At 64.5% G+C, this 115,343-nt stretch carries 106 protein-coding genes (2 of these 106 cut by a window edge); 51 read left to right on the forward strand and 55 right to left on the reverse strand.

What is annotated here, in order from left to right; all coding sequences use genetic code 11:
* From BT115_RS12275 to BT115_RS12310, 8 genes are all read left to right on the forward strand, one after another.
* On the forward strand, positions 1-138 hold the end of the coding sequence (locus tag BT115_RS12275; RefSeq protein ID WP_072322867.1) for a beta-N-acetylhexosaminidase. The gene continues 2,151 nt to the left of window position 1, outside the view; only the last 138 of its 2,289 coding nucleotides appear in the window; its start codon lies beyond the left edge, outside the window; the stop codon is at positions 136-138.
* Between the two features lie 70 nt (positions 139-208).
* Complete coding sequence (locus tag BT115_RS12280) at positions 209-3,388, forward strand: TonB-dependent receptor (RefSeq protein ID WP_072322868.1); 3,180 nt, start codon at positions 209-211, stop codon at positions 3,386-3,388.
* A gap of 8 nt (positions 3,389-3,396) precedes the next feature.
* A complete protein-coding gene (locus BT115_RS12285) occupies positions 3,397-4,758 on the forward strand; it encodes an APC family permease (protein ID WP_072322869.1) in 1,362 nt (453 codons plus the stop codon).
* Positions 4,759-4,762: 4 nt separating this feature from the next.
* A complete protein-coding gene (locus tag BT115_RS12290) occupies positions 4,763-7,471 on the forward strand; it encodes a glycoside hydrolase family 2 protein (protein WP_072322870.1) in 2,709 nt (902 codons plus the stop codon).
* A 10-nt stretch (positions 7,472-7,481) separates the two neighbouring features.
* Positions 7,482-8,492 carry a LacI family DNA-binding transcriptional regulator gene (locus BT115_RS12295; RefSeq protein WP_072322871.1) on the forward strand — a complete coding sequence of 337 codons (1,011 nt, stop codon included), beginning with the start codon at positions 7,482-7,484 and terminating at the stop codon, positions 8,490-8,492.
* Positions 8,493-8,504: 12 nt separating this feature from the next.
* Entirely contained in the window at positions 8,505-9,326 is an 822-nt protein-coding gene (locus BT115_RS12300) for a sulfotransferase family protein (RefSeq protein ID WP_072322872.1), read from the forward strand.
* 2 nt (positions 9,327-9,328) lie between these two features.
* Complete coding sequence (locus BT115_RS12305; RefSeq protein ID WP_218184754.1) at positions 9,329-11,029, forward strand: bifunctional sulfate adenylyltransferase/adenylylsulfate kinase; 1,701 nt, start codon at positions 9,329-9,331, stop codon at positions 11,027-11,029.
* 196 nt (positions 11,030-11,225) lie between these two features.
* Positions 11,226-11,822: a hypothetical protein gene (locus BT115_RS12310; RefSeq protein WP_072322874.1), complete on the forward strand. Its 597-nt coding sequence runs from the start codon at positions 11,226-11,228 to the stop codon at positions 11,820-11,822.
* Positions 11,823-11,857: 35 nt separating this feature from the next.
* On the opposite strand, the gene dnaE is transcribed toward BT115_RS12310, so the two are convergent.
* From dnaE to BT115_RS12350, 8 genes are all read right to left on the reverse strand, one after another.
* Positions 11,858-15,403 (reverse strand): DNA polymerase III subunit alpha, encoded by a 3,546-nt coding sequence (gene dnaE, locus BT115_RS12315; protein ID WP_072322875.1) that lies wholly within the window; start codon positions 15,401-15,403, stop codon positions 11,858-11,860.
* A 105-nt stretch (positions 15,404-15,508) separates the two neighbouring features.
* Entirely contained in the window at positions 15,509-16,093 is a 585-nt protein-coding gene (locus BT115_RS12320) for an NUDIX hydrolase (RefSeq protein WP_072322876.1), read from the reverse strand.
* 258 nt (positions 16,094-16,351) lie between these two features.
* Positions 16,352-17,251, reverse strand: coding sequence for a 5'-3' exonuclease (locus BT115_RS12325; RefSeq protein WP_072322877.1), 900 nt, complete (start codon positions 17,249-17,251; stop codon positions 16,352-16,354).
* Complete coding sequence (locus BT115_RS12330) at positions 17,239-17,805, reverse strand: nitroreductase family protein (protein WP_072322878.1); 567 nt, start codon at positions 17,803-17,805, stop codon at positions 17,239-17,241. Before BT115_RS12330 ends, BT115_RS12325 begins: the two co-directional genes overlap by 13 nt.
* 44 nt (positions 17,806-17,849) lie before the next feature.
* Complete coding sequence (locus BT115_RS12335; protein WP_072323194.1) at positions 17,850-18,401, reverse strand: DUF3106 domain-containing protein; 552 nt, start codon at positions 18,399-18,401, stop codon at positions 17,850-17,852.
* Between the two features lie 5 nt (positions 18,402-18,406).
* The gene (locus tag BT115_RS12340; protein ID WP_072322879.1) at positions 18,407-18,778 is read right to left on the reverse strand and encodes a hypothetical protein; all 372 of its coding nucleotides are present in this window, start codon (positions 18,776-18,778) and stop codon (positions 18,407-18,409) included.
* On the reverse strand, positions 18,775-19,398 hold the full coding sequence (locus tag BT115_RS12345; RefSeq protein ID WP_177257407.1) for an RNA polymerase sigma factor: 624 nt from the start codon (positions 19,396-19,398) through the stop codon (positions 18,775-18,777). The genes BT115_RS12340 and BT115_RS12345 overlap by 4 nt, the downstream gene beginning before the upstream one ends.
* An 82-nt stretch (positions 19,399-19,480) precedes the next feature.
* A complete protein-coding gene (locus tag BT115_RS12350; RefSeq protein WP_083527435.1) occupies positions 19,481-19,936 on the reverse strand; it encodes a hypothetical protein in 456 nt (151 codons plus the stop codon).
* A gap of 191 nt (positions 19,937-20,127) precedes the next feature.
* On the opposite strand from BT115_RS12350, the gene sufT reads away from it, so the two are divergent.
* Positions 20,128-20,685, forward strand: a complete 558-nt coding sequence (gene sufT, locus BT115_RS12355; RefSeq protein ID WP_072322880.1) for a putative Fe-S cluster assembly protein SufT — start codon at positions 20,128-20,130, stop codon at positions 20,683-20,685.
* Positions 20,686-20,816: 131 nt separating this feature from the next.
* On the opposite strand, the gene BT115_RS12360 is transcribed toward sufT, so the two are convergent.
* Positions 20,817-21,281 carry a DUF4279 domain-containing protein gene (locus BT115_RS12360; protein WP_072322881.1) on the reverse strand — a complete coding sequence of 155 codons (465 nt, stop codon included), beginning with the start codon at positions 21,279-21,281 and terminating at the stop codon, positions 20,817-20,819.
* Positions 21,282-21,657: 376 nt separating this feature from the next.
* On the opposite strand from BT115_RS12360, the gene BT115_RS12365 reads away from it, so the two are divergent.
* Positions 21,658-23,499, forward strand: coding sequence for a M4 family metallopeptidase (locus tag BT115_RS12365; RefSeq protein WP_072322882.1), 1,842 nt, complete (start codon positions 21,658-21,660; stop codon positions 23,497-23,499).
* Between the two features lie 178 nt (positions 23,500-23,677).
* Complete coding sequence (locus BT115_RS12370) at positions 23,678-24,994, forward strand: S8 family serine peptidase (protein ID WP_072322883.1); 1,317 nt, start codon at positions 23,678-23,680, stop codon at positions 24,992-24,994.
* A 9-nt stretch (positions 24,995-25,003) separates the two neighbouring features.
* Here BT115_RS12370 and BT115_RS12375 read toward each other — a convergent pair whose 3' ends face one another.
* The 4 genes from BT115_RS12375 to wrbA form a co-directional block, all read right to left on the reverse strand.
* Positions 25,004-25,489: an asparaginase domain-containing protein gene (locus BT115_RS12375; RefSeq protein WP_072322884.1), complete on the reverse strand. Its 486-nt coding sequence runs from the start codon at positions 25,487-25,489 to the stop codon at positions 25,004-25,006.
* 37 nt (positions 25,490-25,526) lie between these two features.
* Positions 25,527-27,197, reverse strand: coding sequence for an acyl-CoA dehydrogenase family protein (locus BT115_RS12380; RefSeq protein ID WP_072323197.1), 1,671 nt, complete (start codon positions 27,195-27,197; stop codon positions 25,527-25,529).
* 105 nt (positions 27,198-27,302) lie between these two features.
* Complete coding sequence (locus BT115_RS12385; protein ID WP_072322885.1) at positions 27,303-27,641, reverse strand: DUF2069 domain-containing protein; 339 nt, start codon at positions 27,639-27,641, stop codon at positions 27,303-27,305.
* Complete coding sequence (gene wrbA, locus BT115_RS12390) at positions 27,638-28,240, reverse strand: NAD(P)H:quinone oxidoreductase (RefSeq protein WP_072322886.1); 603 nt, start codon at positions 28,238-28,240, stop codon at positions 27,638-27,640. The genes BT115_RS12385 and wrbA overlap by 4 nt, the downstream gene beginning before the upstream one ends.
* Positions 28,241-28,320: 80 nt before the next feature.
* On the opposite strand from wrbA, the gene BT115_RS12395 reads away from it, so the two are divergent.
* From BT115_RS12395 to BT115_RS12405, 3 genes are read left to right on the forward strand one after another with little or no spacing between them, the layout of a single operon-like run.
* The gene (locus tag BT115_RS12395; protein ID WP_072322887.1) at positions 28,321-29,592 is read left to right on the forward strand and encodes a YihY family inner membrane protein; all 1,272 of its coding nucleotides are present in this window, start codon (positions 28,321-28,323) and stop codon (positions 29,590-29,592) included.
* Complete coding sequence (locus BT115_RS12400) at positions 29,589-30,056, forward strand: TlpA family protein disulfide reductase (RefSeq protein WP_072322888.1); 468 nt, start codon at positions 29,589-29,591, stop codon at positions 30,054-30,056. The genes BT115_RS12395 and BT115_RS12400 overlap by 4 nt, the downstream gene beginning before the upstream one ends.
* Before the next feature lies 1 nt (position 30,057).
* On the forward strand, positions 30,058-30,327 hold the full coding sequence (locus tag BT115_RS12405; protein ID WP_072322889.1) for an acylphosphatase: 270 nt from the start codon (positions 30,058-30,060) through the stop codon (positions 30,325-30,327).
* Between the two features lie 49 nt (positions 30,328-30,376).
* On the opposite strand, the gene BT115_RS12410 is transcribed toward BT115_RS12405, so the two are convergent.
* Together BT115_RS12410 and BT115_RS12415 are read right to left on the reverse strand one after the other, a co-directional pair.
* Positions 30,377-30,814, reverse strand: a complete 438-nt coding sequence (locus BT115_RS12410; protein WP_072322890.1) for a copper chaperone PCu(A)C — start codon at positions 30,812-30,814, stop codon at positions 30,377-30,379.
* Positions 30,814-31,431: an SCO family protein gene (locus BT115_RS12415; RefSeq protein WP_072322891.1), complete on the reverse strand. Its 618-nt coding sequence runs from the start codon at positions 31,429-31,431 to the stop codon at positions 30,814-30,816. Before BT115_RS12415 ends, BT115_RS12410 begins: the two co-directional genes overlap by 1 nt.
* Positions 31,432-31,510: 79 nt before the next feature.
* On the opposite strand from BT115_RS12415, the gene BT115_RS12420 reads away from it, so the two are divergent.
* Positions 31,511-31,888, forward strand: a complete 378-nt coding sequence (locus BT115_RS12420; RefSeq protein ID WP_072322892.1) for a DUF423 domain-containing protein — start codon at positions 31,511-31,513, stop codon at positions 31,886-31,888.
* 82 nt (positions 31,889-31,970) lie between these two features.
* Here BT115_RS12420 and BT115_RS12425 read toward each other — a convergent pair whose 3' ends face one another.
* The 3 genes from BT115_RS12425 to BT115_RS12435 form a co-directional block, all read right to left on the reverse strand.
* The gene (locus BT115_RS12425) at positions 31,971-32,156 is read right to left on the reverse strand and encodes an Arc family DNA binding domain-containing protein (RefSeq protein ID WP_072322893.1); all 186 of its coding nucleotides are present in this window, start codon (positions 32,154-32,156) and stop codon (positions 31,971-31,973) included.
* Positions 32,157-32,160: 4 nt separating this feature from the next.
* Positions 32,161-33,027: an SPFH domain-containing protein gene (locus BT115_RS12430; protein WP_072322894.1), complete on the reverse strand. Its 867-nt coding sequence runs from the start codon at positions 33,025-33,027 to the stop codon at positions 32,161-32,163.
* Between the two features lie 64 nt (positions 33,028-33,091).
* A complete protein-coding gene (locus tag BT115_RS12435) occupies positions 33,092-34,585 on the reverse strand; it encodes a transglutaminase-like domain-containing protein (RefSeq protein WP_072322895.1) in 1,494 nt (497 codons plus the stop codon).
* Between the two features lie 124 nt (positions 34,586-34,709).
* On the opposite strand from BT115_RS12435, the gene purT reads away from it, so the two are divergent.
* The 5 genes from purT to BT115_RS12460 all read left to right on the forward strand — a co-directional run bounded on the left by purT (position 34,710) and on the right by BT115_RS12460 (position 41,468).
* Positions 34,710-35,891: a formate-dependent phosphoribosylglycinamide formyltransferase gene (purT, locus tag BT115_RS12440; protein WP_072322896.1), complete on the forward strand. Its 1,182-nt coding sequence runs from the start codon at positions 34,710-34,712 to the stop codon at positions 35,889-35,891.
* A 75-nt stretch (positions 35,892-35,966) separates the two neighbouring features.
* Positions 35,967-37,676 (forward strand): hypothetical protein, encoded by a 1,710-nt coding sequence (locus tag BT115_RS12445; RefSeq protein WP_072322897.1) that lies wholly within the window; start codon positions 35,967-35,969, stop codon positions 37,674-37,676.
* Positions 37,673-38,521: an SDR family oxidoreductase gene (locus BT115_RS12450; RefSeq protein ID WP_255369416.1), complete on the forward strand. Its 849-nt coding sequence runs from the start codon at positions 37,673-37,675 to the stop codon at positions 38,519-38,521. The genes BT115_RS12445 and BT115_RS12450 overlap by 4 nt, the downstream gene beginning before the upstream one ends.
* A 97-nt stretch (positions 38,522-38,618) precedes the next feature.
* Positions 38,619-40,946 (forward strand): penicillin-binding protein 1B, encoded by a 2,328-nt coding sequence (gene mrcB / locus BT115_RS12455; protein WP_072322898.1) that lies wholly within the window; start codon positions 38,619-38,621, stop codon positions 40,944-40,946.
* 3 nt (positions 40,947-40,949) lie between these two features.
* Positions 40,950-41,468 carry a hypothetical protein gene (locus BT115_RS12460; RefSeq protein ID WP_072322899.1) on the forward strand — a complete coding sequence of 173 codons (519 nt, stop codon included), beginning with the start codon at positions 40,950-40,952 and terminating at the stop codon, positions 41,466-41,468.
* Between the two features lie 83 nt (positions 41,469-41,551).
* On the opposite strand, the gene hemE is transcribed toward BT115_RS12460, so the two are convergent.
* From hemE to BT115_RS12480, 4 genes are all read right to left on the reverse strand, one after another.
* On the reverse strand, positions 41,552-42,619 hold the full coding sequence (gene hemE / locus BT115_RS12465) for a uroporphyrinogen decarboxylase (protein WP_072322900.1): 1,068 nt from the start codon (positions 42,617-42,619) through the stop codon (positions 41,552-41,554).
* Entirely contained in the window at positions 42,609-42,872 is a 264-nt protein-coding gene (locus BT115_RS12470) for a WGR domain-containing protein (protein WP_072322901.1), read from the reverse strand. The genes hemE and BT115_RS12470 overlap by 11 nt, the downstream gene beginning before the upstream one ends.
* Positions 42,873-42,944: 72 nt before the next feature.
* A complete protein-coding gene (gene aroB, locus BT115_RS12475; RefSeq protein ID WP_072322902.1) occupies positions 42,945-44,033 on the reverse strand; it encodes a 3-dehydroquinate synthase in 1,089 nt (362 codons plus the stop codon).
* Entirely contained in the window at positions 44,018-44,563 is a 546-nt protein-coding gene (locus tag BT115_RS12480; RefSeq protein WP_072323199.1) for a shikimate kinase, read from the reverse strand. The genes aroB and BT115_RS12480 overlap by 16 nt, the downstream gene beginning before the upstream one ends.
* A gap of 22 nt (positions 44,564-44,585) precedes the next feature.
* On the opposite strand from BT115_RS12480, the gene BT115_RS12485 reads away from it, so the two are divergent.
* Together BT115_RS12485 and BT115_RS12495 are read left to right on the forward strand one after the other, a co-directional pair.
* Positions 44,586-45,425: an NAD-dependent epimerase/dehydratase family protein gene (locus BT115_RS12485; protein ID WP_072322903.1), complete on the forward strand. Its 840-nt coding sequence runs from the start codon at positions 44,586-44,588 to the stop codon at positions 45,423-45,425.
* A gap of 1,189 nt (positions 45,426-46,614) precedes the next feature.
* On the forward strand, positions 46,615-46,935 hold the full coding sequence (locus BT115_RS12495; protein ID WP_072322905.1) for a hypothetical protein: 321 nt from the start codon (positions 46,615-46,617) through the stop codon (positions 46,933-46,935).
* A 435-nt stretch (positions 46,936-47,370) separates the two neighbouring features.
* Here BT115_RS12495 and BT115_RS12500 read toward each other — a convergent pair whose 3' ends face one another.
* Positions 47,371-48,210, reverse strand: coding sequence for a kinase (locus BT115_RS12500; protein ID WP_072323200.1), 840 nt, complete (start codon positions 48,208-48,210; stop codon positions 47,371-47,373).
* A gap of 23 nt (positions 48,211-48,233) precedes the next feature.
* Here BT115_RS12500 and pdxH point away from each other — a divergent pair, with 23 nt between their 5' ends.
* From pdxH to BT115_RS12515, 3 genes are read left to right on the forward strand one after another with little or no spacing between them, the layout of a single operon-like run.
* Complete coding sequence (pdxH, locus tag BT115_RS12505; protein WP_072322906.1) at positions 48,234-48,821, forward strand: pyridoxamine 5'-phosphate oxidase; 588 nt, start codon at positions 48,234-48,236, stop codon at positions 48,819-48,821.
* A gap of 11 nt (positions 48,822-48,832) precedes the next feature.
* Complete coding sequence (locus BT115_RS12510; protein WP_072322907.1) at positions 48,833-49,273, forward strand: secondary thiamine-phosphate synthase enzyme YjbQ; 441 nt, start codon at positions 48,833-48,835, stop codon at positions 49,271-49,273.
* Complete coding sequence (locus BT115_RS12515) at positions 49,273-50,073, forward strand: ABC transporter substrate-binding protein (RefSeq protein ID WP_072322908.1); 801 nt, start codon at positions 49,273-49,275, stop codon at positions 50,071-50,073. The genes BT115_RS12510 and BT115_RS12515 overlap by 1 nt, the downstream gene beginning before the upstream one ends.
* Positions 50,074-50,095: 22 nt before the next feature.
* Here BT115_RS12515 and BT115_RS12520 read toward each other — a convergent pair whose 3' ends face one another.
* Genes BT115_RS12520 through BT115_RS12540 form a run of 5 tightly spaced genes read right to left on the reverse strand, consistent with a single transcriptional unit; the run spans position 50,096 to position 54,663 of the window.
* A complete protein-coding gene (locus BT115_RS12520; RefSeq protein WP_072322909.1) occupies positions 50,096-50,797 on the reverse strand; it encodes an arginyltransferase in 702 nt (233 codons plus the stop codon).
* Positions 50,798-50,843: 46 nt separating this feature from the next.
* Positions 50,844-52,358 carry a GAF domain-containing protein gene (locus tag BT115_RS12525; RefSeq protein WP_072322910.1) on the reverse strand — a complete coding sequence of 505 codons (1,515 nt, stop codon included), beginning with the start codon at positions 52,356-52,358 and terminating at the stop codon, positions 50,844-50,846.
* A complete protein-coding gene (locus tag BT115_RS12530; protein ID WP_072322911.1) occupies positions 52,351-52,971 on the reverse strand; it encodes a biliverdin-producing heme oxygenase in 621 nt (206 codons plus the stop codon). The genes BT115_RS12525 and BT115_RS12530 overlap by 8 nt, the downstream gene beginning before the upstream one ends.
* The gene (locus BT115_RS12535; protein ID WP_072322912.1) at positions 52,972-53,364 is read right to left on the reverse strand and encodes a hypothetical protein; all 393 of its coding nucleotides are present in this window, start codon (positions 53,362-53,364) and stop codon (positions 52,972-52,974) included.
* A 51-nt stretch (positions 53,365-53,415) separates the two neighbouring features.
* Positions 53,416-54,663 (reverse strand): alkaline phosphatase family protein, encoded by a 1,248-nt coding sequence (locus BT115_RS12540; protein WP_072322913.1) that lies wholly within the window; start codon positions 54,661-54,663, stop codon positions 53,416-53,418.
* A 53-nt stretch (positions 54,664-54,716) separates the two neighbouring features.
* On the opposite strand from BT115_RS12540, the gene BT115_RS12545 reads away from it, so the two are divergent.
* A complete protein-coding gene (locus BT115_RS12545; protein ID WP_072322914.1) occupies positions 54,717-55,136 on the forward strand; it encodes a hypothetical protein in 420 nt (139 codons plus the stop codon).
* 79 nt (positions 55,137-55,215) lie between these two features.
* On the forward strand, positions 55,216-56,886 hold the full coding sequence (hutU, locus tag BT115_RS12550) for a urocanate hydratase (protein ID WP_072322915.1): 1,671 nt from the start codon (positions 55,216-55,218) through the stop codon (positions 56,884-56,886).
* A 210-nt stretch (positions 56,887-57,096) separates the two neighbouring features.
* Here hutU and msrA read toward each other — a convergent pair whose 3' ends face one another.
* On the reverse strand, positions 57,097-57,771 hold the full coding sequence (gene msrA / locus BT115_RS12555) for a peptide-methionine (S)-S-oxide reductase MsrA (protein WP_072322916.1): 675 nt from the start codon (positions 57,769-57,771) through the stop codon (positions 57,097-57,099).
* Positions 57,772-57,949: 178 nt separating this feature from the next.
* Between msrA and BT115_RS12560 the strand changes: the two genes are divergently transcribed.
* Positions 57,950-59,272 (forward strand): HD-GYP domain-containing protein, encoded by a 1,323-nt coding sequence (locus BT115_RS12560; RefSeq protein ID WP_255369432.1) that lies wholly within the window; start codon positions 57,950-57,952, stop codon positions 59,270-59,272.
* Complete coding sequence (locus BT115_RS12565; RefSeq protein WP_072322917.1) at positions 59,269-60,519, forward strand: putative bifunctional diguanylate cyclase/phosphodiesterase; 1,251 nt, start codon at positions 59,269-59,271, stop codon at positions 60,517-60,519. Before BT115_RS12560 ends, BT115_RS12565 begins: the two co-directional genes overlap by 4 nt.
* Before the next feature lie 12 nt (positions 60,520-60,531).
* On the opposite strand, the gene coaE is transcribed toward BT115_RS12565, so the two are convergent.
* The 4 genes from coaE to pilB form a co-directional block, all read right to left on the reverse strand.
* The gene (coaE, locus tag BT115_RS12570) at positions 60,532-61,137 is read right to left on the reverse strand and encodes a dephospho-CoA kinase (protein ID WP_072322918.1); all 606 of its coding nucleotides are present in this window, start codon (positions 61,135-61,137) and stop codon (positions 60,532-60,534) included.
* Positions 61,134-62,003 (reverse strand): prepilin peptidase, encoded by an 870-nt coding sequence (locus tag BT115_RS12575; protein ID WP_072322919.1) that lies wholly within the window; start codon positions 62,001-62,003, stop codon positions 61,134-61,136. The genes coaE and BT115_RS12575 overlap by 4 nt, the downstream gene beginning before the upstream one ends.
* Positions 62,004-62,081: 78 nt before the next feature.
* Complete coding sequence (locus tag BT115_RS12580) at positions 62,082-63,347, reverse strand: type II secretion system F family protein (protein ID WP_072322920.1); 1,266 nt, start codon at positions 63,345-63,347, stop codon at positions 62,082-62,084.
* Between the two features lie 134 nt (positions 63,348-63,481).
* A complete protein-coding gene (gene pilB / locus BT115_RS12585; RefSeq protein WP_072322921.1) occupies positions 63,482-65,209 on the reverse strand; it encodes a type IV-A pilus assembly ATPase PilB in 1,728 nt (575 codons plus the stop codon).
* 293 nt (positions 65,210-65,502) lie between these two features.
* Between pilB and BT115_RS12590 the strand changes: the two genes are divergently transcribed.
* The 4 genes from BT115_RS12590 to BT115_RS12605 are packed head-to-tail and all read left to right on the forward strand — an operon-like array spanning position 65,503 to position 69,979.
* Positions 65,503-66,789, forward strand: a complete 1,287-nt coding sequence (locus BT115_RS12590) for an MBOAT family O-acyltransferase (RefSeq protein ID WP_255369417.1) — start codon at positions 65,503-65,505, stop codon at positions 66,787-66,789.
* Complete coding sequence (locus BT115_RS12595; RefSeq protein WP_143144552.1) at positions 66,758-67,933, forward strand: hypothetical protein; 1,176 nt, start codon at positions 66,758-66,760, stop codon at positions 67,931-67,933. Before BT115_RS12590 ends, BT115_RS12595 begins: the two co-directional genes overlap by 32 nt.
* Positions 67,930-68,784 (forward strand): glycosyltransferase family 2 protein, encoded by an 855-nt coding sequence (locus BT115_RS12600; RefSeq protein ID WP_072322924.1) that lies wholly within the window; start codon positions 67,930-67,932, stop codon positions 68,782-68,784. Before BT115_RS12595 ends, BT115_RS12600 begins: the two co-directional genes overlap by 4 nt.
* On the forward strand, positions 68,774-69,979 hold the full coding sequence (locus BT115_RS12605; protein WP_072322925.1) for a glycosyltransferase: 1,206 nt from the start codon (positions 68,774-68,776) through the stop codon (positions 69,977-69,979). Before BT115_RS12600 ends, BT115_RS12605 begins: the two co-directional genes overlap by 11 nt.
* Here the strand turns inward: BT115_RS12605 and BT115_RS12610 are convergent.
* Positions 69,976-70,893, reverse strand: a complete 918-nt coding sequence (locus BT115_RS12610) for a glycosyltransferase family 2 protein (RefSeq protein WP_072322926.1) — start codon at positions 70,891-70,893, stop codon at positions 69,976-69,978. The two genes, BT115_RS12605 and BT115_RS12610, sit on opposite strands and share 4 nt — an antisense overlap.
* Before the next feature lie 2 nt (positions 70,894-70,895).
* A complete protein-coding gene (locus BT115_RS12615) occupies positions 70,896-71,666 on the reverse strand; it encodes a glycosyltransferase family 2 protein (RefSeq protein WP_072322927.1) in 771 nt (256 codons plus the stop codon).
* A gap of 136 nt (positions 71,667-71,802) precedes the next feature.
* Between BT115_RS12615 and BT115_RS12620 the strand changes: the two genes are divergently transcribed.
* Entirely contained in the window at positions 71,803-72,843 is a 1,041-nt protein-coding gene (locus BT115_RS12620) for a glycosyltransferase family 4 protein (protein ID WP_177257408.1), read from the forward strand.
* A gap of 173 nt (positions 72,844-73,016) precedes the next feature.
* Positions 73,017-73,808 (forward strand): FkbM family methyltransferase, encoded by a 792-nt coding sequence (locus BT115_RS12625; protein WP_177257409.1) that lies wholly within the window; start codon positions 73,017-73,019, stop codon positions 73,806-73,808.
* Here BT115_RS12625 and BT115_RS12630 read toward each other — a convergent pair.
* The 8 genes from BT115_RS12630 to BT115_RS12665 all read right to left on the reverse strand — a co-directional run bounded on the left by BT115_RS12630 (position 73,753) and on the right by BT115_RS12665 (position 83,833).
* Positions 73,753-75,114, reverse strand: coding sequence for a lipopolysaccharide biosynthesis protein (locus BT115_RS12630; RefSeq protein ID WP_072322929.1), 1,362 nt, complete (start codon positions 75,112-75,114; stop codon positions 73,753-73,755). The two genes, BT115_RS12625 and BT115_RS12630, sit on opposite strands and share 56 nt — an antisense overlap.
* A complete protein-coding gene (locus BT115_RS12635; RefSeq protein ID WP_255369418.1) occupies positions 75,111-76,040 on the reverse strand; it encodes a GDP-L-fucose synthase family protein in 930 nt (309 codons plus the stop codon). Before BT115_RS12635 ends, BT115_RS12630 begins: the two co-directional genes overlap by 4 nt.
* 5 nt (positions 76,041-76,045) lie before the next feature.
* Positions 76,046-77,155 (reverse strand): GDP-mannose 4,6-dehydratase, encoded by a 1,110-nt coding sequence (gene gmd / locus BT115_RS12640; RefSeq protein WP_072322931.1) that lies wholly within the window; start codon positions 77,153-77,155, stop codon positions 76,046-76,048.
* A 74-nt stretch (positions 77,156-77,229) separates the two neighbouring features.
* A complete protein-coding gene (locus BT115_RS12645) occupies positions 77,230-79,206 on the reverse strand; it encodes a tetratricopeptide repeat protein (protein WP_343124053.1) in 1,977 nt (658 codons plus the stop codon).
* Positions 79,203-81,149, reverse strand: a complete 1,947-nt coding sequence (locus BT115_RS12650; protein ID WP_143144554.1) for a hypothetical protein — start codon at positions 81,147-81,149, stop codon at positions 79,203-79,205. The genes BT115_RS12645 and BT115_RS12650 overlap by 4 nt, the downstream gene beginning before the upstream one ends.
* Before the next feature lie 37 nt (positions 81,150-81,186).
* The gene (locus tag BT115_RS12655) at positions 81,187-81,627 is read right to left on the reverse strand and encodes a pilin (RefSeq protein ID WP_072323204.1); all 441 of its coding nucleotides are present in this window, start codon (positions 81,625-81,627) and stop codon (positions 81,187-81,189) included.
* Between the two features lie 113 nt (positions 81,628-81,740).
* Complete coding sequence (locus BT115_RS12660; protein WP_072322933.1) at positions 81,741-82,187, reverse strand: pilin; 447 nt, start codon at positions 82,185-82,187, stop codon at positions 81,741-81,743.
* Positions 82,188-82,507: 320 nt separating this feature from the next.
* Positions 82,508-83,833: a glycosyltransferase family 39 protein gene (locus BT115_RS12665; protein ID WP_072322934.1), complete on the reverse strand. Its 1,326-nt coding sequence runs from the start codon at positions 83,831-83,833 to the stop codon at positions 82,508-82,510.
* Positions 83,834-83,978: 145 nt separating this feature from the next.
* On the opposite strand from BT115_RS12665, the gene BT115_RS12670 reads away from it, so the two are divergent.
* Positions 83,979-86,069: an alpha/beta hydrolase family protein gene (locus tag BT115_RS12670; protein WP_072322935.1), complete on the forward strand. Its 2,091-nt coding sequence runs from the start codon at positions 83,979-83,981 to the stop codon at positions 86,067-86,069.
* Positions 86,070-86,175: 106 nt separating this feature from the next.
* Here the strand turns inward: BT115_RS12670 and BT115_RS12675 are convergent, their stop codons facing one another.
* On the reverse strand, positions 86,176-87,198 hold the full coding sequence (locus tag BT115_RS12675; protein WP_072322936.1) for a magnesium and cobalt transport protein CorA: 1,023 nt from the start codon (positions 87,196-87,198) through the stop codon (positions 86,176-86,178).
* A gap of 264 nt (positions 87,199-87,462) precedes the next feature.
* Here BT115_RS12675 and BT115_RS12680 point away from each other — a divergent pair, with 264 nt between their 5' ends.
* Positions 87,463-88,848, forward strand: coding sequence for a hypothetical protein (locus BT115_RS12680; RefSeq protein WP_072322937.1), 1,386 nt, complete (start codon positions 87,463-87,465; stop codon positions 88,846-88,848).
* A gap of 15 nt (positions 88,849-88,863) precedes the next feature.
* On the opposite strand, the gene BT115_RS12685 is transcribed toward BT115_RS12680, so the two are convergent.
* The 5 genes from BT115_RS12685 to miaB all read right to left on the reverse strand — a co-directional run bounded on the left by BT115_RS12685 (position 88,864) and on the right by miaB (position 94,044).
* Positions 88,864-90,060: a lipoprotein N-acyltransferase Lnb domain-containing protein gene (locus BT115_RS12685; RefSeq protein ID WP_072322938.1), complete on the reverse strand. Its 1,197-nt coding sequence runs from the start codon at positions 90,058-90,060 to the stop codon at positions 88,864-88,866.
* A 152-nt stretch (positions 90,061-90,212) separates the two neighbouring features.
* Complete coding sequence (locus tag BT115_RS12690; RefSeq protein WP_072322939.1) at positions 90,213-91,064, reverse strand: HlyC/CorC family transporter; 852 nt, start codon at positions 91,062-91,064, stop codon at positions 90,213-90,215.
* Between the two features lie 177 nt (positions 91,065-91,241).
* Positions 91,242-91,712 carry an rRNA maturation RNase YbeY gene (gene ybeY, locus BT115_RS12695; protein ID WP_072322940.1) on the reverse strand — a complete coding sequence of 157 codons (471 nt, stop codon included), beginning with the start codon at positions 91,710-91,712 and terminating at the stop codon, positions 91,242-91,244.
* Positions 91,709-92,689 carry a PhoH family protein gene (locus BT115_RS12700; RefSeq protein ID WP_072322941.1) on the reverse strand — a complete coding sequence of 327 codons (981 nt, stop codon included), beginning with the start codon at positions 92,687-92,689 and terminating at the stop codon, positions 91,709-91,711. The genes ybeY and BT115_RS12700 overlap by 4 nt, the downstream gene beginning before the upstream one ends.
* A 5-nt stretch (positions 92,690-92,694) precedes the next feature.
* Positions 92,695-94,044, reverse strand: a complete 1,350-nt coding sequence (gene miaB / locus BT115_RS12705; RefSeq protein WP_072322942.1) for a tRNA (N6-isopentenyl adenosine(37)-C2)-methylthiotransferase MiaB — start codon at positions 94,042-94,044, stop codon at positions 92,695-92,697.
* 227 nt (positions 94,045-94,271) lie between these two features.
* On the opposite strand from miaB, the gene BT115_RS12710 reads away from it, so the two are divergent.
* Positions 94,272-95,339 carry a lytic transglycosylase domain-containing protein gene (locus BT115_RS12710; RefSeq protein ID WP_072322943.1) on the forward strand — a complete coding sequence of 356 codons (1,068 nt, stop codon included), beginning with the start codon at positions 94,272-94,274 and terminating at the stop codon, positions 95,337-95,339.
* 144 nt (positions 95,340-95,483) lie between these two features.
* Here the strand turns inward: BT115_RS12710 and BT115_RS12715 are convergent, their stop codons facing one another.
* On the reverse strand, positions 95,484-96,668 hold the full coding sequence (locus BT115_RS12715; RefSeq protein WP_072322944.1) for a S1C family serine protease: 1,185 nt from the start codon (positions 96,666-96,668) through the stop codon (positions 95,484-95,486).
* Between the two features lie 233 nt (positions 96,669-96,901).
* On the opposite strand from BT115_RS12715, the gene petA reads away from it, so the two are divergent.
* The 5 genes from petA (at position 96,902) to BT115_RS12740 (ending at position 100,830) form a co-directional block, all read left to right on the forward strand.
* Positions 96,902-97,501 (forward strand): ubiquinol-cytochrome c reductase iron-sulfur subunit, encoded by a 600-nt coding sequence (gene petA / locus BT115_RS12720; protein WP_072322945.1) that lies wholly within the window; start codon positions 96,902-96,904, stop codon positions 97,499-97,501.
* The gene (locus BT115_RS12725) at positions 97,501-98,802 is read left to right on the forward strand and encodes a cytochrome b (protein ID WP_072322946.1); all 1,302 of its coding nucleotides are present in this window, start codon (positions 97,501-97,503) and stop codon (positions 98,800-98,802) included. The genes petA and BT115_RS12725 overlap by 1 nt, the downstream gene beginning before the upstream one ends.
* Positions 98,795-99,547, forward strand: coding sequence for a cytochrome c1 (locus BT115_RS12730; protein WP_072322947.1), 753 nt, complete (start codon positions 98,795-98,797; stop codon positions 99,545-99,547). The genes BT115_RS12725 and BT115_RS12730 overlap by 8 nt, the downstream gene beginning before the upstream one ends.
* A 73-nt stretch (positions 99,548-99,620) precedes the next feature.
* Entirely contained in the window at positions 99,621-100,265 is a 645-nt protein-coding gene (locus tag BT115_RS12735; RefSeq protein ID WP_072322948.1) for a glutathione S-transferase N-terminal domain-containing protein, read from the forward strand.
* Between the two features lie 124 nt (positions 100,266-100,389).
* Positions 100,390-100,830 carry a ClpXP protease specificity-enhancing factor gene (locus tag BT115_RS12740; RefSeq protein ID WP_083527481.1) on the forward strand — a complete coding sequence of 147 codons (441 nt, stop codon included), beginning with the start codon at positions 100,390-100,392 and terminating at the stop codon, positions 100,828-100,830.
* A 30-nt stretch (positions 100,831-100,860) separates the two neighbouring features.
* On the opposite strand, the gene BT115_RS12745 is transcribed toward BT115_RS12740, so the two are convergent.
* The 4 genes from BT115_RS12745 to BT115_RS12760 form a co-directional block, all read right to left on the reverse strand.
* Positions 100,861-101,256, reverse strand: coding sequence for a DUF3301 domain-containing protein (locus BT115_RS12745; RefSeq protein ID WP_072322950.1), 396 nt, complete (start codon positions 101,254-101,256; stop codon positions 100,861-100,863).
* Between the two features lie 55 nt (positions 101,257-101,311).
* Positions 101,312-102,184, reverse strand: a complete 873-nt coding sequence (nadC, locus tag BT115_RS12750) for a carboxylating nicotinate-nucleotide diphosphorylase (RefSeq protein ID WP_072322951.1) — start codon at positions 102,182-102,184, stop codon at positions 101,312-101,314.
* Complete coding sequence (locus BT115_RS12755) at positions 102,181-104,463, reverse strand: DUF1631 domain-containing protein (RefSeq protein ID WP_072322952.1); 2,283 nt, start codon at positions 104,461-104,463, stop codon at positions 102,181-102,183. Before BT115_RS12755 ends, nadC begins: the two co-directional genes overlap by 4 nt.
* Before the next feature lie 78 nt (positions 104,464-104,541).
* Positions 104,542-104,832, reverse strand: a complete 291-nt coding sequence (locus BT115_RS12760) for a Trm112 family protein (protein WP_072322953.1) — start codon at positions 104,830-104,832, stop codon at positions 104,542-104,544.
* A gap of 74 nt (positions 104,833-104,906) precedes the next feature.
* Between BT115_RS12760 and purE the strand changes: the two genes are divergently transcribed.
* A complete protein-coding gene (gene purE, locus BT115_RS12765; protein ID WP_072322954.1) occupies positions 104,907-105,422 on the forward strand; it encodes a 5-(carboxyamino)imidazole ribonucleotide mutase in 516 nt (171 codons plus the stop codon).
* Positions 105,419-106,573 (forward strand): 5-(carboxyamino)imidazole ribonucleotide synthase, encoded by a 1,155-nt coding sequence (locus BT115_RS12770; protein WP_072322955.1) that lies wholly within the window; start codon positions 105,419-105,421, stop codon positions 106,571-106,573. The genes purE and BT115_RS12770 overlap by 4 nt, the downstream gene beginning before the upstream one ends.
* Before the next feature lie 56 nt (positions 106,574-106,629).
* On the opposite strand, the gene BT115_RS12775 is transcribed toward BT115_RS12770, so the two are convergent.
* The gene (locus BT115_RS12775; protein ID WP_072322956.1) at positions 106,630-107,208 is read right to left on the reverse strand and encodes a superoxide dismutase; all 579 of its coding nucleotides are present in this window, start codon (positions 107,206-107,208) and stop codon (positions 106,630-106,632) included.
* Positions 107,209-107,318: 110 nt separating this feature from the next.
* On the opposite strand from BT115_RS12775, the gene grxD reads away from it, so the two are divergent.
* From grxD to BT115_RS12805, 6 genes are all read left to right on the forward strand, one after another.
* Positions 107,319-107,642, forward strand: a complete 324-nt coding sequence (gene grxD, locus BT115_RS12780; protein WP_072322957.1) for a Grx4 family monothiol glutaredoxin — start codon at positions 107,319-107,321, stop codon at positions 107,640-107,642.
* A complete protein-coding gene (locus BT115_RS12785) occupies positions 107,639-108,412 on the forward strand; it encodes an SDR family NAD(P)-dependent oxidoreductase (RefSeq protein ID WP_072322958.1) in 774 nt (257 codons plus the stop codon). Before grxD ends, BT115_RS12785 begins: the two co-directional genes overlap by 4 nt.
* A gap of 53 nt (positions 108,413-108,465) precedes the next feature.
* On the forward strand, positions 108,466-109,074 hold the full coding sequence (locus BT115_RS12790; RefSeq protein WP_304441869.1) for a YhgN family NAAT transporter: 609 nt from the start codon (positions 108,466-108,468) through the stop codon (positions 109,072-109,074).
* Positions 109,075-109,290: 216 nt separating this feature from the next.
* Positions 109,291-110,997 (forward strand): lysophospholipid acyltransferase family protein, encoded by a 1,707-nt coding sequence (locus BT115_RS12795; protein ID WP_072322959.1) that lies wholly within the window; start codon positions 109,291-109,293, stop codon positions 110,995-110,997.
* Between the two features lie 396 nt (positions 110,998-111,393).
* Positions 111,394-113,844: a TonB-dependent receptor gene (locus BT115_RS12800; protein WP_072322960.1), complete on the forward strand. Its 2,451-nt coding sequence runs from the start codon at positions 111,394-111,396 to the stop codon at positions 113,842-113,844.
* 723 nt (positions 113,845-114,567) lie between these two features.
* Positions 114,568-115,343, forward strand: partial view of a TonB-dependent receptor gene (locus BT115_RS12805; protein ID WP_072322961.1) — the start only. The gene runs 2,578 nt beyond the window's last position; the window shows 776 of its 3,354 coding nt (coding positions 1-776); the start codon lies at positions 114,568-114,570; its stop codon lies beyond the right edge, outside the window.

Below are 115,343 nucleotides of genomic sequence, written 5' to 3' on the forward strand. Positions count from 1 at the left end.
CCGGCGGGCGGTTCGGTGCGACGGGAGGCGAACCTCCCGGCACGTATCGCTGCGGATGTGCACGCCTTGTGTGTCTTCGCAACGGGCGACCCACGCAAAGGGCAGTGGGCGATCGGAAAGCTTTCGTTCTTGAAGTAAGACGGCACGCCTCCGGGCACGGCCGGGCAGTACGCGTTCCCGACAGGCAACAGTCACGAGGTCACGGCTCATGTCCACAGCACTTCGCAAGCATCCCTTGTCGTTCGCCATCGCGGTGACCCTGCTGGCCGTCGCTTCGACGGCAGCGGTCGCCCAGGACGGGCAGTCCGCGCCGCCGGCTACCCCGCAAGCCAAGCCACCCTCGGTCGCCGCCAAAAAGGCGGACGACAAGGACCAGCAAGGCGATGCGGCGAAGGCGGCCGTCGACTTATCCGGCGTCACGGTCACGGGTGTTCGCGCATCGCAGATGAAGGCGATCGACGTGAAGCGCGACGCTGACAAGATCCAGGACAGCATCACCGCAGAGAACATCGGCGCACTGCCCGATACGACGATCACCGACTCGCTTCAGCGCATCACCGGTGTGCAAATCAATCGCGATGCAGGTGTGGGCACGTCGGTAGACGTGCGCGGCTTGCCGCAGGTCGGCACCATGCTCAACGGTGAGGTATTCATCACCGCGGACCAGATCGATTCCCAGCAGCCCGACTTCAGCATGTTGCCATCGACGCTGTTCCACGGCGCGGACGTGGTCAAATCGTCCACCGCCAACGAAACCGATGCGGGCATCAGCGGTGCGATCGACCTGCACACTTATCGGCCCTGGGATCTGCCTTCGGGATTCACGTACAGCTATTCGGCCAATGGCGAGCGCGGCTCGACCACGAAGCATACGGGGCCGGAGGCGAATGGCCTCTTCTCCTACAACGACCACGGCCGTTGGGGATTCCTCATCTCGGGCGATTACTCCGATACGCGGCGCATGAACTCCACCGAAGGCCTCGATCAGTATGGCGCGGTGCTCAACGGCGAGAACGCCACCAGCGCCGGTGGCTACAATGGCTTCCTCACGCCGTGGAACGGTGCGCCCATCCCCTCGCAGATCGTGCAGAACGCCGATGGCAGCGTGGACGTGAACGGGGACGGCAAGTCGAACGGCGTCTTCATGGGTAGCCAGAATTTCGGCATCAACCAGATCACCACCCAGCGCCAGCGGAAGTCGGGCAATGCGTCCTTCCAATTCGACATCGGCAACGGCTTCAGCCTGACGAGCGACTACTTCTATTCGCAGCAGCACCAGTTCGATCGAAACGTAGGCGTCCAGTTCAACTCCACCAACTGGCAGGGCGCGACGTACGTGCCGCTGCAGTCGCGCGATACTGGCCGGCCGGCACTCGGTTCATACGGCACGCCGGAACCGGGTTGGGAGGGATCGAACATCTACACGACGCAGGTCTACAAGAAGTGGCCGGGCGACGTGGAGTCGTATTCACAGATGATCCGCAAGTTTTCCGTAGCGAAGAATCTGAACCTGCAGCTCGACTACGATGACGGCGGCCCCTTTACCGGGTCACTCCGCGGCATCCACGACACGGCGTCGCAATCCGTGCAGGAAACCGACGTCAATATCTCCGATTCGGACGGTGCCCTCTGGCCCAACGTGCTGAAGGACGGCGTGTCGGACGATGCGGTGCCGCCCGGGACGATGGTCTATCCCGCCGAACTGGGCGGCAATCGTGTCTTCAATCCCACGGGCATACCGCAGAACACCCTCCCCATCGTCGCGGACTTCCGTGGCCGCTACTTGAAGATCAGTACGCCGGCCGAGTTGGCGGCAGCGTTCGCCAATCCCGCCGCCTGGACCATGAAGACGCTCGAATCGTCCGGCAACTACGATCGCAAGGTGGCCCTCAACGCCTTGCGGTTCGACGGCAAGTTCGAGTTCAACGACGGCTTCAAGCTCGAGTTCGGCGTGCGCAACAGCATCCGCAACGCCGGCAACAAGGGCTGGACGTTCGAGACGCCGGTCTACGCCGGCATGGGTGCGAGCGATCCTGGCGGGTGTCTGGTGCGTTACGTCGGCGCCGACGTGGTGTTGAACAGCGGGTCGTGCACGGCGGGCAACGACCAGGGCTATTTCCGCGCCGGTCCACTGTCGGCCATTTCCATGCCGAACACCGCTGCACCGCTGGCGAACAACTTCAAGGCATATCACAACCTGCTCGGCTCCGGCATCGACTTCTGGGCGATCGACCCGGATGCCATGAAGAATCCCGAGGCTTACTGGAAGTCGCTATACCCGGACACGGTGCGGGTGGGCGAACCCGGTACCACCTGGGGCGTGCGGCTCAAGGAGCTGTCGAGCTACCTGCAGGGCGACTTCAACGGCATGATCGGCGACATGCCTTACAGCGGCAACGTCGGTGTGCGCCTCATCCGCAGCAACCTCGACGTGACGCAGCATCTCAGCGGCGATCCGGGCGCGTACGGCGACGAGCCGGAGGATGTGGGCAGGGACATCACCAAACGCTCGTACCAGGACGTATTGCCGTCGGCCAACTTCTCCCTCGACGTGACGGACAGCCTCAAGTTTCGCCTGGCGTACTCGAAGAACATGATGCCGCTGGACCTGAGCACCTGGGGCGGCGGTCTGCAGTTGAACTACTCGTTGTCCGAGACGCCGGACGGGCCCGTGTTCCGCGTGGCCAACGGCACGTCGTCGGGCAACCCTAAACTCGACCCTTGGCGTTCGACCAACTTCGGCGCCTCGGCAGAGTGGTACATCAACCCCACCAGCATGGTCAGCCTCGCGCTGTTCCGCATCAACGTCGACAGCTTCATCAAGAACGGCAGCGTTACCAACTGCACGCTGCCCGATGAGGACGGCGTGGTGCGCAACCACTGCATCGTGATCACCGAACCCGTGCAGGGCACCGGCAACAGCATCAAGGGTGCGGAGTTCGACTACCGCCAAGGCTTCACCTTCCTGCCGGGCATCTTTTCGAAGACAGGCGTGGAGTTCAATGCCACCTACGCGCCCAGCAATTCCGGCGAGAAGGATCTTGCCGGCAAGAAAATCCCGTTCCAGGACAATTCGACGAAATCGGGCAACGTCATCCTCTGGTACCAGGACGACCGCTTCCAGGCACGCGTGGCATACAACTATCGCTCGCGCCGCGCGGTGTCCGACAGCGTGGGCGGCATCACCGGGCTGGAGCTGTACGAAGCGCCGCAGGAATACATCGACGCATCCATCTCGTACAAGTTCGCCAAGCAGCTCGAAGTGTTCCTCAACGGCACGAACCTGACCAACGAATACCAGCGCTATTACCTGACGTGGAAGGATCAGCCCGGGCACTCGACATTCTCCGAGCGCATGTTCATGTTCGGCATCCGTGGCCAGTGGTAGGGGAACCCATGAGCGAGCGTCAGTTCCATCGGTCTATCGGTGTCTTCTCGGGCACCGCCATCAACATGACGCAGATGTGCGGGATCGGTCCGTTCATCACCATCCCGCTGATGGTGGCGGCCATGGGCGGGCCACAGGCCATCGTCGGGTGGATCGTGGGCGCACTGCTCGCCATCGCCGATGGACTGGTGTGGGCGGAATTGGGCGCGGCCATGCCGGGTTCCGGCGGTACCTATGTGTACCTCCGGCGGGCTTTCCAGGCACGTAGCGGCAAGCTCATGCCGTTCCTCTTCATCTGGACGATGCTGCTCGCCATACCCCTGCTGATGTCCACGGGCATCATCGGAATGGTCGAATACCTGCAGTTCTTCTTCCCGAACATGGGCTGGTGGACCGCACGCATCGTCGGCGTGGCAGCGACGGCACTCGTAACATGGCTGCTTTACCGCCGCATCGAATCGGTGCGAGTCATCACCATCGCTTTGTGGGTGATCATGCTCGTCTCGATCGTCGGTGTGGCGGCAGCCGGGTTTTCCCATTTCGATCCTCGACTGGCATTCGATTTCCCGGCGGGTGCATTCGGCCCGCGTTTCTTCGTCGGGCTCGGGGCGGGCCTCATCATCGGTGTGTACGACTACCTCGGCTACAACACCACGGCCTATATTGGCGACGAACTGCGCGACCCGGGCCGCACCATGCCGCGCACCATCATTATCTCGATCGTCGCCATGATGGTGATTTATCTCCTTCTCAACATCAGTGTGCTGGGTGTGGCGCCGTGGCAGGAGATCGCCGCGTCCAAATCCGTGGCATCGCTGGTGGTGGAGCGGAGCTGGGGCCATACGGCGGCCGCAGTGATGACGGCTCTCATCATCATCACCGCATTGGCCTCGGTGTTCACAGGTTTGCTCGGCGGCTCGCGCGTGCCATTCGAGGCGGCGCGTGACAAGGTTTTCATTTCGACCTTCGGCAGGCTTCATGCGAAGCACGGCTTTCCGCACATCGCCTTGCTGACGATGGGCACGGTCACGGCTATTGGCACCTTCTTCGATCTGACCGATGTCATCAACATGCTGCTGACGGCGACGATTCTGGTGCAGTCGATTGCACAGATCGTGGCCCTCATCGTCCTGCGGCGCCGCGAACCCGAGCTTCACCGACCCTATAGGCAATGGCTGTACCCGGTGCCTTGCATCATTGCCCTCGTGGGCTGGGTGTACGTGTACGTGTCCGCGTCACCGCTTTCGCTGATGCTGTCGGGAGCATGGATCGTCGCTGGTCTCGTGGTGTTCACGTTGTGGGCCCGGGTGAATGCAGCGTGGCCCTTCGCGCCCGCCGAGACGCCATCCACCACCGCCCCGGAGCTCTGACGTCATGCCAGTTTTCACGCGCATCGTCCTTGCAACAGTCATCGCAACGAGCCTGGCATCCGCTTCCGCGGCGATGGCAGCTACCACTTACGCCGACACGCGCGTTGCCGCGGAGGCGGGCACCGTCAGCCCGATCGGTCACTGGCAGATTCAGGACACCGCAAAAGCACAGAACGACAGCGCGACGATTTCCAAGCGTGGCTTCGCCGCGAAGGACTGGTATCCGGTCACCGGACGCGCCACGGTCATGGCAGGGTTGTTGGAGAACGACGTCTTCAAGTTCGACGTCTTCCATAGCGACAACCTTCGCGCCGTGCAGGTGCCCGACGCCAGCGGCAATCTGTTCGTGACGCCGTGGTGGTACCGCGCGGGCTTCGAACTGTCGAAGGCGGAGGGGACGCGACACACCTTGCTGCGCACCCACGGCATCATCGCCGCCGCGGACGCGTGGGTGAACGGGCAGAAGGTGGCCGACCATGCGGATCTCGCGGGGGCTTATCCCGAGCACGACATCGATGTGACGCGATGGGTGCATGCTGGTTCCAACGTCGTGGCGTTGAAGGTGTACCCGGGCGATCCGCGGATGAGTCTGTCCATCGGCTGGGTGGATTGGAATCCCACGCCGCCGGACAACAACATGGGCCCATGGCGTGGCGTGGACATCGTTCAAACGGGCCCCGTGGCGCTGAGCGCGCCACACGTGGCTCCGACCTTGTCGACAGACCTGGCTCAGGCGACCCTGGCCGTGACGGTCACGGCGACGAACCTCGATGCGGTGGCGCACGACGTCACCGTCTCGGGCACCGTCGCGGACAAGCCGGTGCAACAGACGGTCCGTCTCCCTCCGGGGGAGGCGAAGGTCGTGTCGCTCGCTTCCGGTTCCGCGCCGGTCGTGACGTTGGATCGTCCCAAGGTGTGGTGGCCGATCGGCATGGGCGACCATCCGTTGTATCGAATGGCGGTGACCGCGACGGTCGATGGCGCGCCGTCGGATCGCGCAGCGACGAACTTCGGCGTGCGCAGCGTCGAGTCCACGCTCACCCGCCAGGGCTATCGCCAGTTCATCGTCAATGGTCAGCCGTTGTTGATACGCGGCGGCGGTTGGGCACCCGATATGTTCTTGCGCGACGATCCAGCGCGCATGGAGGCCGAGTTCAGCTACGTGGTGAATCTCGGCCTCAACACCATCCGCAGCGAAGGCAAGTTGGAGAACGAACGCTTCTACGATCTTGCCGACCGCAACGGCATTCTCGTGCTGCCCGGCTGGGAGTGCTGCGACAAGTGGGAAGCTGCCGCGCAGACGGGTGGCGAGCCCTGGACCGACGCCGACATGCGCGTCGCGCAGGCATCGATGGCGAGCGAGGCGCGCCTGTTGCGCAATCATCCGTCCGTGATCGGCTTCTACATCGGCAGCGACCACGCGCCACCGCCAGCGCTTGCGAAGCTGTACATGGATACGCTTCGTGCCGAAGGATGGTCATTGCCCGTCATTTCTGCGGCCGTGGATGTGACGACGGCCGAAGCCGGCCCCTCGGGCATGAAGATGGCGGGACCCTACGACTGGATTCCGCCGTCGTACTGGTACGCGGACAAGCTCGGCGCGGCATTCGGGTTCGATTCGGAGGTCAGCGCGGGAGCCGTCATCCCGCGTCTGGAGGATGTGCAGCGCATGCTCTCGACGCAGGAGCAGGAAGCGTTGTGGAAGTACCCGGAGACCCGGCAGTACCATGCCTCGGCCGACTGGTCGACGTTCGCCGTGCTCACGCCGTTCGACACCGCGCTCGCGAAACGCTACGGCGCACCGAGCGACCTCGCCGACTATGTGGCGAAGGCCCAACTGGACAACTACGACAATGTGCGCGCGCAGTTCGAAGCGTTCAATGCGCGCATGGGTGCGCCGAATCCTGCCACGGGCGTCATCTACTGGATGCTCAACAACGCGTGGCCGTCGCTTCACTGGCACCTGTACGACTACTACCTGAATCCGGCCGGCGCGTACTACGGTGCGAAGAAAGCGAACGAGCCGCTGCACATTCAATACTCGTACGATTCGCGCTCCATCGTGGTCGTGAACCATACGTTGGAGCAACGACGTGGCTTGCAGGCCTCGGTCAAGGTGCGCAACCTCGACGGAAGCGTGCGCTATGACAAGCAGGTGCAGCGCATCGACCTGCCGGGCAATCATGCACAGACGGTGCTCGATCTGCCGTCGGTCGCCGGTCTGTCCACGGTGTATTTCGTCGAACTCGCACTGACCGAAGCCGACGGAAAGCCCGTGAGCCGCAACGTCTACTGGCTGTCCACGCGCGAGGACACGCTCGACTGGCCGAAGTCGAACTGGTACCTGACACCGGTCGTTCAGTACGGCGATTTCAGCGCCCTGGCTTCGTTGCCGAAGGCCACTCGCGAGGTCCGCGCTTCGACCGTGCGCGACGGCGACTACGCGGTGACCACGGTAACGCTTTCCATTCCTTCGTCGTCGCCTTCGGCAGCCGTGCAGGAACATCTGGCGATCCGCCGTGGGGCAAAGGGCGAGCTTGCGCTGCCCGTGACCTGGTCTGACAATGACGTGACGCTCTGGCCCGGCGAATCCGTCGTGCTCACGGCGCGCTATCCGGCGCAGGGCACGGCCGGTACGGTGGTCGAGGTGTCCGGTTGGAATACTCCCGCGGCGCAGGTGGTTGCGGGAGCCACCCAGGGAACGAAGCATTGAAGAGGCCTTCATGTCGCGCGTGACCATCAACGATGTGGCTCGTGCGTCCGATACATCCAAGAAGACCGTCTCCCGCGTGCTCAACCAGGAACCGGGCGTGCGCAAGGAAGTGCGCGAACGGGTGATGGCGGCCGTTGCGGCATTGAACTACCGCCCGCTCACGTCGGCGCGAAGCCTGGCGACCAATCGTTCCTTCATGATCGGGCTGTTGTACGACAACCTCTCGCCCAGCTACATCATGGAGGTGCAGGCCGGCGTGCAGGAGGCCTGCGAGGCGCAGCAGTACAGCATGATGGTGCAACCGTTGGACTCCACAGCGCCGGACTTCATGGAGCGCGTCGAAGGCATCCTGTGGCGGCACCGCCCCGATGGCTTGATCCTCACGCCGCCCATTACGGACCACCCGGCGCTGCTCGCGCACCTGCGCAGCGCGGGGCTCCCTTTCGCTTCCATCGCGCCGCGCAAGGCGAAGGGCGTCGCGGGGGTCATCCTGCATGAGCGCGAGGCCGCGGCTGCGATGGTCGACCATCTGGTCGCACTGGGACACCGCCGTATCGCGCACATCATCGGCGATCCGAAACATGGCGCGGGCGTGTGGCGCCTCGCGGGCTACCGCGACGGCATGAAGCGCGCAGGCCTGGAGGAACGTGCCGACTACATGGTGCAGGGCCAGTTCTCGTTCGAATCCGGGGTGAAGGCTGCCCGCCAGTTGCTGCGGCTGAAGCAGCGACCCACGGCGATCTTCGCGGCCGATGACGACATGGCCGTCGGTGCCATATGGGCCGCGGCCGAAGCGGGCGTAATGGTGCCCGCCGAGGTTTCCATCTGCGGTTTCGACGACACGACGATCGCGACGCAGGTCTGGCCGCTGCTCACCACCGTTCACCAGCCAGTGCGCGACATGGGTAAGCGAGCCACGGAGGAACTGCTGCTTGGTCTCCTCGGCAAAGGCGAACCCCGCATGGTCGAGGTCGAATACCAAATGCGTCTGCGTGCATCCACAGCCCCCGCGCCGCCCTAGAGGAAACACCGTATGTCCGAGCGCCGATACCATTTCATCTCGGGCCTGCCGCGCGCGGGCACCACGTTACTCGCGGCCATCCTGAACCAGAATCCGCGCTTCCGCGCGGGCATGACCAGTCCGGTGGCCGACATCATGGGCGTGGTGGTGGCCGAGGCCAGCAGCAAGAACGACTTCGCCTTCGACGTCACGGACGCGCAACGGACGGCCATGCTGCGGGGCCTGGTGGAGAACTTCTATTCCGTCGATACCCGCGCGGAAGCGGTGTTCGACATGAGCCGCCTCTGGTGCAGCCGCATGGGTCTGCTCGCCACCCTGTTTCCGGGGGTAAAGGTCGTCGCCTGCGTGCGTCAGCTTGCCTGGGTGCTCGACAGCATGGAGCGTCTGGTTCAGAAGCAGCCGGTGAGTGTCAGCAAGGTGTTTCGCTTCGATACCAACACGACGGTCTATTCGCGCGTCGAGGCGCTGACCGATCCACGTGGCATGGTCGGTTTCGCGTACCAGGCAACGAAGGAAGCCTTCTACGGCACATGGGCGCGCGATCACCTGTTGCTGCTGACCTACGAGAGCCTGGTGCGCGATCCCGAGGCCGCCCTACGCGCGGTGTACCGGTTCCTGGGCGAGCCTTGGTTCGCGCATGACTTCGACGACATCGCGTACAGCGCCGACGAATTCGACGCGCGGGTAGGCATGCCGGGGTTGCACGTCGTCCGTGCCAAGGTGGAGGCCGTCGAACGCTCGCCGGTGCTGCCGCGTGAGGTTTTCGCGCGCTTCGCGAACGAGGCGTTCTGGGCCGATCCGAAGAACAACGTCCATCAGGTGCCCATCGTCTGACCATGATCGAGCCGCATGGTGGTGTGCTCAAGCATCTGTACCTGTCGGAAGCGGAGACGCAGGTCGCGCGGCGTGCTTCCGGCGCACTGCCGAGCGTGCGGCTGGAACATCGGCAGCTCTGCGATCTGGAGCTGCTCCTCGACGGCGCGTTCTCGCCGCTCGAAGGGTTCATGGGCGAGGCGGATTACGACGCGGTCGTCACGAGCCTCCGCCTGACGGACGGCACCCTCTGGCCGATGCCGATCGTGCTCGATGTCTCTGCAGACACCGCGGCATCGTTGTCGATAGGGCAAGACGTCGTGTTACGCGACATCCAGGGCACGGCGCTGGCGCTGCTCACGCTGTCCGACATCTTCCGCCCGGACAAGATGCGGGAAGCGTTCCAGGTTTACGGAACGCGAGATTCCGGGCATCCCGGTGTCGCCGATCTGCTGCGCCGGGGCGAGGTCTGCCTTGGCGGCCGTATTCGCGGCCTTCAGCGTCCGGCCCACCACGATTTCACCGACCTGCGAGCTTCCCCGCGCGACCTGCGGGCGTGGTTTGCGGATCGGGGGTGGGATCGTATCGTGGCCTTCCAGACACGCAACCCGTTGCACCGCGCCCACGTGGAACTCACGCGCCGAGCGATGGATGCGGTCGGTGGCAGACTGCTGTTGCACCCCGTCGTCGGGCGCACGCGGGACGGCGACATCGATAGATATACCCGCGTCCGCTGCTATCGCGCCCTGCTGGAGCGTTATCCGGAAGATGCGGTGAAGCTGTCGGTATTGCCGTTGGCCATGCGCATGGCCGGGCCGCGCGAGGCGCTCTGGCACGCCATCATCCGAAAGAACTACGGTGCGAACTTCTTCATCGTCGGGCGCGATCATGCCGGGCCGGGCAAGGATGCCTCGGGACAGGCGTATTACGAGCCGTTGGCGGCGCAGGTCCTGGTCCAGGCCCATGCCGACGAGTTGGGTATCGCAGTGCTTCCGTTCGCGCCGATGGTTTACGCGCCAGGGCGGCAGGCGTATGTCTCTTCCGATGAACTCCACCCGGGCGAAGCCGTGAGCAACGTCTCGGGTACCGAGCTGCGCAAACACCTTCTCGAAGGCAGCGCCATCCCGGCATGGTTTACGTATCCGGAAGTGGAAGTCATCCTCAGGCAGCGCTTCCCACGCCCCGAGAACCGTGGGTGCGCCATCTTTTTCACCGGACTTTCCGGCGCAGGGAAGTCGACCATTGCCCAGGCACTCAAGGCGGCCATCCTCGAAAACACCGGACGGCAGGTCAGCGTGCTCGATGGCGATGAGGTACGAAAGACCTTATCGGCGGGCCTGGGGTTTTCGCGTGAGGATCGCTCGGCGAACATTCTCAGGATCGCCTACGTCGCATCGGAGATCGTCCGCCACGGTGGCATCGCCATCTGTGCGCCGATCGCTCCCTACGCCGAGGACCGGGCGGCCGCGCGCGCGCTGGTTGAAGCGCATGGGGATTTCATCGAAGTGCATGTCAGTACCGCGCTCGACGTATGCGAAGCGCGCGATACCAAAGGTCTATACGCGCAGGCGCGGTCAGGTGCGCTCAAGCAATTCACGGGCATCAGCGATCCCTATGAAGTGCCCGTCGCGCCCGATCTTCGCCTGGATGGTGCGGAGCAGACGCCGGCGCATCTTGCAGCGCAGATCGTCGCCGTACTTCGCGAGCGTCGATTGATCGCCTAGCTTCGTAGGAAAGTTCCTCGCTCGACATAAGCGCCTCCCCTCGCGTTGGCCTTGCCTGCGTGGGCCGACCGGCTGATACCTCGAAGATGTGTAGGAGGAGGGCTCGTCCCATGTCGGGCGTGCCCTGAAGGCTGTCCGACTACGTTGTAATCCGTCCGTCGGCGCCGCCCCCAACCCCAAATCCTCAAGGAGCATCATGAATACCGTCTATCCATCCCGCCTCGCGATGAGTGCGGCAGTGGTCTGCGCTTGCCTCTTCACCGACCAGGCCACGGCCGGCACGATGCCTGCCCCCAGTCTGCCCGCGTGCCATTCGACCATCGAACCAGACGTTACCTGCCGCCTGCCTGTGAAGAACGGCAGTTTCACTGCTCTTACCGGCTGGGAGGCCCTCGGTGACGTCACGCTCGGTAGCGAAGGCGGGGCCTCCTATCTTTCCATGGGTCACGGAAGCTCGATCGAGCAGCCCGTGTACGCCATGTTCTACAAGTGGAGTAGAGCAGCGTATGCGCTTCGCTTCCGTGTCCGCGCCGAATCCGCCGACGCGGAAGTCGACGCGGCGCTGTACATGAGCGACGACACTGGACGGCATACCCAGCACATCGGAAGCGTGATGGTCACTGCCTCGGTGGGTGAATGGCGCGTTGTCGAACTGGTCGCGAACGGGAAGCCATTCCCGGCGCCTGCGCACGTGCTCATCAAGATCTCGAATGGCGGGAGCGGATCGTCGATCCAAGTAACCGACGTTGTGCTCTTCGACATGTTGCAAGAAGGAGCCGTCGACTTGCGTTGACGGAGCGTCGCTGCCCGCGGTGCGGGCGGCGACACTCAATCGGATGGCCGCACGATCCGCAATTCGGTACCGAGTACGCCGGGCAGCGTGCGCAGGGTGCGCACGAGATCAGGCAGGGCGCGAACCCGCCACGCGTCGCCCAGTTCGAAGCTGGCCTGGCCGACGCCATTGCGGTATCCCGCCAGCAGCAGTGGTGTGCGTCCACCGCGATAGCCCATCAGCGCCTGACGCAAGTGTTGCGGAAAATCGGCACCCACGCCGTTGAGCTTCACCGTCAGTAGCCGACCGAAGTGTTCCATCGCGTCGGACAACGAGTACGCCTTGCGCGCACGCAGTTGATAACCACCGGCGAAATCGTCGATCCGCAGGCCGCCCTCTACGACGATGAGGTTGCCGCGCGTGAGCAACGGCGCCGCTTCTGTGAACACCTCACGGAAGAAGCTGGTTTCCAGCAGGCCTGTCGCGTCCTCGATCTGCACGAAGGCATCGCTGTCTCCGCGCTTGCGCATGCCCACGACCATGCCGGCCACGGTCCACGGCGTCTCGGGGGCACGCCGGAAACGGCTTGCGTTGTCGTCATCGTCGCTGCGCCGCGGCTTGGGCGGCTGATAGCGTTGCGGAATTTCGCCGATCGGACAGCTCGACAACTGCGCAAGCTCCGCCTTCCAGGGATCGGTCGGATGGCCCGACAGATAGTGGCCGAGTGTGTCGTGCTCGCCCTGCAGCAGTTGTTCCAGCGGCCATTCGGGTACGGAACCCGACAGTTCGATAATGCTGGGGGCCTCGGCCGCACCGAACGCATTGCCGAAGATGTCGACCTGGCCCGACGCGCGGTTCTTCGCTTCCTGGTCGGCCGCGCGCATGGCTTCGGGGATGTGCATGAGCAGCGTGGCGCGGTTGACGCCAAGCGCGTCCAGCGCGCCCGAGTGCACCAGCGCTTCCATGGTCCGCTTGTTGAGCTTGTTCGAGCCGACACGCTGGCAGAAATCGACCAAGCCGCGGAACGGTCCGCGCGCCTTGCGCTCGGCGACGATCTCTTCGCAGATGCCCTGGCCCACGCCCTTGATGGCGCCGAGGCCGTAGCGCACGACCTTTGGCTCCACCGCCTCGAACATCCACTCGGATGCGTTGACGTCCGGCGGTAGCACCTTGATGCCGATGGCACGCGTTTCGTCGAGGAAGGTGACCACCTTCTCGGTGTTGTCCATGTCCGACGAGATCGTCGCGGCCATGAACTCGGCCGGGTAGTGCGCCTTGAGCCAAGCGGTCTGATACGAGACGAGCGCGTACGCGGCGGCGTGCGACTTGTTGAAGCCGTAGCCCGCGAACTTCTCCATGAGGTCGAAGATCGCGTCGGCCTTCTCGCCGTCGATGCCATCCTTCGCGGCACCTTCGCGGAAGGTGGCGCGATGCTTGATCATCTCCTCGGGCTTCTTCTTGCCCATTGCACGGCGCAGCAGGTCGGCGCCGCCGAGCGTATAGCCGCCGACGATCTGTGCCATCTGCATCACCTGTTCCTGATAGACCATGATGCCGTAGGTCTCTTTCAGGATGGGCTCGACGCGGGGATCGGGATATTCCACCGCCTCCTTGCCGTGCTTGCGCGCGCAGAAACTGGGGATCAGGTCCATCGGGCCGGGGCGGTACAGCGCCACGAGCGCGATGATGTCTTCGAAGCGGTCGGCTTGCGCTTCCTTGAGCATGCCTTGCATGCCGCGCGATTCGAGCTGGAACACGGCGACGGTCTGCGCCTTTTTCAAAAGGTCGTAGACCTTCGGGTCGTCCAGCGGCAGCGCTTCGATCACCAGCGGTTCGACGCCTTCCTGCGCGCGTCGCTTGTTGATCGCCTTCACCGCCCAATCGATGATCGTGAGCGTGCGCAGGCCGAGAAAGTCGAACTTGACGAGGCCCACGGCCTCGACGTCGTCCTTGTCGTACTGTGTGACGACGCCTTCGCCGCCCGCTTCGCAATACAGCGGCGCGAAGTCGGTCAGTGGCGTGGGCGCAATGACCACGCCGCCCGCATGCTTGCCGGCGTTGCGCGTGAGGCCTTCGAGGCTGAGCGCAAGATCGATGAGCGTGCGCGGTTCTTCTTCGGTCTCGTAGACGTCGCAGAATTCCTTGACGACGCGGTCCGGCTCTTTCTTCGCTTTTTCCGAGCGACCCAGCGCATCGGACAACGTGAGGTCGAGCGGCCGGTTCGGAATCAGCTTGGCGAGCCGGTCTACCTGACCGTAGCCCATGCCGAGCACGCGGCCCGAGTCGCGCAATACGGCCTTCGCCGCCATCGAACCGTAGGTGATGATCTGGCTGACGTGATCGCGGCCGTACTTGCGCGCCACGTAGTCGATGACCTCGTCGCGCCGGTCCATGCAGAAGTCGATGTCGAAGTCGGGCATCGACACGCGTTCGGGATTCAGGAATCGCTCGAACAGCAGCTCGAACTGGAGCGGATCGAGGTCGGTGATCTTCAGCACCCAGGCCACCAGCGAGCCGGCGCCCGAACCGCGACCGGGGCCTACCGGAATGCCGTTCTGCTTACCCCAGTTGATGAAGTCCGCCACGATCAGGAAGTAGCCGGGAAAGCCCATCCGAATGATGACGTCCACCTCGCGGTCGAGACGCGCCTGATAGTCGGCCAGCGTCTTGCCCGGGGCGAGCGGATGCTCGCGCAGGCGCTCCTCGAGACCCTTCTGCGCCTGTTCCCGAATGAACGTGTCGAGCGTGTGGCCTTCGGGCACCGGGAAGTTCGGCAGGTAATAGGTGCCGAAGGTCAGCTCCAGGTTGCAGCGCTTGGCCAGTTCGACCGTGTTTTCCAGCGCCTCGGGGATGTCGGCGAACAGCGCCTCCATGTCCTCGGGCGACTTGAAGTACTGCTCCTCGCTGTACTCGCGCGGCCGCTTCGGGTCGGCCAGCACACGGCCCTGGTTGATGCATGTGCGCGCTTCATGTGCCTCGAAGCCCTCGCGTTCGAGGAAGCGGACGTCGTTGCTGGCAATGACCGGCAACGCGTGTTCGCCAGCGAGCGCCATGGCGGCGCGCACCCAGTGTTCTTCGTTCTCCCGGCCCGTGCGGGTCAGTTCCAGGTACAGGCGATCGGGGAAAAGACGGCGCAGCGGTTCGAGGCGCAGACGCGCCGCGGGCAGGCCGGCGCCGAGCGCCGCTCGCGCCACCTCGCTTTCGCGGCCGGCGATGGCGATGAGGCCGCGCACGCTTTCGGCGTTCATCCAGGCGGCATCCACCAGTGCCCGGCCGGTGCCCTGACCCTCGCGCCATGCGCGGGACACCAGACGCGACAGGTTGAGGTAGCCGTCGCGGTCCTGGCAGAGCAGGGTGAGCCGCCAGGGGCGCGGATCGTCGGGGCTGGACACCCAGATGTCGCAGCCGGCGATGGGCTTGATGCCTGCCGCCGTGCACTGCTTGTAGAACTTCACCAGCCCGAACAGGTTGCTCTCGTCGGTCAAGGCGACCGCGGGTATGCCCGCCCGCACGCAGGCGCCGACCAGCTGCTTGATGCGGATGGTCGAGTCGACCAGCGAATACTCGCTGTGCAGGTGGAGGTGGGCGAAACGGACGGACATGGGCGACGCCGGGTAAGGCAGGGGGAAGGCTACCCGCCGACGGCGCGCAGAACAAGAATTGACATGTCGATCGGCGCCGCACCGGGCGTGCGGCGCGGCGGGCGCTCAGCGCATGTGTGCGGTCGGGTGTTCGATGAACCAGAGCCCGGCAAATAGTTTGGCGTCGATAGAGAAGCCTTCCTTGGCCCGCTCGAACAGCCACTGTCCGGCCTCGGCGCGGGGGACCTCGTGCACGATGATGTTCTCCGTGTCGTCGCCGCCGCCTTCGCCGATCTTTGTGAGATCCCAGGCGCGGGCGAAGGCGATCATCTCGGTGCTCATGCCGGCCGATGACGGGCCCTCATGCACGAATTCCATGCGCCCGCAGGTATAACCGGTTTCTTCTTCGAGTTCGCGTTTCGCCGCCAGCAGCACGTCTTCGTCCTCGGCGCCGCTGATGTCGCCGACGAGGCCGGCCGGCATCTCGATGGTGTTGGCGAGAATCGACACGCGGTACTGCTCGACGAAGACGATCTTGTCCTCCGGCGTGACCGCCAGAATGATGACCGCGCCGCGCGGGTTGGTGCGCACGGCGTACTCCCAGCGCCCCCGCTTCTTGAGGGCCAGCCATTTGCCGGTGAACATCGTTTCTTCCGGCGCCGAGGCGTCATCGGGAATGGGCGAGGCGTGCGGCAGCGGGCTGTTCAGCATGGGCGGCTCCTGGACGGGACGGCAAAGTATCCGGCCAAGGGTATCGCGCCTGTGTGACGTTGCGCCGCCGGAGGGCGGACAAACCTGGGTGGGAACCCTGTGGGAGCCTTGTTGGATCCCTGTTGGAACCTTGCTGGAACCTTGTGGGAGCCGCCATGGCGGCGAGGGGAACCTGCCTCTCCGCTTCATCCCTTCGTGGGCTTCTCGCCGCTATAGCGGCTCCCACAAGGGCTCCCACAAGGCTCCCACAGTTTGCGGTCAGAGCAGCGCGCGTAGTCGCGTGCGGGTGAGTGGCCCGAAGCGGATGCGTTCGCAGAGGTCGTCCACCGCGCTGGCGTCGCCGGCACGCCGGGAGAGCGCATCGGCCGTCTCGGCCACGGCGATGTCGAGCGCGATGCGGGTCAGTCGGCGGCACAGCAGAGCTTGCTCGGCATGCTCGCGCAGGCGCACGGCACAGGCCGCCGCGCCGCGGAAGCGCAGGTACGGCACCTCGTCCACGCGATCGAGGATGGCGTCGAGGCTGCCGAAGTGGGCGAGCAACGCGGCGGCGGTTTTCGCACCGATGCCGGGTACGCCCGGAATGTTGTCCACGGCGTCGCCGCACAGCGCAAGATAGTCGGCGACCTGGTGCGGATGCACGCCCATCCGCTCGAACACGCCTGCCGCACCCCAGCGCACGTTCTTGGCGAAATCCCATTGTTCGTCGCGCTCGCCGAGCAACTGACCGAAGTCCTTGTCCGCCGAAACGATAACGCCACGGAACCCATGCGAACGCAGACCCCACAACGCGCTGCCGATGAGATCGTCGGCTTCGTACTGGTGGTCGTTGAGCACGGTCAGGCCAAGAGCGGCGGCGATCTCCCGGCACAGCGCGAACTGGCGCACGAGTTGCGGTGGCGGCAGCTCGCGGTTGGCCTTGTAAGCGGGATAGATCGCATTGCGAAACGATGTAGTGAGCGACGCGTCGAACGCCACGGCCATGTGCTCCGCGCGGCTGCGTTCCAGCAGTTCGCAGAGAAATCGTGTGAAGCCGTGGACGGCGTTGACCGATCCGCCTTCGTGGTCGTGGAATTCGTCCGGCATCGAGTGCCAGGCGCGAAAGACGTAGAGGCTGCCGTCGACCAGGTGAACGAGCGAGTCGTCGCTCACGGCGTCCACACGCTCACGATCTCGTCGTAGGACGGGCGGTCGCGTTCGGGGGCCTCCATCGACGGCGTGCCGATGTGGATGAAACCGATGACGTGCTCGCTCTTCTTCATGCCGAGCAGCTTGGCGACCTCGCGGTCGTACGCGGCCCAGCCGGTCAGCCACTGCGCGCCGAAACCGAGCGCCTGCGCGCCGAGCAGCAGGTTGTAGGCCACGCAGCCGGCAGTGAGATCCTGCTCCAGCGGCGGCACCTTGCTGTCGCCGTCGATCTTCGCCGAGACCACGAGAACGAGCGGCGCGTGTTCGTAGCGCTGGCGTTCCTTCTGGCGCTTGGCGTCGGATAGCCCGGGGTCGTTTTCTTCGGCACGCTGCGCGAGCGCACGCCCAAAGGCGCGCTTGGCCTCACCACGCAGCACGCGGATGCGGAACGGTGTGAGCTTGCCGTGGTCTGGAACGCGCAGCGCCGCTTCGAGCAGACGACGCAAGGTGGCGTCATCGGGCGCCGGCTCGCCGAGTTGGCGTGAGGGCACGGAACGGCGAGCGTTGAGAAAGGCGAGATCGGTCATCGCGCCAGTTTACCGGAGCGGCCTCCCGGCTCCCACCCGAAGACCTAGGGGCGGTCCGGCGGCGGACGATCATCCGGGGGCGGCGGCAGCGCGTCCTTGGGACCGAGATGGTCCACGGCAGCACGGCGCTGTTCGGGCGACTGGTTTTCCCAGCGTTCCTTCAGCGCCTGGCGCTGCGCGGGCGGCAGGTTGCGGAAGCGTTCGAACGCGTCGTGCAGCTTCGCCCGCTCCTCGGGTGAGAGATCCTGGAATTTCTGCCGATTCCGGCGCGCCTCTGCGCGTTCTTCGGGCGTCATGTGCTGCCAGCGTTCGATGCGTTCGCGGATTTCGGCGCGGCGTTCAGGCGGCAGGCCGCGCCAGCGCTGTGCCTTGTCGAGCATCTTCGACTGACGCTGCGGCGGGAAGGTATCCCAGTCCTGCGCGAGAGGGGCGAGGATGTCCTTCTCGTCCGGCGACAAGGCGCTCCATGGCCGCGGCGGCGGCAGCGGGCCCTGCTCGCCCGGCGGCGGAGGCGGTGGCGGGCGGTCCTGCGCCGTGGCGGCCAGAGGCGCCGCGGCGAGGATCAGCAGGGCGAAAACGAGCGGTACGCGACGCATGGCGATCACTTGCGGGACGAGGTGGGAGTGTCGGCGTAGGCCAGCCAGCTATAGAACTGGAGGTCCTTGTAGAGCGCCGGATCGGCGCTGTCGGCGTCGGGCGGCAGGTCGTTCGGGTCGGTGTCGGCCATCTGGGTGACTGCCGGCGGTGCGCTGGGCGCCACGCCGGGCCGCCACGCCATCAACGCGGCCAGGGCCAGCACTGCGAAGGCGCCGGTCGGCAGCAGCAGCCGATGCGCGGCCGAGGTCTGCGGCTTCGCCAGGGCAGTACGCCGCGCCGCGCGCAGGCGCCCGGCGATGGCCGGATCGACGTCCCGGCTGGCGCGCAGGTAGAGATCCCTGGCGCGGCGTTCGAATTCCTGATCGTGCTGGCTCATCGCCATGCCTCCAGTTGACCGCGCAGCGCATGCATCGCGCGCGAAAGATGGGTTTTCACACTGCCGTCCGAACAGCCCATGGCTGCGGCCGTTTCCGCCACGTCCAGGCCTTCCATGATGCGCAGGATGAAGGCCTCGCGCTGGCGCGTGGGCAGGTTACGCAGGGCCGCGACGATGTCTGCGTAGGCCTGCGAATCCTGCAACCGCGCCGAGGGATCGGGTGCGTCGTCGGCGGGCTCCCAACTCGGCAGTTCGTCGCCGTCGTCGTCCTTGCCGCCGCCCAGCCAGCCCACCACGATCGAGCGCACCTTGCGGCGACGCTGCAGATCGACGATGCGCCGCCGCAGGATGCCCCAGAACAGCGGCGTCCATTCGCCATTGGGCTTGTCGCCGTAGTGGCGAACGAGTCGCAACATCGCGTCCTGCACCGCGTCCAGGGCGTCCTCCCGGTTACCCAGGTGAATTTCCGCCATGCGCCAGGCGCGCCGCTCGATGCCGGCGAGAAAGGCGTCCATGTTCGCCGGTACCTCGCGAACGTCCTCCAGCGACGTGCCGGCGAGCGCGAGCGCAGCGTTCACGGTGCTCTCCGCGGCGTCGGTGTTGGCATCCTCGTGCTCCATACGTCGTTGGTACGCTCCGGTAAACGCGGTCGGCGACCGCCGGTTGACTGCCTGTTGGGCGCCATCTTCCGGGGGCAGGGATTTACGGCTTCTGAAGTCCGTCGGGACGCCGTACGGCGAGGGGCCAGGCCACCGCGGCGGCCAGTGCCGCGCCCACGGCCGCCAGGACGAAGTCTCCCGGGCCTTGGGACAGCCGCGCCAGCTCGAGCAGCATGGCCGGGCCCGCGTTGCCCAGCGCTCGCGCCAGGCCCATGCCCATCATGCCGGCGATCGTTGCCCCAGACGCCAGACAGGCGGCGTAGATGGCGGCGATCAGCGTCGATCCGGCGGCCAGCAGGGCGCCAATCCAGCCTTCGAAGCGAAGCCAGCGACGTACCACGGTGCCGAGTATCCACCCAGCGGGCAGCACCATGGCGGGCAGGGGGCGCGAGAACATCATCGTGGGCACCATCCAGACGGCGCCCACGGCGAAGCCGAACATCACGGCACAGAACACGCCGAAGAGGAAACCGGGAAGACGGAAAGGCTCAGCCGGCACGGGTTGGGTCCAGGTCGCGCATGGGAGGGGCCAAAGGGCAAAGCGGCCATGATAGCGGGCGTACCGGCCGCCCGCTCTTGAGCGGGACGGGCGCTGCCCCGACGTAGGACTCCGTGGATGCTTACCGCGCGCGACGGGCGGGGGCATAATCGGTGACTTTGCGGCCGCGTTGCGGCCTTCACAGGACAGTAATGAGCGGTTTCAGCCTCAGCAGCGAACCCTTTACCCTCGAGCGCGACTGCCAGGCGGTCATGGTGCCGCAGGGCGAGACGGTGACGCTCCCGGCCGGCCAGATCGGCTACATCACCCAGGCGCTCGGCGGCAGCTTCACCGTCTATGTCGAGGGCAACCTGTTTCGTATCGCCGGCAACGACGCCGACGCGCTGGGCAAGGAGCCTCCAAAGCCGATCGAACTCTCCGACGACGCCTCCGACGAGGACGTCGAGAAGCTCGTATGGCAGCAACTGCGCACCTGTTTCGACCCCGAGATTCCCATCAACGTGGTGGAACTGGGCCTCGTCTACGACGTGAGCCTGGAAACCGGCGACGAGGGCGGCCGCAAGGTCTACGTCAAGATGACCCTGACCGCCCCAGGTTGCGGCATGGGCGACATCCTCGTGGACGACGTGCGTACGAAGCTCGAAATCATTCCCACCGTGATGGAAGCCGACGTCGACCTCGTCTTCGATCCGCCGTGGAACCATTCGATGATGTCGGATGCGGCGAAGCTCGAGACGGGGATGCTCTGAACCGCCGCGCGTCCCGATGGCAGATCCGAACTAGCGTACGGCGAGCGTGAGCTTGCCGGCGTCAGCATGCATGGCTATCTCCTACGTATCGGCGCGCGCGTCGCAGGTCACCGACGTAAAGAGCCCGCAGCTCACGCGTCCTCTTCGCTCTGATCCAGCGCCATCGGCACCACACCCGCATCGAGCGACGCACCATAGCTGGCGATCGTCTTGACGTTGGCGGGTGAGAGATAGCTGGCGGGGACGTGGTTTTCGTACATGCGTGTTTCGAGGGCGAAGTGCGCATCGAGGTCGAGGGCCTTCGTTACGGCGAGGATCTCGTCGCGGTGCGGAGCGAGGGCTCGCAGCAGCAGGGTCAGCGCATCGTCCAGCATGTACGTGCGCTGCCACGGCAGCTCGAAGCACCATCCGTTGGTTCGGCGCTGCAAGTCGGAGCGAGCGATGTGCTCGCCCTTCTGCCACGTGGTCGCGCCAGCCAGCCCGATGTCGGCCACGAGATGGTCCAGCGTCTGCCGTTCCGACGTCAGGCGGAAGGCCGCGCGTACCGAGGGGGTGAGGTGACGGAGGTCCGACTCGATATCGGCAGCTTCGCGCATCGGGAATCCCTTTCGCAGGTTCATGAGGTCTTGGCGTGCGTAGCATCGCGTTTTTTCAAGGCTCAGGGATAGCCTGATCGGGGCCCTAGGGAAATCCCTAGGTAGTCGATCGCGAAAACTTGCGCTAGGTTGACCATGACCTTCGGCAGGGAGACCGGTGGTCGGTTCCGTGGACGCCGCCCACGCATACGACGGCGCCTTTCAAACGAAGTCCATGCCGCTTTCCGAGGGACCAGGAGGAGGGGGTGACAGGCGGACGGGCACGGGGCTGCTGGACAACACGGGCATCGCGCTACGGCGCGAATTCATATCGTTCGGAATGTGGTCCCCACGGCCGCAATGGCTTCGTGCGGCCCATTCCCGGAGGAGGAACGTAATGGCAAGTCATGTTCGCTTGAAACTACTGGCCGCTTCGCTGGCCATCGCTGCGTCATCCGTCGCCATGGCCGGCACGGAACAGGCTCTGCGTGCGCAGAACCTTGGCGCGGTACCCGCCAGCCAATTGGCAACGAAGCTCGGCCTTTCCGCCGACAACGCCTTCGTCGCCAGAAACGCGTTGCCGACTGTGAAAGGCACGCAGACCGTGCGCATGCAACAGACGTTCAAGGGCGTGCCGGTTTACGGCCGCAGCATCGCGGTCGAACAGGATGCGCAGGGCAACGCACTGGTAGCCAATGGCGTCGTCACCTCCGACCTGCAGGTCGATCTCGCTTCGGTCACACCGCGCATCGATCAGGCTGCTGCCGTCGCCGCGCTGTCGCGCCAGTCGCGTACGTTGAGCGCCACCGGCGCCAAGCCGGAGAACGTCAAGGCCGACCTGTACGTCTATCCCGTGGATGGCGCGCCGGCCCGCCTAGTGTATCTCACCTCGTTCTTCGTCGGCGGCGATCATCCGACCCGTCCCACCGCGATCGTCGATGCCAACACCGGGCAGATCATCGAGCAGTGGGAAGGCCTCACCAACGCCGAGGTGGACGCGACCGGTCCGGGCGGCAACCAGAAAACCGGCCAGTACACCTGGGGCGCGGGCGGCAAGCCGGCGCTGCGCGTGACGCAGTCGGGCAACACCTGTACCGCGCAGAACCAGAACGTGAAGTCGTACAACATGAACAAGGCGACCTCCGGCAGCGGCACGCTGTGGAGCTTCACCTGCTTCAACTCCAGCGGTGATGCCATCAACGGCGCCTACGGGCCGATCAACGACGCTCACCATTTCGGCGGCGTGGTGCATGACATGTACACCACGTACACCGGCGCGGCGCCGTTGAACCAGGTGCTGATCATGAAGGTGCACTACGGCAACAGCTACGAGAACGCTTTCTGGGACGGTACGTCGATGACCTTCGGCGACGGTGCCAGCACGTTCTATCCGCTGGTGGCGCTCGACGTGACGTCGCACGAAATCAGCCACGGCTACACGGAACAGCACTCCAACCTCGCCTACAGCGGGCAGTCCGGCGGCATGAACGAAGCCTATTCGGATATCGCCGGCGAAGCGGCGGAATACTTCGACCGTGGCAGCAACGACTTCCTGGTCGGTGCCGACATCGTCAAGACCAGTGCCGGTATCGGCAACGCCCTGCGTTATATGTGCACCCCGTCCCAGGACGGCGCATCGATCGACAACGCGTCCCAGTACTACAACGGTCTGGACGTGCATTACTCCTCGGGCGTGTACAACAAGGCGTTCTGCCTGCTCGCCAAGACCTCCGGTTGGGATACGGTCAAGGCGTTCAAGGTGTTCGCCCGCGCCAATGCGCTGTATTGGACCGCTAACTCCACCTTCAATAGCGGCGCATGCGGCGTGGCAAGCGCGGCCACCGATCTCGGATATGCCTCCGCGGATGTGGTCACCGCGTTCAACGGCGTGGGCGTGAGCTGCTCGGGTGGTGGCGGTGGCGGCACCACGCAGTTGCAGAATGGCGTGGCCAAGACCGGTCTCGCCGGCAGCTCGGGCACCGAGTTGAACTACACGGTGGTAATTGCGGCCGGTGCGTCGAACCTGACCATCGCGACCAGCGGCGGCACCGGCGATGCCGACCTCTACGTGAAGTTCGGTTCGGCTCCGACGACGTCCAGCTACAACTGCCGTCCGTACAAGACCGGCAACAACGAGTCGTGCACGTTCGCGGCTCCGCAGGCCGGCACGTACTACGTGAAGGTGCGCGGCTACAGCAGCTTCTCGGGCGTGTCGCTGAAGGCGACCTGGACCCCGTAAGGCGCTACCTGCATAACGTGTGAGCAAGCGAGGCCCGGGCGGTAACGCCCGGGCCTTTTCGCGGGTGCGGCACGGACGATGCGCACCCGTCGAGGCGGGCGCTGCCGCGTAGGCGCGCTCGATGCGGCGTCCTACCGTCAACGTTCCGCGGCTTGCCGCATCGTCGAAGGAACGCCCCATGCGCCTTATTCCCGCTGCGTTGCTTGCATCGCTTGCCGCGCCCGTCGCGGTTGCCGAGTCCTCCCGGTACATCGTTCATTTCGCCGACAATGTGATGGCGACTGCCGTACAGCAGTCGCTGCGCGCTGCGGTCCAGCCGCAGGCTGATGCGCATGCGCCACGTCATGTGCGGACACTCGCCACGGGCGGCGAACTCTTCCAGCTCACGCCCGAGGATGCGTCGGCGCTCGCGGCCACGCCGGGCGTGGTCGCCGTCGAGGAAGACCTGGTTCTGCAGCCGACGGCGGGCCCCGATCCGCTGTGGCGGCGCCAGTGGTACATGCACGACCCCAAGGTGGGCGTCGATGCGGAAGTGGCATGGCGTTATACGCGTGGCGCCGGGGCGGTGGTCGCGGTGCTCGATACCGGCATCACGCCTCATCCGGAGTTCGATGGGCAGCTTCTGCCGGGCTACGATTTCGTGAGCGATCCGGCGGACGCGCGCGACGGCGATGGCCGCGATCCCGATCCCAACGACGAAGGCGACTGGGCCGATCCGGGCGAATGTCTGCGTCCGCGACTCAAATCGACCTGGCATGGTTCCCATGTGGCCGGCATCGTCGCCGCACGCGCCGGCAATCGGCCAGGCATCGTCGGTCTCGCACCGGAGGCGAAGGTGATTCCCGTGCGCGTTCTCGCGCGCTGCGGCGGGCAGCTGTCCGATGTGGCCGACGCCATCGTCTGGGCCAGTGGCGGTGACGTGCCGGGCGTGCCGACGCTGGCCCGGCGGGCGGATGTCATCAACCTCAGCCTGGGTACCATCGGCGCATGCGGCTGGAGCATGCAGGTGGCCATCGAGAAGGCCATGGCGCGCGGCACCGTAGTGGTGGTGGCGGCGGGCAACGACGAATCCAGCGCCTCCTTGAACGTGCCGGGAAATTGCCCGGGCGTGATCACGGTGGCCGCGCTGGCGCGGGACGGCTCCATGGCCTGGTACTCGAACTACGGCTCGGGGGTCACGTTGTCGGCGCCGGGAGGCTCACTGCGCGAGCGCGGTTCCGACGACATCCTTTCGACGCTGTATCTGGGCAAGCGAAACCGGGAAACCCCGGCCTTCGGCTACTACGCCGGTACGTCCATGGCGGCACCACAGGTGTCGGCGCTCGTGGCGCTGATGCGTTCCGTCGATCCGGCGATCAGCGTGGACGCCGTGAGGCAGCAACTGGTGGACAACGCCCGGCCGCTGCCTGGCCCTTGCCCGAAGGGATGCGGGGCGGGCCTCATGGACGCGGGTGCGACCGTCGACGCGGTGGTCGAGGATCGCGTCAGTCGCTGAGGCCGGGGTTCAGACGGCCTCGAACCGATTCGCGTCACGGTTCTTGCGAACCGCGTCGGGATGCCAGACGAGGCCGTTCATCGCGATGTACACGCCGTCGGGCAGCGTCTGCACCGCGCCGACGGCGCAACCAATGTTGAACACGGCATCCGAGCCCTGGAAGCGCGCCGGATTCAGCGCGCCAGTCAACACGATGACCTTGCCGGGAATGCCCGCGAGCACGCGGGCTGTTTCCACCATGGTGTCCGTGCCGTGGGTGACCAGCACGTGGCGATGGGGCTGGGCTTCGATGGTGCTGCGGATCAGTGCCCGATCCTCATCGGTCACGTGCAGGCTGTCCTTGCGCAGGATGGGAATCACGTCGAAGCGAAACGCGACGCCCAGTTGCTGAAGGATGTCGCCGATCTGCGGGGAGCCGATCTGGTAGTCCGACTTGTCGTCGAAATACACCTTGTCGATGGTGCCGCCGGTGGTGACGATGGTGAGTTGCTGCATGGACTGGCCTGGGAAGCGGGCGAAACGGGTTGACATTCTACATCGCTCGCGCGGCGCCGCCCGGACGGGGCGCCACGTCGGAGCCCAGCAAGGCATCGTCCTCGTGTTCGGGCAGCGCCAGGCGGTCGAGCCCTCGCGCCATGAACCGGCGACACGCGGCGGCAGGGCGCGGATCGCCGTCCTCGGCTCCCCATCGTGCGGAGCGCGCCAGCAGCGCCGCGGCCATGCAGCGAGCCAGAGTGAAGGCCAGCCCGCGCGCCGAGGCTTCCAGCGCCGCCCGGTCGGCGGCGACGTCGGCGAGCAGGGATTCTGCCGCATCGAGCGCGGTGACAATGGCCGCCCGTTCCGGTGGGTCTCCTGGCAACAGCGCGTCCACCGCCTGACGCAAGGGTGCGAGCCCACCCGAAAGCGCGCGCAGCATGTCCAGCGAAAGGACGTTCGTGGTGCCCTCCCAGATCGCGTACACCTGCGCGTCGCGCAGCAACTGCGGCAGTCCGGTGTCTTCGATGTACCCGGCGCCGCCGAAGCATTCGAGCGCTTCGGAGACGACGCGGATCGATACCTTCGCCGTCCACAGCTTTGCCAGGGGCGTCAGCAGGCGGAGCAGGGCCACTTCGTGCGCCTCGGCATGGCCGCGTTCCGTCCGGCCCAAAAGCTCCGCGACGTAGAAGGTCAATGAGAATGCCGCCTCGTAGTCGGCTTGCATGTCGGCCAACGTGCGCGCATGCAAGGGATGCTCGATGAGACGCCGACCGAAGGCATCGCGACGCAGCGCGTAATCACGCGCCAACGCGACGGCGCGAGCCATGCTCGCCACGGCGCAGACGGCGTTCCAGGTGCGCGTCACGTTGAGCATCGGCGCGATCTGGCGAACGCCATGATCGAGCGGGCCGACCGGCGTAGCCGGCAGGCCATCGAGATGAATCTCCGCAGTGGGCAGTTCGTGCGTGCCGAGCTTCTTTTTCAGGCGATCGATGGCGATGCCTCGCCAGGCGCCGTTCTCGTCCTTGGTCTCCACGTAGAACAAGGCCAGCGCTGCGGTACCGGTGCCCGCGCCCTCCGGTCGTGCCAGCGCCAACGCCGCTTCGCCCACCACCGCTGAGCTGAACCACTTGCGCCCATACAGACGCCACTGGCCGTGTTCGTCGCAACGCGCCACCGTTTCCGTGCGGCCCACATCGGAGCCGCCCGGCGTTTCGGTCATCCACTGACCCGAGAGCCAGAACGTCGCCGGATCGCGGCTCAAGAAGTGCGGCAGCGCACGCTCGATGAGCGCGGCATCGCCGGACGCGCGCAGCGCGGTGGCGGCGCCGTCCGTCATCGCCAATGGGCAGCAATAGAACTCGCTGGCGACGTGATACAGGTAAACGCGCGCAAATGCTTCCACGCGCGCCCAGGGTGAGTCGGCGTGTCCGGCTGCGAGCACAGCGTGCCGGGTGGTGATGCCGGGTCCTTCTTCCCAGGCGGGCGTCAAGGCGATCCGATCGACGCGCGCTCCCCAGGCGTCCCATTGCGTGAGGATCGGTTCGCTGCGTGGCGTGCGACCACGGCGCTCCCATGCCATGAGGGCGTAGTCGCCCAGTGCTTCAAGATCCGGGCGTGTCGCCGCCAGGCGCTCGGGCGGCAAGGTGTGGCGCAGCCACGCGTTGAGGGTGCGGTCGGCATGAAAGGGATGCGTCAATTGCGGCGCGTCCTGCACAAAACCCATGGTGGCGTCCTCGGCATCGATCACAGGCATCTAGCGTGCCTGCCTGTCCGGCATCCGTCGATACGCTGCGCAACATGCCCACGGTGACGGAAACCTGGGCGGGCCCTAGCTCCGACGGCGGACGCCAACGCCAAGCGTGCCGATTAGCAGGAGCGTGAGCGCGATCTCGATCCATGCCAGCCAGCGATCGCTCGTGGAACTCCATGCCTCGGAGACGCCATGGCAGAAGTAGAACAGGGCGAGGATGCCGACCCAGAGCAGCGCGCGCGTGACGTTCGGTAGCGACAGCAATGGCAGCAGCAGCGGCGGCACGCTGAGGGCGAGGGCGACCCAGGTCGGAATCGACACTGGCGGATACAGCGCGTACCAGAGTGCCTGCAATACGAGCAGCGCCGCCCAGGCGGCCAGTCCAATGCGCTGCGTGCGCGTCGCGGCGAGGCTCACGCGCCGGGCCCCAGGCGTCGTGCGACGTCGGCGAGGCGTCGACCGAGCGCGCGCGCCAGGTCGCGCTCGTGTTCGCTGACGGGATGGTCGCCGCGCGCGCCCGCCAGATGGCTGGCGCCGTAAGGCGTGCCGCCGGTGGTCGTGCTGCTGAGGCCCGGCTCGGTATACGGAATGCCGACGATCAGCATGCCGTGGTGAAGCAGGGGCAGCGCCATCGACAGCAATGTGGCTTCCTGACCGCCATGCATCGAACTGGTGGACGTGAACACGGCAGCGGGCTTGCCGGCCAGCGCACCGGATGCCCACTCCGCTCCGGTCGTGTCGAGGAAGTGTTTCAGTGGCGCCGCCATGTTGCCGAAGCGCGTGGGGCTGCCCATGGCGAGGGCGACGCATTCGACGAGGTCGTTGCGCGATGCATAGGGCGCGCCTTCTTCCGGTTCCGGCGGGATGACCGTTTCCGTCACCGGCGCCACGGGCGGCACCTGGCGCAGCCGTGCCCGCATGCCGGGCACTTCTTCCACGCCGCGAGCGATGAACCGGGCGAGTTGGGCGGTGTGACCGCTACGGCTGTAGTAGAGTACGAGGACGTCGTGGGACATGGATGGCCGCCTTTGCGAAGGCGCTAGTCTCGCAGAACCGCCACGCGTTCCCAATCGTTCGGGATCTTACGAGGATGGACATGCCGCTGCGCATCGATCGCGACCGCGCGCTCAGCTTCACGCGCTTCACCTGGCTTCGCTTTCTCGACGACAAGTGCTTCGAGACGGCCGGTGCACTCTCCTACACCACGCTGGTATCGCTGGTGCCGCTTACTGTGGCGATCTTCGCGATCCTCTCCGCCTTTCCCGTTTTCGCAGAGTGGCGTGGCGCGCTGGCGAACTACGCCTTCCAGAATTTCGTGCCGGCCACGGGCATGAAGGTGCAGGAATACATGCTGGCCTTTGCCGACAAGGCCAGCCAGCTCACCGGCATATCGATCCTGGTGATGCTGTTCAGCGCCGTGTCGATGATGATCAGCATCGAGGACCGGCTCAACCGCATCTGGCGCGTGCGCAAGCCGCGCGGGTGGACCTCCCGCCTGCTGCTCTACTGGGCGGCACTCACCCTGGGCCCGATCCTGGTGGTGGGCGGGCTGGCCCTGTCGTCGTACATCGCCGCGTTTCCGCTGCTGCACGAGGCCGCCGATCAGCTGGTCACGCAGAGTCGCCTGCTGAACCTGCTGCCGTTCGTGATCACCTTCGTCACGCTGATCCTCATGTACACGATGGTGCCGAATCGCCGCGTGTCCTGGCGGCACGCGGCCATCGGCGCATTCCTTGGGGCGATCCTCTTCGAGTTCGCCCGCTGGGGCTTCGCCGAGTTCATCCGCAACTCGCCCAATTACGAGGAGATCTACGGCGCACTGGCGGCCATTCCGATCTTCCTGCTGTGGATATACCTGTCGTGGATCATCGTGATCCTGGGGGCTTCCATTTCGGCGTCGATCTCGGCGTTCGAGTACACCGTGCCGCACGAGGCGCTACCCGAGGGTGCCGAATTCATCGGTCTGCTCGTCGTGCTCCAGCACTTCGTCACCGCGCAGCGCACGGGTGAAAGCGTCGATCCCGCCACAGTGCGCTTGCGCGAGCCGTACCTGCCGTCCAGCGCGATCGCATGTTATTTCGACGACCTGCAGCGTGCGGACATGATCCAGCGTGGCGAAGCCGGTGGCTGGCTGCTCAGTCGCAGCCTCGATGCCACCGAACTGCTGCGTGTCTACCGCTGCACCCAGTACCGGCTTCCGCTGCATCCGCGTGAACAGGTGGAGCGGCTCGGCATCGCACTTCCCCAGGAGCTGCTCGGCTTGTTGGATAATCTCGCCGCTGCGCTCGGCGCTACGCTCGGCGCGCGCCTCGACCGGTTGTTTCCACCCCCGTCGGTCCCCGTCCCCACCGAGGATACCCCCGCATGATCCGCCGCTTGCTCGCCGCCGCCGCTCTCGCCGTTTCGTTGCCGGCGATCGCCGCGACGGCCGCGACTCCCGAACTCAAGGTCACCACGCTGGACAACAAGCCCTTCGACCTTGCCGCGCAGCGCGGCAAGTGGGTTGTGGTGAACTACTGGGCGACCTGGTGCGTGCCGTGCATCAAGGAAATGCCGGACATCTCCAACTATGTGAAGGGTCACAAGGATGTCGTTGCGATCGGCCTCGCTTTCGAGGACACCGACGCGAAGGACATCGTCGCGTTTCTCGACAAGCATCCTGTCGCGTATCCGATTGCGCAGGTGGACGTCACGGCGCCGCCGAAGGATTTCGATCCGCCCAAGGGTCTGCCTACCACGTATCTGATCGCGCCCGATGGGCATGTGGCGCAGCGCTTCGTCGGTCCCATCACCGCGGCGAAGCTCGACGAGGCCATCGCCAAGGGGAAATGACATGCATGCCGTGCGATTCGTGGTGAGAGGCAAGGTGCAGGGCGTGTTCTTCCGCGCTTCCACTCGCGAACGCGCGCTCGCGCTGGGGCTCACGGGCCATGCGAGAAACTTGCTCGACGGCAGTGTCGAAGTGGTGGCGTACGGGAACGCCACGTCGATCGACCAACTCGAGGTATGGTTGCACGATGGTCCACCCTCGGCGGAGGTGAACGAGCTTTACCGCGAGGAACTCGGCGTTCACGACGCGCCGACCGATTTTCGTGTGAGCTAGATCGTCGGGCGCCGGATACGACCCCGGCGCGCGATGGCAACGCGCCGCATCAGGGGCCGGTCGCGTTCGCGGGGCGTGCCGTCAGCGTCACCGGCACCTTGCTGCCATCGGACAGCGCGAACGTCACCGACACCGCATCGCCCGGTTTCACCGGGTGTTTTGCCTGCATCAGCATCACGTGGTAGCCGCCGGGCGCAAAGGTGACCTTGCCGCTCGGCGGAAGAGGGACGCTGTCCACCATCTCCATGCGACCCATGCCGCCTTCCGTGCTGCTGCGATGGATCATCGCGTCGGCATAGTCGGGGCTGCTCGCGCTCACGATCGACACAGCGCGGTCGGTTTCATTCCGGAGCGTGACGTAGCCACCCGCCGGCAGGTTGCCCGGGAGCACGCGGACCCAGCCGTCGCTGGCGACGACGGTCGCCGGCTCCGCGGCGTATACGGTGCCGCTGGCGAGCAGCGCACATGTGAGAAGCGATCGAAACATCAGGGCTGAGCCTCCATGGACGTGAGCAGGTGCAGGTCGTGCACGATATCGTCTTGCGCTGCGGATGGCGTCGCAAGCAGCCGCGCCTTGCCTTGGCCGTCGAAGATATAAATCGCGGAGCTGTGGCTCACTTCGTAGTTGCCGTCGCCCCGATCCGGCTCGCGGGTGAAGGCGGAGCGGTATCGTTTCGCGAGTGCCTCCACGTCGGCATTGGAACCCACCAAGCCGACCGCGCGCTTGTCGAAGGCATTGACGTAGTCGTGCATGATCGCGGGTGTGTCACGCGCCGGATCGACGCTGACAAAGAGGATGCGCACGCGATCCGCTGGCGCACCCAATCGATCGAGTATCACGTGCAACTGGGTCAGGGTCAGCGGGCAGACGTCGGGGCAATGCGTGTAACCGAAGTACATCAGAACCACCTTGCCCTTGAAATCTGCGCCGGTGACCGGCTTGCCGTTGTCGTCGGTCAGGCGGAAGTCGAGGTCCGGAAGATGGCCGGACACGTCCGTGAGCCGCCATTCGGGCTGCGGCTCGCGCTGGCAGGCGCCCAGCACGGCGATGGCGACGAGGGCGAACAGGCCCAGCAGGGCCCGGCGGCAGGTGGATGACTTCATGCGACACTCCGCGGGATATCCTGCGAAGGATACGCCACCCATGCCGGCGATCCGGCACACCTGTCGAGGAAATCCGCGCATGCGACACCGTGTCAGTAACGCCACCGCTGCGCTCGTTGGTGCCGCTGGCGCCACCGCCGTGGCCTTCGGCGCCTTCGGTGCGCACGCCCTGCGCAACACGCTGGACGCGTCTGCGCTGGCGACGTGGCACACGGGCGTGGAATACCATTTCTGGCACGCGCTGGCCCTGCTGGCGACATGTCTTCTGCCCGCGAGCCGTGCCCGTCAGGTCGCCCAAGGCGGCTTTGCGTTGGGCATCCTGTTCTTTTCCGGAAGCCTGTATGCGCTGGCGCTCGGGGCGCCGCGCTGGTTTGGACCCGTCACGCCGTTGGGCGGCGTGGCATTCATTGTGGGCTGGCTTGCGCTCGGCTTCGCGCTAAGGGCAAACCGCGACTGAAGGCGCTCCCGTGGCTGGCGACTCTTGTAGGAGCCGCCATGGCGGCGAGGAAAGCTTGCCTCGATCGCTGGCGATACGCACGTCATTCGTCGGGATCGTCCACCGGATCGACCTTCTTCGACTTCAGGCGTCCGCTGCGGCGAAGCGCGTCGCGCAGTACGTATTCGATCTGCGCGTTGAGCGAGCGCAGCTCGTCCTCGGACCATGCCTGCATGGCATCGAGAACGGCTGCGCTGATGCGCAAGGGGTAGGCTTTTTTCTCGGCCACGCGTTCAGCTGTACAGTGTGCCGGCGTTGACGACCGGTTGCGTGGCGCGATCGCCGCAGAGTACGACCAGCAGATTCGACACCATCGCGGCCTTGCGCTCTTCGTCGAGTTCCACCACGCCTTGCGCACGCAGTTGATCCAGCGCCATGGCCACCATGCCGACGGCGCCTTCCACGATGCGTTCCCGCGCCGCCACGATGGCATTCGCCTGCTGGCGTTGCAGCATCGCCTGGGCGATTTCCTGTGCGTAAGCAAGATGGCTGATACGCGATTCGATCACTTGCACACCGGCCTTCTGCAGACGCGCCTCGATTTCCTGACGCAGATGATTGTTCACTTCGTCGCCGTGGCTGCGGAGCGACACCTTGCTGTCGTCGTGAGCGTCATAGGCATAGCTCTGCGCCATCTGCCGCAGCGCCGACTCGCTTTGGATCTGCACGAAGTTCTCGTAGTCATCGACGCAGAAGACGGCTTCCGCGGTGTCCACCACCTGCCAGACCACAATGGCCGCGATCTCGATCGGATTGCCGTCGTTGTCGTTGACCTTCAGCCGGCTGCTTTCGAAGTTGCGCACGCGCAGGCTGACCGGTCGCCGTGTGTAGAACGGGTTGGTCCAGCGCAGGCCTTCCCTGCGTTCGGTACCGGCGTATTTACCGAACAACTGCATCACCTGGCCCTGGTTCGGCTGGACCTGGAAAAACCCCTTGATGAGAAACGCAACGACCGGAATGAGCACGACGCCGCTGGCGGCGAAGGGACTGCGTTCAAACGTGCCCAGGTACAGCGATGCGCCCGCGGCCAGCAGGATCAGGACAAGCAGCACGACGGCGGTGGGAATACCCGGCAGCGAGGCGGCGGGACGTTCGTTCATGGCGATGTGACCCCTGGGTTGGTGGAGTCATTTGATATCAAATCGATATCACTATCAAGTACCGTCAGGGCGCGCCCCGTCCGCCGCCTACCGGGGCACCGGCGTCGCTCGGTCCTGGCAGATCGATGAGATTCGAACCTGGGATGGCGCGCTCGATCCGGATATTCCCCAACGAGTTCATGGCGGCGAAGAAGCGCCATGGTTCACCCGCGCCCGTACCCAGCGCGATGTGGGTCGAATCGAAGCGGCGTTGAGCAGAATCGAAACTGATCCAGCGATGGTCGATCCATGCCTGGGTCCAGGCATGCGGTACGAAAACCCGCGACGCGCCGCCCATCCGCTCGGCATACACGATGCCGGTGACGACGCGCGCAGGAATGCCGACGGCTCGCGCCAGGGCGGTCAGCAGCACCGCATGTTCGGTGCAGTCACCCCGTCGCGTCTGCAAGGTCTCCAGCGCGGAGGCGTAGCCCACGTCGAGGCCTTTGGCATCGATGTAGTCGGAGAGGAAGGAGCGTAGGCGCCGCATCTTCTGCAGGTCGGTTTGCGCATCGCCGACCACGCGTTTGGCGAAGGCGACAAGGTCCGGATCGGCGGATTGCACCCAGGCGTTGGGCGCGGTGTCTTCCGGCAACGGACCGGGCTCGTCGCCGTGGCGCATGCCGAAACCGACGTCCACGACGTAGATACCGTCGCCGAGAGGGCGGACCAACTGCTCATCGGTATTGATGAACGGGTTCGGCTGCGAGCCGCGTACGGAGATCGTGTAGCGGACCGGTACCGAGCGCAGCGCGAGGACCATGGGACGCGGCGACGTCACCATCGCCGCGCGGAGCATATCGATGTCCTGGTCGGGCGCCTGCGCGCAGACGGCGTCGCAGGCTGCCATCTCCAGACGGAAGCCGAGCAGCGGTGCGAGGCTGCGCTGGATGAAGCCCTCGTCGTCGACCCATACGTCCACGGCGCGATCGTCCGGTGCGTTCGCGATTGCCTGCCGGATATGGTGCAGCCGCACGCGGGCTCCGTCGGGCATGTCGACCATGTCGTCGCCCACCACTGTGACGTCCACGTCCGCCACCTGTTGCCTGACCGAATCGAAGTTGCGCAGGCGGTAGGTCGTGCCCGGTTTGAAGCCGTGATCCTTCATGACGAGGCGCTGGCCTTCCGCCAGCGTGGCGCCCGTGGGCCAGATCAACAGGTTGATCTTCGACTGACCGCCAACGGTATTGGCGACCTGGAACGTGCCGTCGGGGCGGACCTCGCCCGTGGCCAGATTCTCCTGCGTCGACATGCGCGTGCTTGCGTAGAAACCGAGCGGCCTGCCGGCGGTCGACTCGGTCGAACGCAACTCCGTGCGCAGGGCGAGGGGCGTCTTGGCGCGGGTCATGCGGAAGTCGAGCACCTGCCGGGTGACGACCTGGTCCCCCTCCGCTTGCCGGTCGATACGCAGGCTGCCGACCTTGCGGCCGTCCAGAAGGACGGTCATCCAGCGCTCCTGGGCCAGGACGGCCGACGGAATCGCGCACAGTACGGCGAGGACGACAAGAAAGCGTCTCATGAGCGTACTTCCGGATTTTGGGGACGCTGCCATCACACCACTTTGGCGCCGCCAGTCAAGTACTTCTTTGGTCAGGTGGGGCGTGCCTCTAGAATGACGTTCCCCCTTATTCCGGACCCCGCGCATGAAGACCTTCGGCACGCCGCATTCCCCTACCGCGCTCAAGGTGCTCCTGCTGGGCTCCGGCGAGCTGGGCAAGGAGGTGGCCATCGAGCTGCAGCGCTTTGCCGTGGAGGTCATCGCCGTCGATCGTTACGCGAACGCACCCGCCATGCAGGTGGCGCATCGTAGCCACGTCATCGACATGCTCGACGGCGCTGCGCTGCGTGCGTTGATCGAACAGGAAAAGCCGGACCTCGTCGTGCCGGAGATCGAGGCGATCCACACCGCCACGCTGGTCGAGATGGAGAAGGACGGCCTGAAGGTCGTGCCGACCGCCAAGGCGGCGTGGCTGACCATGAATCGCGAAGGCATCCGTCGGCTCGCTGCCGAAGAACTCGGGCTGCCCACGTCGCCGTACCGCTTCTGCGACACGCACGAGGCGTTTCTCGATGCCGTGGCGGAGCTGGGTACGCCGTGCGTGGTGAAGCCGGTGATGAGCTCGTCCGGCAAGGGGCAGAGTGTCGTGCGTTCCGCCGCCGATGCGGATGCCGCCTGGGAGTATGCGCAATCAGGCGGCCGCGCCGGCAAGGGCAGGGTGATCGTCGAGGGCTTCATCGACTTCGACTACGAGATCACTCTCCTCACCGTGCGCCATCGCAACGGTGTGTCCTTCTGCGCGCCGATCGGCCATCGCCAGGAAGACGGGGACTATCGCGAATCGTGGCAGCCGCAACCGATGAGCGACGCGGCGCGTGCCGCGGCCGAGAAGCAGGCCGATGCCATCACGACGGCGCTCGGGGGCTGGGGCGTGTTCGGCGTCGAGTTCTTCGTGCGCGGCGACGAAGTGATCTTTTCCGAGGTCAGTCCGCGTCCGCACGATACCGGTCTGGTCACGCTCATCTCGCAGGATCTTTCGGAGTTCGCGTTGCATGCGCGAGCCATTCTGGGGCTGCCCGTGCCGGAGATCCATGCGTTTGCACCTGCCGCCTCCTGCGCCGTGCTGGTGGAGGGCGAAGGACTCGCACCGACCTACCACGGCGTGGCCGATGCGCTCGCCGAAACCGGCACGATGCTTCGCATCTTCGGTAAGCCGGAGGTGCGCGGTCGCCGACGCATGGCGGTGACGCTGGCGCGCGCGGCGACGGTCGAAGAGGCGCTGGAGAAGGCCAAGCGGGCGGCGAGCCGCATCCGGGTGGAACTCTAGCGGCCAGGGGTGCTCTACAACGAGCGTTCACGCCCGAATGTTAAGCTCCCTCGCTCCTATGGACGATCGAATCTCATGAGCGGACGCAGAGACAGCCACGACCGCGACGCGCGCGGTCGCACCGAACCCACGCTCGGACGGCTCGACGACCTCGACAAGCCGGCAACGCCGCCCGACGACGGTCTGCCGCACATCGTGGTCGACGCGCCGCGCCGTCCCACAGGTGCCCGACCGCCTGCGTCCCCGCGGGGGCCGCGCAAACGCGGTTGGCTGATTCCTCTGCTGGTGCTGGCGTTGATCGGCGTGCTCACCGGTCTCTGGTTGCAGCAGGATCGGTTGCGCAATCTGGTTCCTGCCACCGAGCTCAACGACACACTCGCGCAGGCCAATCGCGCGCTCGCCGACGGTCGTCTCGACGGCACCGCGGGCGACAGCGCGCGCGAACTGTTCGAAAAGGCGCGCGACCAGCAGCCGGACAGCGACCAGGCGCGCGACGGTCTGCGTCGCGTGGGCCAGGCCGAAGTAGCGCGGGCCGATGCAGCGTTGGAAGCCGGACGCCTCGACGAAGCCGAGGCGGCGCTCAACGTCGCCCGCGAATTGCTCGGCGGCGGCAGCGATGTGGAACGGTTGAGCCAACGACTCTCTCAGGCGCGCAATCCGCAAGGTCGCACCGAATCCCTGATCGATCAGGCGCAGCAGGCCTTTGCGGCGGGCCATCTGGACGGCGACGACGGCGCGGGTGCGCTGTACCGGCGCGTACTCGACGCGGACAAATCCAATGCGGTCGCGGCACGCGGTCTCGACAAGGTCGGCGATGCGCTCGCCGCGCAGGCTCGCCAGGCCATTGCCTCCAACGACAAGGCCAAGGCCAATGCGCTGGTGGATCGCATCGCCATCCTGGTGCCCGGCTACGGCGATCTGCCTTCGCTCCGCGCGGCCCTGGCGGAAACGAGGAAGCAGGACGACCAGGCCGTCAACACGCTGATCCAGCAAGGCAACGATGCGATGCGCGAGGGGCGCTTCACGGGCGACGGCGACGACAACGCACTGGCGCGTTTCCGTGCGGCGCTCGCCGCCGATCCCGACAACGCCGAAGCGAAGGCGGGACTCGGGCGCGTAGCGCAGGCATTGATCGTCCAGGCCAATGCCGCGATCGACAGCGAAGACGACGATCAAGCGAATCGCCTGCTCGATCAGGCCGCGAAGCTCGCACCGAAGTCCGCCGAATTGGCCGCCGCGCGAGCACGCATCGCTGGCGGTGAAACCAAGGCCCCTGCATCGAACGATGGTGTGCATGTGGCTGGCGACGACGCGGCGCCCGAAGCATCGCTGGCCGTCAGCCCCGAACAGAAGGCGCGGGTTGCCGACCTCGTGCGTCGTGCGCAGGCGGCCGCATCGCGTGGCGACATCATGGATCCGCCGGGCGACAGCGCGTACGACCTTTACCGCAATGCCTTGTCCATCGACGGCAACGACCCGGCCGCGCGTGCCGGTCTGCAGGGGCTTCCGACGCAGGTGGAGAAGCAGATGCAGCAGGCGGTCGCGAACGGCAACGTGCAGCGCGCCGAGAACCTCTTCGCGACGCTCGCCGATCTCGCGCCCGGCGACACCTCGCAAGCCGACATGCGCCATCGCCTCGGCAGTGCCTGGATCGACAACGCCCTGCAACGCGCGTCGCAAGGCGATCGGACGGGCGCGTTCCAGGCGCTCGATCATGCACGTCGCTACGTGCCCAACGACCCGCGCCTGCAAAGCGCCTACGAACGTATTGCGACGGGTCGTTGAGCGAGCGGGCGCCGATACTGGTCATCGGGGCATCCGGCCAGATCGGCCGGTTCCTGCTGCCGCGACTGGATGATCTCGGGCTCGACTACCTTGCCGTGAGCCGCGACCCACCACCCGGCGATCCGCGCTGGATCTCAGGCGCGCTGCCGGACGCGATGCCGCCACTGCCGCCGTTGCGCGCCGTGATCTGCCTCGGTCCGCTGGATCACTTGGCGCCCTGGCTGTCGGCAACGCGGCTCGCGGGTACGCCGCACGTCATCGCAACCTCGTCGATGAGCGCCGAGACCAAGCGCGATTCCGAGGTGCCCGCCGAGCGCGATCTGTCGCGGCGATTACGGGATGCCGAAACCAAGACCATCGCCACCTGCGCGTCGCGCGGCATGCCGTGGACGGTGTTCCGCCCCACGCTGATCTACGGCGCGGGTGTGGACAAGAGCCTGACGCCGGTCGTGCACGCTGCACGCCGACGTCGGCTGTTCCCGCTCCCTGCAGGCCGTGGGCAACGCCAGCCGGTGCACGCGGAAGACATTGCGGCAGCGGTCGTGGCGGCGCTTTCGTCGCCTCTGGCTGCACAGGGACGCACCTTTCCCATCGGCGGCGGCGAACGGATGAGCGCGGCGGAGATGTTCAGGCGTGTTCGGCGCAGCGCGGGCGTCTTCACGCTGCCGGTGCCCGTGCCTCGCGTGGCGCTGGACCTGGCCGGCTGGCTATCCCCGACGCTGCGCGGGCCCATTCATCGCCTCGATAGCGACCTGATCGCCGACAATCGCGAACTGGAGCGGTGCCTGGACGTCCATGCGCGCGTCTTCCAGCCCACGCCAGAGACGTGGCTTACGCCACGATGAGCCAAGCCGCCATCGCCTTGCCAGCATCCGTTCAGATCGGCGCCGGGCGACTGCCCCTATCATCCCCGCACGTATTCTTCCCCAGGACCTCCCCGCGTTGGCCTTCCTGAATCGCCTCGGCTCCCTTCTGCGCGCCAGCTGGCCCTGGCTGCGTATTCCCTTCTGGCTGCTGATGGGGCTGGTGTTCGGCTTCCTCCTGCCGTACACCCTGATCCTCAACGCACGCCTGCAGGATCGCTTCAACGATCTCGTCTTCGCGGTGCCCACGCGCGTCTACGCGCGCCCGCTGCCGCTGGCGCAAGGCCTGCCGATGACCCCGGCCGCGTTGGAGCTGGAACTGACCTTTGCCGGGTACACGACCGAAGGCGGCGGCAAGATTCAGGGCAGCTATTCGAAGAACGGGTCGCGCTTCCTCATCGCGTCCCACGGCTACGCCGGTCCCGATGGCGGCGAGTTGCCGCATCGCATTCGAGTCGCGCTGTCCGACGGGCAGGTCGCCTCGGTCGTCGACGACACCAACGGCAATCCGATCAAGTCGATCCACCTCGATCCCGCGCGCATCGCCACCTTGTACGGCGCGCAGCAGGAAGAACGCCGCATTGTTCGCCTCGACAACGTACCGCCTCTGCTCGTGCAGGGTCTGCAAGCCGTCGAGGATCGCGATTTCAAGAACCACATCGGTCTCGATTTCTCGGCCATCGCGCGCGCCTCGTTCGCCAACCTCCGCGCGGGACACACGGTGCAGGGCGGCTCGACGCTCACCCAGCAGCTCGTGCGCAACCTGTTCCTCGATCGCAGCCAGAACATGCTGCGCAAGGTCAACGAGGCGATCCTCTCGCTGCTGATGGAAGCGCACTATTCGAAGGGGCGCATCCTCGAGGCGTATGTCAACGAGGTCTTCCTCGGTCAGCAAGGCAACCAGGCGGTCCATGGTTTCGCCGCAGGTGGTGAGTTCTTCTTCGGTCGTCGCCTGGAAGACCTTCGCCCGCAGGAGATCGCTCTGCTGATCGGGTTGGTGAAGGGGCCGAGCTACTACGACCCGCGCCGCTATCCCGAGCGCGCGCTTGCCCGGCGCAATCTCGTGCTGCAGCAGTTCCACGACACCGGCCTGCTGGACGATGCGCAGACCAAGGCAGCGCAGGCGACGCCTCTCGGCATCGCGGCCAACGCGCAGTTGCCGCACAATCGCTTCCCGGCGTTCATGCAGTTGGTGCGCTCGCAGATCACCGCCGATTTCGACGAGGCGGCGCTGCGCGACGGTAGCCTGTCGATCTTCACGACCCTCGATCCGGCCGCGCAGCTCTATACCGAGCAGGCGATCCTCAGCACCATGAAGTCGCTCGGTAAGCGCGGGGCTGCCGCGCAGGCGGCCGCCGTCGTCACCGACACCGGCAATGGCAGCGTGCTTGCCGTGGTGGGCTCACGCGATCCGGGCGACCAAGGCTTCAATCGCGCGCTCGACGCGCGCCGGCCCATCGGTTCGCTGGTGAAGCCCCTGGTTTACCTGGTGGCGCTCGCGCAGCCGTCGCGCTGGTCGCTGGCCTCGATCGTGGACGACACGCCGATCAACCTGCGCCAGCCAGACGGCACGATGTGGACACCGCAGAACGACGATCGCCAGATCCACGGACAGGTGCCGATGCTCGACGCGCTGGTCCATTCGTGGAACCTCGCCACGGTGAACCTGGGCCTTCAGGTGGGCCTGCCGCGCATCAAGGGCTTCCTGGAGTCGTTCGGGCTGGAAGACGTGAACCCGAGCCCGTCGCTACTGCTCGGCGCCATCGATCTCTCGCCGCTCCAGGTCGCCCAGCTGTACGAGTACATCGCTGCCGATGGCCATGCCTTGCCGCTGGTGGCAGTGCGCGGCGTGATGGATGCGAAGGGCCAGGCGATCAAGCGCTACGAGGTGAAGGGGGGCGACGGCGAGTACCAGACCGCCACGCGCCTCACGACCTGGGCCATGCAGCAGGTGGTCAACGGCGGTACCGCCGCGGCCATCGGCAATTCCGGGCTCTCTTGGCTGCATGCGGCCGGCAAGACGGGCACCAGCGATAGCCAGCGCGATAGCTGGTTCGCCGGATTCACCGGCGATCGCCTCGCCATCGTCTGGATGGGCCGCGACGACAACAAGCCCACGGGCCTCTACGGCGCCACCGGCAGCATGCGCGTCTGGCAGGAACTGTTCCGCAAGCTGCCGACGCGGCCGCTGTCCGCCGCGCCGGGCGAAGGGCTGGAAATGGCCTATGTGAACCCGCAGACCGGCAAGCGTACCGACCCGTCATGTGAGGGCGCCCGAGCATTCCCGTTCGTCTCGGGCTACGTGCCGGACGCGGAAGAGGGCTGTTTCTGGCAGCGAATCAAAGGTATGTTCGGCGGCGACGCCGAGCCCGCCGCGCCGGCCGTACCCAGTAATCCTACGGATTGACCCATGCATTACCTTCGTTTTTGCGCCCTCGCTGCCGTTACCGCCACGCTTGTCGCCGCCTGCAGCCAGCCATCGCCGCCGCAGGCCACCCGCCCCAGCAAGCCTACCTACGACATCGTCGCCCAGGTCCGTGCGGCGGGTGAAAGGGAGAAATCCGCCATCGAGGTCGCGCCGTTGCGCGACCCGGGTGTGCAGGGACTGGAGCATGCCGCGCAGTCCGACGAACGCGCCGGCAAGTACGACGACGCCGACGCCAAGCTGGTCCAGGCGTTGAAGCTGGCGCCGGATGCGCCGGAGCTGATCCAGGATCGCGCCGAGATCGCCATCCGCCGCCAGGATTACCCGCTGGCGGAGAAGCTGGCGAAGCAGTCGTTCGAGATGGGACCGAAGTCCGGCAGCCTGTGTGCCCGCAACTGGCAGACGATCGTCGAGATGCGCCTGCAGGCGAGCGATACCAACGGCGCCAACGCTGCCCGTGGCGAGCTGGCGAAGTGCCATATTGCCGGACCGAATCGGTTCTGATGTGCGCGAGGCCGCCAACGGCGGCCTCGCAGTCGTTCCATCCATGAGGGAAACACGACAGCGGCCAGGCCGCCGTCGTTATCTCAGCCGCGGATGGCGCGTCCGTGCTCGTGGACCGTGTCCACGAGCACCTTGACGGTATCCGGATCGACCTCGGGCGTGATGCCGTGGCCGAGGTTGAAGACGTGCCCCGGGTGGTTGCCAAAGGCATCCAGCACGGCACGCGCCTCGCGGGCGACCACGTCCGGCGACGCACGCAGCACGGACGGATCGAGGTTGCCCTGCAGCGCTACGCGATCGCCGACGCGGCGACGCGCTTCGCCGATGTCGAGCGTCCAGTCCACGCCGAGCCCGGCGCATCCCGTGTCGGCGAGCGCTTCGAGCTGTCCACCGGCGCCCTTCGAAAAGAGGATCACCGGCAGGTCGCGGCTGGCGGCATCGGCTTTCAGCGCGTCCACCACCTGCGCCATGTAGCGCAAAGAAAGCTCGCGGAACGGACCCGGGCCGAGCAGACCGCCCCAGGTGTCGAACACCATCAGGGCCTGCGCGCCGGCCTGTGCCTGCGCGATGAGATAGGCCGCCACGGCGCGAGCCACGGTATCCAGCAGACGGTGCGCGAGGGCGGGCTCGTTCCATGCGAGTGCCTTCACCCGCGCGAAGTCGCGCGAGCCTTCGCCTTCGACCATGTAGCAGGCGAGCGTCCACGGGCTGCCGGAGAACCCGATCAGCGGTACGCGACCGTCGAGTTCGCGGCGGATGAGGCGCACGGCGTCCATGACGTAGCGCAGTTCGCGATCCATGTCCGGTACGGCCAGTGCTTCGATGGCGGCGGCATCGCGCAGCGGACGCGCAAACCGCGGACCTTCGCCCTGCTCGAACGACAGGCCCAGACCCATGGCGTCGGGAATGGTCAGGATGTCCGAGAAGAGGATCGCGGCGTCCAGGTCGAAACGCGCGAGCGGTTGCAGCGTGACTTCGCAGGCGAATTCCGGGTGCGTCGCCAGGCCCATGAAGCTGCCCGCTTTCGCACGCGTGGCGCGGTATTCCGGCAGGTAGCGGCCCGCCTGGCGCATGACCCAGATCGGCGTCGTGTCCGTGGGCTCGCGGCGCAGCGCGCGGAGGAAGCGGTCGTTGCGGAGTTCAGCGGCCATGCGCCGACTCCTGTCCCTGGCTGAACATGACTTTGAAGCCTTTCTTGAGCTGTGCGTCGCGCGCCTTGGTGAAGGCGGCGATCGCGAGTTCGCGATCCACGAACACCTCGCGCTTGAGCATGGCCTTGCCGCCTTGCACGCCGGTTTCGCGGTACAGGGTCCACGCACCGAGCAGATCCTGTTCGAGCGTGATCTGGACGTAGCGGGGCGCTTCGGCGCCAGCGTCGGGCATGGTTTGCAGGTAGATCCGCATCTAAGGCGCCGTGGCGGGTGCAGGGCCGATCATTGTAGGGGCTTTGCCGGTGGCTTGCCTCGCACGCTTCGCCTAGGGTCTCACCAAGACGCCGAGCACGTCCTCGTCGCGCACGTGCGAGACGATCTCGGCCTTGCCGATACCGCGCCAGAGGATGAGGCGCAGGGTGCCGGCCGTGTTTTTCTTGTCCAGCCGCATCAGATCCAGCACGCGGCTTGCCGAATGCGTTCGCGACGGCTCGGTGGGCAGGCCAAGGCGTTGGAGCAGGGCGATCAGCCGCTGCGTGTCGGCAGCCGACGCCATGCCGAGACGTTCGGAAAGACGCGCGGCGAGGACCATGCCGATCGCCACGCCCTCGCCATGCAGGATCTCGCTGTAGTTGCCTGCGGTTTCGAGGGCGTGTCCAAAGGTGTGCCCGAGGTTGAGCAGGGCGCGCTCGCCCTGTTCGGTTTCATCGCGCGACACGACGCCCGCTTTGTAGCGGCATTTGCGCGCAATGGCGGCTACCAGGGGCGTGGCGTCGCGGCGGACGATGGCGTCGGCGTGGTCTTCCAGCCAAGCGAAGAAATCGGCATCGCCAATAGCGGCGCCCTTGACGATCTCGGCCAGCCCCGCCCTGAACTCGCGCTGCGGCAGCGTGTGCAACACATCGATGTCGGCGATCACACCGCGCGGCTGGTGGAACGCACCGGCGAGGTTCTTGCCGGCGGGCAGGTTCACGCCCGTCTTGCCGCCGACGGAGGAATCCACCATGGCAAGAAGCGTCGTGGGCACCTGGATGAAGTCGATGCCACGCATCCAGCAGGCGGCAGCGAATCCGGCGAGGTCGCCGACCACCCCGCCACCGAGGGCGATGACGCAGGCGTCGCGCGTAGCGCCGAGCTCACCCAGCGCTTCGAGTACCCGCCCGACGTTGGCAAACGTCTTGTGTGTCTCGCCATCGTCGATCAGGAAGGACGACCAATGAAGCCCGTCGAGCCCCTTCGCCAGCGCATCGAGATAGAGCGGCGCCACGGTGGTGTTGCTCACCACGAGCACGTGCTTCCCGCGGACGAGGGAGCGCCAGTGCGAGGCGTCGGCAAGGAGGCCCGGCCCGATACGTACCCTGTAGCTGCGCCCGGCGAGCGCGACGTCAACGATTTCGATCAACTGCGTTTCCATCCGTCTCGTTTCCAGTGGCGTTCGAGCAGAGCGATGGCGCGGGGCACCGCGTCATCCACGCTTTCATGGCGGCCGTGGAAGATCAGATCCGCCACGTCCTCGTAGAGTTGGGTACGGTGTTCGGCGAGGGCCCGCAGACGGGCGAGACGATCGGGGCCCGCGAGCAGCGGTCGCGCGGTGTCGTCGCGCAGGCGCTCCAGTTGCTCGTCGACATCGACGGCGAGCATGAGCACGGTGCCGCGCGACGCCAGCACCTCGCGGTTGCCCGCGTCCAGCACCGCGCCGGCACCGGTCGCAAGCACAAGCCCTTCGCGGCGGCTAAACTCGTCCAGGTGCGCGCATTCGTGGGCGCGAAACACCGCTTCGCCCTCACGTGCGAACAGGTCTGCGATCGGCATGCCGCAGCGGGCTTCGATCTCGACGTCGAGGTCCACGAACGGCAGGCCGTAATGCGCTGCGAGGCGCTGTCCGATCGATGTCTTGCCGGCCCCGGTGGGACCGACCAGGAAGAGGTTGGGCGAAGGATTCATCACCGTCATGCTAGCAAGCCCCATGCACAGATACGAATCGATCCTGATCGCCGGTGCCGGCGATGTCGGCACACGTCTCGCGCGCCGGCTGGCCGCGGAGGGGCGGCGCGTTCACGCCCTGCGGCGTAGCGAACCAAGCGGTGGCGACGGCATTGCGTGGTGGCGTGGGGATCTCCTTCGCCCGGACACGCTGGCTGGTCTCCCTGCGGTGGATGTGCTGGTCTTCGCAGCGACGCCCGACGCGCGCGACGAGGCGGCGTATCGCGCCGTGTTCGTGGACGGGCTGCGGCATGTCATCGATGCGCTGCCGACACCGCCGCGGCGCACCGTGTTCGTGTCCTCGTCCGCCGTCTATGGCGAGCACGATGGCGCGTGGGTGGACGAGGACACGCCGCCCGCGCCGCTGGGTTTCAACGGTCGCGTGCTGCTGGACGCGGAGCGCTGGCTCGCCACGCGCGACGTGGGCGGGGTCTGTCTGCGCCTGGCTGGGCTGTATGGGCCCGGCCGAACGCAGCTCTTCGATCGTCTGCGCGAAGGCAAGGCAGGGGTGCCGCGCGAACGCCCGGTCTATGCCAACCGCATCCACGTCGATGACGCGGCGGCGGCATTGGCGATGCTCCTGGACGCCGAGACGCCAGCATCGGTCTACCTCGGCGTCGACGACACGCCGCTGCCGATCGATGTTCTCTACGATCATCTGGCCGACTTGCTCGGCGCGCCGCGGCCACCGGAGGGACCGGCGCCCGCAGGCGTGGGCAACAAACGACTGTCCAACGCGCGCTTGCGTGAGGCGGGCTTTCGTTGTGCATGGCCGGATGCCCGCGAGGGGTATGCTGCTCTCGTGCGGGCGTCCTCGGCGTAACGCGCCTAGGGATGCTCTGAACGAGTTATCGCAAGCGTCGACGATAAGAGCGCGCCATCTGCATGAAATATGTCTTAAGGCCGCACGTCTGAGTTGGGCGAACCGCTGACGGTCTGCGGCCAAACGCAATGAGGCTCTACGCGAGTGCGCGATGCTCTCGACTTGACGACGGCCAATCGAAATCGGACAGTCGGCATAAAGCCAGGGAATATAGTCGTCACTTTAAAGGAAGGGGGTGGGGAAGAATGAGGAATAAGATCGGGATTTTAATACCTTTGCTTTTTGCGTCTCAGCCACTTACATCGGCGATAGCAGGAAAAGAGGTAACGTATTATTTGACTGATAACCAAGGAACGCCCCTGGCGACCACGGACGCGCAAGGAAATGTCACCGGCTTGTTCGAAATTACTCCTTACGGCGTCGCAAGACTCGATCCACCGGGAACCATAGGGTTTGGGGGCCACGTTGTGGACGATGCGGTGACTGCAATCTATATGCAATCGAGATACTACGACCCTTCAACAGGTCGGTTCCTGAGTACCGATCCAGCAGGGATAGCAGTAGGAAATATCTCTTCCATCGACGGTACGATTATGGTCTCGGAAATCCGTTTAGATTCACCGATCCAACAGGTGCGGATGCTGTCGAGGACCAGAGAAACGCACCGATGTTGCCGCCGACTATCGTAAATGCTGTCAGATGGCCAGATCCTGTAATCATTGGTGGGTCAACGATTGGCACTTTCATCGACGATCAACGATCATCGAATTCAAAACCGATCGCCGTTCAAGAAAAGTCTTTCGACGAAATCTCAGACTGTGTCAAATCCGATCGTTGGGACTGGGGGCAAATGGGTCCTGCCGGAGATGGCATGAGCGATGTTGGATCAACGGCGAGTGCTGGCATTATTGCCAATGCCGCAGGGAATTTCTTAGCCGGCCCCACTGGCTCGGGAATAGCCAATGCCTCCCATGCCACCTCGTGGCAACACGCCGTGTCCGCAAGGATCGGCCAATCGGCACAGAGACTATCTACGGGCAGATCCTTCGGTCCGTTACAGGCGAGGATCAGTTCCGTTGGGAAATTGACGGGACGCCTAGCCATCCTGCCTACGGTATGGGAAGGTTTCTACGACCTCACTGCTGCAGGTCGTTGCTCGCGAATGAAGATGACCTAAGTCGGACACTTAATGGCTATCCCCGACCACCGAGAGACATTGCCTCTTCAGTCGATTTACGACGAGGCCGGTTATCTTGATCAAATGCCGTTCGACGTTTTCCGAGAACTGATGACGCACGTTTCGGAAGAGCTCGGCGTTCCCTCCGGAAAGCTACGACCGTCGGACCGCTTCGATGCCGAGCTCGCTCCTGCGAGGGGAAACGAATTCGACTCGGGCGTCGCCATGTTGGCCTACGACCTGAAGCTGGCAGCAAAGCGCCATAAGCGAAAGCTGGACATGAGCGTCGAGACGTTGGACGGCTATCTAAGGCTCATGAGCGAACTCTATTGACCTAGGGATGCTCCGAACGCGTTATCGCAGATCGGCCCTCACGCATGAAAAAATGTCCTTCGCTGAATTCCGGGGCGCTGCCTGGATACATCAGTTCATTCGCCGCTTGACTGCATGTGTCCGTAGGCTGGAGCTACCGCTAGCTCGGACGGTGAGTCCAGAGCCTTCGGTGTCCCCCTCGCTGCTCGGACAGGTCCTCCGCGTTCGGAAAGGATGGCCGCTGGCGCGGCCTGTGTACCTGGCCTTCGGCCGCTCTCTTGTGCGGAAACTCGCCTCGAGGGGGATACCGAAGACTCCCGCGATGACTGAGGTCCCGTCTTGGGGGAGCCGCAAACGCAGCCGAAGCGCGGCAAGCCGCTCGCCGTCGTGACTGCGAAGGCAGAAGCGTCCGGCGACTCCACGCGAACGACGTGCGAGAACTTGTTTAGGGCATCCCTACTTGGCCCCGGACCGCGGCGTGGTTGACGGAAGGGTCGCATGGCGATGTTCGTCCAGCGCGATCACCCAGTCCGCCTCGCTGTCCCATGTTGTCAGTAACCGACGGCTGATCCGCTCGTAATGCTGGAGAAACCGTGCGAGCGACGGCGCATTCATGGCGCGCGGTTCACCACGCTCGCGCAGCGGCTGTTCGGCCTGCTCGCGCCAGCGCGCCACGACGTCCCACGATGGCGCGCGCAACACCACCAGCGCGTCGAGCCGTTTCCATAGCGGTAGATAATCGGCGAGACGGGTGTTCACCCAGCGCCGCCAAGTGCCGTCCGGATCTTCATCGCGCTCCAGCGCGTTGATCGGTTCGATCAGTGTTTCCGCTGCGGCGGGCTTCGCACCGAGGCACCAGCCTTCGAGCACCACCAGCCGGGGAGGCACGCGGACCGAAGGCCACGTCTCGACGGGCGCGCGGTCGTCCTGGCCCTTGTCGAAGCGGGGCAGGGCGACAGGGTGCGTTGCCGACGCATGGGCAAGCGCATCGAGCGTGGCGTCGAGCAAGTTCAGGTCATGCGTGCCCGGCACGCCGCGCGTGCGCAGCAGCGGATGCACATCCTTCGCCAGCGTCTCCCGCTGCATGCGGGTCAGATACACGTCATCCAGTGACAAGGCCACGGCGGGCCAGCCCTGCGCGCGGGCCTGATCGACGATGGCAGCGGCGAGCGTACTCTTGCCGCTGCCCTGCACGCCGGAGAGCCCCAGCACGAAAGGGCGCGCCGCGTGCGTCGGACCCGCGGCGAAATGCCCGAGGACGGCGGCGGCCAGCGTGCTAGCATCGATGACTTCCATGGCCGGCAGCATAGTCCACCGTCATGCTCAACTCAGAGATTCTCGATACCTTTCGCGGCCTGCTCGACGAGGCCAAGGCCAGCGGCGACCGCGAGCCTACCGCGATGAACCTCGCCACCGTCGACAGCCGCGGTCGCGTGCATTCCCGCATCGTCCTGCTGAAAGCCATCGACGAGAAAGGCCTGCGTTTCTTCACCAATTACGAAAGCGCCAAGGCTGGCGAGATCGCCGAGCACGATCAGGTCGCGCTGTGCTTCCACTGGAAGCAGATTCGCGAAGGCATCCAGGTGCGCTTCGAGGGTCGCGTGAGCAAGGCGAGCGTTGAAGAGTCGGACGCCTATTTCGCCCGCCGTCCGCGTGGAAGCCAGATCGGTGCATGGGCCTCGAAGCAGAGCCAGGAACTGCCCGACCGGAAGACCTTCGACGAGCGCGTGGCGCACTACGAAAAGGAATTCGAAGGCCGCGACGTGCCGCGGCCTCCGCACTGGGGAGGCTATCTCGTGGAGCCCGATCGCGTGGAGTTCTGGTACGGCGCCACCTTCCGGTTGCACGAACGCATCGTGCACACCTCGGAAGGTACAAGCTGGACCTCGCGTCTGCTCTATCCCTGACCGGAGGCCCCATGACTCGTGCCCAGCCCGTGCAGCACATCGCGCAGACCACGTTCACCGTGCACACCCGCGGCCGCTCGCTGGGCGAGGTGACCGAGCGGATTGCCGAAGCGATCGCGGCCAGCGGCGTCGGCACCGGCATCGCACACGTTTTCGTGCAGCACACCAGCGCGTCGTTGCTGATCGGCGAGAACGCCGATCCCACCGTCGTCGCCGACCTGGAGCGTTTCTTCGCACGGCTGGTTCCGGATGGCGACCCGCTGTTTCGTCATCGCGACGAAGGTCCGGACGACATGCCGGCGCACGTTCGTTCCGTGCTCACCGGTGCCTCGTTATCGATTCCCGTGCACGGCGGCAAACCCTTGCTGGGCACCTGGCAGGGCGTGTTCCTCTACGAACACCGCCATGAGGCGCATCAGCGCAAGATCACCGTCACCGTCCTGGGTCATTGATGTCCGACGCGTATCCGGGGCGCATTGTCTGCCTTACCGAAGAACCGACCGAAGTGCTCTACGCCATTGGCGAGGAGCATCGCATCGTCGGCATTTCCGGCTTCACCGTTCGCCCGCCGCGGGCGCGGAAGGAAAAGCCGAAGGTATCCGCATTCACGAGCGCCAAGATCGATCAGATCCTGGCGTTGAAGCCGGATCTCGCGATCGGCTTTTCCGATCTGCAGGCGGACATTGCCAGCGAACTCATTCGCGCAGGCGTCGAAGTGTGGATCAGCAATCACCGCAGTGTGGAAGGCATCGTGGCGTACATCCGTCGCCTCGGTGCCATGGTCGGTGCTGCTACCAAGGCCGATGAACTGGCATCGCGTGCCGAGGCACATCTCGCAACGATCGCCGCACAAGCGGCAGCGCTGCCGCGGCGACCGCGGGTGTACTTCGAGGAATGGGACGATCCGCAGATCACCGGCATTCGCTGGGTCGGCGAACTGGTGCGCATCGCCGGTGGCGACGACGTCTTTCCGGAATTGCTGGAAGAGCCCCTCGCGAAGCAACGCATCCTGGCCGATCCGCTTGAGGTGGTAAGGCGCGAGCCCGACATCATTTTCGGATCGTGGTGCGGCAAGCGCTTTCGGCCGGAACACGTGGCCGCTCGTCCGGGTTGGGCCGAGGTGCCCGCGGTGCGCGACGGTGAGCTTCACGAGATCAAGTCGCCCATCATTCTGCAGCCTGGTCCGGCGGCGTTGTTCGACGGCATCGAGGCGATGCACGCGGTCATTGCACGCTGGGCGATGCGGCCCTAGGGCGACGCTTCGCGATGCCGCATCAGGGCATCGGAATCCAGCGATCGTGCTTGCGGATCTCCAACGGCCGGAAGCGACGCTTGTAATCCATCTTGGGGTGCCCCGCGATCCAGAAACCGAGATACAGGTACGGGATGCCGCGCCTTTTCGCCAGTTCGACTTGCTGGAGGATGCCGAAGGTGCCCAGGCTTCGTGCGGTTTCGTCAGGATCGAAGAACGTATAGACGGCCGACGCCCCAACCAGCGTGACGTCGGTGACGGCCACGCCGACCAATCGGCTGCCCTGGCGAAATTCGAGGAAGACGGTGGGACTCCATGGCGCGGTGAGGAAGCGTTGGAAATCTTCCGCGTCTGCGGCATCCATGCCGCCGCCACTGTGCCGTTCCTGAAGATAGCGCTGGTATAGCGCGTGACGCTCATGCGTGAAGCCCGGCAAGGCCTCTTCAATCGTGAGATCGGCGTTGCGCTTGAGGCACCGGCGTTGGGTGCGGTCGGCGACGAAGTGTTCCACGTCGATGCGGCAGGGCACGCATGCCTGGCACGCGCCGCACTGCGGCAGGTAGAGATGCCCGCCGGCGCGGCGGAAGCCCTTGGCGAGCGCCGGACCGTACAGCCGATCGAGGTGCGGTGCGCCTGGATCGACCACGAGATTCTGCGCGGTCCGCTCCGCGTAATAGCCGCAGGTATGCGGCAGGGTCTGGAACAGGCGGACGCGATCGGTCATGCGTCGATGTTATAGCGCCGCGGCGAGCCCTGCGTCACCGCGGCTTTCACCGTCCCGTGGGTGGCTTGCGCGTCCGCTCGATCGTTTCGATCAGCACGCCCAGGCTGTGCGCCGATTCCAGGTGTTGGCGCGACCACGGGGTCGATCGCCCTCGCACGGTTTCCTGCCATGTCTCGAAACTCTGCCGGGGCGAGAGCCGGGCACCGGGGATGGTCTCGAGCTTCGCCAGCGCCGGATTTCCGCCCCAGCGTACGTGCCGTACCTGCTCCGTGCGTGTCCAGAGGATGGCGTCGTGCCCGTCCGGCCCCAATGGCATGAAGATCACGCCTGCGGCGAGATCCGTGATCGCAGATTCGGCCAGTTCGGGGTGGCGCGCACCCAGGTCGTCGGTGTGTCGCACGCTTGCCGGTTCGTCCTGTGCGAATGCCTGGCGAATACGCAGCAAGGCGGCCGCGTCAGGCAGGTGTCCGTAACGCATGACCGCGTCACCCGCGAAGATGGCCACGCCGTCCGCATCCACGACTTCCAACAATGCCGGCGCCAGCGAGGTCAGCAAGGCAGGATCGATCCGCTCGTGCTCGTCGAAGGCCGTCATGAGTTTTTCGCGCACGGTCGACAGCGAGCTTTCCATCTCGATGTCGGCCAGTTCCTCGATTTCCGCCACGCGCGCCGCGAAAGCGCTCGCGATGCCGTCGGCCGCATTGCGCATGCGGTGGTCGGCGAACAGCGGGCTGTAGTGGTGACAGGAAATGAGGCCCCAGAGCCTGCCGTCCACGATGATCGATGCCACGAGGCTCGCGGTGACACCCATGTTGCCTAGGTATTCCAGATGCACGGGCGACACGCTGCGCAGCGACACATCGCTGAGATCGGTGGGCGCCCCCGTGAGCGGATCGTCGACGGGCAGAATCCGTGCAGGAACGTAGCGACAATTGCTGATCTGGCGCACGCGGTTGCGCAGGTAGAGGGCGCGGGCCTGCACGGGAATATCGGTGGCCGGATAGTGCAGCCCCAGATAGGCCTCGAGATCGTCGCGGCGGGCTTCCGCAACCACCTCGCCGTGCCAGTCGCGGTCGAAGCGATAGACCATCACTCGGTCGTAACCCAGCACATTGCGTACGCGGCGAGCCGTGCGCGCCGCTGCGCGTTCTACCGTGGCATCGCCTTGCAGCTGCTTTGCGTGATCGGAGGTCACCCACGCGGGGTCTTCGTCGAAGAATGGGAGTCGCGGTTCGACCTCGATCAGCCAGCGGTCCGGGTAGGCATGCACAGCGGCATACCAGTCGGTGACGTCGGGCGCCTGCGGAAAGGTCACCGGCCACCAGGTGCTGTGTTCAGGGCGATCGGTCTGAGCGAGGGCCGGCAGATCGAGCACCTCATGCAACGCGGCACCACGTGCCGCTTCCGGACTCAGGCCAAGCACGGCGCCGATGTTTTCGCTGACCTGGAGGATCGCCGCCGTTGCTGCATCGACCACGAGCAGCACGCCGTGCGGTTGAATCGAGCCAGGAATGTGGATCGGCTCGCGATCGCAGGCGGTGAGGTCGGGGAGTTCAGACATGCGCGGGAGAGTCCTGTAACGTCTGTTGAAACCGCGCGAACATGTGCCGCGCGGCATCGATGGCGGCCGCGAGCGATGCCGGACTGGTCAGCACGTCGTCCAGTAGGGATTGGAATCGACGCCACGGGGCGGCCGTGCCTTCCCCGATCGCATAAAAATGGTGCGGCAGGTGCGGGAGCCGCTCCCGCAGCCCCTTCACGATGACGCGCCCGCCAAGGGCGGAACCCTCGATCACGTACAACTCGCCCAGAGCGGCAGGCAGCGCGTCGTCAGCGGGCATCCGAAGGGAAGGCACGGCGGTTTGCCGCAACTCGGGCAAGTGGTCGCGCTGGATCCCCGTGGCCATGAGGTCGCGGCGCAAAGCAGCGGCACGCGAAGCGTAGGGCCAGCCATGCAGGACGCGCAGTGTGTCCAGCCAGGCCGATCGTTCCGCCTCCCAACGACTCAGGAGCGTCCACTGCGCGGCGAGCAGCCGTTCATAGCCGAGATCGTCCAGCTCGCCGGCAACGAGGCTGCGCATCATCGGCGAGGCTTCCGCCGCCTCGTGCGCGTGACGCGTCGCGGTCCGCAGGGCCAGGTGGGGCGGCGAAACGGCGGAGCGGGTGCCCGCCACTCAGAGGACCTGGGTGGCCTTGAGCACCACGACCAGCATGACCCCCGCCACGATCGCCAGCACCATCAAACGGACCCGTGCCGCCGTGCGCTGCGCGCGGGGGCGGCTTTCCGGCTGGCGGTGCAACTGGAGTTCTTCCTGGAAGCGCACGACGGGCTCGATGCCGATCTCCTTCAGCACAGCGCGTGCCGCGGGAAAGTCGTCGGCGCCTTTCACCCAGACCTGCGGCCACGCATCCCGGTTGTCCTGGCGCTGCGAATAGCTGAAACGCTGGTAGGTGGGGCGATTCCAACTCGAGCGGTTGGTGACCGTCGTCTCGATGCCGTGCTCAGTGAGCAAGGCGACGACCCGGTCGATGTTGTCTTGGCGTGGCGAGGTATAGATCTGGCGCATCGGCCGATTCTACGGGAATTGCCGAGGCGCCGCCGGGCGCCCCGGCGCCCGTCACGGCGAGATCAGTGCGCCCTTCACATCGTCGAGGTGGCCGTCGTTCGGCAGCGGCTGCAGGCCAAGGAGATGGGCGAGCAGCGGGTAGACGTCGACGTTGGGGAACGGAGCGATGCGGCTGCCCGGCCGAAACGCGGGGCCGCGGGCGACGAACAGCGCCCGCATGCTCGGATCGAGATTGTCGTAGCCGTGCTCGCCGCGCGACATCGGCGTGGTGCGCTCGGCAAGCACCTTGTGGCTGGTGATCGACCAGCCCGTGTCGGCGAGGCAGACGAAGTCCGGCACACGAGGGTTCTTGCCGTAGTCGAGGCGGGCGGGCAGGTCGCCCTTGCGGTAGCAGTGCATGTGCGCGTGCGGGCCCAGCAGCCGCGCCACGGCATGGGTGCTGTCTACGCCCGGATTTGCGTCGAAGGTGGCGACGACGCCGTAGGAGACCTCCACGAGCGCGTCGAGATCGGTTTCCTCGTCGGCGAAGACGATGTTGCCGCGGGGAACGTCCGCCATGCCGTGATCCGACAGGACGATGAGGTTGGTGCTCTCGTAGAGCCCGCGACGGCGCAACTGCGTGACCAGATAACCCAGCGCGTCGTCCACCTCACGCAGGGCGGCGTCGAGTTCAGCCGAATCGGGGCCGTACTCGTGCCCGGCATGGTCTACCGCGTCGAAATACAGCGTGTCGAAGACGGGCTTGGGGCCCGGCTCGTCGATCCATGACAGCAGCTTGTCGACGCGCTGGCGCGAGGTCAGTGCATCGTCGAATGCAAACCAGTGGTCCGCCCACGCGCCGTGAATCTCAGCCTCGGAGCCAGGCCAGAACAGGGTCGCAGTGCGCAGCCCATGCCGTTGCGCCGTGATCCAGATCGGTTCGGCCTGTGCCCACCAGCGCCCGTCGCGGACCGCGTCACGGTTGGCCGTGGTGAACTTGCCCAGCGCCGTATCGCGCATGGTGTTGTTCACGATGCCGTTGCGATCGGGCACACGGCCCGTCACCAGCGTGTAGTGGTTGGGGAAGGTCAGGGAAGGGAACGAGGGCAGCATGTACGGCGCGCTGGCGCCTTCGCGCTTGAGTGCGGCAAGGTTCGGGGTCAATCCGCGATCGATGTAGTCGGCGCGAAAGGCGTCGATGGACACGAGCACGACGGGATTCGGACGGTGCGCGGGGGCCACCGGCCGGGTGGCGCAGCCGGTAAATACCGGCAACAGCAGCGTGAGGAGGATCACGCAGCGGGACAACGTGGCGTTCATGGGGGAGGACGTACGCTCTGGCACAGACAATCTCCCCATGATGGACGAGTCCCATGACCAATTCATCACGCAAGTTCCTGCTTGCCTTTCTTGCCCTTGCCACACCGGCGCTCGCGCTGGCGCAGAATCAGGCTCAGCCGGTGAAGCCCGCCGCCCCGCCGCCGAAGCCTCGGCCCGTCGTGGTCGCCACGCCCAGCCCGAGCCAGCAGTGGCAGCGCCAGGTCGATCGCCAGCAGCTCCAGAGTAGGCAGGATCAGAACGCCCTGCGCGAGCGCCTCCGTCAGGACAACCTCGACATGCAGCGCACGAACACCAGCAATCCGGCGCTGCGCAATCAGTTGGACGCCGCGGACCGCAGCCAGCAGGACCTCTACCGTGCGCGCCAGAACGCCGCGGTACGGCGTTATCAGACCGAACAGCAGACCGACGACACGCGGACGCTGCCGGCACGGAGCACATCGGCGGGGCACTGAGGCATTGCTGCGACGCGTCTGGCGAGGCGTCGCTGCCGGAGACCATAATCGGCGATCCCCAGGATCGGAGTCTCCCCCGATGACCGCTGTCACGCGCATCGACACCACCCGCACCGTCCGCGCACCGCGCGGCGGCGAACTGACCTGCCGCAGTTGGCTGACCGAAGCGCCGTACCGCATGCTGCAGAACAACCTCGATCCCGAGGTGGCCGAGAATCCGGCCGAACTGGTCGTCTACGGCGGCATCGGTCGCGCGGCGCGCAATTGGGAATGCTTCGACGCGATCCTGCGCAGCCTGCGTGAACTGCGCGACGACCAGACCCTGCTCGTGCAATCGGGCAAGCCGGTGGGCGTTTTTCCGTCGCATCCGGATGCGCCCCGCGTGCTCATTGCCAATTCCAATCTGGTGCCGGCGTGGGCCAACTGGGAACACTTCAACGAGCTCGATCGCAAGGGCCTGATGATGTACGGCCAGATGACCGCGGGCTCGTGGATCTACATCGGCTCGCAAGGCATCGTGCAGGGCACGTACGAGACCTTCGTGGAAATGGGGCGGCAGCATTACGGCGGGCAGCTCGCCGGTCGCTGGATTCTCACCGCAGGCCTTGGCGGTATGGGCGGCGCACAGCCGTTGGCCGCGAGCCTGGCCGGCGCGTCGTCGCTGACGATCGAATGCCAGCAGAGCCGCATCGACTTTCGCCTGAAGATCCGCTACGTGGACGAACAGGCAACCGATCTGGACGACGCGCTGGCACGCATGGAACGGTATGCGAAGGAGGGGCGCGCAGTCTCCGTGGCGCTGCTCGGCAATGCCGCCGACGTGCTGCCGGAACTGGTCCGGCGGGGTGTGCGGCCTGACGCCGTGACCGATCAGACCAGCGCCCACGATCCGGTCAACGGCTACCTGCCGTCGGGCTGGACGGTCGATGAGTGGTTCGAGCGCCGCAAGAGCGATCCGGTGGCGACGTCGCGTGCCGCCAAGGCGTCCATGCGCCGGCACGTGGAAGCCATGCTCGCGTTCCACGCGATGGGTGTGCCGACCTTCGACTACGGCAACAACATTCGACAGATGGCGAAGGATGAAGGCCTGGCAGAGGCGTTTGCGTTCCCAGGCTTCGTGCCGGCGTTCGTCCGGCCTCTTTTCTGCCGCGGCGTCGGCCCGTTCCGCTGGGTGGCCTTGTCGGGCGATCCGGAGGACATCTACAAGACCGACGCCAAGGTCAAGGAGCTGATTCCGGACGACCCGCACCTGCATCGCTGGCTGGACATGGCGCGCGAGCGGATCAGTTTCCAGGGTCTGCCGGCGCGCATCTGCTGGGTGGGCCTCGGGCAGCGCCATCGCCTCGGACTCGCGTTCAACGAGATGGTGCGTAACGGCGAGCTCAAGGCACCAGTGGTGATCGGCCGCGATCATCTCGATTCCGGTTCCGTCGCCAGCCCGAACCGCGAAACGGAAGCCATGCGCGACGGCAGCGATGCCGTCAGTGACTGGCCGCTGCTCAACGCCATGCTCAACGTGGCCGGCGGCGCGACCTGGGTCAGCCTGCACCACGGCGGCGGCGTCGGTATGGGTTACAGCCAGCACAGCGGCGTGGTGATCGTCTGCGATGGCAGCGAGGCGGCCGACCGGCGCCTCGCCCGCGTGCTCTGGAACGACCCCGGCACCGGCGTCATGCGCCACGCGGACGCCGGCTATCCGGAAGCGATTGCCTGTGCGAAGGAGCAGGGCCTCGATCTGCCCATGCTCTGACAGGCTAAGACCCTGCGGCCATCCTGGTAGCGATGAGAACTCGCCGGAGGGAACTGGCTGGTGGGAGGCAGTTGGTGGGAGCCAGCCTGCTGGCGATGGAGCTTGCCTCACCGCTTCATCGCTTCGTTGGCTTTTCGCCACCAGGGTGGCTCCCACCAGCAAGCTCCTACCGGAGCGGCGATTCGCCTGGGGGAGCCGCTATAGCGGTTCTCAGCGGCCGTTGGCCCACTCGGGTGTGTAGCGCTCGGGGTAGAGCCGCTGCAGGGCCAGCACCTTCGGCCGGTCGTTGACCACGATGTACATCGTGTCCGGATTGAGGCGCATGTAGTCCTGGTGATAGTCCTCGGCCGGATAGAACGCCTTGAGCGGCGTAACCTCCGTGACGATCTTCGCCGGGAATGCGTGCGCTGCGGTCAGCTGCGCGACATACGCCTCCGCGACCTTCTTCTGTTCGGGGTTGGCGTAGAAGACCGCCGACCGGTACTGGGTGCCGACGTCCGGGCCCTGCCGGTTGAGCAGGGTGGGGTCCTGGGCTACGGAGAAGAACACCTGAAGCAGCTGCCCGTAGGTGACCTGCGTCGGGTCGTAGACGACGCGGACGGATTCCGCGTGGCCGGTGTCGCCGTCACTCACGTCGTCGTAATTGGCATGGGCGGCGTCGCCGCCGGCATAACCGGCGCGCACGCTTTTCACCCCGCGAACGTGCTGGAACACGCCTTCCACGCCCCAGAAGCAGCCACCGGCAAAGACGGCGGTCGCATCGCTGCGGGAGCCGGGGGCGACATCCACGATGGGAGCGGGCAGGCGGACTCCCGCGTCGCCCGCGGACGCGGCAGAGCACGCCGTGAGGGCGAGCAGGAGGGCAGGCAGGAAACGACGACGCATGGCAATCTCCGACGGGGTTCGTATCCAATAAGACCGGACCACGAACCTTTATCTCACGCGCGGGTCTTCACAGTCCGACGAGTCCATTCGTTCTTACCCTACAGAATTGGCGGGCGCCGCCGATACGCCGGGGGACGACCGTGGACGGGCGGCCCCGCGCGGATGGGACAACGTGGTTATGCGGTGGCACGTGCGCCGCTTCGATCTGCCGTTCATGCTCGCCTCCGCAGGCCGGCGGCAGCAATGGCAGGGGAGGGAGGGAAGCGTGGCGTACGACCTGGTAGAGAGACGCGTGTTCGTGACTGACCTCGAGGTCGGCATGTACGTGAGCCGTCTCGATTGCGATTGGTCCGCCACGCCCTTTCCGCTTCAGGGCGTGCCGATCACGTCTCGGGACGACATCGACAAGCTGTCCAAGTTTTGCAAGTACGTCTTCGTGGACCTGCACCGCCGGGTGGCTCCGGCGCAGACCCTGCCCAGGGTTGCCATGGCGGCCAGGACGGCAGCGCGACCGGCGCCCAATCCGCGCCTCGTGGCGCGGCACAGCTATACCGACACGGCCTCCTTTGAAGAGGAAGTGCCGCGCGCGCGCGAGGCGTTCAACACGATGGCGGCGTTTGCCGAGCGCCTGGTGGACGACATCCAGGCAGGCAAGCCGATCGAACCGGGCGCGGTCGAAGAGGCTGTGCGACCGATGGTCGCCAGCGTGCTGCGCAGTGGCGATGCCTTCTTCTGGATCGAAAGCCTGCGTCGACGCGACAGCTATACCTACCAGCACGCAGTCGGCTGCAGCACTCTGGCGGCGGCATTCGGGCGCCACATGGGCTTTGCGAGCGAAACGATCGAGAGCCTGGCGGCAGGCGGGCTGTTGCTGGACGTGGGCAAGGCGCAGATGCCGGAGGAAATGCTGAAGCGCCCCGGCCCGCTCAACGACGACGAGTGGGCGGTGGCGCGGCAGCACGTGAGCGAAGGCATCGCCATCCTCGATCATTCCGGCGTCGACGATCCGGAAATCCGCGACATGGTCACGACGCACCATGAGCGCTTCGACGGTAGCGGCTATCCCGCCGGGCTGGCGGGCACGGCCATTCCGCTGTCCGGCCGCATGGCGGCGATCATCGACAGCTACCACGCCATGTCGTCGATGCGACCCTATCGACCGGCGATGTCGCAGCACTTGGCCCTGCGCCAGCTCTACGCCGGGCGCGATCGCGAATTCCAGGGCGAACTGGTCGAACAGTTCCAGGCCTGCCTTGGCGTCTACCCCACCGGAACGATGGTGGAGCTGAACACGGGTGAAGTCGCCGTCGTGATGGTGCAGAATCAGGCGCGCCGCCTGCAGCCGCGGGTGGCGATTCTCACCCGGGCGGACAAGGGGCCGCGCGAGGACTTCCTCATCGTCGACCTGATGAACCAGGCGGACGTGGTCCGCCGCGAAATCCTGCGAACCTTGCCTGCAGGTAGCCACGGTATCGACCCAAGGGAGTTTTTTCTTCAATGAGTGAGCGTGCCGATATCCTGCCCGCCGTCCAGATGATCCTCGACCGGGTAGTGCCGGATTCGGGCTGGCGCGCGGTGCTCGTGGTGAGATTGCAGGGCATGCGCGAGGCTCAGTTGCGCTTCGGCTACGACTTCGGCAACGAGATCATGCTGGCCGCCCGCGGGCGACTGGTTCAGGCCGTGCGCCACGTCGATACCGTGTTCGTGGCGGGCGACGATACGTTCGTGGTGGTGCTGCCTTCCGTGCGCAACCGCACCCACGCGCTACTGGCGGCGACCCGCATCGTCAGTGCCTTCGATGCGCCGCTGCTCCGCGGCGAACGCCCGTGGCATGGCCGCCCGGTAGTGGGCGTGGCCGTGCATCCGGAACACGGTACCGTGGCCGAGTTGCTGTACCGCCGCGCGGAACTCGCTCACGACGAAGCCGTGCGCGTCGGCGAACCCTTTGCGCTCTACGAACCCGATGCCACGCCGGTCGAGATTCTCTACGGTGAGCTGCGCGAGGACATCGAAGCCAACCGCCTGCACGTGGCTTTCCAGCCGTTGCATGACCTGCGCTCGGGCGAGATGGTGCGGGTGGAGTCGCTGTCGCGCTGGATCACCGCGGCCCAGGTCAACGTCGCACCGACCGATTTCGTCCAGTTCGCCGAGCGTAGCGATCTCATCGTGCCCCTGACGCGCTGGAGCCTCAACGCGTCGCTGCGCCATGCCGCTGCCTTGCATCGCGGCGGATGCCCGCTGGATGTGGCGATCAACCTGTCGCCGCGCGTTTTCGTTGAAGCCGGCTTTGCGGAACAGATGATCGGTGCGATGGAAATCTGGGGCGTGCCTCCGGAAGCCGTGATCGTGGAGATCACCGAGACGGCGCTGCTGACCGACCTCGACATGAGCGTGCGGGTGCTGCGTAGCCTGCGCGATCGTGGCGTGCGCGTGGCAATCGACGATTTCGGTACCGGTTACGCGTCGTTTGCCTATCTGCGCCATTTTCCGGCGACCGAACTCAAGATCGACCGCACCTTCGTCGATGCCATGACGACCGACGCCCGTACCGAACTGCTGGTGCAGGCCATGATCGACGTGGCGCATCGGTTGGGCATGGAAGCCGTGGCGGAGGGCGTGGAGAACGAAGCGACGCTGATTCGTCTCGTGGAGATGGACTGCGATCTGGTCCAGGGCTATCACGTTGGCGAGCCCGTGCCGGCCGAGCAATTCGTGGCGGAGCGTCTGGCGGCCGCGTCGCTCATCTGATCCGAACGCGGCTCAGCGGGCTGCCAGTTCCCGGTACGTGCGGTCCAGGGCAGCCACCGCTTCATCGAGGCTGGATTCGTCACCGTCATTGACGATCACGTCGTCGGCGATGGCCAGGCGCTCGGGATGGGACGCCTGCGCCGCGATCATTTTCGCGGCCAGGGCCGGTTCGATGCTGTCGCGCCGCGTGAGCCGGTCCAGTCGTACGTGTTCGGGTGCGTCGACGACGAGGATGCGATCGACCCAGGCGTAGTGCTCGCGATTCTCGACAAGCAGCGGAATCGAAAGAATGCAGTACGGGCCTTCATCGGCCGCCACGGCATCGCGCAGCCACGTGCGGATGCGCGGATGCAGGATGCCTTCGAGCGTGGTGCGTGCCGTGGGATCGGCAAAGATGCGCTGGCGCATGGCAGTGCGGTCCAGCCGTCCGTCGGCGGCAAGAACCTCAGGTCCGAACGCCTGCGCAATTTCGCTCAGCGCCTCCGAGCCCGGCTCGACGACGGCTCGCGCCGCGAGGTCGGCATCGTAGGCATGAATGCCGAGCGCCTCGAAGCGACGCTCCACGGCGCTCTTGCCCGAGGCGATGCCGCCCGTCAGCGCGACGACGTAGCCCGTCATTGGAGGCCGCTGATCCGCAGATAGGCCGCCAGCAACCGATCGCCCGCGAGAAACCAGACCCAGCCGGCGGCGGCGATGTACGGTCCAAAGGGAATGGGCGTATCGCGCTCATGCTTGCGGAAGATCATCAGACCGCCGCCCACGAGCGCGCCGATCAGGGACGAGAGCAGCACGATCGGTAGCAGCGATACGGGACCCATCCAGGCGCCCAGCGCCGCGAGTAGCTTGAAGTCGCCATGACCCATGCCCTCTTTGCCCGTGAGCAGCTTGAACAGCCAGTACACGCTCCAGAGGCTGAGATAGCCGATCAGCGCGGCGAGAATCGCCGAGGTCGGAAGTACGGGCAGGGGTTGCCAGGCGGGAAGCAGCGTAAGCCCGAGGCCGATCCAGAGCAGGGGATAGTTGAGCTCGTCGGGCAGCAACTGGGTACGCGTATCGATGCCCGAAAGCGCGATCAGGAAATACGTAAAGACCAGGCCGGACAGCGCGGCCGGGGTGGGGCCGAAATGCCAGACGATCAGCGCGCTGGCCACACCCGTGAACAGTTCCACCAGCGGGTATTGCGCGGAGATGGTCGTGCCGCAGTAGCGGCAGCGCCCGCGCAGGAACAGCCACCCGAACACGGGGATATTGTCCCGCGCAGCGAGCCGATGCTTGCACTTCGGGCAATGCGACGGCTCCAGCGCCACGCCAGGGGGCTTCGGCTCATCGACCGGCTCCAGTTCGAGCACCTCGCGAGCCTGCCGCCGCCATTCCCACTGCATCCGCTCGGGCGTACGCAGGATGACCACGTTCAGAAAACTGCCTACGAGCAGGCCGAAGACGGCGGCGAGGGCGATCCAGAGGGCTAGGGGGATGTCGGGCATGGGCTCGTTTCGGCTGTCAAAGAAAAGCCCTCCTTCCGTGTTCGGAAGAAGGGCTCTTATTGTGCATCGGTTGTTCGCTCAGGTCGTGCCGGCGATCTTGAAGATGGGCAGGTACAGCGAGATGACCATGCCGCCCACCAATCCGCCGAGGATGACCATGATGAAGGGTTCGAGCAGGCTGCTCAGCGTATCGACCGCATTGTTGACCTCTTCCTCGTAGAACTCGGCGACCTTGAACAACATGGAGTCCAGCGAGCCGGATTCTTCGCCGATGGCGGTCATCTGCACCACCATGTTCGGAAACAGGTTGGTCTGGCGCATCGCCAACTGCAACTGGTGACCGACCGATACGTCATCGCGCATCTTCATGACCGCTTCGCCGTAGACGATGCTGCCCGTGGCGCCCGATACCGCCTCCAGCGCTTCGACCAGCGGCACACCCGCCTGGAAGGTGACGCCGAGCGTACGGGCAAAGCGAGCCAGCGCCGACTGTCGAAGAATATTGCCGATCACCGGAATCCTCAGCGACGCCCGATCGAGGAAATGGGCAAACTTCGGCGAGCGCTTCTTTGCCATGACCAGAGCGACGCCCGACCCTACGATGATCAGGATGACGAGCCACCAGTAGCTCTGCATGAATTCCGATGCCTTGACCACGACCATCGTGGGGACCGGCAACTCGGCGCCCGCGTCACGGAACGTCTGCTGGAAGACCGGCACGACGAACAGGAGCAGGATCATGGTGACCAGAAGGGCCACGACGAGGACCATGGCGGGATAGAACAGCGCTTTCTTGATCTTCGACTTGATGCCCTCGACGCGCTCCTTGTAGGTCGCGACGGTGTCCAGGATGGTGTCCAGCACACCGGCAGACTCACCGGCATGCACGAGGTTTCGATACAGCTCGTCGAATTGGACGGGGTACTGCCCAAGCGCCTCGTGAAGGGATGCGCCGCCTTCGATGTTGGACTTGACGTCCAGAAGCATGTTCTTGAAGCGGACGTTCTTCTGTCCGTTCGCGATGATGTCGAAGGCCTGCACCATGGGCACGCCGGACGCCATCATGGTGGCGATCTGGCGGCTGAAAATGGCGACATCGCGCGGTTTGACTGTGCTGCCGGAGCCACCGAACAACGGCTTGGCACGCTCACGGACCGTCTGCGGATTCATGCCCTGGCGGCGCAGTTCCGCCTTGACCAGAGATGCGTTCTTGGCCTGCATCTCGCCCGTCATACGCTTGCCGCGCTTATCGAGCGCGGTCCAGTCGTACATCGTCAGCTTGTTGACCTCGGACCTGGCGGCGCCGAGCGCGCGCGAGGTCTTGTTGGCGGTGGCTACTGCCATGGCGTGATGTTCCCCCCGGATTCAACTAGTCGAGGGAGCGCCATTGGCGCCCCCTTCCTGGCGGACAGTCTGAACGACTTTCCGCTTATTTTTCTGCCATATGGCGCACATCCTGACGGTGCAGCCGCCGAACATCAATCCTTGGTGACGCGGTTGATCTCGGCCAGGCTGGTCACGCCGTTCCTCACCTTCAGCAGCGCCGAGGCGCGGAGGTCGTTGATCCCGGCCTTGCGGGCCACCTCGGCGATCTGGAGAGCGTTGCCTCCTTCGAGAACGATTTTCTGGATGTCCTCGACCATGGGCATGACCTGGTAGATGCCCACGCGGCCCTTGTAGCCCTCGTTGCAGCTGTCGCAGCCCACGGCCTCGTAGATGGTGATGCCCTCGTCGATCTCCTCCTGGGTGAACCCCTCAGCCAGCAGCGCGGCCGGCGGGAGCTGGATCGGCCGCTTGCACTCGTGCAGGCGCCGGGCCAGGCGCTGGGCGATGATCAGGGTGACCGAGGAAGTGATGTTGTAGGGCGCGATGCCCATGTTCATCAGGCGGGAGATCGTCTGCGGCGCGTCGTTCGTGTGCAGGGTGGAAAGCACCATATGGCCGGTCTGGGCGGCTTTCACGGCGATCTCGGCGGTTTCCAGGTCGCGGATTTCGCCGACCATGATCACGTCCGGATCCTGGCGCAGGAAGGATCGCAGGGCGGCCGCGAAGGTCATGCCGCGCTTGGTATTCTGCTGAACCTGGTTGATGCCCTCGACGCGGATTTCGACCGGGTCTTCCACCGTGGAGATATTGCGCCCTTCGGTGTTGAGGATGTTGAGCGCCGTATACAGCGATACGGTCTTACCCGAGCCGGTCGGTCCGGTGACCAGGACCATGCCGTAGGGTTTCTCGATGGCTTCCAGGTAAAGCTGCTTCTGGACCTCTTCGTAACCGAGCTTGTCGATGCCGAGCTTGGCCGACGAGCCGTCGAGGATACGCAGCACGATCTTCTCGCCGAACAGCGTGGGAAGGGTGCTGACACGGAAGTCGATCGCGCGGGTCTTGGTCAGGTTGAGCTTGATGCGGCCATCTTGCGGCACGCGGCGCTCGGCAATATCCAGGCCGCTCATGACCTTGATGCGCGAGGCGATGCGGTTGCCCAGCTTGATCGGCGCGGTGGCCACGATGCGCAGGATGCCGTCCATGCGCAGACGCACCCGATAAACCGTTTCGAACGGCTCGAAGTGGATGTCCGAGGCGCCGCGCTTGATGGCGTCCACCAGGATCTTGTTCACGAACTTGACGACCGGGGCGTCGTCGTTGGCGTTCGCGTCGATGCCGGTGGTGCCTTCGCCGTCGTCGTCGCCCGTTTCCATTACCAGTTCGTCGAGCCCGCCGTCCTCGAAACCGGGCACGTTGGCGTTCATCGCCGAAAGGGCGCTATCGATCACCCGGCGCAACTGCCCACGCTCGACCAGTACCGGCTCGACCATGTGGTTCGAGTGGAACTTGATCTCGTCGAGCGCGTGCGACTGCATCGGGTCGGCGATGCCGACGAACAGCCGCTTGCCGCGCTTGAACAGGGGAAGTGCTTGGTGCTTCGTGATCAGAGCCTCGGTCACCAGGTCCAGTGGCATCGCGCCCGGCGCCATGGAACCGATGTCCATCAACGGCATGCCGAATTCCGACGAGGCCACCTGAGACAGCTTGCCGCTGTCGACCAGATTGTGGTCAACCAGCCAGGCTGAGAGAGAAACACGTTTCTCGGCGGCATCCTGCACGGCCTTGCGCACGTCCGCCTCTGGCAGCACACCTTCACTGACGAGGCGCCGTGCCATGCCGGTCAAGCCGGCGAGCATGGGCTGATGCATTTGTGATGCCATCTTGAATCCCGAATCCCCGAGGTATGGTCCTGAATCTACTCTAGATTGTGTTCCCGGTCACGCGCAGCGCGGTGAAGGCGCGCGTCCTTCGCTTTCCTTCCGCTATCATGCCGCAGCCCTTGGGGCGCATACCGGAACGCCCGGTGTCCCGTTGTATTCCTGCCCGCTCCAGGGGGAGCTAGGTGCTTTTCAACTCGCTGAGTTTCCTGGTCTTTTTTTCGCTGGTTTTCCCGATCTATCTGGCGCTGCGCGGTTGGGGTGCGAAGAGGACGTTTCTGCTCCTGGCGAGTTACGTGTTCTACGCCGCCTGGAACCCTGCCTATGTCTTCATCCTGGCTTTCTCCACGGGACTGGACTGGTGGCTTGCGCGTCGACTGGGTCGAGAAACGTCGGAAGGGCGCAGGAAAGCGCTCCTCGTGGTGAGTCTGCTCGCCAATCTGGGCTTGCTGGGGTTCTTCAAGTACGGCGGCTTTGCGTTGCAAACGGTCCAGGACGTCATGAACGCGTTCGGGGTGTCTTACATGCCGCCGGCCTGGAACATCGTCTTGCCGGTAGGTATTTCTTTCTACACCTTCGCCTCGCTCTCCTACACGATCGATGTCTATCGCCGTGAAATTCCTGGCGATGCGTCGCTGCGCGATTACGCCTTGTTCGTCGCATTCTTTCCGCACCTGGTGGCGGGCCCGATTGTTCGTGCCCGCGCACTGTTACCCCAGATCGCAACGCCGCGTAACGTAACGCCGGAACACGTGGCCTATGGCATGGTGCTGGTACTCATAGGACTCTTCTGCAAGGACGTCCTGGCCGACCGACTCTTTGCGCCCGTGGTGGATGCGGTCTACGGCACGCCGTCGGCGTTCGGTATCGTCGGTGGTCTGGCTGCGTTCTTCGGTTTTGCGGGCCAGATCTATTTCGATTTCGGCGGTTATTCGCTGTGCGCTATCGGTCTTGCGATGTGCTTTGGTTTCGCGTTCCCCGATAACTTTCGTTTCCCGTACGGGGCAAGAGGGTTTTCGGACTTCTGGCGTCGTTGGCACATATCGTTGTCCACATGGTTGCGCGACTACCTCTACGTTCCGTTGGGCGGAAATCGTGGCGGCCGGTGGCGGACACCCCGCAATCTGCTGATCACGATGCTGCTGGGCGGGTTATGGCATGGCGCGTCGTGGATGTTCGTGATCTGGGGCGCCCTGCATGGGCTGTACCTTGTTGCAGAGAGAGGGCTCAGGTCGCGTTGGACAGGTAGGACGAACGTAGCCGTGGACGCCATGGTGACAATCCTGACGTTCGTTCTGGTGTGCGTGGCCTGGGTGGCCTTTCGCGCACCCAATCTTTCTTCGGCATGGGCCTACCTGGGTACATTCGCACGCTGGAGGGATGGGTATGCGGATGAATGGTTGGCTCTCGCTGCGGCACTGTGCATGTTTGCCTGGCACTGGCGCATGCGCGACCGCTCTCTGGACGAATGGCTGGCAACGCTCGGGACCGGATCGCGCGCCGTCGTTGCCGCAGCATGCATGATCGGCATTTTCCTGGCGTCGGGGGGCGATGAGCGTGCGTTCATCTACTTCCAATTCTGATATCCATCTGGTCCGGCGATACATACCCGGCGGCCGCTGGGTGATCCCCCTGGTGCTGGCAGGGTGCCTGAGCCTGCTCGCGATCGCCGCCGAAGAATGGGCGCTCGCGAGGCGCGGATTCGAGCCAACGATCGTCGACTCGGCGCCCATCTGGGCGCGTGAGCGCGAGCGGGCCAGCAGCCTTGGAGATCGCGCGCTTATCCTGATCGGCGCATCGCGGATGCAACTGGATGTCGATCTCGACACTATGCGCCGGATGACGGGACACGAGCCCGTTCAACTGGCGATCGACGGCAGCTCGTTCGTACCCGTGTTGCAAGATCTCGCGAACGACGAACGGGTGACGGGAACGATCCTCGTCGATTACCAGGATCATGTGGTCGACGATTTGAACAGGGAAGACGGTGCTGTCGCCTATCTTGCCGAATGGCGGCGCGTGAACCATCGTCGCGCGATACCCGATTTTGCTACGGTCGAGGCCTGGCTGGACGACTTGCTGCATCGACATCTACGGAGTTTCGCCGACGGGTCCGGGCCATTTAAGTCACTGGCTTTGCGGGTCTTCAACTCAGCGGCCACGCCCCAGTATCTTGTGACGCTTCCTGATCGCGAGCGCCGCGCGGACTATGGCAAGGTAACCATGCCGCAGTTTTACTACGCCAGGGTGCTCCGCAATGCGGGGATCACGGAGGTGCCATCTGCGCAGAGCTGGGCAGCTTTCGATACGGAAGTTGCAGGGCGCATCCGGGCATTGCGACCTGTGGATCTTCCACATTTCGAGCAAAACGCACGGGCGATCGAGCAAATGGTCCGGAAGATCGAGCAGCGGGGAGGTCAGGTGGTCTTTATCATGTTTCCCCGCAGTGGCCTGGTCCGAGAAGCGGACGAGCGGATGTTCCCTCGCCAAAGGTATTGGAACCGGTTCATGCAGATCGTCAAGGCACCTGGACTCCATTACGAAGATGTCCCTGCATTGGCGGCTTTCGTCTGTCCTGACGGTGCCCATCTGGACATGCGCGACCAGAAGGCCTTCACTCGCGATCTGATGCAGTACTTGTTCAAGGTGAACGATCCTTCTGTATCTGCCACGACATTTCCTTCGACCGACACACCCGACAAAGAACACCAGGAGCGACTCCGTTGACACGTCTGACTGTGGTTATTCCTGCGAAGAACGAGGCGGCGGCACTCGTCGAGCTTCTGCCACGCGTGCGCTCGGTACTGCCGGAGGCGGAGATCATCGTCGTCGATGATGGATCCTCCGACGACACGAAGGGCGTTTGCGCGAACGCGGGTGTCATTTGCCTGTCCTCGCCCTATTCGATGGGTAATGGTGCTGCCATCAAGCGTGGGGCGCGCGCCGCATCCGGCGAGATCCTTGCGTTCATGGATGGCGACGGTCAGCACGATCCCGCTGATGTAGTGCGCCTGCTCAAACGGCTTGACGAAGGTTTCGACATGGTCGTAGGAGCGCGGGACTGGGGCAGCCAGGCGGGTGTCGGTCGCGGACTGGCCAACACGCTCTACAACTGGCTCGCTTCTCGGATGACCGGCCATGTGGTGGAAGACCTGACGTCCGGGTTCCGCGTCGTGCGCGCTGCGCGCTTTCGGGAATTCCTGCACCTGCTGCCGAACGGGTTTTCCTACCCCACGACGAGTACGATGGCATTCTTTCGCAGCGCCTACGGCGTGGCGTATGAACCGATCAAGGCGGCACAGCGCATCGGCAAGAGCCACATTCGTCCGTTGAAGGATGGCGTGCGCTTCCTGCTCATCATCTTCAAGATTGCGACGCTGTACTCGCCGCTAAAGCTATTTGCTCCGGTGAGCTTTGCGTTCTTTGCTCTGGGCTGCCTCAATTATCTTTACACCTATCTTTCCTACGGACGCCTCACCAACGGAAGCACCTTGATGTGGAGCGCCGCGGTCATCGTGTTCCTCATCGGTCTGGTGTCTGAGCAGATCACCGCGCTGACCTATCGCCGTGACGGATGAACAGGTTCGAAAGCCCCGCCTCATCGTGCTGGCATCGACGTATCCAAGGTGGGAGGACGATCACGAACCCTCGTTCGTGCACCAACTCGCGCGTCGCCTGACGAGCTGGTTTGATGTCGTTGTTGTCTGCCCCCACGCAGCGGGCGCGGCGCGTAGAGAGGTGATGGACGGCGTGCAGGTCGAGCGGTATCGCTACGCTCCAGGCTCCTTGGAAACGCTGGTTAATGACGGGGGCATAACGACGAATCTTCGTCGTGCTCCGTGGAAGTGGTTGCTCGTACCCACGTTTATTCTTGGCCAATGGATGACCGCACGACGGCTTGTGACGGCCAATGCGATCGTGCATGCCCATTGGATACTGACGCCCGGCCTCGTTGCTCGCTGCCTGAAGGCGCCCTTCGTGGTCACCTCGCATGGCGCTGATCTTTTTGCCTTGAGAGGACGCGTGCCGACCGCGATTAAGCGCTGGGTGCTTAGACACAGCTCCGATTTGACGGTGGTCAGTCGGGCGATGTTGCCATTGGCGCAGGCGTTGTGCGGTGGCAGACCAGCCGCGGTAGCGCCGATGGGTGTGGATCTCCAGCATGTCTTCACGCCCGATGAGCGGGTAACCAGGGAGTCGTCCCGGTTGCTTTTTGTCGGTCGGTTGGTTGAAAAGAAGGGACTGGACGTTTTACTTCATGCCCTACCCATCGTTTTGAACGTCCGGCCTGAAGTAAGCCTGACGGTGGTCGGTTTCGGGCCTCTTGAAGAGGTGCTGAGAGCCCAATGCACACGCCTTGGGCTGGATGGCGTCGTTACGTTCGCAGGTGCCATGCCGTCGTCCTCGTTGGTGAAGTACTACCGTTCGGCCACCGCGTTCGTGGCGCCGTTCCGTAAGGCATCTTCCGGCGATCAGGAGGGTCTCGGGTTGGTTCTTGTGGAAGCACTGGGATGCGGCTGCCCGGTGGTGGCATCGGACCTTCCGGCGGTACGCGACGTGTTGGCCGATATGCCGGGGGTGCTATGCGTACCGGAAGCCGACGCTGCTGCTTTGGCCTCGGGAATTCTTCAGGTCCTCAACAGCAATGCAGCTGCCGAGGTCGGGCAGGGTCGGGAACGTCTTGTGGCGCGCTTCGACTGGGACGCGGTTGCCAACCGTTATGCCGATATCCTGAGTAGCGTACGACGCAATACAGCCGATGGCTCGCGTTAGCGATGTCGCCGGAGTGTCCCGCAAAGGTAACTCGCCGCCACCATGACTCGCACGATGCTCGTCCTTAGCGTGAACGGGATGAGCCGCCATTGAAGCCAAGCATCGTGCTGCGTCCATGGTCGTAGGACCGGCCACAAGGCTTTCGCCATGACGCCGCGCAACGGATGTTGCTCCCCGTCTATTGCCTCATAACCAAGCGCCCGATACTCAAACGGATGACGCGCGGCAAAGACCTGCGATGTCGTTGCGCCCGCCTCCTCCATTTTTCGGCAAACCTGTGCGAGGTCCAGTGCATCGCGATGGATGACGCAGGCCCCGGCTGCCGTGGTGAACCGCGCATGGGATCCTGCCAGGCGTATGGCGAGATCCCTGTCCTCGAAACCATAGCCCCTGAATGCTTCGTCGAATCCACCGACCGAGGTAAATAGCCGAGCGTCGATCATGACGTTCTGTGTAGTGAAATGCGCGACGAAGGTGCGGTGCGCCAGTCGATCTCGGCGAGTTTGTGCGGCTTGCTGATACGCGTGCCAGAACCCGTCATCCTGGCCTTCGACGACGCCCATGGAGATGTCGGCGGTCTGGATGGCTCCGAGATGAGCGGCGAGAAATTGATTGTCGTTCGGTTCGCAGTCGGCGTCGATGAAAAGCAGTAGGTCGGCATTAGCGTCCATTGCGCCGGCGTTGCGCGCCGCCGATCGTCCGACATTAACGGGTAATCTGATCAGATCGATCCGGTCACCGAACTGTTCCGAGAGGCGCTCGGCCGTGCCATCGTCCGATCCGTCGTCCACGACACGCACGCGGATCGAAAACGACGATGGCACAACACACCGCAGGACCGCCTCTACGGTCCGACTGGCCCGGTGCGCGTCACGAAACACCGGGACAATAACGGCGACGTGTTGGGAGGCCATGCTCAGAAAGGAATATCCAGTGCTCGGGCGATCGGATAGCGCCACATCTTGTCAGCCCAGACAGCCCATGCGCGAACGGTCCCGAAGCGCGGGCATGCGGCCAGCGCGCGTCGTTGCTCTCGCAGCCGACGTAACACCTGGGCGCGGCTAATGCCTGCGTTCTCGACATTCACTGTGATGCGTTCCACATGCAGGGCGCGCGTGGATGAAGGGAGGCGCAGCAGAAAGTCGAGGTCTCCCGTAATCCGGTAGCTCGCCTCGAAATGGCCGTAATGATCGAACAAGTCCCGGGCGTGCCAAAGCCCGGGATGACACATCGGCATGCGTCTGCCGATCTTGGCGAAGTCCCAGGCACCGCCGCCTTCGCCAATGACGGCGCCCTCAGCGTCCACCCAGCGACATCGCGACGACACGAGATCAAAAGAACGGCCTGCCGTTGCCTCCATTAATGCAGAGACCGCATCGTCGTCAGAGAATGCGTCGTCGGCACCGAGAAAACAGACGTACTTTCCCTTCGCTTGGGCAAGGGCCTTGTTCCACGCATCGTAGATGCCACTGTCTGGCTCCGATATCCCATAGGCGATGTAATCTGCAAAACGCTCGACGACAGCCATGGTGTCGTCGGAAGACATTCCATCGACGACGATCAGCTCCCAGTCGCTGGACGACTGGCGCACGATCGAGGCAAGGCAGCGCTCGATCGTGCGTGCCGCGTTATACGTGGCTACGATGATGCTTAGGGTCGGGCGCGACGCTGGCGATTGATCGGACATGGCGGCATTATGGCCGCGTCCTGCTGGCCGAGGAAGGCGGGGAGTCAGGGCCCTATGTTCCCGAAGCATTTAGGGGGTGCGTCCCTCGAAGGGTAGTCCATTGATACCACGGGTTATTTTCGATCATGGGATTTTTGTGACCCAGCGTTTCGGAGGCGTGTCGCGTTATTTCGCGGAACTTGCGCGAGGTGTGGCACGTACGGGCATGAGGGTAGAGATCGATAGTCCGATCTATGTCACAGACGCGGTCCAAGATCTTGAGCGAGATGGCGTCGCGGTGAAGGGCACTCACGTTCCCGTGTTTCCCGGTGTCACGTGGCTCGGACATGGCATGGCGAAGCTGTCGTCCGCCCGTGGCAAGGATGCCATCGTCCATGAGACTTGGTATTTGGAGCAGCGCCGTCGCTGGCCGTCGACTATTCGTCGTGCTGTTACCGTGCACGACATGATTTGCGAGCGGTTTCCCGGCGAAGTTCAGGGCGCGAACGCCCAGGCGCGCCGCAAGCGCCAGGCTGTAGAGCACGCCGATCTGATTTTCTGTGTTTCTGAAACGACACGCGCCGACGCAGTTGATATTTGGGGTATCTCGTCTGATCGCATGGTCGTGACCCCTTTGGCGTCCTCACTCCCGATATATCCCCGATCGAGGCCATCCAAGCCCTTTATCCTGTATGTCGGCCACCGGGCGGGGTACAAGAACTTCGCGCTGTTGCTGCAGGCATATCAAAGCAGCGCGCGCCTCCGCTCGGATTTCGCATTGATCTGTTTCGGCGGGCCGCGCTTCGGCGACACAGAAAAGCAAGCAGCCTTGCAGGCGGGAGATGTTCATCATGTTGCCGGGAGCGATGCCGTGCTAGCGGATCTCTACGCGCGCGCCAGCGTGCTGGTCTGTACGTCCCGCTATGAGGGCTTCGGTTTGCCTTTGCTGGAAGCGATGTCGGCAGGCTGTCCAGTCGTCGCGGTGCGTAGCGGTTCGACGCCGGAAGTCGGTGGGACGGCTGCTCACTACGTCGAGGGCGTCGATTCCGCCGAGCTCGCGCGCACACTTGAGACACTTCTTTATGACGAATCGGCCTTGATGGATCTCAGCGAGCGCGGACTTGCGCGGAGTCACTCCTTCTCCTGGGATCGAACGGCAGCTCTCACGGTTCGTGCCTACATGGAAGTCCAGTCATGAAGGCATCATGGTTGGCGTCCCGTATTCTTGAGCAGTCCGCCTCAAATCCTTCTGGGGCTTCCTCTGGGCAAGAACTCGTGCGGCGAGTGTCTTCGGTACTCCGACACATGGCATTGGCCGCCGGTTGGGATGCCCCTTGCAGAGTGCGTGTGGCAGGCCTTGCGGGCTCAATTATGTTGCCGCTATCGCACCAGATGCCCGCCTATCGAAACAGACACCCGTATTACGATCGGCTCATTGAAGAGATCGCCGATGTCGTTCGGAAGGACCAGACGCTGCGAATGGTCGATGTCGGCGCCAATGTTGGCGATTCGATCCTCGCTTCCGGACCGACCGAGCATGATGCCTTCCTTGCTTTCGAGCCGCATCCGGCTTTCATCGCGTATCTGCGGGAAAACCTAGCGGATGTCCGGCAAGTTACCGTTTCCCATGCGGCATGCGGTTCGAGCGACGGATCCGTAGCCATGGGCAATGCATCGCACGGAACGGCCGGTGCCACGACTGCCGATGGCGGAACTCAGGTGGCGTTGACATCCTTGGACAATGCGCTTCCCGTTATATGGAGCTCCCATACCCCAAACTTCGTCAAGATCGATACCGATGGTTTCGATATCGACGTAATCGAGGGAGGGCGTCACCTTTGGCGTGATGCGCGGCCGTGGCTGCTCTACGAAGCCGATTCTCGCCTGACGCGCGGCGGTGTCAGCAGGCATCTGGAAGGCATAAAGCAACTTGCCGAGGCTGGCTACATCAGCGCACTGGCATTCACGAATCTTGGTAGCGTCGCCGCGAGATTGCGGTTGGACGATCCTGCCGCTTGGCGTGCGCTGTTGGGTAGCCAGTCCGCGGATGGCCTCGTGCACTACCACGACCTGCTAGTGGCTCCTTCGGAGGAAAAGCTTTCCGGGCTCATCGCTCGTCTGCGGGCGAAGCGTTGGCCTGGTGCAGAAACGTCGGAAGCCTAATAACGGTCGGAACGAGACTAGCCAGGGCGTAAGCGATAAATGTGCACCAAGGCACAAGCGACGCGTCCCACACGGTAAGTGCGGCCAGTTTCAGCCCAATGGACACGACGGCGAGTACGACTGCTACGCGCACTTGAAACGCCAGGATGCCGGCTGCGTTGAGAAAGGTGGCGAATGCCTGGCCTATGGCATCGATGCTGGTCCACGCGACAAAGCCGCCGAGCAGCACCCAAGACACGGGCAGTGTCTTGTGCAACCAGATCTCGGCTATTGCCGTGAACGCCAGCGAAAAGAACAGGGCAGCCAACAAGGCAAAACCGCCAGCGCCAACAACGGCGCGGCCCAGTGTCCTTCGGACCCAGGCAAAATCGGAAGCCGCCAGGGCTTGCCGATAGATCGGCCACAGCGGCACCCATAGCAGCGACAGAGAAAGGGGGATCAGCGAAAACAATCGCTGCACGACAGCGTACTCGCCTGCCTCCACCGGGCCGCGGATGGCTGTAATCAGGGGCAGGTCGATCGTGAATGCGACGGCGCCACCCAGTTGCAGTACGAAGAATAGGAAACCGTCGCGGCGTATCCTCGCGCGAACGTCCGGACGCCGAGGTTCGTCCCGATGTCGCACCATGCCGTGTACTGGGTGGCGCCATAACGAAACCGCATTCAACACGGCGGGGAGTGCCGTAGAGGAGAGTGCTGCTGCCACCATCCACGCCAGTCCTGCATGAAGTAGTGCGGCTGTGACAGTGGCAATGAGCGAGAAGACCTGTCCGAACGTCTGCCACCGAAACGCAACATGGCCGAGGCCGAGGCCTAACTGAGCACGCGTGGCAAGACTCAAGGGGACGCCGCAGGCAACGATCGTGAGGGCAACGAGCGCCGCTAACCTGGCTTGCGTGCTGGCTGCTGGCGAAAGTCCGAGGATGTGCCACCAGGGCAGCCATGCCATGGTGACAACGGCAATGAGCATGACGAGCGCTATCCGAACGAGCACAGAGGATGCCTCGCGGAGCACAACTCTGACTTCGTCCGACTGCCCCCGCCCCCGTGCGTCGGCGATCATGTTCATCGCGCCGTTGCCGATGCCAAAATCCAGAAAGCCGGCAAATGTCATGACAGATACGAGTGTCGCCCAGACACCGAACTCAGCGGGCCCGAGCGATCGCATGACGAAGGGCAGGGCAACGAAGAGATTGATGGCGGCCACGCACTTCGCAATGAGCGACCAGCTCCCGGTCCGCAATACGGACTGGCCGCGCGGACCAATCCATCGGGACCAGTGCCATCGCCTGAGATGCATCATCATGCAGCGTGCTGGCGAAACCAGGCGACCGCAGCGTCGATACCTTCACGTAGCGGGACCGTTGGCGCCCACCCCAGATTCAGGAGTCGCGATGAATCGAGGCGTTTGCGCGGCGTTCCGTCTGGCTTGGTCGTGTCCCAGGCGAGGTTGCCTTTGAAACCTGCGGCGGTAGCCACTGTTCGCGCCAGATCGGCGATGCTTACCTCGTCGTTACTGCCAATGTTGATGGGCGCGACGTCGGAATAATGATTCATCAGAAAGTACGCGGCGTCAGCCATGTCATCTGCATGCATGAACTCCCGTAGCGGCTTGCCGCTTCCCCAAACAGCCACTTCGTCAGCTTGGCTATCCGCCGCTTCAACGAATCGACGGATCAGTGCTGGCAGGACGTGCGAATGCTCGGGATGAAAATTGTCGTTCGGACCGTAAAGGTTCGTCGGCATGGCACTGATCGCGTCGAATCCATGCTGCCGTCGATACGCCTGACACATCGCCAAGCCCGCAATCTTGGCGATGGCATAAGCCTCGTTCGTTGGCTCAAGTGGACCGGTGAGCAGGTAGTTTTCCTTGATCGGCTGAGGGCAGTCTCGTGGGTAGATGCACGACGAGCCCAGAAACAGGAGTTTACGAACCCCATGTCTCCATGCCGAATGAATCACATTCGTCTGGATGGCGAGATTGTCGCGAATGAAATCGGCCGGATAGGTCGCGTTTGCAAGGATGCCGCCGACCTTCGCCGCAGCGAGAAATACATACGCCGGTTTCACGGTCTTAAAAAACGCATCGGTAGCATCCTGGTCGCGCAGATCCAGTTCCGCGCTGTCCCGCGTGACGATGTCTGCTGCGCCGGCACGTTGCAGCCGCCTGACAATGGCCGAGCCGGCGAGTCCACGGTGGCCAGCGACATAGATGGGGAGTTCGAGATCCAAGGTCGTCATTCGTAGCGTTCCGAGGTGGCGAAGCCGGCCTGTTTAACCAAGGCGTCCCTTCGGGCGTCCTGCAGGTCGTTCGACATCATTTCAGCGATGAGATCGGCGAACGATGTCCTGGGCGACCAGTGCAGTTTGTCTCGAGCCTTGCTTGCGTCGCCGAGTAGCGTTTCGACCTCGGCCGGGCGGAAATAGCGGGGATCGACTTCGACGATCACCTGGCCTGATTTGACGGCCGAGTCGTGCGGGGCCTTCAGCACGAGCGCACGTTCTTGTGTCCCGGCTCCCTGCCATTCGAGTTCTAAGCCAAGTTCGGCGGCAGCAAGCGTGACGAATTCGCGGACAGAATGCTGCTCACCGGTGGCGATGACGAAGTCGTCCGGGTCGTCTTGCTGCAACATCAACCACTGCGCTTCGACAAAATCTCTCGCATGGCCCCAGTCGCGGCGTGCGTCCAAGTTGCCGAGATAGAGGCGATCCTGAAGGCCGGTAAATATGCGGGTCAGGCCTCGCGTGATCTTGCGCGTGACGAACGTTTCGCCTCGGCGAGGCGACTCATGGTTGAAAAGAATGCCGTTGCAGGCATACATGCCGTAAGACTCGCGGTAGTTGACCACGATCCAGTAGGCGTAGAGCTTGGCGACCCCATAGGGAGACCGGGGATAGAAGGGCGTTTGCTCATTCTGTGGCGTGTGAACGACCTTGCCGTAAAGTTCGGAGGTCGATGCCTGGTAGAAGCGCGTCGTCTTTTCCATGCCCAGGATCCGAATGGCCTCCAGCAGTCGCAAGGTGCCCAGAGCATCCGCGTCAGCCGTGTATTCGGGCGTTTCGAACGACACCTGCACGTGGCTTTGCGCGCCGAGATTGTAGATCTCGGTGGGTTGAACCTGTTGGATGATGCGTATGAGGTTTGTAGCGTCGGTAAGGTCGCCATAGTGCAAGACGAAGCGGCGGTCGCCTTCGTGGGGGTCGCGATACAAGTGGTCCACGCGTTCCGTGTTGAACGAAGAGGCACGGCGTTTGATGCCATGCACCTCATAGCCTTTTTCGAGCAGGAACTCCGCCAGGTAAGCGCCGTCCTGACCTGTAATTCCTGAAATAAGTGCTCGTTTCACGACATGTTCCAGATAGGCTTGATTCGTCTGCCGGCTTTCGAGGCCCGGATCAGGCGGAAGTGTAATACGGCAGCTCAATCGTCTCGCATCGGCTGTGCTGTAGGTGCCCTTGTCTCTAGCTGACTTCTGAGGGACGAGATGTCCCTGTCCAGGCGGCCGCCAATGTTCATCTTGTCGAGGGCGTTGAGCTGTCGCTTGGCCTCATCGACATTGTCGCGCGCAATCAACAAGCGGGCGTAATGGATGCGGTAGGCAGGTTCATTCGGTGCAGATGCAACAGCGTTGTCGGCCATTTCGAGTGCCAGCGGGTCGTCATGGAGTATCTGAGCGGCGAAAGTCCCATACGCCGCCTTCAGGCGGGCGCTTGCGCCCGGCTTGCCGAGGGCGGTCCGGAAGGTATCGTTCAGTTCGTTTGCGTCGAAATGGCAAAGATCGTCTTCGATGCAGGAAGCAAGAGCCAGGAGAGAGCTGTCATCCTGGACGGTCACAGGTCGCCGAGATAGCTTGTCTCGCATGCTCGTCCACCAGCTTTGCCGCACGGGCAGGTCCATTCGCCCGTAGAGAAAAACGAGCGCCTGCTCCGGAAGGATCGAGGATCTGGGAAGGGCGGCGGCGCGTTCCAGGGCCTCGCCCGCTTTCGCCACATAAGGCGAATCAGGCTTGTAGTGCGAAGCAATGATGTATGCCCTGCCCAACTCGTATTGGGCGCGAGGTGACGTCGGCCCTCGCGCGGCCAATTCCTCGGCAAGCGATAACGGAGTCCCCCATGCCTGTGCGGTCTGCGCCGAAAGTGCTGCCGCCCATCCTGTCAGTGCAACGCCGATAGCGAGAGGGACGGTTCTCAGGCCGCTATACCCATTTCTGGATAGCCAGGCGGATGCGATTTGCAGGACTTCCGTCACCGCGAGCACGATGCCAATGCTCGCAAAGTAGTTCCGGTGCTCGTAGATGAGCTCCAGAGGAAGCACCGTGCCGGTCAAGGTGTGACAAGCAAAGAACCAAAAGCCCCCGAGGCAGATTAGGGGGGCCTTTTTCCTTATCCACCACAGCATGCTTACGATAACGATGAGTCCCACGGTGCAGAAAAGCGTGCTGGGCGGCGACAGCCATCCCGTGCTTTGCGCGAAATCGTCGTGGTAAAAACTCAGGCGGCTGGATGTGGGGACGAGAATCCAGCCTATGTAGTCGAGTACCACTCGAGCCTCACTCAAGAGCCGGGTCTGTAGTGTGAAGTCACGCGTTCCCCAGGTTCGTGCATCGAGAAGGCCGGGGCCGATCCATGCCATGCCCAAAAGGAACGGCAGGCCAAGGCTCAATGCGTAGAACCATACGAGGCGTCGGTCCTTTCCCGGTAAGTCTTGTCGCCACTGAAAGCGGAACACGAAGGCCTCGACGCAAAGGCCGTAGAGCGGCAGCAGGATCGAGGTCTCCTTCGCCATGGTGCCCAGCAGTGCAGGTACGACAATCCAAGCCATGGCCCTGAGAAGCCCGGACTCACCTCGTTGCATGCGCTCCCGCGTGCGGACGTAGCCCAGCAGCCCTATCAGCACGAATAGGTTGGCGAGCGATTCCATGCGCTGGACGACATAAAGCACAGCGGTGAGGTTGATAGGAAGAAGCAGCCATGCAAGGGCCGCAGCGGCGGCGATGAACGTGCCTTTCTTTTCCGTATACGTTTCGTTTCGATCAAGGCGAAACAGGGCGGCGAACAGCAGATAGACGAGCAAGCCGTTGATCGCGTGCAAGGCGATGTTCGTTGCCTTCATGGAGGCGGCATTCAGCCCGCCATTCATGAAGTAATCGAGCGCGAATGTTAGCGATGCCAATGGGCGCTTGAGCTCACTCGATGGTGACGAAAGGGCTGCTGCAACTAACGACCCGATGGAAAGTTCGCGCGGCTGAACCTGGGGGTTGTCGACGATGTTGGGGTAGTCGTCGAAGAAGAAGCCGCCTCCGAGCCCGGGCGCATAAACGGCTACCGTGACGGCGATCAGCGTCGCGATGATGGCGAGTTGTCGCCACTTCGCCTTAGAAACCAAGGCATCCATCATTTTCCGCTACCGTCGATCTGGCCGCTATCGAGCGCCTGACGAAAAGTCTGAATCGCGAGTGTAAGGCGACGATCCGCCCCGTCTTCGGCACGCGAGAGTGATGCCAGGACTTCACGGCATCCCGCGATGTCACCAAGCGAAGCGTCAAGCTGAAAGAGCAGGACGCCGATGCCGTTGTTGCGATCGCTATCCAACCACGCTTGCTTCACGACGTCGCGAGCTTCGGCGATGCGGCCGGCTTCCGCCATCATACGACCGGTGTTGTAGCGGGTTCGCCAGACGGGTTGATCGCGTGTTGCTTGGCCGTTTCCGTTCAACCAGGCCAGACTGACCATTGCCAGCCGCGCGGAATCGACGGACTTGCATCCCTCGGACACCTTTTGCGCCAGCAGCTCCCAACCGACCATGGCGTATGTCGTGATGCGTCCCTTGGCCCGTTGTTCGAATTCGTCATACAGCGCCTCGGGTGCCGGCTGGGTGTCGACGGCGCAATAGGCGACGAACCGCCATATGGTCGACGTGACGTGTTCGGACGCAGGTTCGGATTTTTCGCCCTGATTGATGTACGAGAGTGCGCCCTCAAGGTCTCCGGCAGCCAGGGCCTCTCCGGTGAAATTCGACAGCAATCGCGGTGAGTCCGCGTTGTAACTGTACTGAACGGCATAAAAGGTCCGTGCGTCCTTCCATCCTTCGGCCTGGCTCCAGGTTCCAAGGCCATAGATCGCTAGGCACGCTATGGCACACGCGATCAAAGCACGGCGTACGCGCGGCCTCTCCGTATGCGACGCCAGGAAGTGGTGGAGAAGGCCAATCACACCGATGAGTGCAAACAGGGCGGCCCCGTAGTTGCGATGGTCGAAGTAGAGTTCGAGGCCAATCGGGCCCGCTTCCAGCGCATGCGTAACCAGATAACCTGCTACGCCTAAGGCAAGGATTGGGACACGACGACGCCAGACGACTGCGACCCCAATGGTGAGAATCCATGCTCCCAGGCTGAGGAGCGTCGTCCCTGGGCTGGTAAGCGATGTGGAGACCGGGTAGTTGTCGTGAAAAAGGCCCATGCGGGGGCCTACCGGGAAAAAGGTGGTTTGCAGGTAGCTCCACAGGACGCGTGGCTCGGTTAGAAGCCGCTGCGGCAAGGTGAAATCGCGGTTCGCGTAGCCTCCAAGAATCCAATCCGGGCGCAGCAGGGCGAAGGCAATCGCGCAGATCGTGGGGATGCCCACGGTTAAGGCGAAGAAGATGTTGATCTGACGGGGGCGCTGTCGTTTTTGAAAAAGCGTGTACTCAAGCACCGCAGTCAATGGCAGGGCAAGCGCGCCTGTCTCTTTTGCCGCTAACGCCAGCAAGGTCAGCGCGGGAACGCCTATCCACAAAGCCAAAGTGGCTGCGCGCGACCCTTGCTGTATGCCACGCCGTGCCGCCATGAATGCGACCAGGGTGGCGAACGTCAATAAGGTGGCCAGCTGCGCCATACGTTGTATGACGTAGAGCACCGTACTTACCTGCATGGGCAGCCATAGCCAGGCGACAGCGACGAACGCGGCGAGCCAGCCGGCATGCTTCGGCTGGATGCCGGCTTGTCGAAATACCTGCACGCCGAGCACGAAGGCGAGCGCGCCACATGCCAGATGGACGGCGAGGTTGGTCGCCTTGAAGGCAAACGTCCCCAGGGCGGGGTCCGACGACGCGTTGGCGAGGAACGTGACCATGCTCAACGGCCGGCCGCCCGGACCGGACCGATTGTCGAACACGACACCTTGCCACGTGAGGTTACCGTCGACCCAGCGCTTCAACGGTTCGAGATTGCCGATATCGTCGAGTAGGAAGGGGCCGTGCAGCCCCGGCGCGTACATCGCAATTGTCAGGCACAGAATGGCGAGGACGATCAGCCATGCGAAGCTGCGCCGAAAAGCGGCGCCGAATGCTATTTCAGTGGACAAGTGGACTCCGAGTGGCAAGGCACGTCGGAGTCAGCGATCAGCTGCGACAGGTGCCGGGAAGGAATTTAGCTGCAAGATTGCCAGGTGTGCCGAAGCCCGCCGCGCCGTTGCAGCTCCACGTGATGATGCCACCGGAAGCCGTGGGCGTCAGCGTGAAGTTTTTCCCATCGACCTTGCTCGCGTCGATGTTCCGGAAGGTGACCTCGATCACCCCTTTGTTTTTGATGATGATCTGGCTCACGTAAGTACTGGCACCAGTCTGGTAGCCCGCCTCTGCGGGGGTGCCCGGGAAGGCGCCTCGCGAACCATACGTTTCGGCGACGGCGTATTTCGCCGCGTCAGCGAGAACCAACCCTTCCGATACCTTGGCGCGCCGGGTGTAGTCCTGGTATTGCGGGATGGCGATGGCCGCCAGGATGGCAATGATCGCCACCACGATCATCAGTTCGATGAGCGTGAAACCCTTGATCCCCTTCATGGCCATATGCCCCCCTTTAAGCATGGTCCGGGATAAAAAGAAGGCTCCCGAGGGAGCCTTCTTCGCGACGCTCCAACCTGGCGGTTAGCGAGCGATGCCTTGCGTAAGCATTATTACTTGCGGCAGTTGGCCGGGACGAACTTCGAGCCGATCGAGCCGGTGGTGCCGCCGAGACCGGCCGCGCCGTTGCAGTCCCACTGGATCGAGCCCTGGGTGGCGGTCGGGGTCAGAATGACCGTCTTGTTGTCAATGTTGGTGTCCTTGACATTCTTGTAGGTCACGGTAATCACGCCATTACCCGAGATACCGACGCTGGCAACGTAGGTGCTCTTCGCGGTCTGATAACCAGCAGCGGCTTCGGTCGACGGCCAGGCACCCTTAGCCTGATACGTCTCCGAAACAGCCAGCTTGGCGGCGTCAGCCAGCACGAGGCCTTCCGACACCTTGGCGCGCTTGGTGTAGTCCTGGTACTGCGGGATGGCGATGGCGGCCAGGATCGCGATGATCGCGACGACGATCATCAGTTCGATGAGCGTAAAGCCCTTCTGCATGGTCTTCATGGATGTTCCTCGAATGGTTAGCTAACCGTGGTGTTTTGACGCCCCCTGAGCCCTAGCACCGGACCTCCTAGGCTGGCCCGGTTCCCCCCTCGTCACACACTGAGGAAAAAACGACCAGGAAGCTCGCCGCGAAAACAAGCACGTTATGTGCCACGTTTCGGGCGGCTTGCCCTGAACAGCAGGCGGGGCAGATTTTCCACACCCGTAGCGGTTACACAATAGATGTCGTTGCAGGAATGCCGAGCGCGTCACGGACGCTGCGCCGATAGTGACAAACCGCGTCACTATGTGACGCGCCTGGGCACTCTTCTTTTGTCGATTCAAGCGGATGCGCGCATCGATCGGTGCTTCCACACTTGCCAGAGCATCCGTGCGCCGCTTACCGCCAAGAGTATTTCAATGCCTCGATACGGTACGGCGTAGCGCGGTTCGGCCTGCAGCAGGGTGAAGGTCAGCGTTGCGAGGATGCCTACGGCTGCCATCCAGCGAAGCGCCAGGGGGCGGTTTCTCGAAAGCAATGCATCAAGGGTGCCGATGAGGGCCAGGAGGGCGATCCACGGATTGAGCACATAGCAGATGCCTTCCCACGCATGCAGCACGGGGCTGTCCTCGAACAGGGAGTGTGCCGTGGGGAAGACGTAGATGTCGCCTTGACCCACGGCGACGTTCCAGCCCCACAGCAGGGCGGGTTTGCTTGCGTACCAACCTGCATATCGCCACGGATCTGCGGAGAGGCGGCGCCACAGCAGGGGGAGCCCTTCGGTCCACCCTGCCTGCATGGCCCGGGATTCCTGGTCGATCGCCGCCATGGTGGCTTGTGCCTGGGGATCGCCTCGCTGGATCGCGTCGAATGCAGCCTGGTGGTATTCCGGCCACGCTCCTTGCACCAGATTGATGGAAGCCCTGGCGCTGGCGCCCGTCGTTGGAGGCAGCATGGCGTTGCGAACGGTCCATGCGGCGGGGGGTAGCGCGCAAGCAAGCAGCAGAGCAAGCCAGAGACGGCGGCGCGGCACGTCCTTCCAAAGCATCAGCGCACACAGCAGCGGAGCCATGGGCAGCACGACAGCGTTCGTTAGTGCGGCGGCCGAGAAGGCGAGACCGGCCATGGCAGCCAGCGGGATCGAACGCCGACGCAATGACGTGTCGAGCAGCCAAAGGGCCAACGCAATCAAAAAGCCAAGCAGGGTTTCACTGAGGACGTAGCCTGCGAAGCCGACCAAGTGCGGCCAGAAGGCAAGGAGGACACCGGTCGCGACGGCTGCCGCCATGCCCCGATAGCGGCGGGCGAGCGACATGCACAAGCCCACGGTGGCCGTGCCGAGCACGCATTGCGTAAACAGAATGGCGTCGTAGACCGCGGGACCGGTACCCCGAAGCGCCATCAACCCAGCCAGGAACGCTGGATAACCGGGATCGCGGAAGCTGTCCGGAGTCACCACGGGTGACAACGGGCGAGCAAGCGAGAACGTGCCGTGGTTCAGCAGATTCCAGGCATAGCAGAAGTATTGCCATGCGTCGCCCCGGAGCGGGTCGTCGACCACTGCCGTACGCACATAGGCGTATCGAAGCATGAATGCGGCAATGACGATCGCCGCGAGGAAGAAAGCTGGGCCGCGCGGCACGCGCGCAACGGTTTCGTTGGCCAATCGACATTCCCCTTGCCCCGTGCGCTTGCCGGGCGACGCACCAGCTTAGCCGATGGCGGCTTGGGCCTCACGGCAACCCGCCACGCTTGCGCATGCGACACACGCCCCGTACCGTGCCGGGCAGATCACGCAAGGGAGCCCCACCATGAAACCCCTCTTCGCCGCGCTAGCCCTCGCGCTGGCGTCCGGCCCTGTCCTGGCCGCCGACGCCGATAGCGCCGCCCCGCATCCGTTCTCTATCCGCGACCTGGTCATGATGGATCGCGTGAGCGATCCGCAGTTGTCGCCGGATGGGCGTTACGCCCTGTTCTCGGTGCGATCCACCGATTACGCCGCCAACAAGGGTTCGACTGCCATCTATGTGGTGGACCTCAACAAGCCGCCGCAGCCGGTGGAGGTCGTGGAGAAGGGATCCTCGCCGCGTTGGGCGCCGGATGGGCAGTCGATCTATTACACCGCGCCGAAGGACGGCACGGCGCAGGTCTGGCATCGTCGTTTCGACGCCGATGCGTCCGGCAAGGGGCTCGCGCTGACCGTTCGCGCTGGCGAAGCGGTGACGGATGCGCCTCTGGACGTCAACGCGTTCAAGCTGTCGCCCGACGGTGCGAAACTGCTGCTGAGCTACGACGTCTTCACCGATTGCGCGGACCTGGCCTGCACCAAGGAGCGCCTGGACGGTCGCGAAAAGGACAAGTCCACCGGTACGGTGTACGACAAGCTGTTCGTCCGTCACTGGGACACCTGGGCCGATGGCCGCCGTTCGCAGCTCTTTGTCGCGGACGCCAATGCACCGTCGCAGCCGGTGTTGCTGACCCGCGGCATCGACGGCGATGTGCCGAGTAAGCCCTTCGGCGGCGATGACGAGTTCACCTTCTCGCCCGATGGCAAGACCGTGTACTTCGATGTGCGCATTGCCGGCAAGACCGAGCCGTGGTGCACCAACTTCGACATCTACAGCGTGCCCGCCGATGGCTCGGCGGCACCGACCAATCTCACCGCGGACAACCTCGCGTGGGACGCCAACCCGCTCATGTCGCCGGACGGCCGCACGCTGTTCTATACGGCGATGAAGGAGCCGGGCTCGGAAGCGGATCGCTTTGCCATCATGGCGATGGATCTGGCGTCGGGAAGCAAGCGCGAAGTAGCGCCGTCGTGGGATCGCACCGCCGGCGCGCTGCAGCTTTCGGCCGATGGCAAGACGCTGTACACCACCACCGACGATAACGGCCAGCATCCGCTGTTCGGCATCGACGTTGCCACGGGCAAGGTCAGCACCCTTGTCACCGACGGTGCGGTCAGTGCGTTCTCTGTCGGCAAGACGAAGATCCTGCTGTCGCGCGACGACCTGAAGCGCCCGGCCGATCTGTACACCGCCGATGCGAAGGGCAAGGGCCTGAAGCAGGTCACGCACTTCAATGCCAAGCGCATCAAGTCCGCGCAGACGGGCGATTTTGAGTTCTTCACCTTCAAGGGTTGGAACAACGAAACGGTACAGGGCTATGTCGTGAAGCCGGTTGGCTTCAAGCGCGGCAAGACCTACCCGGTGGCTTTCATCATTCACGGCGGTCCGCAGGGCGCCATGACCAACAGCTGGAGCTATCGCTGGAATGCGCAGACGTACGCCGGCCAGGGCTTTGCTGTCGTCACCGTCAACTTCCATGGTTCCACAGGCTACGGCCAGGCCTTCACTGAATCCATCTCGGGCGACTGGGGCGGCAAGCCGCTGGAAGATTTGAAGGCCGGCTGGAGCGCCGCGCTGTCGAAGTACAGCTTCCTCGATGGCGATCGTGCCTGCGCGCTCGGCGCCAGCTACGGCGGCTACATGGTTTACTGGATGGCCGGTAACTGGAACCAGCCGTGGAAGTGCTTCGTCGACCACGATGGCGTCTTCGACGCTCGCGCGATGTACTACGACACGGACGAACTCTGGTTCGAGGAAAAGGAAAACGGCGGTACGCAGTTCGACCATCCGGAGAACTACGAGCGCTTCAATCCGATCAATCACGTGAAGGATTGGCGCGTGCCGATGCTCGTCATCCACGGCGGCAAGGACTTCCGCATTCCCGACACGCAGGGCATGGGTGCGTTTACCGCGCTGCAGCGTCGCGGCATCCCCAGCCAGTTCCTGCACTTCCCGGACGAAAACCACTGGGTGCTCAAGCCGCAGAACAGCGTGCAGTGGCATGAGACGGTCAATGCGTGGCTGAAGGAGTGGACGGCTCCGCAGGCTAAGTGATCAAGGCAATCGGTGGTGGCCATGAGGCCATCACCGATTGCAAGTCGCTGATGTGAAGGTGTGCTTTAGTCCGTGCACCAGTGAGGGCTATGCGTGAGTCAAGAACTCAAAACCACCGATTCCTCTTCAACGCAATAAAAATCCCACCCACGATACAAGCCACCAGACAGGTGATCGCCGGATAAGCCCAGGGCTTATCCAACTCCGGCATGTGCACGAAGTTCATGCCATACCAACTGGTGATCAAGGTGGGCGCCGCCAGCATGGCGGCCCAGCCGGCGAGCTTCTTCATCACCTCGTTCTGGCCGAAGGTCACCAGGGAGAGGTTGACGCTGATCGCCGCGCCGAGCATTTCGCGCATGGCCGAGATCGACTCGTTGACGCGGAATACGTGGTCGTAGATGTCGCGGAAGTAGGCGCGCAGTTCGTCATGGATGAGGTGCGGGTGCAGGCGTACCAGCTGTGCCACCACGTCCTGTAGCGGTACGACTGCCAGACGCAGTGTCATCAGTTCGCGCTGCATGTCGTACAGGCGCTTGATCGTCTGGCGATTGTACGTTTCCGCGAAGATGTCGTTTTCGAGCTCGTGCAGCTCTTCTCGGAAGTCGCGGACGATGGGCAGGAAGTTGTCCACGATGAAGTCGAGCACGGCATACAGTGCGTAGCTCGGTCCCATGGCGAGCAATTCGGGGCTCTGTTCGCAACTGCGCCGTGCGGGCGCGTACGAGAGCGACGCGCCGTGGCGCACCGTCACGAAATAGCGCTGGCCCACGAAGATCTGCGTTTCGCCGAAGGCGATGTTGCCGCCGACGAGCTGGCCGGTCTGCGCCACGATGAAAAGGGAGTCGCCGTAGGCCTCGATCTTCGTACGCTGATGCGCGTGCTGCGCATCCTCGATCGCCAGGTCGTGCAGGTTGAACTCCTCCTGCAGTTTCAGCAGCAGGGTCTCGTCGGGCTCATGCAGGCCAACCCATACGAACACATCCGGCTCCTTCAGCACATCGCTGATGGCGTCGATGGTGATGTCGCCGATGCGTTGGCCGTTCGTCCGGTACGCCACGCAGTTGATGACCATGCCATGGGACGGCTGGGTGGGGGTGCTTTCGGGAAGGGTCGATACGGAGGCCATGGCGGCATGATGCCGGGGCCGGCGTGACGCGGCAATTGCAGGCGTGGGTGACGCACGTTCACACGATCTTGCTGGGCGTGTTCCTTTCCCCTGAGGCCGCGATCAGTTCGGCGGTGGGCGCGGCCCGCTGGGCGGAGACGCATATCGGCGCGGCTCCGATGTTTTGCCCCGGGGGCGTCGATATAGCTTTGAGGGGCGGAGGACGCACGGCATCGGAACGGCGGTGCGCCCTTGCGCCAAGGACGCTATTTCAAGGAGAAGAGCATGGCATCTGCTACACCGCTTCCTACGCTTCCATTCGATTACAAGACGTGGAAAGCCGGCACCTCGATCACTCTGCCGCCCCTGTTCGACAAGACCGCCCGGGCGAAATTCGACGCGCTGGACCGCGCCGTCGATGTCTATACGACCAAGGCCACGCCCAGCGCGCTCGTGGTACTTCGTGCGGCGCTGCGGGACTGGATGGATCACAAGGACGCCAAGGATGGCCCGGGCGCCTGGGCAGAGAGCAAGCGCAACCGCAAGTACCTCATCGCGCATCTGAACGCCGCGATCCACGGCGATACCGATGTCTCCCTCGGCATGCCCGAGATGATGTCGCCCGGCATGATCAACGCGCGGCTCGGCATTCTCTACCTGTTTGCCAACACCACCTGGGACGAGGGCGTCTTCCGTTTCGTCACCAGCGGCGTGCTGGATTTCGCGGGCAAGGGTACTGGCAAGCCGGCCGTTCGCGCCCTGAAGGCGAGCGACTGGTTGGTCAAGCCGGGTCCCGCGCCAACCGACGCGCTTCGCAAGGGGGCTCGCGACCGACTCGTAGCGCACTTGTCATCGCTGCACGACAAGCTCGCCAGCGCCATCGAAGCGCAGTTGCCGAAACAGGACGCCGACAAGGATCAGGCGAAGAGCCTTCGGGACATGTGGGACGCCGTGCCGGGCGGCATGCAGGCGGCCTGCCGCTACCTGGTCGATAAGGCTCTCGATCAGATCGCGCCCTTCCTCGCCAACGGCGTCGGTACCGTGGAGGGCCTCATCAAGGCCACGTCCGCGGGCGTGGACCGCTACGTCGTGCATACGAAGGGCAAGGGCGTATCCATCGTGCCGGGTACGCCGCGCAGTACCGTTGACGGCATCAAGCACGCCATGAATCTCGCCTTGGCATCGGAAACCTATGGCGTGCTGCGCAGCGCCGGTGCGCTGACCTTGGAAGGTATCAGTGCGGGCATCGCGGGCACGATCATCGACGTGGCCTTCTCCGTGATCGAGGCGTTCGTTGCGCTCATCTGGCGCGTGCGCGACTTCTACCACCTTCGCGTGTTTCGCAAGGAGGCGAAGCAATACTGGGAAACGCGCGAAGATGCGAGCCCGATCCACGAGCGCCCGGCCGCATTCAACGCGTGGTACCGACGCGTGGCGCTCAAGGTGCCTGCGGTGCCGTGTCTCACGCTCACCAGTGGCATCTGTGGCGACAAGATGCGTCTGCTGCGCATGTTCGACAAGGAAGGCGAGGTCATCACCCCGGCAGCGTTCACTGCTGGCGTGGCCTACCTCGACAACCTCAAGGCATGGGGTGCTAAGTATCTGGCCGATCTCGGCTACGACTTCGGCAGCGAGGATCCCATGATCGCCAAGTTGATCGCGACGCGCTGACGCGCCACGCCGGCATCAGTCGTGTCGGCGGCAGAAGGTCCAGGTCAAAGCGGCCCAGCAGGGAAGGGCGAAAAGGAGCCAGGGAAGGTTCCGCTGGGGGAAGTCGGGCCACAGATGCAGCAATAGCGCGATCGCGCACGCAGCAAACGATATCGCCGTGACGCGGGAGGTGGCACGACTGATCGGGCGTCCCGCGCGGCGGATCCGCCAGATGCCAGGGAGGATCGCAAACGCCAGCGGCGAGAACGCGAGCAGGTTGAAGTTGCCCCAGGCTGAGCGATGCAGTGTCAACGTCCACAGGGCCAGCATCAGCAGCCCCGCGAGGCCTGCAAACAGCGCGTACAGCGTGCCTGCCGTCACGAACACGCCACGCGCACCACCGCGTCGGGTGAGCGCAGGCAGGGCGAGCGGAACGGCGAACAGAAGGCCAGCGGCGAGCAACGGCCAGCGCAGATCCGGCGCACGATCCGGAGGCGGAGTCAGCTTCGCCGGCACCAGCAATGTGTCTTCGGCCACCAAGGGGCGGCCGTCGACGGAGATGCTGCGCAACTGGTCTTCGAGCGTCATCGGCAGGAAGCTCTCCTTCCAGGCGGTCATGGGCTGATCGGCGTACGGTCCCAGGCCCAGGTCCATGCCAAGCATCAGCAGCGGCTGGTTGCTCATGAGTCGCGCGGTCTGTTCGCGGAACGTCATGCCGCCGGGTTGGTTGATCCACGCGGTGCTCAGCACGCCGCCGAGCGCATCGTCGAGTGCATCGCGCACGCGGGTGGTGCAGTTGTCGACGTAGTAGTCGTAGTGATAACCCGCGTTTTCGGGGCGGATGTTCCAGAGCAGGAAGCGCCGCAGCCGCTCCTTCTGCGCGTCGTCCAGCGCCAACCGTTGGCGCCGCACGTAGCGGCCTTCGCTGGCGTAGAAATCGATGTCCGACTGCGTGCTCTCCGCATCCATGCGATAGGCCATGATGCCGCGCGCAAAATTCAGCAGGAAACCTTTCTGATCGAAATCGAACACGCCGTAATTGAAAGCGATGGATTCGCCGCTGACAGTGTCGCGCACTTCCAGTGCATCGTGGCCGAAGCGCTCCCAGTAGATGTCGCCGGGCCCGTAGGTCATCAGCGAGATTTCCAGGTTCGCCGCAGGCGCGTCGACGATGCCCGCGCGAACGGCAGGAGCGAGGCACACGGCCAGGACGAGAAGCAGAATTCGACGCATGGGTTCGGTCAGGGGTCCGTCTAGGTAACGCACCACTTGTAGGAGCCGCCATGGCGGCGAGGGGAGATTGCCTCGAGGTGGGGTGATGCGAAAGCTTCACCGCTTCGTTGGCTTCTCGCCGCTATAGCGGCTCCCACAGGTGGGTGTATGGGTCAGCCCGAGCCGTTTGCCGGAGCCACGTGGAACTGTTGTACGCGACGGTCGTCCGCTTCCGTCACGCGGAACACGAAGTTGCCCACGGTGATCTCTTCGCCGGCAGCGGGCAGGTGGCCGAACTCCGACGTGATCATGCCGCCGACGGTGTCGAACTCCTCATCGGAGAAGTGCGCGCCGGCGACCTCGTTGAAGTCGGCGATCGGCGTGAGCGCGCTTACGGCGAAACCGCCTTCGGGCAGCGGCTGCATCAGCACGGGCTCTTCCTCGTCATCGTGCTCGTCGTCGATCTCGCCGACGATCTGCTCGAGGACGTCCTCGATGGTGATGAGGCCGGCAACGCCGCCGTACTCGTCCACCACCAGGGCCATGTGGTTGCGGGTGAGGCGGAACTCCGCGAGCAGCACGTTGAGGCGCATCGACTCGGGAATCAGTACGGCGGGGCGGAGCAGGGCGCGCACATCGCAGCCATCGCTCTGACCGAAATACTTCAGGAGGTCCTTGGCGAGAAGGATGCCAAGGACTTCGTCCTTGTCTTCGCCATGTACGGGAAAGCGGGAGTGCCCCGATTCCACCACGGCGGCAAGGATGTCGGGCAGCGGCGCGTCGGCGGGAAGGCTGACGATCTGGGCGCGAGGCACCATGACGTCGTCGACGCTGAGTTCGGTGACCTTGATCGCACCCTCGACCATGGTCAGGGTGTCGTTCGACAGCAGGCCGTTGGCCTGGGCGGCGCGCAGTTCCTCGATCAGTTCGTCGCGGTTGCGTGGCTCGCCGGAAAACATATGGCCCAGGCGGTCCCACCACGATCGGTGAGCCGGGCCGTTGGTACTACCAGGGTCCTCGTTCATTCTCTTTTGGGTTCGGCCCAAGTGGGCGGAACAAGCAGTCTACTGGAATTCGTGTGACGGTTCAGGTGAGCCGTCCTCGTACCCATGGAAACCCTTGTGGGAGCCGCCATGGCGGCGAGAACCGGTTGCGGCGAGGCCAGGTTTTCTCGCCGCCATGGCGGCTCCCACCGGCGGCCGCTACGGAGCGGCTTCGTACGGATCGGGGATGCCCAGGCCGGCCAGGATGCGGGTTTCCAGGGCCTCCATGGCCTCTGCCTCGGCATCGTCGAGGTGGTCGTAGCCCAGAAGGTGCAAGGTGCCGTGCACGGTCATGTGCGCCCAATGGTGGGCGGCCTTCTTGCCCTGCTCGGCGGCTTCGCGAGCCACCACCGGCGCGCAGATGACGAGGTCGCCGATCAGCGGCAGGTTCACCCCGGGCGGCAGGTCGGCGGGGAAGGAAAGCACATTGGTGGCGTAGTCGCGGCCACGGTACTGAAGATTGAGGGCCTGCCCCTCGTCGGCATCGACGATACGGATGGCCACCTCGGTACCCTTGCGTCGGCGGGCGCCCTTGAGCGCGGCCTCCACCCAGCGGCGGAAGCTGGCCGACGCGGGCACGCCTTTTCGCGACGCGGTGGCGTAGCCCACCGCGACATCCACCTGACTCACCGTTCTTCGTCCTGCTTCTGCTCGAACGCTTCGTAGGCTCGCACGATCTTCGCCACCAGCGGGTGGCGCACCACGTCGCGCGAGGTGAAGAAGGTGAAGCTGATGCCGTCCACGCCGCGCAGCACCTCGATGGCGTGGCGCAGGCCGGAACGCACGTTGCGCGGCAGGTCCACCTGGGAGACGTCGCCCGTGATCACAGCCACCGAGCCGAAGCCGATGCGGGTGAGGAACATCTTCATCTGCTCCACGGTGGTGTTCTGTGCTTCGTCGAGGATCACGTAGGCATCGTTGAGCGTGCGGCCGCGCATATAGGCCAGCGGCGCGATCTCGATGACGTTGCGCTCGATGAGCTTGGACACCTTCTCGAAGCCGACCATCTCGTACAGTGCGTCGTACAGCGGGCGCAGATACGGGTCGATCTTCTGGCTCAGGTCGCCAGGCAGGAAGCCCAGCTTTTCACCTGCTTCCACCGCCGGGCGCACGAGCAGCACGCGCTGCACGCGGTTGGCTTCCAGCGCTTCCACTGCACTGGCGACCGCAAGGTAGGTCTTGCCGGTGCCTGCCGGGCCCACGCCAAAGTTGATGTCATGCGTGGTGATGGCGTGCAGGTAGCGCGCCTGATTCGGTCCGCGGCCCTTGATGACGCCGCGCTTCACCTTGATCACGACATCCTGGGCCGACTCCGCCGCCTGTTCGTTCAAGGCGTCGATGCCGGACTCCGCCAGGCGCACGTTGATCGTCTGCCCGTTGAGCGTTTCGTGCTCGGTAGCATCGTACAACGCACGCAGCACCTGCTCGCCGGCCTTGGACGATGCCTCGTCGCCAATGACACGGAACAGGCTGCCGCGGTGGTCGATCTCGATACCGAGGCGCAATTCGATCTGGCGGATGTGCTCGTCAAGCGGGCCGCAGAGATTGGCGAGGCGAACGTTGTCTTCGGGATCGAGGGCGAAATCGCGCTGGGAAAGTTGGGTCATGGCATTCACGAGGCTAACGCGACCTCATCGTCCATCCGGACGCGGCCGCGCAGCGAGTTGGACATGGCCTCGGTGATCACGACGTCGACGAACTGCCCGATCATCCGTGGATGGCCGGGAAAGTTCACGTAGCGCATGTTCTCGGTGCGGCCGGTCATTTCGTTCGGATTCTTGCGGCTGGGCTTTTCCACCAGCACGCGCTGCACGGTGCCGACCATCGCCTCGTTGATCCGGCGAGCGTTCTCGTTCAACACCGCTTGCAGGCGCGACAGGCGGGAATGTTTCACCTCTGCCGGTGTGTCATCGGCGAGGTTGGCCGCAGGCGTGCCCGGGCGCGACGAGAAAATGAAGGAGAAGCTCTGGTCGAAGCCAATGTCGTCGATCAGCTTCATCGTCTTTTCGAAATCCTCGTCCGTTTCGCCGGGGAAGCCGACGATGAAGTCCGAGGAGATGCAGATGTCCGGGCGCACTGCGCGCAGCTTGCGGATGCGCTGCTTGAATTCCAGCGCCGTGTAACCGCGTTTCATGGCAGCGAGGATGCGGTCGGAACCGGCTTGCACCGGAAGATGCAGGTAGTTGGCCAGTTGCGGCACATTCGCATAGGCCTCGATCAGCGAGTCGGAGAACTCCAGCGGATGCGAGGTGGTGAAGCGGATGCGGCCGATACCTTCGATCTGGGCAATGGCGTGGATCAGCACGGCGAGGTCGGCGGTGTCGCCGTCATGCGTCGGGCCGCGGTAGGCGTTGACGTTCTGTCCGAGCAGGTTGACCTCGCGCACGCCCTGTTCGGCGAGCTGGGCCACTTCGACGATCACGTCGTCGAACGGACGGCTGATTTCCTCGCCGCGGGTGTATGGCACCACGCAGTAAGAGCAGTACTTCGAGCAGCCTTCCATGATCGAGACGAAGGCGGTGGGGCCTTCCGCGCGCGGCTCGGGCAGGCGGTCGAACTTCTCGATCTCGGGGAAGCTGATGTCCACCTGCGCCTTGCCGCTGGCGCGCTGGGCTTCGATCATTTCAGGCAGACGGTGCAGCGTCTGCGGGCCGAACACGAGGTCGACGTAGGGCGCGCGTTTGATGATGGCGTCGCCTTCCTGCGAGGCCACGCAACCGCCGACGCCGATCAGCACGGGCTTGCCGCCCTGCTTGTGTGCCTTCCACCGGCCCAACTGGCTGAAGACCTTTTCCTGCGCCTTCTCGCGGATCGAACAGGTGTTGACCAGGATGACGTCGGCTTCCGATTCGTCCTGGGTCAGCTCCAGACCATGCGATGCTCGCAGCACGTCGGCCATCTTGGCCGAGTCGTACTCGTTCATCTGGCAGCCGTGGGTCTTGATGAATAGCTTGCCGCTCATGGGCCGGGGCACCGTGTTGCTGGGGGAATACCGAACCGCGCAGTTTACGCCGGGCCCGGCGCCCGTGCCACATCGACGCGATGGATCAAGGACTTGCGTGAAGGCGGTCACGCTTGGGGTTCTTGGCAGGGGGAGGGGCCTCGGGCACACTCGCGCCCATGGTTCACGACGCGATGCCAGGGGAAAGCGCCGGCCATCCCGCCCGCCGGTTCCCACGTGCCCGAACGATGCCTCGACGGGTCGTGGTGTCGTGCGTCCTGCTGCTGGCCTTGGTCGCCGGCCCCGCGACCGCGGGCTCGCTATATCGCTGCGTCGGCAGTACCGGCGAGACCGTATTTTCGGGCAGCACGGCGGGCTACCGGGACTGCAAACGCATCGGCAGCACGCCGCCGGCTCGCCCGGCGCGTCCCGCTGCGCCTGCGCCGGCGAAGAGTCCTGTGTTCGAGCCGGTCGAGGAAGCGCCGTCGCTGCGGGGTGTCATAGGGTCCGTGGTATCCGCGCCGTCGTCCTCCGCCTCGTTGGTCGGCGTCACCGGTGGGGTGGTAGGGAGCGCGGCCGACGAAACGGCGCCGTCGTCATTGCCACCGGTCACTGCGCCCAAGGGCACGTGGGATTATCGGGAATCGTCCACGGCCGACCTTACGGTGGCCGAGGCGCCGCCGTCGCCCAAGGGATCACGCGTGCTGCGCGGCGCCGTCTACCGGATCACCCGGGCGGATGGCGGTGTGGAATACACCAACATCCCGCCAGGCGGCAGTGGGAAGGGGCAGAGCATCAAGATGCTCTTTACTTATATAGCCACCTGCGCTGCCTGCGACGTCCATTCGAAGATCGACTGGAACAGCGTCGCGCTCAATATCACGTCGTATGGCGAGGCCATTCATGCCGCCAGCAGCGAGTTCGGCGTCGACGAGGCGCTGCTGCGTGCCGTGATCCATGCCGAGAGCGCGTTCAATCCGCGCGCCTTGTCGGTTGCCGGGGCGCAGGGCTTGATGCAGTTGATTCCCGGCACGGCCCGGGACATGGGCGTGCTCGATGCCTTCGACGCCAACCAGAACATTCGCGGCGGCGCGCGCTACCTGGCGCTCTTGCTGAGGAACTTCAACGGAAACGAGCGCCTGGCAGCGGCCGCGTACAACGCCGGTCCGGGCGCGGTGCAGAAGTACAACGGCGTGCCGCCGTACGACGAAACGCAGGTCTACGTCGAGCGAGTGGGCGTGCTGCGCAAGCGTTACGCGGAGACCTTGAAACAACGGCCGAGCACCGGCGTGCCGCTGGCCGCCCGCGGGGCCTGACCTCGCGGTTTGTAGCATCGGTGCCGCGTGTGTGGGAGCCGCCATGGCGGCGAGAAGCCTACAAAGCGGTGTAGCTGCACCCCGCCCGAGCGCAGAGGCAAGATTTCCTTCGCCGCCATGGCGGCTCCCACAATGGGGCACTGATTACGGCTGCCGGAGTGCCTGCATCGGCGCGCTCGGGGGCCTTTGTGCGGGTGTGACGGTCGCGCTGAAAGGCGCGCCGTAGCGAAGACCGGAGATCTTCACGGGCACCCCGGGCTTCAACGACGCTTCGTGCCGGCGAAGGTCCGAGGGATCGAGAATGTCTTCGTCGCCGATGCGCAGCAGCACATCGCGCTGCTGGATGCCCGCCAGCGCGGCAGGGCCACCCGGAGAGACCTCGTTCACGACGACGCCGCGGGCAGCGGAAGGCAGGCCGCTATCGGCCGACACCGGCACGGCGCCGTAGTCCGCGCCAATCCAGCCGCGCACCACGTGGCCGGTCTGCACGATCTGGTCGAGCACATCGCGGGCGCTCTGCACCGGAATGGCAAAGCCGATGCCCTCAGCGCCCACGGCTTGTCCGATCAGTGAGGTGTTGATGCCGACCAGCTCGCCATGGGCGTTGACCAGCGCACCGCCCGAGTTGCCGAAGTTGATCGCGGCGTCGGTCTGGATGAAGTTCTCGAGGCTCGACAGGTTGAGCTGCCGCCCGATGGCGCTGACGATGCCCATCGTCACGGTCTGCCCGATGCCGAAGGGATTGCCGATCGCCAGGACCACGTCGCCCACGCGGGGACGGCTTTCTGCATCGGTCATGTGGATGGCGGGGAGGTTGCCTGCATCCACCTTGAGCACCGCGAGGTCGGTCTCGTCGTCCGAGCCCACCACGCGTGCCTTGGCGACCCGGCCGTCGTAAAGCAGCAACTGGATGTCGTCCGCGTTGGCGATCACGTGGTTGTTGGTCAGTACGTAGCCATCCTCGCTGACGATGACGCCGGAGCCGAGGTTCTGCTGGCGCCGCGTGCGCGCCGGGCCGGTGGGTACGCTGAAGATGCGCTGGAGCACCGGGTCCGAATAGAGTTCGCGCGGCTGCTCGGTGACCAGCTTGTTCGCATAGATGTTGACCACCGAAGGCGCGGCCTTGGCCACGGCGTCGGCGTAGGAGGCCGGGGCTGAGCCGGGCGCGTTCGCGGGTGCGGTCACCTGACCGCCTGCCGAGGCGGGCGCGAGACGCTGGCGAAGGAATGCGCCGCTGCCGGGCCAGAACAGGCCGATCACGAAGGCGACGGCGAGGCCGAGCACGACGAAGCGGGCGACGAAGGCTAGCGTGCGGGCGGCGTGTTTCATGAAAGAGCGCTGTGGTCCTGTCGTCGTCGCGTCGCCTTGCCCACGAAGCGCAACCTGTTGCCCGCGGTCCGGGCCGTTCCGTGGTGCCCCAGTCCCTACGAGATAGGGGGCGATGTCAGTTTATTGTACGTGGCTGGTGCTGACGTTACACTGACGCGATTTTGCGGAAGCCGATTTCCGAAAGAACCGGCGATGGGGTCCGCACCTCAATGGCATAAGTTCCGGAGAGCCTGATGGCGAACGAAGTCGTCGATCACGGGCGCCGTCGCTTCCTAACCGTTACGACAGCAGTTGTCGGCGGTGCGGGAGTGGTCGCGGCGGTCGTGCCCTTCATCAAGTCGTGGGAACCGAGCGCAAGGGCAAAGGCAGCAGGAGCGCCTGTCACGGTCGATATCAGTGCCATCGAGGCCGGCCAGAAGGTCACCTTCGCGTGGCGCAGCCTTCCGGTCTTCGTCGTCAACCGCACCAAGGACCAGCTGGCCCAGTTGAAGGGCCTCGAGCCCCGTTTGCTGGACCCGCAGTCGTCCGACGCGGCACAGCAGCCGAAGTACGCCACCAATGAGACCCGCTCGATCAAGCCCGAGTGGCTGGTCGTCATCGGTCTGTGCACCCACCTGGGCTGCGTGCCCGACTTCGTGCCGGACATCAAGCCCGAGCCGTTCGACGCCAACTGGAAGGGCGGTTTCTACTGCCCCTGCCATAAGTCACGGTACGACCTCTCCGGCCGTGTCTTCAGCGGCGTGCCCGCACCGAAGAACCTGCCGGTGCCGCCGTACCACTTCGTCGACGACACGCACATTCAGATCGGCGTGGATCCGAAGGAGGCAGGCTGATGGCTAAGGTCTTTACCCGCATCGGCGACTGGGTCAACGAACGTGCCCCGAGCCTGGCGCCGATGTACCGGAAGCACATGACGGAGTACTTCGCGCCGAAGAACTTCAACCTCTGGTATTACTTCGGTTCGCTGGCGCTGCTGGTCCTGGTCAATCAGATCATCACCGGCATCTTCCTCACCATGAACTACAAGACGAGTGCGGCGGAAGCCTTCAACTCGGTCGAGTACATCATGCGCGACGTGGAGTGGGGCTGGCTGATCCGCTACATGCACTCCACCGGTGCGTCGCTGTTCTTCGTGGTGGTTTTCCTGCACATGTTCCGCGGGATCATGTACGGCTCGTTCAAGCGTCCGCGCGAGCTGGTCTGGATCCTCGGCATGCTGATCTTCCTCGTGCTGATGGCCGAGGCGTTCATGGGCTACGTGCTGCCGTGGGGCAACATGTCGTTCTGGGGTGCCAAGGTGATCATCTCGCTGTTCGGCACCATTCCCTACATCGGCGGTTCGCTGGTGGAGTGGATCATGGGCGACTTCCTGCCCGCCGACGCCACGCTCAACCGCTTCTTCGCGCTGCACGTGATCGCGCTGCCGCTGGTGCTGCTGCTCCTGGTGGTGCTGCATCTCGCGGCGCTGCATGAAGTGGGTTCGAACAACCCCGACGGCGTCGACGTGAAGCACGGCCCGAAGGGCAACAAGTGGAACCCCGAGAAGCCCATCGATGCCATCCCGTTCCATCCGTACTACACGGTGAAGGACCTGGTGGGCGTCGGCTTCTTCCTCACGATCGCCGCGTTCATCATCTTCTTCGCGCCGACGTTCGGCGGCTGGTTCCTGGAGCACGACAACTTCACGCCGGCCAACAACCTCGTCACGCCGAGCCACATCAAGCCGTCGTGGTACTTCACGCCGTTCTACGCGATCCTGCGCATGATCCCGTCGTTCTTCGGTACGGCGATCTGGGGCGTGATCGGCATGTTCGGCGCGATCTTGCTGCTGGCACTGCTGCCTTGGCTCGACAAGGGCGCCGTTCGCTCGGTCCGCTACCGCGGCCTCGGTTTCCGCATTGCCCTGGGCGTGCTCGTGGTGTCCTTCCTTGCCCTGGGCCTGGTCGGTGCGGGCGTCACCGCCGAGCTGATTCCGGTGTGGTTCCCGGGCGCTGACGTCACCACCGTGGAGAACGCCTTCGGCCGACTCATGGTGCTGGGCTACTTCGGGTTCTTCGTATTCGTATGGGTCTATACGCGCTTTGGGTTCGAGAAGACCAAGCCGGTTCCGGAACGGGTGACGATGCATGATTAAGCGCTCTATCTCCGCCATCGCCCTGGCGCTGGGCCTCGCGGTCGCCACGCTTCCCGCCCTGGCCTCCGAAGGTGAGGGGCTCGCGTCGGCCGGCACCAACGTGTCGGATCGCGCGTCCCTGCAGCGCGGCGCCAAGTTGTTCTTCAACTACTGCGTGGGTTGCCACTCGCTGAAGTACGTGCGCTATTCGCGCCTCGCTTCCGACCTCGGTCTGTCCGAGGAAGAAGTGATGACGAACTTCAACTTCACGGGTGCGAAGTTCGGCGAGCCGGTGATCTCGCACATGCCGGCCGAGGACGCCAAGGCCTGGTTCGGCAAGGATCCGCCGGATCTCTCGCTGGAAGCGCGCGCCAAGGGCGTGGACTTCATCTACAACTACCTGAACTCGTTCTACCTCGACCCGAGCCGGCCGGTAGGCTGGAACAACACCGTGTTCCCGAATGCGTCCATGCCGAATCCCCTGTGGGAGTTGCAGGGCCTGCAGACGGCGGTGCACGGCGAGGCGGCACCGGGGCAGGAAGCGGCGGTGGAAAAGCTGGAAATCTCCACGCCGGGTCGTATGACGCCGGAGGAATTCCACAGCGCCACGCGCGACCTCACCACCTTCCTCGAATACACCGCGGAGCCCGCTGCGCTCGAGCGGCAGTCGGTAGGCGTCTGGGTCATCCTGTTCCTGGCTGGCCTGACCTTCCTCCTGTACCTTCTGAAACATGAGTACTGGAAGGACGTTCACGAAAGTCACTGACTGACGTCCCCACGGGGCGGCCCCGGCGGGTCGCCCCGTTTTCGTTGAGGCAGCAGGGAGGGAGATCGAAAGCATGGTCCAGAACGCACGTTCGCGCTCGGCTCTGACGCTGTACACCAGCGCCGACGACATCCATTGCCATCGCACACGTCTCGTACTGGCCGCCAAAGGCGTCGCCTACGACCGGATCATCTTGAAAGCCGATGAGCCGACGCCCGATCTCCTCGAACTGAACCCCTACGGCACCCTGCCGACTCTGGTCGACCGGGACCTCACCCTCTACGACCCGGCCGTGGTCGTCGAGTACCTCGACGAGCGCTATCCGCACCCCCCATTGATGCCGATCGATCCGCTGTCCCGGGCGCGTCTGCGTTTGGGCACCTGGCGCATCGAAAACGACTGGCTCCCCGAGATCGAGGCCATCGGCGAGGGTGGCAAGGTCGCCGAAGGTGCCCGCAAGCGCCTGCGCGAGCAGCTGCTGATGTCGGTGCCGCTGTTCAAGGCGTCGCGGTTCTTTCTCAACCCGGAAATGAGCCTCATCGACTGCCTGGTGGCGCCGGTAGTGTGGCGCCTGCCGTATCTGGGCGTGGATCTGGGCAAGGAAGGCAAGCCGATCGTCGATTACGGGGAGCGCCTGTTCCATAGCCAGGGCTTCGCCCGCAGCCTCACGCCCGAAGAGCGCGACATGCGCCCGGACTTCAATTTCAGCCCGGGTTAGCCCCGCGCAGGCGCGTATCGCTTAAACTCTCCTCTGGCCTTGCCCTGCCGGGGCTCTTGGTGATCCCCGACCAACCGGCGGGTACGACGAGGACGGTTCCATGGATACGAACGAAAATGCGGGCATGACTTCCAATCGCCCCTACCTGCTGCGCGCCATCTACGACTGGATCAGCGACAACGGCCTGACCCCGTACGTGCTGGTGGACGCCGCCAAGCCGGGCGTCAAGGTGCCGGCCCATGTCGTCAAGAACGGTCAGGTGGTGCTCAACCTGGCGATGCGCGCGGTGGGCAATCTCGATCTCGGCAACGACCGGATCGCTTTCCAGGCGCGCTTCTCGGGCGTCAGCCAGTCCATCGTCATCCCGGTGCAGGCCGTGCTGGCGCTCTACGCGCAAGAAAACGGGCAGGGCATGATGTTCCCGGCCGACGAGAACGATGCGCTGCCGTCCAATGGGCCCGAAGCGGCCGACGAGGCCAATGAAGCCAACGAGACGCCGCCGAACGTGGGTGGCGACGACGATCGGCCGAAGCGCGGTGCTCCGCATCTGCGCGTGGTGAAGTAACGACGCGGTGTTTCGGGTGACGGCGAGGCCCTAGTGCAGCCGTCGCCGATCCGCGAGTGACACCACATTGCCCGAGTGGACCACCGAATCGGTGGCGACCACGGTCTCCAGGTCCGGTGAACCTGACAGCGGCAACGAAAAACTCGCCACGTCGTTGCCCGCCATCCACAGGCGTGCATGTTGGCGGGATTGCCCGTCCTCGCTCACTTCGAACGCGTAGCAGCGCTCCAGTCGGCGCACGCCATCCACGCCCTGCAGGCGGATGGCGCGCAGGCCGACGCTCTGGTCGAGCAACTGCAGGCCATGGCGTTTGCACAGGGCGGTGGCGGCACGCACGGCGACCTCGCGTGCGCGCGTCAGCCGATACCAGCTGGCGACAGCCGCAGCGAGGACAAAGAGCCAGAAGAGATCGGTGAAAGAGGACATGGGGTCAGTGTGTGGCCGAGCGGCGCTTGCCACAAGTCCCGTGCGGCGCCGGTCGCTACGCCGCTACGTCGAGTCGCAACGACAGGTCGATGGCGCGCACGTGCTTGGTTAGGGCCCCGCTGGAAATGAAGTCGACGCCGGTCTCCGCAATGGTGCGGATGGTGTCGATTTCGACGTTGCCGGACACCTCCAGCGGAATACGCCCCGCCGCTAGTGCCACGGCGTCGGTCAGCATGGCGGGCGTGAAGTTGTCCAGCAAAGCGCGGTCGGCGGCCGCGGCGATGGCCTGCGCCAGCTCGTCGAGCGTTTCCACCTCGACGATCAATGGCAGGTTCGGGTGGATGGTACGCGCTGCACGCACCGCGGCGGGGATGCCGCCCGCGGCGATGATGTGGTTTTCCTTGAGCATCATCGCGTCGAACAAGCCGATACGGTGATTGGTGCCGCCACCGCATCGCACGGCGTATTTCTGAGCCATGCGCAGGCCAGGAATCGTCTTGCGCGTATCGAGTACGCGGGTGCGCGTGCCGGCAATGGCATCCACGTAGCGCGCCGTGACGGTTGCGGTGGCCGAGAGCATCTGCAGGAAATTCAGTGCCGACCGTTCGGCCGTCACCAGAGCCCGTGCCTTGCCGGCCATGCGACAGATGGCGCTGCCAGCGGCAACGCGATCGCCGTCATGCGCGAGCCACTCGATGCGCACATCGGGATCGAGCGTGCGGAAGCAGGCGTCGAACCAGGCGGTGCCACACAGCACGGCGTTCTCGCGGCAGGTGAGCACCGCGGTGGCGGTGGCCTGCGGGTCGAGCAGATCGGCTGTGGCATCGCCAGGACCGATGTCCTCAGCGAACGCACGTGCCACATCGGACTGAATCGCTTTGACCGACGGCAATGCGCTGGCCAGGTCGCGCAAATCGGCAGGACTCATTCGGCTTCCGGCTGACGGAGGCGTTCCACGATGGCATCCATCGCGCGGTCAAAGAGCAGCGTCGAATCGAGCACGCGACCGGTGCCCGCGGCGAAGGCCTGAGCGAGGCCGGCGAGGCTGTGGTCGGCGACCTTGAGTCCGCGACGGTTGACGAACAGATAGCGTCCGCTGATCGGGCTGATCCACGACAGCTTGGCGCGATCGGTGGTGCCGTCCGGTGCGGTGAATTCAAGCCACTGGCCGACCTTCAGTTCGCGTGCCTGCGCTAGGAACCGTTCGTCGAAGGCGTCGTCGCTCAGGGCCTCCACTTCGTCGTCGGGCTCGGGCTCGGCGACGGGTTCTTCGATCGCCTGGATGGCTTCCGGCAACGGCATGACGCTGGAGACGATGGTGCCCGATGCGGTTTCCGGTGCTGCCTCGCCCAACTGCTGGCGATAGAACGCATGCAACTGGCCGAGCAATTGCTCGGTATCCGTTTCTTGGAAAGCGACAGCCGCGAGCCCGCGACGAAGCGAGCGCTCGATGCCGGGCAGCGTGGCGCGCAGCTCGCGACGTGCGTTCGCGTCGTGGGCGGGACGTGCGCTGGTAATGAAGTCGTCGATGAAGCGGACGGACTCACGGAACTCGGGCGATTCCTCGCCCTGGCGGAGCAGGGTGAGCACGATGTAGTTCGCCCAGGCACGCGTCAGCACACCGTAGATGAGCGGTGGCAGCGAGGCGCCGCCAATGCGACCGACGATCTCCTGAGCTGCGCGACGGCGGGCCTGCTCGAGCTTCTCGCGACCGCGGGTCGATTCCGCGACGCGTTGCTCGGCCAGCTCCGCGCGCTTGCGGCTGATGTCGAGGAAGTCCTGCAGTTCGCCGGCTAGCCGCGTGAAGATGGCAACGTCGTCGTCGAAGTCGTGCAGCAGACGCTCGACGATGGACTTCACCTTGTCGAACAGGCGTCCGTCGCGATCCGCTTCGGCCGACCAGCCCTTGGCGGCATCGGCGAGCGCATCGAGCAACTGGCGTGCCGGGTGCGATTTGTGCGCGAACAGGCGGCGGTCGAGCAGGGCGACCTTGAGATAAGGAATCTGCAGGCGTGCCAGCATGACCTGCATCTCGGCCGGCAGGTTGTGGTCTTCGAGGATGAACTCGAACAGCATGCCGACGAGATCGATCGTATCCTCGTCCATGCCCGATACGTGGGCCGTCTGCTGACCGCGCAACTGGCCGATCTGCGCGAGCAGTTGTTCCTTGAGCTGAGCCACGTCGCGCGTGACGTCGGCCTGCGTCGCGAGCGGCGCCGCATTGCTCGGCAGCACTGCGATCTGGCTTTGCAGCAGCGTCAACGCACCGAGCAACTCGGCCGCGCTCGGCAGCGGTCCGGTGGGCATCGGCGTGCCGCTGGCCGAACCACCCATGCCAGGGCTTGCGGTGTCGCCACGCCGCGCAGAAAACAACGCGTGCAGCGACTGCATGAACTCGGCCGCGGCAGCATCGGTCACCGGCACCGCAGGCCCGCCCGGCGTGCCGGGGACGGTATTGGACACGGGGCCGATCGGTGCCGGTGCATCGCTGCGCCGGGTGGGAATCTCGTGGCGCAACTGCGGAAGGACGCCGGCTGCCGCGAGTTCGTTGTTGATGTCGTCGTAGAGTTCGTCGATGCCGGCGAGCACGTAGCGATCGAACAGCTTGTAGATGATGAGCTTGACCCGGACCTCGACCATCAACTCGCGCATGGCCTGACGGAAGGCGCTGGCGAGCGACGCCGGTCCGACCGGATTCGTGGCGTCGTCCATCCGGGCGCCGCCGCAGATGACCGACAGGCGCTGGTTCACGGCGAAAAGCGCGCGGGCGAGGCGCTGCTCGTTCTTGCCGATCATGCTCGTGATGGCGAGGGATTCTTCGAGTTCGTTTTCGCCGACGAGGCTGAGCTCGATGTTGGCGAGCGGCCGGCTGACCGTTTCCGTCTCCGGCGCGTGTGTGCGGCCGGCCGAGAAATCGGCGAGGTCGCGGGCCACCTGACCGAGAAAGGTACGCTCCACGATCGCGCGCTTCTTGCGCACTTCGCGCATGCCGTCGAAGAACTGGGTCTGCGCCGCGTTGTTCTCTGCCTTTTCAGCGAGATCGAACAACGCGTCGTCGATGTTCTCGAACATGTTCGATGCCAGCGCATGCAGGCGTTTGGTCGCCAGACCGCGGACCGTGACCAGTAGCGCGCCCACGCGCTCGCTGCGCGGATCCAGGCGCTGACTTAGATCGACGACGTTGGATGGCTCGCTCGCGTTGTTCATCGCGCATCCTGGATGAGTACTAGGCCCCCGCCCGAAGGGCCATTGTGCGGGAACCAATGCTTTATAGCGTGACCTGCGTCACGGATTTTGCGCGAGAGCCGGGTTCCCTGGGAAGCCCTGGAGCTGCACGGTGCCGATGCCGGCCTCGGGGAGCATGACCGGAATGCCGTCCTCCACGCGATAGACGACCTGGCCGTCGGTGGTGATCAGCCCTTCGGTGATCGGCTCGGCGACCTTTTCACCGGCCACGGTGTCCAGCGAGCCGGCACGGATGGCGTTGTTGAGTTGATCGCGCTCGGCCGACGTAAGCGGGCGCAGCGGACGCTTGCTGACCGGGCAGCAGAGAATGTCGAGGAGACGCTTGTCCATGGGGCAACGGCCGCAGAGGGCCAACCTGATAAACGGGAATGCCTTTACAATAGCGACTTTTGGGTGCTCCGGCCATGATTTCCAACGGCGGCAACGAAGCGGGCGCGCCACGCGTAGGCGTGGTGATGGGCTCGCGCTCGGACTGGGAAACGATGGAACATGCCTCGGCCACGTTGGCCCGGATGGGCATCGTGCATGAGGTTCGCGTGGTCTCTGCGCACCGCACTCCCGACCTGCTGTTCGACTATGCGGCCACGGCTCGTGATCGCGGTATCCAGGTCATCGTGGCCGGTGCCGGTGGCGCCGCGCATCTCCCGGGCATGCTCGCGGCGAAGACACCGCTGCCGGTGTTCGGCGTGCCGGTGCAGTCCAAGGCCTTGAATGGTATGGATTCCTTACTGTCGATCGCGCAGATGCCGGCGGGCATTCCCGTGGGTACGCTGGCGATCGGCCGTGCGGGGGCGACCAACGCCGCGTTGCTCGCGGCCTCGGTGCTGGCTCTGCACGATAGCGCGGTCGCCGCGGCGCTCGACGCCTTCCGTGCCGAGCAGACCCGTACGGTGCTCGACAACCCGGACCCGCGCGCATGAACCGGACGCTCCCTACCGTAGGCATCCTCGGCGGTGGGCAGCTTGCGCGGATGCTCGCGCTGGCCGCGGCACCGCTGGGCATCCGTACGCTTGCGCTGGACCCGGCCGCGGATGCCTGCGCGGGGCAGGTGGCCGAGTTGATCGCGGCGGGCTGGGACGACGAAGCCGCCTTGGCGGCGCTCGCCAGTCGCGTGGATGCGATCACCTTCGATTTCGAGAACGTCCCGGCCACGACGGCGGAGCGTCTTGCGGATCAGGTGGAGGTCCATCCCAATCCTCGCGCGCTGGCCGTGGCCCAGGACCGCATGGCCGAGAAGACCCTGTTCCGCGAGACGGGCTTGAACACGCCGGAGTTCGCCGCTGTCGATACGCAGGCCGATCTCGTGGCCGCGGTCGAGCGCATCGGTCTTCCCGCCATCCTCAAGACGCGTCGGCTGGGTTACGACGGCAAGGGGCAGTTTCGACTCAAGGTGCCGGCGGACATCGACGCCGCCTGGTCCGCCCTGGGCGAGGCAGCGGCCGAGCATGGGCTGATCCTCGAGGCTTTCGTTCCGTTCGATCGCGAGCTGTCGGTTGTGGCCGTGCGTGCGCGCGACGGTGAGTTCCGTACGTGGCCGTTGACCCGCAACTGGCATGTGGACGGCGTGCTCTCGCTGAGCCTCGCGCCTGCGCCCGATACCTCGGACGAGTTGGAACAGGCCGCGGTCGCGCAGGCCAAGGCGATTGCGGAGCGGCTCGATTATGTCGGCGTGTTCGCGCTTGAGCTGTTCGTCCGAGGCGGAGAGCTGCTCGGTAACGAAATGGCGCCGCGCGTGCACAACTCCGGTCATTGGACCATCGAGGGTGCACATACCAGCCAGTTCGAGAACCACATTCGTGCGGTGCTGGGTCTGCCGCTGGGCGATACCGGCGTTCGTGGCGCCAGCGCGATGCTCAACTGGATTGGCGACATGCCCGAGGCGACGCCCGTGCTTGCGGTGGCCGACGGCCATTGGCACGACTACGGAAAGGATGCGCGCCCGGGTCGCAAGGTGGGCCATGCCACGATCTGCGCCAGCGATGCGGGCAGCCTGCGTGCGAAGCTGGTGGAGGTGGGGGCGGCGCTGAATCGCGAGGCGCAGGTAGCGCCGGCGATCGAGGTGCTTGGCTGATCACGTGCCAGCTCGATCAGGCGCCGGGCTCAGCCGGCGCCTGACCGAAGACGACCTCAGGCCATGTTCTTGGCAGCGAAGTCCCAATTCACCACGCTCCAGAAGGCTTCCAGATACTTCGGACGCGCATTGCGGTAATCGATGTAATAGGCGTGCTCCCACACGTCGGCCGTGAACAGCGGCTTGTCGCTGCCGGTGATCGGCGTGGCCGCGTTGGAGGTGTTCACGATCGCCAGCGAGCCATCCGGACGCTGCACCAGCCAGGTCCAGCCCGAGCCGAAGTTGCCGGCGGCCTGCTTGCTGAACTCTTCCTTGAACTTATCGACCGAGCCGAAGGCCTTGGTGAGGGCATCGGCCAGCTTGGCCGGGATCTCGGGCCCCGACGGCGCACGCATCGAGTGCCAGTAGAAGGTGTGGTTCCAGATCTGCGCGGCATTGTTGAAGATGCCGCCGGACGAGGTCTTGATGATCTCTTCCAGGCTCTTGCCCTCGAACTCCGTGCCCTTGATCAGGTTGTTGAGGTTCGTGACGTAAGTCTGGTGATGCTTGCCGTAGTGAAACTCGAGGGTCTCGGCGGAGATGGCCGGCTCCAGCGCATTCTTTTCATAGGGGAGCGGGGGAAGTTCGAACGCCATTGCGGGACTCCTTAGCGGTTGGCTGGGGGGAAAGGGTGCGGGCAGGAGGCGCGAGGCCCGGCGCTGCTACACTATGCAATCACTCGCATTCTAATGATGAAACCCGAGCTATGGACGTCGCAGACGAGATCAAGGCCATCGTTCAGGCCCACCCGATCGTGCTTTTCATGAAAGGCACGCCGGAATATCCCACCTGCGGATTCTCCGATCGCGCGGCGAAGGCCTTGGAGGCGGCGGGTGCCGTGTTCCATTCGGTGAACGTGCTGGCGGATCCGCGTATTCGCGCGGGGCTGCCGCAGCTGTCGAACTGGCCGACGTTCCCGCAGTTGTTCCTGCTGGGCGAATTCATCGGCGGATGCGACATTGTCGAGGATCTGCATGCGGCGGGCGAACTGGAGCGCATGGCGGCCGACGTCGCGGGGGCGAATACGTGAGCAGCCTGCCGTCCGCGCACCTGCCGTCCGGCTGGGCGCCGGTCCCGGGCAGTCTCGCGGGGCGCGTGGTCATCGTCACCGGTGCCACCGGTGGCTTGGGCGGCGAGACGGCTAAAGCGGCGGTGCTTGCCGGTGCCACGGTCGTCATCACTGGCCGCAAGGTGCGTGCGCTGGAAAAGCGCTACGACGAGCTCGTGGCGCTGGTTGGCAGCGAGCCTGTGATCCACCCGCTCGATCTCGAAAGCGCCACGCCCGCCGACTACGCCGCGCTGGCCGAAGGCATCGAGAATGAATTCGGTCGGCTGGACGGCATCGTGCATGCGGCCGCCCATTTCAACGAACTCACGCCGATCGCCATGCACAAGCCGGACGACTGGCTGCGTGCCATGCAAGTCAACGTATCGGCGCCGTTCGCGCTGACCCAGGCGTGCATGCCGCTGCTGACGAAAGCCGACGACAGCGCGGTGATCTTCGTGCTGGACGACCCGGAGCTGCTTTCTCGCGCGCACTGGGGCGGCTACGGCGTATCCAAAGCGGCCGTGGAACGCATGGCCGCCGTGCTGCATGCGGAGAACGGCCGTAACGCCATGCGCGTGCATGCCGTGTTGCCGGCGCCGATGCGTACGGCATTGCGTCGTGCCGCCTACTACGGCGAGAACACGCTGGAGCGGCCGCTACCCACGGCCTCGGCGGATGCCATCGTTTACCTGCTTTCCCGTGCCGGTGCGGAAGCGCGCGGTACCGTGCTCGACCTTCGCCACACCCCCTGACCCACGTCGCCTGCATGATGCGGGCAAACCACGCTTAGAAGGAGCTCTTCTCCATGGAAACGCAGATGACGACGTTATCCGCGGGCATCCTGCTGTTCCTGATCATGGACCCGCTGGGCAACATTCCGTTGTTCCTCGCCCTGTTGAAGGACGTGCCGCCGCAGCGCCGCCGCAAGGTCATGATTCGCGAGCTGCTGATCGCGCTGGCGGTGCTGGTCGCGTTCCTGCTCGGCGGGCAGTACATCCTGAAGGTGCTGCAGCTGCGCCAGGAGTCGGTGAGCATTGCCGGCGGTATCGTCCTGTTCCTGATTGGCATTCGCATGGTCTTCCCTCCGGTGGAGGGCGGCGTCTTCGGCAAGCCCGGTGAGGGCGAGCCGTTCATCGTGCCGATGGCGATTCCCGGCGTTGCCGGCCCCTCGGCCATGGCGGCCCTGCTGCTGCTCACCAATTCGCAGCCCGGCCGCACGGCGGAGTGGGGTATCGCGCTGTTCCTTGCCTGGCTTGCCACGGCGATCATCCTGCTCAGCTCCACCTTCCTCTTCCGCTGGCTGGGCGAGAGCGTGCTCACGGCCATGGAGCGCCTGATGGGTATGCTGCTGATTGCCCTTTCGGTGCAGATGTTCCTGAGCGGCCTGTCCGCTTACCTGCATATCGCCACCTAGCGTATGCCTAGGCTTGTTGCCGCAAGAACATACGCGACGGTAGGGTTACTGTCATAATTGCCCGCGAGCATGGTCAGGGGATGGGAATGTCCTATTCCCCGGGCATGGGGCAAGCCCCCAAGGGGCAACGAGATGTTCGAAGGCGATATGAGAAAACACGACTCCGCACCGGCCCGGCAAGGTAGCCACCGTTCGACGTCAAAGGGAGCCTAAGTCATGTTGAGCATCGATCGCGCGCTGCTGGACCGGATGCCCTGGCTTGCGCAGCATCCACGTCTGCGCAAGCCACTCGTCGGCATGCTGGAAAGCCTGGCCCACGAGGACCGGTTCAATCGCACGCTCGCGTTTGCGGGCCCGGCGCAGGGCTTCGAGTTCTGCGAAAAGACGCTTGACTATCTCGGCGTGAGTTGTCGCGTCACCGAACGCGAACGCGAGAACATTCCGGTGGAGGGCCCGCTCATTGTCGTGGCCAATCATCCCTTGGGTATGGTCGATGCCATTGCGCTGATCCAGTTGATCGGCTCGGTACGGCGCGACGTCCGCATCCTCGGTAACGATGTGCTCGCGGCCGTCCCCCAGTTGGGCTCGCTGCTGTTGCCCGTGGATGTGTTCGGCAAAGGTGCCACCTCGAAGATGCGCGCGGTGTTCCGCGCCGTCGAGGCCGGCGAAGTGCTGATCATGTTCCCCGCGGGCGAAGTGTCGCGCGTGCGCCCGGGTGGCGTGCGTGACGGCAAGTGGTCCGACGGTTTCGCGCGCATCGCCATGCGTGCCGGTGTGCCGGTGCTTCCCGTGCATATCACCGCGCGCAATTCGGTCGCCTTCTATGGCCTTTCCATGCTCGCCAAGCCGCTCAGCACCGCCATGCTGCCGCGCGAAGCGACCTCGGGCCGGCAGCGCGTGGGCTTCCGCATCGGCAAGCTGGTCGATGCGGATGAGCTGAAACAGACCAGCGGCGGCTCGTCGGAGCAGGCCGCGAAGCTGATGCGTCGGCATGTCTATCGACTTGCACGCCAGCGCGGTCTCGTGTTCGGCGGCCAGACGCCGCTGGCTCATCCGGAGCCGGTGGAGCGCGTTGTCGCGGAGCTCGACAAGGCCGAATTGCTTGCCGAACTCGCCGATGGCAAGAAGATCCTGCTGATGCAGGGCTCGTCCGACAGCTATGCCATGCGCGAGATCGGGCGTCTGCGTGAACTCACCTTCCGCCGCGTGGGCGAGGGCACCGGCAAGCGCCGCGATCTCGACGCCTACGACGCGCTCTACGAACACCTCGTGCTGTGGGACGCGAAAGCATTGCGCATCGTCGGTGCGTATCGCTTCGGCCATGGCGGTCGCTTGATCGCCGAGCACGGCATGAGCGCCCTGTACACATCCAGCCTGTTCGATTATTCGCCTGCACTGGAATCGCGCCTCGCTCAGGGTCTCGAACTCGGTCGTAGCTTCATCGCGCCTGCGTACTGGCGCTCGCGTGCGCTCGATCAGCTCTGGCAGGGCATCGGGCTGTACCTCCAGCGTCACCGTGAGCTGCGTTATCTGTTCGGTCCCGTGAGCATGTCGGTGAGCATGCCGCGCGAAGCGCGTGAGTGGATCGCGGCGGCTCACCAGCACTTTTTCGGCGTACAGGGTCTCGCCGCCGCGCGGCAGCCTTTCGTGATTCCCGAGGCCACCATCGATTCGGTGCGCCGCGAACTCGAAGGTCTCGATCCGGCCACGGGACTGGGCAAGCTGAAGCATCGTCTCGACGCGCTCGGCGTCACGCTGCCGGTGCTCTATCGCCAGTACGTCGATCTCGTGGAACCGGAAGGCGTGCAGTTCCTTGCCTTCGGCGAAGATCCTGATTTCTCCGGCTGCGTGGATGGCCTGGTGATGCTCGATCTGGCCTCGCTCAAGCCGGCAAAGCGCTCTCGCTACCTCGGAAAAGTGTGACCTCTTTCGGGCCGGCCGGAATATCTTCCGGCCGGTGTCCCAGTGGGTTCCGACTTGCGTCAGAAAAATACCTATTTCCTGCTGATAAAAAAACGTCAGATAATCGCTAAACTGTCATTCGGCGGTGCTACGGTGCTGCCTCGTTAGGTCACAACATCCCTCGCGGCGTTGGCTTGAGGGGTTCATGGGTCACTCGGTGTTTTCGTCCCGGCAAAGCTGCTGGGCGATTTGCTGTGTCTGGAGAAAACGTTTTTTCTTGCGTAGCCGTAATAAATATCGATGCAGAGATAATCGTCAATTAATTACGAAAACCATTATTTCAAACGACGGATCGAATGATTTCACGTGGTCAGGAGAGGCCGCCATTAACTACATGCACTTCAGGAAACCTGTCGAATGAACCGCAATTCCCTTTCGGCCGCGATCGCCGTGACCCTTTTCGTGGCCGCAGGCGCCGTACTGGCCCAGGACGCCACCCCCCAGGCCAGCGGTACCCAGCCGCAGCGCTCCAACGTGGCGAACAGTTCGAACACGACGAACGACAACGCCACTCGCCGCGCCGCGCAGCAGATGAGCGAGGTGCAGGTGAAAGCCAACTCGCTGGCATTGGGCGGTGGCCTGATGTCCATCCAGGACGCACCGAAGGCGGTTTCGACGGTGTCCCGCGAGGCCATCGTCAAGGCGGCGCCGGGTGCCACCTTCGTGCAGGCGATCAATTCGATCCCGGGCGTGGTGTCGTCAACCGACGACTACACCGGCCTCAATGACGGCAACGCCAGTGTCCGCGGTTTCCCGCTCGACGAAATCGGCGTCACCGTCAACGGTGCGCCGATCAACGACAGCGGCAACTACAAGATCTACTCGTCCGAGTACGGCGACACCGAGAACATGGGCGACATCACCGTCCAGCAGGGCTATCCGGACAATGACTCACCGATCGCAGGCGCGGCGGGTGGTTCCATCGCCTGGGTGACCGTCGATCCGTCGCACAAGGCCGGCCTGGACTTCAGCCAGACCCTTGGCGACAACAGCTACCACCGCACGTTCATGCGCCTGAATACGGGCGACCTCGGCCCCGTGCGCTCGTGGCTGTCGTACTCGAATAACGAAACGAACCTCTGGCGCGGTCGCGGCAAGTCGAAGGTGACCAAGGTCGACGGCAAGTCGGTCTGGCAGATCGACGACAAGAACTCGATCTCGTTCTCGTTGCAGTACAACCGCGAGGTCAAGACCAACTACGAGTCGCTGACCAAGGCCCAGGCCGCCGCGGACTACAAGCAGAGCTACCTCGGCACGTATACCCGTGGCAGCACCAGCAGCAACTACTACGCGCTGCATCAGAACCCGTTCCGCAACTACCTCGCCAGCCTCGACGGTGAGTTCACCCTCACCGACAGCACGCGCCTGTCCGTGGTGCCGTACTTCCAGTATGGCTACGGCGGTGGCGGCAGCGGCAGCACGGTCACCGAGAATCCGCTGGCCAACGACAACTACTTCAAGTCGGTGAACGTCGACCTCGATGGCGACGGCAAGATCAGCGGCACGAAGCTGGTCAACTCGCTGAGCTATTCGTACACCTACCGTCCGGGCGTGATCGCCAAGCTCAATCAGGATCTGAGCGACAACAACAGCCTGGAATACGGCGTGTGGTACGAGCGGCCGCGCCAGCAGCAGGGTCAGGTACTCATCCCCGTGGACCCCGCTACCGGCGTGCCCGTCGACACCTGGGGCAAGGACGTGCTGATCCGTTACCCGGATGGCAAGGTGCAGAAGGTCTACGACCAGTACACCACCACCACGAACGAGAAGGCTTTCATTACCGACAACTGGACGCCGACCGACCAGTGGACGTTCTCCGGCAGCCTCGCCTACGTGTGGACCAAGCGTGACGGCTATATCGCCGAGTATCCGAATTCCATCGGCTCGATCAGCGCGGCAGGGAAGGTGACCACGACGAACGCACAGTTCGACGCGTCGCCGACGGCGACCTTCCACAAGTTCACGCCCACGGCGGGCGCGAAGTATCAGCTAAACGACGAGAACCAGTTCTACTTCGGTATCGGCAAGACGTTCCGTGCACCGATCAACGGCGCGCTGCTGAGCAATGCTCTTTACGGTTACGGCTCTTCGGCCGCTGCCGCGCTGCCGAACAAGCCGGAGACCTCGACCACCGCCGACCTGGGCTGGCGCTTCTACGGCGAGCGCATCTCGGCGAACGTCGATGCCTATGCGTCGAACCTCAACAACAAGCAGGTTTCGGGCTTCGACCAGACGACCGGGCTGACGGTCTATACGCAGTTGCCCAAGGTGCATATGCGCGGCCTCAACGCCGAGAGCAGCTTCAAGCTGGATGACCAGTGGACGGTATATGCAAACTATTCGTACACGCGTGCCCTGATGCAGGACGACCTCAACTCGCTGGGCGACGGCATCTACAACACCAAGGGCAAGACTCTGCTCAACGTGCCGAAGAACTCGGGTTACGTCGCGGTCGACTACAACAACGGGCCGTTCTGGGCTTCGCTGAGTGCCAAATACCAGGGCGCGATCTGGGGTGACTGGTCGAATACCGAGCGAGTGGGCGGATACGCAACGATCGACCTGGGCACCGGCTGGAATTTCGACGACTTCTCGCCGTGGTTCCGCAAGCCATACATCAAGGTCAACGTGTTCAACCTGGCCGACCGCAAGGCGCTTACCTATGCGAGCAACGTCTCCGCATTCCTGGCCAGCAATCCGGGCAAGACCAAGGATGCGAACGGAACGACGCTCTACGCCACGGCGCCGTACTACTCGATCCTGCAGGAGCGCACCTTCATGGTGACCTTCGGCGCCTCGTTCTTCTGACGAAAACGTAGCGCGCAGGACCCAAGGCCTGAGTCCGGCATGGCGCCGGACTCAGGCCTTTTTTGTTTGTGCTCGGCGGGAGCCGGCCGCGACAGATGCCCGTGCTACGGCGCCCGGTGGGATCCGGCCCATGGCGGTGAGCGTGCGCTACGACGCTCGGTGGGAGCCGGCCTGCCGGCGATGGGTGCTCGCGCCGCACCTGCCCGCTGGCGCGGGATCGCCGCCAAGCCGGTTCCCACACTAGCCCCAAGCGGGCCTCAGTCCCTGGCAGGCTCCGACCTTTGGCTCCCGCAGCTAAAAAAGGCTTCGCCACAAATGTCTGCGAGTGAGCCGCGAAACCTCGTGGCTTGGCGGGGGACCTTGCGACAGGCCTCAGCGTGAAGTCCTGCGATGGTGCGCCGGTGGCTTCTCCGTCTCCGGTAGCACTTCTTCTTGGTAAAAATAAATATCTTTAAATAACAATAAGATGAGCGGAAAACCAGTCCGCGTAGGAAAAAGTGGTATTTATCAATCCGGCGTGAAAACGTTACAAATCTGTCATACAATGCCGTTAAAGTTGGCTTAACAACTGTCGCCACCGGGTCCATGGATGTGACCGGGATCACACGAGACGACACAGCCAAGAAGATTGGGGAACGCTCGAACGGAATCCACTGCCCGGCATGGCCAGGCGCCCTCCGTTCGGCCGAAATTTTTCGTTGCAAGCCACAGGGTCGACCATTGATGAATAGCCGAGTCCGCGCCAAACTTTTGCCGTTTGCGATCGCATCGCTGCTCGCGGCACCTGCCTTCGCGCAGGAGACGTCCTCCACGATCAGCGGTCGCGTCGTTGACGCCAGCGGCCAGCCGGTCGCGAATGCCACCGTCGTCATCGTGCATGAGCCGTCGGGCACCACGAAGACCACCACCACCGACGTCAACGGCCGCTACTCGGCCCAGGGCCTGCGCGTGGGCGGTCCGTTCGACGTGACCGCCACCAAGGACGGCATGCCGTCGGTTCGCCAGGACAACGTCTACCTGCAGCTCGGTAGCGACACGGCCGTGAACCTCAGCGGCTCCGCCGCCAGCGCCGCCGACGCGACCGCGCTGGGCGCCGTCACCGTTTCTGCCGTATCGGGCCAGTTCACGTCGGAGAACAAGGGTCTCGGCACCAACATCTCGCAGGCACAGCTCAAGGCTGCGCCGTCGCCGAGCCGCAACATCGCCGATATCGCGCGCCTCGATCCGCGCGTGACCGTCGACCACGGCACCGGTGCCATCTCGGCCAACGGCCAGAACACCCGCCTCAACAGCATCAAGGTCGACGGCCTGGGCGTGGGCGACCCGTTCGGTCTGAACTCCACGGGCATGCCGACGGTCGGCTCGCCGGTGTCGATGGACACCATCGACTCGTTCAACATCTCCACCGCCAACTACGACGTCGCTTCCGACACCGTCGGCGCCGACATCAACGCGGTGACGAAGTCCGGTACCAACGAGTTCCACGGCTCGGTGTACTA

It is taken from the genome of Luteibacter sp. UNCMF366Tsu5.1 (assembly GCF_900119235.1).
Lineage (GTDB): Bacteria > Pseudomonadota > Gammaproteobacteria > Xanthomonadales > Rhodanobacteraceae > Luteibacter > Luteibacter flocculans.

Coding starts and splice junctions, on each gene's coding strand:
- BT115_RS12480 (WP_072323199.1), bottom strand. CDS start 44,563: ATGAATCCTTCGCCCAACCTCTTCCTGGTCGGTCCCACCGGGGCCGGC.
- BT115_RS12560 (WP_255369432.1), top strand. CDS start 57,950: ATGCGGTGGCACGTGCGCCGCTTCGATCTGCCGTTCATGCTCGCCTCC.
- BT115_RS12510 (WP_072322907.1), top strand. CDS start 48,833: ATGACTCGTGCCCAGCCCGTGCAGCACATCGCGCAGACCACGTTCACC.
- BT115_RS12515 (WP_072322908.1), top strand. CDS start 49,273: ATGTCCGACGCGTATCCGGGGCGCATTGTCTGCCTTACCGAAGAACCG.
- nadC (WP_072322951.1), bottom strand. CDS start 102,184: ATGAGTCCTGCCGATTTGCGCGACCTGGCCAGCGCATTGCCGTCGGTC.
- BT115_RS12670 (WP_072322935.1), top strand. CDS start 83,979: ATGAAACCCCTCTTCGCCGCGCTAGCCCTCGCGCTGGCGTCCGGCCCT.
- BT115_RS12400 (WP_072322888.1), top strand. CDS start 29,589: ATGATCCGCCGCTTGCTCGCCGCCGCCGCTCTCGCCGTTTCGTTGCCG.
- BT115_RS12495 (WP_072322905.1), top strand. CDS start 46,615: ATGGCTATCCCCGACCACCGAGAGACATTGCCTCTTCAGTCGATTTAC.
- BT115_RS12745 (WP_072322950.1), bottom strand. CDS start 101,256: ATGTCCTCTTTCACCGATCTCTTCTGGCTCTTTGTCCTCGCTGCGGCT.
- dnaE (WP_072322875.1), bottom strand. CDS start 15,403: ATGTCCGTCCGTTTCGCCCACCTCCACCTGCACAGCGAGTATTCGCTG.
- BT115_RS12540 (WP_072322913.1), bottom strand. CDS start 54,663: ATGAACGCCACGTTGTCCCGCTGCGTGATCCTCCTCACGCTGCTGTTG.
- BT115_RS12575 (WP_072322919.1), bottom strand. CDS start 62,003: ATGCCCGACATCCCCCTAGCCCTCTGGATCGCCCTCGCCGCCGTCTTC.
- BT115_RS12535 (WP_072322912.1), bottom strand. CDS start 53,364: ATGCGCCAGATCTATACCTCGCCACGCCAAGACAACATCGACCGGGTC.
- BT115_RS12715 (WP_072322944.1), bottom strand. CDS start 96,668: ATGAAACACGCCGCCCGCACGCTAGCCTTCGTCGCCCGCTTCGTCGTG.
- BT115_RS12675 (WP_072322936.1), bottom strand. CDS start 87,198: ATGGCCTCCGTATCGACCCTTCCCGAAAGCACCCCCACCCAGCCGTCC.
- BT115_RS12740 (WP_083527481.1), top strand. CDS start 100,390: ATGACTTCCAATCGCCCCTACCTGCTGCGCGCCATCTACGACTGGATC.
- BT115_RS12730 (WP_072322947.1), top strand. CDS start 98,795: ATGATTAAGCGCTCTATCTCCGCCATCGCCCTGGCGCTGGGCCTCGCG.
- BT115_RS12435 (WP_072322895.1), bottom strand. CDS start 34,585: ATGAGACGCTTTCTTGTCGTCCTCGCCGTACTGTGCGCGATTCCGTCG.
- BT115_RS12610 (WP_072322926.1), bottom strand. CDS start 70,893: ATGGCCTCCCAACACGTCGCCGTTATTGTCCCGGTGTTTCGTGACGCG.
- pilB (WP_072322921.1), bottom strand. CDS start 65,209: ATGGCATCACAAATGCATCAGCCCATGCTCGCCGGCTTGACCGGCATG.
- BT115_RS12280 (WP_072322868.1), top strand. CDS start 209: ATGTCCACAGCACTTCGCAAGCATCCCTTGTCGTTCGCCATCGCGGTG.
- BT115_RS12625 (WP_177257409.1), top strand. CDS start 73,017: ATGTTGCCGCTATCGCACCAGATGCCCGCCTATCGAAACAGACACCCG.
- BT115_RS12330 (WP_072322878.1), bottom strand. CDS start 17,805: ATGACCGATCTCGCCTTTCTCAACGCTCGCCGTTCCGTGCCCTCACGC.
- msrA (WP_072322916.1), bottom strand. CDS start 57,771: ATGCGTCGTCGTTTCCTGCCTGCCCTCCTGCTCGCCCTCACGGCGTGC.
- BT115_RS12335 (WP_072323194.1), bottom strand. CDS start 18,401: ATGCGTCGCGTACCGCTCGTTTTCGCCCTGCTGATCCTCGCCGCGGCG.
- BT115_RS12630 (WP_072322929.1), bottom strand. CDS start 75,114: ATGATGATGCATCTCAGGCGATGGCACTGGTCCCGATGGATTGGTCCG.
- BT115_RS12380 (WP_072323197.1), bottom strand. CDS start 27,197: ATGGGTTTTGTGCAGGACGCGCCGCAATTGACGCATCCCTTTCATGCC.
- grxD (WP_072322957.1), top strand. CDS start 107,319: ATGGACGTCGCAGACGAGATCAAGGCCATCGTTCAGGCCCACCCGATC.
- BT115_RS12680 (WP_072322937.1), top strand. CDS start 87,463: ATGGCATCTGCTACACCGCTTCCTACGCTTCCATTCGATTACAAGACG.
- BT115_RS12755 (WP_072322952.1), bottom strand. CDS start 104,463: ATGAACAACGCGAGCGAGCCATCCAACGTCGTCGATCTAAGTCAGCGC.
- BT115_RS12800 (WP_072322960.1), top strand. CDS start 111,394: ATGAACCGCAATTCCCTTTCGGCCGCGATCGCCGTGACCCTTTTCGTG.
- hutU (WP_072322915.1), top strand. CDS start 55,216: ATGACCGCTGTCACGCGCATCGACACCACCCGCACCGTCCGCGCACCG.
- BT115_RS12690 (WP_072322939.1), bottom strand. CDS start 91,064: ATGAACGAGGACCCTGGTAGTACCAACGGCCCGGCTCACCGATCGTGG.
- BT115_RS12430 (WP_072322894.1), bottom strand. CDS start 33,027: ATGAACGAACGTCCCGCCGCCTCGCTGCCGGGTATTCCCACCGCCGTC.
- BT115_RS12525 (WP_072322910.1), bottom strand. CDS start 52,358: ATGTCTGAACTCCCCGACCTCACCGCCTGCGATCGCGAGCCGATCCAC.
- BT115_RS12445 (WP_072322897.1), top strand. CDS start 35,967: ATGAGCGGACGCAGAGACAGCCACGACCGCGACGCGCGCGGTCGCACC.
- BT115_RS12420 (WP_072322892.1), top strand. CDS start 31,511: ATGCGACACCGTGTCAGTAACGCCACCGCTGCGCTCGTTGGTGCCGCT.
- wrbA (WP_072322886.1), bottom strand. CDS start 28,240: ATGTCCCACGACGTCCTCGTACTCTACTACAGCCGTAGCGGTCACACC.
- BT115_RS12340 (WP_072322879.1), bottom strand. CDS start 18,778: ATGAGCCAGCACGATCAGGAATTCGAACGCCGCGCCAGGGATCTCTAC.
- BT115_RS12305 (WP_218184754.1), top strand. CDS start 9,329: ATGATCGAGCCGCATGGTGGTGTGCTCAAGCATCTGTACCTGTCGGAA.
- BT115_RS12295 (WP_072322871.1), top strand. CDS start 7,482: ATGTCGCGCGTGACCATCAACGATGTGGCTCGTGCGTCCGATACATCC.
- BT115_RS12285 (WP_072322869.1), top strand. CDS start 3,397: ATGAGCGAGCGTCAGTTCCATCGGTCTATCGGTGTCTTCTCGGGCACC.
- BT115_RS12545 (WP_072322914.1), top strand. CDS start 54,717: ATGACCAATTCATCACGCAAGTTCCTGCTTGCCTTTCTTGCCCTTGCC.
- sufT (WP_072322880.1), top strand. CDS start 20,128: ATGAGCGGTTTCAGCCTCAGCAGCGAACCCTTTACCCTCGAGCGCGAC.
- BT115_RS12710 (WP_072322943.1), top strand. CDS start 94,272: ATGCCTCGACGGGTCGTGGTGTCGTGCGTCCTGCTGCTGGCCTTGGTC.
- BT115_RS12565 (WP_072322917.1), top strand. CDS start 59,269: ATGAGTGAGCGTGCCGATATCCTGCCCGCCGTCCAGATGATCCTCGAC.
- BT115_RS12360 (WP_072322881.1), bottom strand. CDS start 21,281: ATGCGCGAAGCTGCCGATATCGAGTCGGACCTCCGTCACCTCACCCCC.
- BT115_RS12375 (WP_072322884.1), bottom strand. CDS start 25,489: ATGCAGCAACTCACCATCGTCACCACCGGCGGCACCATCGACAAGGTG.
- BT115_RS12460 (WP_072322899.1), top strand. CDS start 40,950: ATGCATTACCTTCGTTTTTGCGCCCTCGCTGCCGTTACCGCCACGCTT.
- BT115_RS12655 (WP_072323204.1), bottom strand. CDS start 81,627: ATGAAGGGGATCAAGGGTTTCACGCTCATCGAACTGATGATCGTGGTG.
- BT115_RS12290 (WP_072322870.1), top strand. CDS start 4,763: ATGCCAGTTTTCACGCGCATCGTCCTTGCAACAGTCATCGCAACGAGC.
- BT115_RS12770 (WP_072322955.1), top strand. CDS start 105,419: ATGAACCGGACGCTCCCTACCGTAGGCATCCTCGGCGGTGGGCAGCTT.
- coaE (WP_072322918.1), bottom strand. CDS start 61,137: ATGACGGGCTACGTCGTCGCGCTGACGGGCGGCATCGCCTCGGGCAAG.
- miaB (WP_072322942.1), bottom strand. CDS start 94,044: ATGAGCGGCAAGCTATTCATCAAGACCCACGGCTGCCAGATGAACGAG.
- BT115_RS12795 (WP_072322959.1), top strand. CDS start 109,291: ATGTTGAGCATCGATCGCGCGCTGCTGGACCGGATGCCCTGGCTTGCG.
- BT115_RS12365 (WP_072322882.1), top strand. CDS start 21,658: ATGGCAAGTCATGTTCGCTTGAAACTACTGGCCGCTTCGCTGGCCATC.
- BT115_RS12775 (WP_072322956.1), bottom strand. CDS start 107,208: ATGGCGTTCGAACTTCCCCCGCTCCCCTATGAAAAGAATGCGCTGGAG.
- petA (WP_072322945.1), top strand. CDS start 96,902: ATGGCGAACGAAGTCGTCGATCACGGGCGCCGTCGCTTCCTAACCGTT.
- BT115_RS12645 (WP_343124053.1), bottom strand. CDS start 79,206: ATGATGGATGCCTTGGTTTCTAAGGCGAAGTGGCGACAACTCGCCATC.
- BT115_RS12500 (WP_072323200.1), bottom strand. CDS start 48,210: ATGGAAGTCATCGATGCTAGCACGCTGGCCGCCGCCGTCCTCGGGCAT.
- BT115_RS12760 (WP_072322953.1), bottom strand. CDS start 104,832: ATGGACAAGCGTCTCCTCGACATTCTCTGCTGCCCGGTCAGCAAGCGT.
- BT115_RS12370 (WP_072322883.1), top strand. CDS start 23,678: ATGCGCCTTATTCCCGCTGCGTTGCTTGCATCGCTTGCCGCGCCCGTC.
- BT115_RS12735 (WP_072322948.1), top strand. CDS start 99,621: ATGGTCCAGAACGCACGTTCGCGCTCGGCTCTGACGCTGTACACCAGC.
- BT115_RS12580 (WP_072322920.1), bottom strand. CDS start 63,347: ATGGCAGTAGCCACCGCCAACAAGACCTCGCGCGCGCTCGGCGCCGCC.
- BT115_RS12485 (WP_072322903.1), top strand. CDS start 44,586: ATGCACAGATACGAATCGATCCTGATCGCCGGTGCCGGCGATGTCGGC.
- BT115_RS12310 (WP_072322874.1), top strand. CDS start 11,226: ATGAATACCGTCTATCCATCCCGCCTCGCGATGAGTGCGGCAGTGGTC.
- BT115_RS12395 (WP_072322887.1), top strand. CDS start 28,321: ATGCCGCTGCGCATCGATCGCGACCGCGCGCTCAGCTTCACGCGCTTC.
- BT115_RS12685 (WP_072322938.1), bottom strand. CDS start 90,060: ATGCGTCGAATTCTGCTTCTCGTCCTGGCCGTGTGCCTCGCTCCTGCC.
- BT115_RS12790 (WP_304441869.1), top strand. CDS start 108,466: ATGGAAACGCAGATGACGACGTTATCCGCGGGCATCCTGCTGTTCCTG.
- aroB (WP_072322902.1), bottom strand. CDS start 44,033: ATGGAAACGCAGTTGATCGAAATCGTTGACGTCGCGCTCGCCGGGCGC.
- BT115_RS12700 (WP_072322941.1), bottom strand. CDS start 92,689: ATGACCCAACTTTCCCAGCGCGATTTCGCCCTCGATCCCGAAGACAAC.
- BT115_RS12470 (WP_072322901.1), bottom strand. CDS start 42,872: ATGCGGATCTACCTGCAAACCATGCCCGACGCTGGCGCCGAAGCGCCC.
- BT115_RS12410 (WP_072322890.1), bottom strand. CDS start 30,814: ATGTTTCGATCGCTTCTCACATGTGCGCTGCTCGCCAGCGGCACCGTA.
- BT115_RS12595 (WP_143144552.1), top strand. CDS start 66,758: ATGAGCGTGCGTTCATCTACTTCCAATTCTGATATCCATCTGGTCCGG.
- BT115_RS12405 (WP_072322889.1), top strand. CDS start 30,058: ATGCATGCCGTGCGATTCGTGGTGAGAGGCAAGGTGCAGGGCGTGTTC.
- BT115_RS12615 (WP_072322927.1), bottom strand. CDS start 71,666: ATGTCCGATCAATCGCCAGCGTCGCGCCCGACCCTAAGCATCATCGTA.
- BT115_RS12725 (WP_072322946.1), top strand. CDS start 97,501: ATGGCTAAGGTCTTTACCCGCATCGGCGACTGGGTCAACGAACGTGCC.
- BT115_RS12300 (WP_072322872.1), top strand. CDS start 8,505: ATGTCCGAGCGCCGATACCATTTCATCTCGGGCCTGCCGCGCGCGGGC.
- BT115_RS12345 (WP_177257407.1), bottom strand. CDS start 19,398: ATGGAGCACGAGGATGCCAACACCGACGCCGCGGAGAGCACCGTGAAC.
- hemE (WP_072322900.1), bottom strand. CDS start 42,619: ATGGCCGCTGAACTCCGCAACGACCGCTTCCTCCGCGCGCTGCGCCGC.
- purE (WP_072322954.1), top strand. CDS start 104,907: ATGATTTCCAACGGCGGCAACGAAGCGGGCGCGCCACGCGTAGGCGTG.
- BT115_RS12520 (WP_072322909.1), bottom strand. CDS start 50,797: ATGACCGATCGCGTCCGCCTGTTCCAGACCCTGCCGCATACCTGCGGC.
- BT115_RS12415 (WP_072322891.1), bottom strand. CDS start 31,431: ATGAAGTCATCCACCTGCCGCCGGGCCCTGCTGGGCCTGTTCGCCCTC.
- BT115_RS12320 (WP_072322876.1), bottom strand. CDS start 16,093: ATGCTGAACAGCCCGCTGCCGCACGCCTCGCCCATTCCCGATGACGCC.
- purT (WP_072322896.1), top strand. CDS start 34,710: ATGAAGACCTTCGGCACGCCGCATTCCCCTACCGCGCTCAAGGTGCTC.
- pdxH (WP_072322906.1), top strand. CDS start 48,234: ATGCTCAACTCAGAGATTCTCGATACCTTTCGCGGCCTGCTCGACGAG.
- BT115_RS12660 (WP_072322933.1), bottom strand. CDS start 82,187: ATGAAGACCATGCAGAAGGGCTTTACGCTCATCGAACTGATGATCGTC.